91 protein-coding genes, 2 tRNA genes, 5 pseudogenes and 1 riboswitch (2 of these 99 only partly in view) are annotated in these 115,343 nt (G+C 43.0%); of the genes and pseudogenes, 41 read left to right on the top strand and 57 right to left on the bottom strand.

Going from position 1 to position 115,343, the window contains the following annotated elements:
• Together AC58CZ_RS03945 and cysS are read right to left on the bottom strand one after the other, a co-directional pair.
• Positions 1-453, bottom strand: the beginning of a protein-coding gene (locus tag AC58CZ_RS03945; protein ID WP_227517175.1) for a mechanosensitive ion channel family protein. The gene continues 1,512 nt to the left of window position 1, outside the view; the window shows 453 of its 1,965 coding nt (coding positions 1-453); the start codon lies at positions 451-453; the stop codon falls past the left edge of the window.
• A gap of 164 nt (positions 454-617) precedes the next feature.
• Positions 618-2,078, bottom strand: coding sequence for a cysteine--tRNA ligase (gene cysS / locus AC58CZ_RS03940; protein WP_071001731.1), 1,461 nt, complete (start codon positions 2,076-2,078; stop codon positions 618-620).
• Positions 2,079-2,269: 191 nt separating this feature from the next.
• On the opposite strand from cysS, the gene AC58CZ_RS03935 reads away from it, so the two are divergent.
• The gene (locus tag AC58CZ_RS03935) at positions 2,270-2,866 is read left to right on the top strand and encodes a cob(I)yrinic acid a,c-diamide adenosyltransferase (RefSeq protein ID WP_071001732.1); all 597 of its coding nucleotides are present in this window, start codon (positions 2,270-2,272) and stop codon (positions 2,864-2,866) included.
• A 290-nt stretch (positions 2,867-3,156) separates the two neighbouring features.
• On the opposite strand, the gene AC58CZ_RS03930 is transcribed toward AC58CZ_RS03935, so the two are convergent.
• Complete coding sequence (locus AC58CZ_RS03930; protein WP_071001733.1) at positions 3,157-4,104, bottom strand: hypothetical protein; 948 nt, start codon at positions 4,102-4,104, stop codon at positions 3,157-3,159.
• 346 nt (positions 4,105-4,450) lie between these two features.
• On the opposite strand from AC58CZ_RS03930, the gene AC58CZ_RS03925 reads away from it, so the two are divergent.
• The 12 genes and pseudogenes from AC58CZ_RS03925 (at position 4,451) to AC58CZ_RS03870 (ending at position 18,309) form a co-directional block, all read left to right on the top strand.
• Positions 4,451-5,179, top strand: coding sequence for a glycerophosphodiester phosphodiesterase (locus tag AC58CZ_RS03925; protein WP_071001734.1), 729 nt, complete (start codon positions 4,451-4,453; stop codon positions 5,177-5,179).
• A gap of 472 nt (positions 5,180-5,651) precedes the next feature.
• Positions 5,652-6,830, top strand: coding sequence for an acyl-CoA desaturase (locus tag AC58CZ_RS03920; RefSeq protein WP_197496770.1), 1,179 nt, complete (start codon positions 5,652-5,654; stop codon positions 6,828-6,830).
• A gap of 447 nt (positions 6,831-7,277) precedes the next feature.
• Complete coding sequence (locus tag AC58CZ_RS03915; RefSeq protein WP_071001736.1) at positions 7,278-8,744, top strand: protein adenylyltransferase SelO; 1,467 nt, start codon at positions 7,278-7,280, stop codon at positions 8,742-8,744.
• A gap of 339 nt (positions 8,745-9,083) precedes the next feature.
• Positions 9,084-9,734 (top strand): annotated as a pseudogene (locus tag AC58CZ_RS03910) (NADP-dependent malic enzyme); the annotation flags it as partial.
• An 18-nt stretch (positions 9,735-9,752) separates the two neighbouring features.
• A pseudogene (locus tag AC58CZ_RS03905) lies at positions 9,753-11,669 on the top strand (NADP-dependent malic enzyme); the annotation flags it as partial.
• 270 nt (positions 11,670-11,939) lie between these two features.
• On the top strand, positions 11,940-13,118 hold the full coding sequence (locus AC58CZ_RS03900) for a tRNA nucleotidyltransferase/poly(A) polymerase-related protein (protein ID WP_071001738.1): 1,179 nt from the start codon (positions 11,940-11,942) through the stop codon (positions 13,116-13,118).
• Between the two features lie 35 nt (positions 13,119-13,153).
• Positions 13,154-13,966: a pteridine reductase gene (locus AC58CZ_RS03895; RefSeq protein WP_083328827.1), complete on the top strand. Its 813-nt coding sequence runs from the start codon at positions 13,154-13,156 to the stop codon at positions 13,964-13,966.
• Positions 13,967-14,059: 93 nt separating this feature from the next.
• Positions 14,060-14,136, top strand: a tRNA-Ile gene (locus AC58CZ_RS03890).
• 149 nt (positions 14,137-14,285) lie between these two features.
• Positions 14,286-15,464 (top strand): tyrosine-type recombinase/integrase, encoded by a 1,179-nt coding sequence (locus AC58CZ_RS03885; protein ID WP_025650692.1) that lies wholly within the window; start codon positions 14,286-14,288, stop codon positions 15,462-15,464.
• Between the two features lie 44 nt (positions 15,465-15,508).
• On the top strand, positions 15,509-16,504 hold the full coding sequence (locus AC58CZ_RS03880; protein ID WP_143007416.1) for a hypothetical protein: 996 nt from the start codon (positions 15,509-15,511) through the stop codon (positions 16,502-16,504).
• A gap of 36 nt (positions 16,505-16,540) precedes the next feature.
• Positions 16,541-16,879, top strand: coding sequence for a helix-turn-helix transcriptional regulator (locus AC58CZ_RS03875; protein WP_320157874.1), 339 nt, complete (start codon positions 16,541-16,543; stop codon positions 16,877-16,879).
• 2 nt (positions 16,880-16,881) lie between these two features.
• On the top strand, positions 16,882-18,309 hold the full coding sequence (locus AC58CZ_RS03870; protein WP_025650695.1) for a DUF3631 domain-containing protein: 1,428 nt from the start codon (positions 16,882-16,884) through the stop codon (positions 18,307-18,309).
• Between the two features lie 305 nt (positions 18,310-18,614).
• On the opposite strand, the gene AC58CZ_RS03865 is transcribed toward AC58CZ_RS03870, so the two are convergent.
• The 4 genes from AC58CZ_RS03865 to AC58CZ_RS03850 all read right to left on the bottom strand — a co-directional run bounded on the left by AC58CZ_RS03865 (position 18,615) and on the right by AC58CZ_RS03850 (position 21,410).
• On the bottom strand, positions 18,615-19,088 hold the full coding sequence (locus AC58CZ_RS03865; RefSeq protein ID WP_025650696.1) for a hypothetical protein: 474 nt from the start codon (positions 19,086-19,088) through the stop codon (positions 18,615-18,617).
• Positions 19,089-19,385: 297 nt separating this feature from the next.
• Entirely contained in the window at positions 19,386-20,474 is a 1,089-nt protein-coding gene (locus AC58CZ_RS03860) for a helix-turn-helix transcriptional regulator (protein ID WP_025650697.1), read from the bottom strand.
• A gap of 67 nt (positions 20,475-20,541) precedes the next feature.
• The gene (locus AC58CZ_RS03855) at positions 20,542-20,730 is read right to left on the bottom strand and encodes a hypothetical protein (protein ID WP_227502337.1); all 189 of its coding nucleotides are present in this window, start codon (positions 20,728-20,730) and stop codon (positions 20,542-20,544) included.
• Positions 20,679-21,410 carry a protein phosphatase 2C domain-containing protein gene (locus AC58CZ_RS03850; protein WP_025650698.1) on the bottom strand — a complete coding sequence of 244 codons (732 nt, stop codon included), beginning with the start codon at positions 21,408-21,410 and terminating at the stop codon, positions 20,679-20,681. Before AC58CZ_RS03850 ends, AC58CZ_RS03855 begins: the two co-directional genes overlap by 52 nt.
• Positions 21,411-21,878: 468 nt before the next feature.
• Here AC58CZ_RS03850 and AC58CZ_RS03845 point away from each other — a divergent pair, with 468 nt between their 5' ends.
• The 5 genes from AC58CZ_RS03845 to AC58CZ_RS03825 are packed head-to-tail and all read left to right on the top strand — an operon-like array spanning position 21,879 to position 30,877.
• Complete coding sequence (locus AC58CZ_RS03845; protein ID WP_025650699.1) at positions 21,879-23,357, top strand: type I restriction-modification system subunit M; 1,479 nt, start codon at positions 21,879-21,881, stop codon at positions 23,355-23,357.
• Complete coding sequence (locus AC58CZ_RS03840) at positions 23,357-25,228, top strand: GmrSD restriction endonuclease domain-containing protein (RefSeq protein WP_037024872.1); 1,872 nt, start codon at positions 23,357-23,359, stop codon at positions 25,226-25,228. Before AC58CZ_RS03845 ends, AC58CZ_RS03840 begins: the two co-directional genes overlap by 1 nt.
• Positions 25,225-26,703: a type I restriction-modification system subunit M gene (locus tag AC58CZ_RS03835; protein ID WP_101212834.1), complete on the top strand. Its 1,479-nt coding sequence runs from the start codon at positions 25,225-25,227 to the stop codon at positions 26,701-26,703. Before AC58CZ_RS03840 ends, AC58CZ_RS03835 begins: the two co-directional genes overlap by 4 nt.
• The gene (locus AC58CZ_RS03830) at positions 26,696-27,886 is read left to right on the top strand and encodes a restriction endonuclease subunit S (protein WP_025650702.1); all 1,191 of its coding nucleotides are present in this window, start codon (positions 26,696-26,698) and stop codon (positions 27,884-27,886) included. The genes AC58CZ_RS03835 and AC58CZ_RS03830 overlap by 8 nt, the downstream gene beginning before the upstream one ends.
• Positions 27,887-27,898: 12 nt before the next feature.
• Complete coding sequence (locus AC58CZ_RS03825; protein ID WP_025650703.1) at positions 27,899-30,877, top strand: type I restriction endonuclease subunit R; 2,979 nt, start codon at positions 27,899-27,901, stop codon at positions 30,875-30,877.
• A gap of 910 nt (positions 30,878-31,787) precedes the next feature.
• On the opposite strand, the gene AC58CZ_RS03820 is transcribed toward AC58CZ_RS03825, so the two are convergent.
• The 12 genes from AC58CZ_RS03820 to AC58CZ_RS03765 form a co-directional block, all read right to left on the bottom strand.
• Positions 31,788-34,937 carry a tyrosine-type recombinase/integrase gene (locus AC58CZ_RS03820; RefSeq protein WP_025650704.1) on the bottom strand — a complete coding sequence of 1,050 codons (3,150 nt, stop codon included), beginning with the start codon at positions 34,935-34,937 and terminating at the stop codon, positions 31,788-31,790.
• Positions 34,930-37,242, bottom strand: coding sequence for a hypothetical protein (locus tag AC58CZ_RS03815; RefSeq protein ID WP_025650705.1), 2,313 nt, complete (start codon positions 37,240-37,242; stop codon positions 34,930-34,932). The genes AC58CZ_RS03820 and AC58CZ_RS03815 overlap by 8 nt, the downstream gene beginning before the upstream one ends.
• A complete protein-coding gene (locus AC58CZ_RS03810; RefSeq protein ID WP_494223392.1) occupies positions 37,229-37,798 on the bottom strand; it encodes a hypothetical protein in 570 nt (189 codons plus the stop codon). The genes AC58CZ_RS03815 and AC58CZ_RS03810 overlap by 14 nt, the downstream gene beginning before the upstream one ends.
• Positions 37,799-38,040: 242 nt before the next feature.
• Positions 38,041-38,259, bottom strand: coding sequence for a helix-turn-helix domain-containing protein (locus AC58CZ_RS03805; RefSeq protein WP_025650707.1), 219 nt, complete (start codon positions 38,257-38,259; stop codon positions 38,041-38,043).
• A 427-nt stretch (positions 38,260-38,686) separates the two neighbouring features.
• The gene (locus AC58CZ_RS03800) at positions 38,687-38,878 is read right to left on the bottom strand and encodes a hypothetical protein (RefSeq protein ID WP_156915590.1); all 192 of its coding nucleotides are present in this window, start codon (positions 38,876-38,878) and stop codon (positions 38,687-38,689) included.
• Between the two features lie 1,040 nt (positions 38,879-39,918).
• Positions 39,919-41,160 carry a thiolase family protein gene (locus AC58CZ_RS03795; RefSeq protein ID WP_025650710.1) on the bottom strand — a complete coding sequence of 414 codons (1,242 nt, stop codon included), beginning with the start codon at positions 41,158-41,160 and terminating at the stop codon, positions 39,919-39,921.
• Positions 41,161-41,249: 89 nt separating this feature from the next.
• Positions 41,250-42,812 (bottom strand): class I adenylate-forming enzyme family protein, encoded by a 1,563-nt coding sequence (locus tag AC58CZ_RS03790; RefSeq protein ID WP_025650711.1) that lies wholly within the window; start codon positions 42,810-42,812, stop codon positions 41,250-41,252.
• 129 nt (positions 42,813-42,941) lie between these two features.
• Positions 42,942-43,970: an MBL fold metallo-hydrolase gene (locus AC58CZ_RS03785; RefSeq protein ID WP_025650712.1), complete on the bottom strand. Its 1,029-nt coding sequence runs from the start codon at positions 43,968-43,970 to the stop codon at positions 42,942-42,944.
• Positions 43,971-43,984: 14 nt separating this feature from the next.
• Positions 43,985-44,761, bottom strand: a complete 777-nt coding sequence (locus AC58CZ_RS03780; protein WP_025650713.1) for an SDR family NAD(P)-dependent oxidoreductase — start codon at positions 44,759-44,761, stop codon at positions 43,985-43,987.
• 50 nt (positions 44,762-44,811) lie between these two features.
• Positions 44,812-45,612: an enoyl-CoA hydratase/isomerase family protein gene (locus tag AC58CZ_RS03775; protein ID WP_228706538.1), complete on the bottom strand. Its 801-nt coding sequence runs from the start codon at positions 45,610-45,612 to the stop codon at positions 44,812-44,814.
• Between the two features lie 129 nt (positions 45,613-45,741).
• Positions 45,742-47,202, bottom strand: a complete 1,461-nt coding sequence (locus AC58CZ_RS03770) for a GntP family permease (protein WP_025650715.1) — start codon at positions 47,200-47,202, stop codon at positions 45,742-45,744.
• 247 nt (positions 47,203-47,449) lie between these two features.
• On the bottom strand, positions 47,450-48,595 hold the full coding sequence (locus AC58CZ_RS03765; RefSeq protein ID WP_101212836.1) for an acyl-CoA dehydrogenase family protein: 1,146 nt from the start codon (positions 48,593-48,595) through the stop codon (positions 47,450-47,452).
• Between the two features lie 331 nt (positions 48,596-48,926).
• Between AC58CZ_RS03765 and AC58CZ_RS03760 the strand changes: the two genes are divergently transcribed.
• Positions 48,927-49,568 carry a TetR/AcrR family transcriptional regulator gene (locus tag AC58CZ_RS03760; protein ID WP_101212838.1) on the top strand — a complete coding sequence of 214 codons (642 nt, stop codon included), beginning with the start codon at positions 48,927-48,929 and terminating at the stop codon, positions 49,566-49,568.
• 125 nt (positions 49,569-49,693) lie between these two features.
• Positions 49,694-50,335: a DNA polymerase III subunit epsilon gene (locus AC58CZ_RS03755; RefSeq protein WP_101212840.1), complete on the top strand. Its 642-nt coding sequence runs from the start codon at positions 49,694-49,696 to the stop codon at positions 50,333-50,335.
• Between the two features lie 965 nt (positions 50,336-51,300).
• Here AC58CZ_RS03755 and AC58CZ_RS03750 read toward each other — a convergent pair.
• Complete coding sequence (locus AC58CZ_RS03750) at positions 51,301-52,206, bottom strand: LysR family transcriptional regulator (RefSeq protein WP_197496723.1); 906 nt, start codon at positions 52,204-52,206, stop codon at positions 51,301-51,303.
• Positions 52,207-52,356: 150 nt separating this feature from the next.
• Here AC58CZ_RS03750 and AC58CZ_RS03745 point away from each other — a divergent pair, with 150 nt between their 5' ends.
• Together AC58CZ_RS03745 and AC58CZ_RS03740 are read left to right on the top strand one after the other, a co-directional pair.
• The gene (locus AC58CZ_RS03745) at positions 52,357-53,421 is read left to right on the top strand and encodes a TIGR03571 family LLM class oxidoreductase (protein WP_284719442.1); all 1,065 of its coding nucleotides are present in this window, start codon (positions 52,357-52,359) and stop codon (positions 53,419-53,421) included.
• An 81-nt stretch (positions 53,422-53,502) separates the two neighbouring features.
• The gene (locus tag AC58CZ_RS03740; protein WP_313907227.1) at positions 53,503-54,210 is read left to right on the top strand and encodes an IS1 family transposase; all 708 of its coding nucleotides are present in this window, start codon (positions 53,503-53,505) and stop codon (positions 54,208-54,210) included.
• Between the two features lie 282 nt (positions 54,211-54,492).
• Here AC58CZ_RS03740 and AC58CZ_RS03735 read toward each other — a convergent pair.
• From AC58CZ_RS03735 to AC58CZ_RS03675, 13 genes and pseudogenes are all read right to left on the bottom strand, one after another.
• A pseudogene (locus AC58CZ_RS03735) lies at positions 54,493-54,986 on the bottom strand (IS1595 family transposase).
• A 53-nt stretch (positions 54,987-55,039) separates the two neighbouring features.
• Positions 55,040-56,188 (bottom strand): catalase family protein, encoded by a 1,149-nt coding sequence (locus AC58CZ_RS03730; RefSeq protein ID WP_443521010.1) that lies wholly within the window; start codon positions 56,186-56,188, stop codon positions 55,040-55,042.
• Between the two features lie 66 nt (positions 56,189-56,254).
• Positions 56,255-57,802, bottom strand: a complete 1,548-nt coding sequence (locus tag AC58CZ_RS03725; protein ID WP_494223394.1) for a Dyp-type peroxidase — start codon at positions 57,800-57,802, stop codon at positions 56,255-56,257.
• A gap of 90 nt (positions 57,803-57,892) precedes the next feature.
• Positions 57,893-58,435, bottom strand: a complete 543-nt coding sequence (locus AC58CZ_RS03720; RefSeq protein ID WP_058023649.1) for a hypothetical protein — start codon at positions 58,433-58,435, stop codon at positions 57,893-57,895.
• A 370-nt stretch (positions 58,436-58,805) separates the two neighbouring features.
• Positions 58,806-59,234 (bottom strand): transposase, encoded by a 429-nt coding sequence (locus tag AC58CZ_RS03715; RefSeq protein WP_252962520.1) that lies wholly within the window; start codon positions 59,232-59,234, stop codon positions 58,806-58,808.
• A 70-nt stretch (positions 59,235-59,304) separates the two neighbouring features.
• A pseudogene (locus AC58CZ_RS03710) lies at positions 59,305-59,424 on the bottom strand (IS630 transposase-related protein); the annotation flags it as partial.
• 177 nt (positions 59,425-59,601) lie between these two features.
• Entirely contained in the window at positions 59,602-61,284 is a 1,683-nt protein-coding gene (locus AC58CZ_RS03705; protein WP_058023721.1) for an NAD-dependent malic enzyme, read from the bottom strand.
• Positions 61,285-61,843: 559 nt separating this feature from the next.
• The gene (locus tag AC58CZ_RS03700) at positions 61,844-62,452 is read right to left on the bottom strand and encodes a manganese efflux pump MntP (RefSeq protein WP_263281253.1); all 609 of its coding nucleotides are present in this window, start codon (positions 62,450-62,452) and stop codon (positions 61,844-61,846) included.
• Positions 62,424-62,591, bottom strand: a riboswitch (yybP-ykoY riboswitch). Its footprint overlaps the gene before it by 29 nt.
• A 190-nt stretch (positions 62,592-62,781) precedes the next feature.
• The gene (locus tag AC58CZ_RS03695; RefSeq protein ID WP_494223395.1) at positions 62,782-65,166 is read right to left on the bottom strand and encodes a TonB-dependent receptor domain-containing protein; all 2,385 of its coding nucleotides are present in this window, start codon (positions 65,164-65,166) and stop codon (positions 62,782-62,784) included.
• 350 nt (positions 65,167-65,516) lie between these two features.
• Positions 65,517-66,965 (bottom strand): MFS transporter, encoded by a 1,449-nt coding sequence (locus tag AC58CZ_RS03690; RefSeq protein ID WP_071001794.1) that lies wholly within the window; start codon positions 66,963-66,965, stop codon positions 65,517-65,519.
• A gap of 41 nt (positions 66,966-67,006) precedes the next feature.
• Positions 67,007-69,136 carry a Fe(3+)-hydroxamate ABC transporter permease FhuB gene (fhuB, locus tag AC58CZ_RS03685; RefSeq protein WP_071001795.1) on the bottom strand — a complete coding sequence of 710 codons (2,130 nt, stop codon included), beginning with the start codon at positions 69,134-69,136 and terminating at the stop codon, positions 67,007-67,009.
• Complete coding sequence (locus AC58CZ_RS03680) at positions 69,136-70,182, bottom strand: TroA family protein (protein WP_227517176.1); 1,047 nt, start codon at positions 70,180-70,182, stop codon at positions 69,136-69,138. The genes fhuB and AC58CZ_RS03680 overlap by 1 nt, the downstream gene beginning before the upstream one ends.
• Before the next feature lie 50 nt (positions 70,183-70,232).
• The gene (locus AC58CZ_RS03675) at positions 70,233-70,997 is read right to left on the bottom strand and encodes an ABC transporter ATP-binding protein (protein ID WP_058025721.1); all 765 of its coding nucleotides are present in this window, start codon (positions 70,995-70,997) and stop codon (positions 70,233-70,235) included.
• A gap of 188 nt (positions 70,998-71,185) precedes the next feature.
• Between AC58CZ_RS03675 and AC58CZ_RS03670 the strand changes: the two genes are divergently transcribed.
• The gene (locus tag AC58CZ_RS03670) at positions 71,186-72,448 is read left to right on the top strand and encodes a siderophore-interacting protein (protein ID WP_071001796.1); all 1,263 of its coding nucleotides are present in this window, start codon (positions 71,186-71,188) and stop codon (positions 72,446-72,448) included.
• Positions 72,449-72,517: 69 nt separating this feature from the next.
• Here the strand turns inward: AC58CZ_RS03670 and AC58CZ_RS03665 are convergent, their stop codons facing one another.
• Entirely contained in the window at positions 72,518-72,805 is a 288-nt protein-coding gene (locus AC58CZ_RS03665; RefSeq protein WP_071001797.1) for a TetR/AcrR family transcriptional regulator, read from the bottom strand.
• A 256-nt stretch (positions 72,806-73,061) separates the two neighbouring features.
• On the bottom strand, positions 73,062-73,301 hold the full coding sequence (locus AC58CZ_RS03660; protein WP_228724572.1) for a glutathione binding-like protein: 240 nt from the start codon (positions 73,299-73,301) through the stop codon (positions 73,062-73,064).
• A gap of 16 nt (positions 73,302-73,317) precedes the next feature.
• Here AC58CZ_RS03660 and AC58CZ_RS03655 point away from each other — a divergent pair.
• A pseudogene (locus AC58CZ_RS03655) lies at positions 73,318-73,512 on the top strand (integrase core domain-containing protein); the annotation flags it as partial.
• A 204-nt stretch (positions 73,513-73,716) separates the two neighbouring features.
• The gene (gene yihG / locus AC58CZ_RS03650; RefSeq protein ID WP_071001798.1) at positions 73,717-74,679 is read left to right on the top strand and encodes a 1-acylglycerol-3-phosphate O-acyltransferase, YihG family; all 963 of its coding nucleotides are present in this window, start codon (positions 73,717-73,719) and stop codon (positions 74,677-74,679) included.
• Between the two features lie 524 nt (positions 74,680-75,203).
• Here yihG and AC58CZ_RS03645 read toward each other — a convergent pair.
• The gene (locus AC58CZ_RS03645; RefSeq protein ID WP_071001799.1) at positions 75,204-75,887 is read right to left on the bottom strand and encodes a cupin domain-containing protein; all 684 of its coding nucleotides are present in this window, start codon (positions 75,885-75,887) and stop codon (positions 75,204-75,206) included.
• Positions 75,888-76,101: 214 nt separating this feature from the next.
• A complete protein-coding gene (locus AC58CZ_RS03640; protein WP_071001800.1) occupies positions 76,102-76,965 on the bottom strand; it encodes a universal stress protein in 864 nt (287 codons plus the stop codon).
• A 332-nt stretch (positions 76,966-77,297) separates the two neighbouring features.
• On the opposite strand from AC58CZ_RS03640, the gene AC58CZ_RS03635 reads away from it, so the two are divergent.
• The 5 genes from AC58CZ_RS03635 to AC58CZ_RS03615 all read left to right on the top strand — a co-directional run bounded on the left by AC58CZ_RS03635 (position 77,298) and on the right by AC58CZ_RS03615 (position 79,873).
• Positions 77,298-77,831 (top strand): DUF2058 domain-containing protein, encoded by a 534-nt coding sequence (locus AC58CZ_RS03635; RefSeq protein ID WP_058025874.1) that lies wholly within the window; start codon positions 77,298-77,300, stop codon positions 77,829-77,831.
• Between the two features lie 437 nt (positions 77,832-78,268).
• Entirely contained in the window at positions 78,269-78,592 is a 324-nt protein-coding gene (locus tag AC58CZ_RS03630) for a TVP38/TMEM64 family protein (protein ID WP_228724571.1), read from the top strand.
• A 26-nt stretch (positions 78,593-78,618) separates the two neighbouring features.
• Positions 78,619-78,939: an oxidoreductase dimerization domain-containing protein gene (locus AC58CZ_RS03625; protein ID WP_071001803.1), complete on the top strand. Its 321-nt coding sequence runs from the start codon at positions 78,619-78,621 to the stop codon at positions 78,937-78,939.
• Between the two features lie 188 nt (positions 78,940-79,127).
• On the top strand, positions 79,128-79,559 hold the full coding sequence (locus tag AC58CZ_RS03620; protein WP_284719446.1) for a type 2 periplasmic-binding domain-containing protein: 432 nt from the start codon (positions 79,128-79,130) through the stop codon (positions 79,557-79,559).
• Entirely contained in the window at positions 79,508-79,873 is a 366-nt protein-coding gene (locus tag AC58CZ_RS03615) for a LysR substrate-binding domain-containing protein (protein ID WP_284719447.1), read from the top strand. The genes AC58CZ_RS03620 and AC58CZ_RS03615 overlap by 52 nt, the downstream gene beginning before the upstream one ends.
• A gap of 14 nt (positions 79,874-79,887) precedes the next feature.
• Here AC58CZ_RS03615 and AC58CZ_RS03610 read toward each other — a convergent pair whose 3' ends face one another.
• From AC58CZ_RS03610 to AC58CZ_RS03600, 3 genes are all read right to left on the bottom strand, one after another.
• Positions 79,888-81,681 carry a potassium/proton antiporter gene (locus AC58CZ_RS03610; protein ID WP_284719448.1) on the bottom strand — a complete coding sequence of 598 codons (1,794 nt, stop codon included), beginning with the start codon at positions 81,679-81,681 and terminating at the stop codon, positions 79,888-79,890.
• A 337-nt stretch (positions 81,682-82,018) separates the two neighbouring features.
• A complete protein-coding gene (locus AC58CZ_RS03605; protein WP_058023655.1) occupies positions 82,019-82,354 on the bottom strand; it encodes a GlpM family protein in 336 nt (111 codons plus the stop codon).
• A 191-nt stretch (positions 82,355-82,545) separates the two neighbouring features.
• The gene (locus AC58CZ_RS03600) at positions 82,546-84,216 is read right to left on the bottom strand and encodes an alpha-keto acid decarboxylase family protein (RefSeq protein ID WP_186474299.1); all 1,671 of its coding nucleotides are present in this window, start codon (positions 84,214-84,216) and stop codon (positions 82,546-82,548) included.
• Positions 84,217-84,474: 258 nt separating this feature from the next.
• On the opposite strand from AC58CZ_RS03600, the gene AC58CZ_RS03595 reads away from it, so the two are divergent.
• Positions 84,475-84,549 (top strand) — tRNA-Gly (locus tag AC58CZ_RS03595).
• A 354-nt stretch (positions 84,550-84,903) separates the two neighbouring features.
• A complete protein-coding gene (locus AC58CZ_RS03590; RefSeq protein ID WP_058025732.1) occupies positions 84,904-85,215 on the top strand; it encodes a DUF1244 domain-containing protein in 312 nt (103 codons plus the stop codon).
• A 75-nt stretch (positions 85,216-85,290) separates the two neighbouring features.
• Here AC58CZ_RS03590 and AC58CZ_RS03585 read toward each other — a convergent pair whose 3' ends face one another.
• From AC58CZ_RS03585 to AC58CZ_RS03560, 6 genes are all read right to left on the bottom strand, one after another.
• Positions 85,291-85,734, bottom strand: coding sequence for an SRPBCC family protein (locus AC58CZ_RS03585; RefSeq protein WP_284719496.1), 444 nt, complete (start codon positions 85,732-85,734; stop codon positions 85,291-85,293).
• A gap of 127 nt (positions 85,735-85,861) precedes the next feature.
• On the bottom strand, positions 85,862-86,566 hold the full coding sequence (locus AC58CZ_RS03580) for a hypothetical protein (RefSeq protein ID WP_284719497.1): 705 nt from the start codon (positions 86,564-86,566) through the stop codon (positions 85,862-85,864).
• Between the two features lie 227 nt (positions 86,567-86,793).
• The gene (locus tag AC58CZ_RS03575) at positions 86,794-87,957 is read right to left on the bottom strand and encodes a CoA transferase (protein ID WP_494223396.1); all 1,164 of its coding nucleotides are present in this window, start codon (positions 87,955-87,957) and stop codon (positions 86,794-86,796) included.
• Positions 87,950-90,139, bottom strand: a complete 2,190-nt coding sequence (locus AC58CZ_RS03570; RefSeq protein ID WP_494223397.1) for a 3-hydroxyacyl-CoA dehydrogenase NAD-binding domain-containing protein — start codon at positions 90,137-90,139, stop codon at positions 87,950-87,952. Before AC58CZ_RS03570 ends, AC58CZ_RS03575 begins: the two co-directional genes overlap by 8 nt.
• 72 nt (positions 90,140-90,211) lie before the next feature.
• On the bottom strand, positions 90,212-91,420 hold the full coding sequence (locus tag AC58CZ_RS03565) for an acetyl-CoA C-acetyltransferase (protein ID WP_071001812.1): 1,209 nt from the start codon (positions 91,418-91,420) through the stop codon (positions 90,212-90,214).
• 62 nt (positions 91,421-91,482) lie between these two features.
• On the bottom strand, positions 91,483-92,634 hold the full coding sequence (locus AC58CZ_RS03560) for an acyl-CoA dehydrogenase family protein (RefSeq protein ID WP_071001813.1): 1,152 nt from the start codon (positions 92,632-92,634) through the stop codon (positions 91,483-91,485).
• 272 nt (positions 92,635-92,906) lie between these two features.
• On the opposite strand from AC58CZ_RS03560, the gene AC58CZ_RS03555 reads away from it, so the two are divergent.
• Positions 92,907-93,587: a TetR/AcrR family transcriptional regulator gene (locus tag AC58CZ_RS03555; protein ID WP_058025725.1), complete on the top strand. Its 681-nt coding sequence runs from the start codon at positions 92,907-92,909 to the stop codon at positions 93,585-93,587.
• A 94-nt stretch (positions 93,588-93,681) separates the two neighbouring features.
• On the opposite strand, the gene AC58CZ_RS03550 is transcribed toward AC58CZ_RS03555, so the two are convergent.
• Positions 93,682-94,317, bottom strand: a complete 636-nt coding sequence (locus AC58CZ_RS03550) for a hypothetical protein (protein WP_494223399.1) — start codon at positions 94,315-94,317, stop codon at positions 93,682-93,684.
• 537 nt (positions 94,318-94,854) lie between these two features.
• Here AC58CZ_RS03550 and AC58CZ_RS03545 point away from each other — a divergent pair.
• Together AC58CZ_RS03545 and AC58CZ_RS03540 are read left to right on the top strand one after the other, a co-directional pair.
• Complete coding sequence (locus tag AC58CZ_RS03545) at positions 94,855-96,054, top strand: sugar transporter (RefSeq protein WP_223335272.1); 1,200 nt, start codon at positions 94,855-94,857, stop codon at positions 96,052-96,054.
• Positions 96,055-96,396: 342 nt separating this feature from the next.
• Complete coding sequence (locus AC58CZ_RS03540; RefSeq protein WP_223335271.1) at positions 96,397-98,265, top strand: autotransporter domain-containing protein; 1,869 nt, start codon at positions 96,397-96,399, stop codon at positions 98,263-98,265.
• A gap of 151 nt (positions 98,266-98,416) precedes the next feature.
• Here AC58CZ_RS03540 and arfB read toward each other — a convergent pair whose 3' ends face one another.
• The 6 genes from arfB to AC58CZ_RS03510 form a co-directional block, all read right to left on the bottom strand.
• Entirely contained in the window at positions 98,417-98,830 is a 414-nt protein-coding gene (gene arfB, locus AC58CZ_RS03535) for an alternative ribosome rescue aminoacyl-tRNA hydrolase ArfB (RefSeq protein WP_071001818.1), read from the bottom strand.
• 58 nt (positions 98,831-98,888) lie between these two features.
• Positions 98,889-99,761 carry an aldolase/citrate lyase family protein gene (locus AC58CZ_RS03530; RefSeq protein ID WP_494223400.1) on the bottom strand — a complete coding sequence of 291 codons (873 nt, stop codon included), beginning with the start codon at positions 99,759-99,761 and terminating at the stop codon, positions 98,889-98,891.
• Between the two features lie 205 nt (positions 99,762-99,966).
• Entirely contained in the window at positions 99,967-100,728 is a 762-nt protein-coding gene (locus tag AC58CZ_RS03525; protein ID WP_198331300.1) for an SDR family oxidoreductase, read from the bottom strand.
• Positions 100,729-100,774: 46 nt separating this feature from the next.
• On the bottom strand, positions 100,775-101,557 hold the full coding sequence (locus AC58CZ_RS03520; protein WP_494223401.1) for a glucose 1-dehydrogenase: 783 nt from the start codon (positions 101,555-101,557) through the stop codon (positions 100,775-100,777).
• A 3-nt stretch (positions 101,558-101,560) separates the two neighbouring features.
• A complete protein-coding gene (locus tag AC58CZ_RS03515) occupies positions 101,561-102,568 on the bottom strand; it encodes a zinc-binding dehydrogenase (RefSeq protein ID WP_494223402.1) in 1,008 nt (335 codons plus the stop codon).
• A gap of 22 nt (positions 102,569-102,590) precedes the next feature.
• Positions 102,591-104,396, bottom strand: a complete 1,806-nt coding sequence (locus AC58CZ_RS03510; RefSeq protein WP_494223403.1) for an acyl-CoA dehydrogenase C-terminal domain-containing protein — start codon at positions 104,394-104,396, stop codon at positions 102,591-102,593.
• A 283-nt stretch (positions 104,397-104,679) separates the two neighbouring features.
• Here AC58CZ_RS03510 and AC58CZ_RS03505 point away from each other — a divergent pair, with 283 nt between their 5' ends.
• Positions 104,680-105,690 carry a GlxA family transcriptional regulator gene (locus tag AC58CZ_RS03505; RefSeq protein WP_277077711.1) on the top strand — a complete coding sequence of 337 codons (1,011 nt, stop codon included), beginning with the start codon at positions 104,680-104,682 and terminating at the stop codon, positions 105,688-105,690.
• 27 nt (positions 105,691-105,717) lie between these two features.
• On the opposite strand, the gene AC58CZ_RS03500 is transcribed toward AC58CZ_RS03505, so the two are convergent.
• Positions 105,718-106,998 (bottom strand): LD-carboxypeptidase, encoded by a 1,281-nt coding sequence (locus tag AC58CZ_RS03500; RefSeq protein WP_494223404.1) that lies wholly within the window; start codon positions 106,996-106,998, stop codon positions 105,718-105,720.
• 236 nt (positions 106,999-107,234) lie between these two features.
• Here AC58CZ_RS03500 and AC58CZ_RS03495 point away from each other — a divergent pair, with 236 nt between their 5' ends.
• Positions 107,235-107,714 carry a YkvA family protein gene (locus AC58CZ_RS03495; protein WP_284719503.1) on the top strand — a complete coding sequence of 160 codons (480 nt, stop codon included), beginning with the start codon at positions 107,235-107,237 and terminating at the stop codon, positions 107,712-107,714.
• Between the two features lie 122 nt (positions 107,715-107,836).
• Here AC58CZ_RS03495 and AC58CZ_RS03490 read toward each other — a convergent pair whose 3' ends face one another.
• Positions 107,837-108,142: a hypothetical protein gene (locus tag AC58CZ_RS03490; RefSeq protein WP_186475518.1), complete on the bottom strand. Its 306-nt coding sequence runs from the start codon at positions 108,140-108,142 to the stop codon at positions 107,837-107,839.
• Positions 108,143-108,242: 100 nt separating this feature from the next.
• Entirely contained in the window at positions 108,243-108,794 is a 552-nt protein-coding gene (locus AC58CZ_RS03485; protein ID WP_425301286.1) for a hypothetical protein, read from the bottom strand.
• 388 nt (positions 108,795-109,182) lie between these two features.
• Here AC58CZ_RS03485 and dnaQ point away from each other — a divergent pair, with 388 nt between their 5' ends.
• From dnaQ to nudC, 3 genes are all read left to right on the top strand, one after another.
• A complete protein-coding gene (gene dnaQ / locus AC58CZ_RS03480) occupies positions 109,183-110,823 on the top strand; it encodes a DNA polymerase III subunit epsilon (protein ID WP_093068250.1) in 1,641 nt (546 codons plus the stop codon).
• Between the two features lie 148 nt (positions 110,824-110,971).
• Entirely contained in the window at positions 110,972-112,654 is a 1,683-nt protein-coding gene (locus AC58CZ_RS03475) for a hypothetical protein (protein ID WP_093068246.1), read from the top strand.
• 131 nt (positions 112,655-112,785) lie between these two features.
• Entirely contained in the window at positions 112,786-113,730 is a 945-nt protein-coding gene (nudC, locus tag AC58CZ_RS03470; protein ID WP_093068242.1) for an NAD(+) diphosphatase, read from the top strand.
• A 65-nt stretch (positions 113,731-113,795) separates the two neighbouring features.
• Here the strand turns inward: nudC and AC58CZ_RS03465 are convergent, their stop codons facing one another.
• Positions 113,796-114,725 (bottom strand): DMT family transporter, encoded by a 930-nt coding sequence (locus tag AC58CZ_RS03465; RefSeq protein WP_093068239.1) that lies wholly within the window; start codon positions 114,723-114,725, stop codon positions 113,796-113,798.
• Positions 114,726-114,818: 93 nt separating this feature from the next.
• Here AC58CZ_RS03465 and AC58CZ_RS03460 point away from each other — a divergent pair, with 93 nt between their 5' ends.
• Positions 114,819-115,343, top strand: the 5' portion of a protein-coding gene (locus tag AC58CZ_RS03460) for a LysR family transcriptional regulator (protein WP_071001831.1). It continues 366 nt past the right edge of the window; only the first 525 of its 891 coding nucleotides appear in the window; its start codon is at positions 114,819-114,821; the stop codon falls past the right edge of the window.

The raw sequence follows: 115,343 nt of genomic DNA, 5'->3' as shown, positions 1-115,343 counted from the left end.
AGTCGCAAGCGGCGTCGCCAAATTTGGTGGCTCAGCTAATGGTGGTAACCCGACATTGAGCTTGTTGAGTAAGTAGTAATTCTCGCTATACTCCCCTGTCAGTCCCACATCACCTTGCAACGTCCCTGCTTGCTGTACTGCGCTACGCTCAGTGGGATCAAATATCTCTTCGGTAATACCAGAGACGCTAATATTTTCGTCTTTGATTGTATTTATTTGTTGGACAGCGTACTCAGCCAAATTGTCAGGTTTGCTAGCGACTTGTGAGCGGCCTTCCTCATTTGCTGCACTGGCAGGTATATAGATAGCGCTGATGGCTATAATAAGAAACCCTAAAACTACCTGCAGTGCATTGTAGCGGATATTATTACGCTCTACATCGCGGCGGTGACCACCGTCAATATCCATTGCTATGCCACGATCATCAGCATTACTATTTTTAAGAGTATTCATATTTTCAAAGCCACTGGTCTACAAAAGGAACGGATATAAAAGGAATGGATATAAAAAGTGCATTCGGTATGCTTTAACCTAATGCACTCTGCAAAAAAAAGCCAGCGTGAGCTGACTTAATTTATTAGCATGCGTATGTAATCTGATGCACAGCGTCTATATATCTATGCGCGGCGCCATGTTGTACCAGCGCGGCTGTCTTCAAGCTCAATACCAGCCTCTTTTAGCCGCTCGCGTATTTCATCAGCACGCGCAAAGTTTTTGTTGGTTTTGGCATCGGCACGCTCGACGATCAATCCGTCAATAGCCGCATCAGTCAAACCATCTTCTGCTTTATCACCAATCACCGCTTGCAAAAACTGCTGCACAGGTTGTTGTAAGATATTCAACACCTGTGCCAGTGCTTTTAATTGCTGTGCCAACTGCCATGCTGTCTCGACTTCTTCAGCTTTGATGGCTTTATTGATGTCGCGTGCCAGACCAAATAAAACACTAATCGCTGTTGAGCTATTGAAGTCATCATTCATGGCTTTAATAAAATCTTGTCCAGCAGCCGTACGATAAGCTTCGCTCGTCAAGTTGTCATCGATTACGATTGTTTGCCCTTTTTGCTGTTCAGCCAGTTTTAACGCATTATACAGTCTGCTTAGGCTATTATGGGCTTCATCTAATGCGCTATCAGAGAAATTAACTTGGCTACGATAATGGCTAGATAATAAGAAAAAACGCACCGTTTCAGGCAAGTATTTTGCTATAACATCGCGAATGGTTGAGAAATTAGCCAACGACTTGGACATTTTTTCGCCGTCAACATTGATAAACCCGACGTGCATCCAGTTACGCGCGTACTCGCAACCCGTCGCTGCCTCAGACTGGGCAATTTCATTCTCATGATGCGGGAACTGCAAGTCGTGACCGCCGCCATGAATATCAAAGGTATTGCCCAAGCACTTGGTCGACATGGCCGAGCATTCAATATGCCAACCCGGACGCCCCTGCCCCCAAGGTGACGCCCATTGCGGCTCATCAGGTTTCGCCGCTTTCCAAAGCACAAAGTCAAATGGGTTGCGCTTATCGTTTTCGACATCGACACGTGAACCTGCCTGCATCTCATCAAGATTGCGCTTAGACAATTTGCCATAATTCGCAAAACTATCAACAGCATAGTAGACATCGCCATTGTCGCCTGCATACGCATAGTCACCTGTGACCAGCGTCTCAATCATTTGCTGCATATCATCGATATGATCAGTCGCGCGCGGCTCAGCATCAGGTGCCAAGCAGCCAAGGGCTGCAAAATCCTCGTGCATCGCTGTAATAAAGCGCTGGGTCAACGCCCCAATCTCTTCGCCATTTTCAGCGGCGCGCGCAATGATTTTGTCATCGATATCAGTGATATTACGCACGTAATTGACGTCATAACCCAATTGGGTGAGCCAACGTACCACCATATCAAATCCAATCATCATTCGAGCGTGCCCGATATGACAATAGTCATAGACGGTCATACCACACACATACATACCCACCTTCCCTGCTTTGAGCGGTTCAAACGGACGCTTGCCGCCAGTCAGTGAGTCATAAATAGCAAGTTGAGACATCGCATCTGCAAGTGGTGTGGTCATAATAAAAGAGCCTTTTAGCATAAATAAAATAAATAAATTGAAAATATCAGCCGCAGCAAGTAAGCAAGCCGTACCGATGATATGATTATAATTTTAACGTAACCCATTATCTTAGCGAAAACAGGCGTAAAATACTACAATGAGCAGGCAACTACCACCATTCAATCATAAAAACCGTTAAGGATATAAAGATGGGCAATCGATTAAGCAAAATATACACGCGTACTGGAGATGATGGCAGCACGGGTATGGCTGATGGCAGTCGACTCAGTAAAGCTGACAATCTGTTCGGTGTCATGGGTGATATCGACGAGCTCAACTCACATATCGGACTGGTGCGTGCTCAACTACAAAGAAACAAAGGCCAATCGATTAGTAAGGATTTTTCTCAAGCCTTAGTTATTATTCAGCATCTATTGTTCAATATCGGCGGTGAGCTTGCCATGCCAGAATATGAGGGCGTCAATGCCACCCATATCGAGTGGCTAGAGCAACAAATCGATATGATGAATACCACGCTGCCACCACTAAAAGACTTTATTTTACCCACAGGCTCTGTACTGGTGAGCCAGTTGCATGTCGCACGTAGTGTGTGTCGCCGAGCTGAGCGCCAAGCTGTGTTATTGCAGGAGCAGCGCCCAGCAGCCATACGCCGCACTGCCATCAGCTTTATCAATCGTTTATCTGATTGGTTGTTTGTCGCTGCGCGCTTTTGTACAGATCCCGAACAAGTCTCTGAAGTACTATGGGACAGTCAAGTCTTGCAAAACTTCGCTGACAATCGCTAGTGAATTAAACCTAATCTTGCTAGCATTCTCTGAACTATAGTCGGTTCACTATAAAATCGATACAATAAGATTAAACGCTATTTTTCGCAGCCTCTGGAGACGTAGTCACAGTAAGCAAGAAAAATAGCGTTTAATCAAATGAATTTATTATCCTGTATCGTTTTTATTTAGACTTAACTATAGGTTGATTTTTCGATTATAAAAAAACCCGCAGCACTCATGTTACGGGGTTTTTATTACTTAGCAATATCTATCGACTACCAGTTGCTAACTACTCATAAAATTGCAAATTAGTAAGTGGCGCTATCATCTTCAATGATGACCATATCGATGGTTTCATCTTTCGGCACTGATTTTGGCGTCGCTGGCGTTACTGGTTTTTTGGTCTCAGTAGTAGCCGCTGCTTGATTGTTTTCTGTCGAGCTGTTTTGGTTGCTGGTCGGTTTATTGATGGTTGGCGGCGTCGCAGGTTCAGTAGGACGAATTGGCTCAACTGGCGTGATGGTTCTAGGCTGCTGACGAGCGGGTGCTGCTTGAGTATTATTGTTTCTGCTTTGGGCTGCTGCACGGCGCTCAGCACGCTCCTCATCCATCGCAGATTTCAACACAGAGCCTGCCATCACATCTGAAACCACAGTAATCAACGCTGGCTGTCCAGCAATACGCGTGCGCACTTGCCCGCCTTGAGTACCGACAACGTAAGTAAAGGCGTCATCAACGAGCATGTTGTTATTGATACGGATATTGTCTTGCGCCAAACGAGATTGCAGGCTTGGCTGATTGTTAGCCGCTTGCACTTGACTGGCTTGATACAAGTCTTCACTTGGCAATGTCATGCTGACACTTGCTTGGCACGTTGTCATACCATTGTCATTGGCTTTTTGTAGTATGGCAGCGTTTTGTACATCGATAACCACGCCATTGATTTTTTCAGTGACAACGCCGCTTTCTAGACTAATCTCGGCATCATTGGCATAATTAGCAGCCAACGCTTGTGCCTGTTGGTTGAGTGTATTTTTTAAAGCAGATTTGAGACGGTCTTGTACCATCGGGTCATCACAATTGATAGCAGGAGCGACGGCACTTTCGGTCGCTACTGGCTCTTGTTCCGTCATCTCTGCCGTATCGGCAGTATCTTCTTTCTCTGAGCGATCACAGCCTGCAAGCGCCAAACCACATACTATTCCGATTCCAGCCACTTTATGCCACTTGCTCAAACTTATATTTGCTACGCTCATATTTACTTCACTCCCAATTTACTGGTTCTTACCGCCACTGATAGACAGTATTTAACACTCAAACTGCATGGCAGACTTATAAAACAATGGTGTCATTAACGGTCTGTGATAGATTTGAAAACCACATCATTATACGGTGTTTGGTTGAAATGGTCATTAGTGTAGCCCATGGATATACAAATAGCGCCCCTCATTATGGGTAAAACCTGCGTTTGGTTGCAAAAACATAACAAATACTAGAGAAACATCAGACGCAAAGTATATTGGTTCACGCCATAAATTCTATTAGACGTTGATGTCATGACAATATATGATGAGTCGTAAAATCAGTCAGTAGTCATGTGATATGGTAAATTTCAAAAACACGCGTTTATTAGGTCATCGTGGCGCTCGCGGAGAGAGTTTAGAGAATACCTTTTCAGGTTTTAAGTATTCTCAAAATCTAACCTCACAAGGCTTGGCAGGGGTTGAATTTGATATTCAACTGAATGCCGATGGTCACTTGATTGTGTTCCATGACGATGATTTGGAGCGTATGTGCGGTCAACAGTCGCGTATTGATCAGCTCGGGCTCACAGAGATTCAGTGCCGCTTACAATTCGGGCAGCCAATCATGACTTTAGCCAATATAGCGCCTGTACTGAGAGGATTTAGGGTGATTGAGCTTGAGATTAAAACACACAATCGAACCAATTATGCAGTATTGATCAATGCACTGGCGCAAGAGCTTATCGATACACCGCTTGCCAGCTTACCAGTGGTGCTGACCAGCTTTGATGTGGAGCTGCATAATCGGTTGCAACGCCACAAACTATTATCTCGCATACCGCGAGGATTATTGATTCGCACGCCAACTGCCTTGGCAAAAGCGACAAACACCGCTTTGCAGCTTGGTTGTATTCAGTTAGGTATTCATTATCCGCTTTTGACCCAAGACGTTATCAAACACAGTCACCGTTATGGGTTGCCTGTAAGCGCTTGGACGGTCAATGATGTCCATACGATTGAACAGCTTATAAGCTGGAATACCGACGTGATTATTACTGACTTTCCACGTCATTTATTATTACCTTGAACTGTCTATCTATATTTTTTCACTTTTAGATAAATCTCTTTTTTCACCCTTACAGTCCCTACATATCTATAGCGTTACTTACACTTCCCCTTAATGCCTGACAAGTTATCGGCATTTTTGACTCATACAGTCTATAATTCATACAAGTTATTGTTATTTAGCAATATTTTTATAGTGTATAAGTGTTCACTTTATATGATTTTTCAGGTACTATGGGGACTTAAATTAATACCGTTAGGGATATTATATGATTGCAAAAAAAGCACTTGGCTTACCGCTTAAAGGCTTACGTTTCGCTATCAAATCTGGCGATACCTTTGTAAAGAACGCCAGCACTCAAGTCACGCGTTTCAAGACTCGTTTTGATGAAAAGAAAGCGCAAATGGCTCTTGACGAGCAGCCTACGGCAAAACGCAACTACGCTAACGCTTCTGAGCAAACGGATGTTCTGACAAAAGAGCAAAGCATTGATATGCGTGAGTTTGAATTTACAAAAGCGCCAATCAACTGGATTCCAGCGACTTTTTTGGTAACGACGCCGATTGCTGCTGCTATCATTACACCATGGTATTTGTTTACTCATGATGTAAGCGCTCCTGTCTGGGGTGTATTTGGTGCCTTTATGGTATGGACTGGCATTAGTATCACCGCTGGTTATCATCGCCTGTTGGCACACCGTGCTTACAAAGCGCATCCAATCGTCAAAAACTTTTTATTGCTAGGAGCTACCCTAGCGGTACAAGGGTCTGCATTTGACTGGGTTTCAGGTCACCGTGTTCATCATCGTCATGTCGATGATGTAATGGACGATCCGTACTCAGCAAAACGTGGGTTCTGGTTCAGCCATATCGGCTGGATGCTACGTAACTATCCTAGCGGCAACTTTGACTACAAAAACATTCCTGACTTGACCAAAGACAAAGTCCTACAGATACAGCATAAATATTATGGCCTATGGGTACTAGCCACCAACGTTGGTTTGGTCGCGGCTGTTGGTTGGTTGTTGGGTGATGTTTGGGGCACGCTTGTGTTGGCAGGTTTGCTGCGCTTGGTATTGACGCATCACTTTACTTTCTTCATTAACTCATTGTGTCATATGTTTGGTAGCCGTCCTTATACCGATACCAATACTGCTCGTGATAACTTCATTTTAGCGATATTTACATGGGGTGAGGGTTATCACAACTACCATCACTTCTTCCAGTACGACTATCGTAATGGCGTAAAATGGTGGCAGTATGATCCAACCAAATGGTTGATTGCTGGCTTATCAAAACTTGGGTTGACCTCTGATCTGCGCACGGTCGATGATACGACCATCAAGCATGCCGAAGTTCAAATGCAATTTAAAGCAGCTCAGCAGAAAATCGATACCGCGACTGGTGGCGGTATTGACTTAACTCATGCGATGAAGAGCTTCCAAGATCGCATTAAGTTTGAATATGATGCCTTTACGCAGACAGTTGAAGAGTGGCAAGCGCTAAAAGCAAAAACAATTGAACTTAAAAAGACAGAGTTCGCTGATCGCTTGCACGAGGCTGATGATAAATTGAAGCATGATTATGCTAAGATTGAGCAAAAAATTCTTGAGCATAACAATAACTTGAAAAATGCTTTTCGCTCTATTAGTATCAGCAAAAAAGCCGCCTAACTGGTTTTTATAAGCTATCGTAATTGTCAGGTTTCTCCTTCCCTCTATCTGCCCTAGATAGGGGGATTTTTTTGTTTATAATTTATAATTTATGGTTTATGTCACTACCTCTACTTTTAATAATCTTATCCTCGTAGTAAATGATGAAATATATAGGCTCAATCGTTGCAACCTCCAACCTAGAGACAGTAACCAACTATAGTCAATCAATACTAAAAGTGGTACAAGGCAGACGAGTGCAAGTACTACAGTAGTAGGCTAAACGAGTCTAACGCTGTAACACTTTAATAGTGGTTCGACTATAATCCACTAAACTCAGCTCACCCAAAGTAGCTAGTTTTATTTTTTGGCTGGATATTACAAGAGATGGACAGAGTGCAACGATGCCATATGAGTGCTATGTTATAGTGACATTCTCACTTTTATATTTTAATGGAAACGGCCTGTATGCGTTATCAAAATACTTATGTCAATCTCGACACGCGCCTTTATCATGAGCAGCCGCCCACGCCACTGGACACTCCACGTGCTGGACACTTCAATACCCAAGTCGCACAGCAATTAGGTTGGGCAGACAATGAAGATCTGATGACCAATTGGGTTGAGATATTGGGTGGCCAATATGTGCCATCTGACTTTAAACCATTGGCAATGGCATATGCAGGTCATCAGTTCGGACAATGGGCTGGGCAACTGGGTGACGGACGCGGTTTGCTGATGGCGCAAGTGCTCGATAGCAACGGACAATTACAAGACTTGCACCTCAAAGGGGCTGGCCTGACGCCCTACTCACGCATGGGTGACGGACGTGCGGTCTTACGTAGTACGATTCGAGAGTACTTATGCGGTCACGCATTGACGCAGCTTGGTATCTCCTCTTCTAATGCTTTGGGGTTTGTTGTCTCTGATACGAGAGTGCGCCGTGAGCGTATCGAAGCGGGTGCGGCATTGATGCGTGTCGCTGATAGCCATATTCGCCTTGGTCATGTTGAATGGATTGCCAGCTTTGCACCTGACTTACTCGGTGAGTTTACCGACTATATGATTGATACTTATTATCCAGAGTGCCGCGATAGCGATGCGCCCATAGCAGCTTTTTTGACTTCAGTCGTTGAGCGCACTGCTCGGATGATTGCTGATTGGCAACTGATTGGCTTTGCTCACGGTGTGATGAACACAGATAACTTATCTATCACAGGCAGTACTTTGGACTTTGGGCCGTTTGGCTTTATGGAGCGCTTCAATCCTGCATGGATTAATAATCACTCAGACCATACGGGTCGCTACGCCTACCAAAACCAGCCTGCTATCGGTCATTGGAATCTGAACGTTTGGCTGCCGCATTTTATGCGCCTGCAAGGTATTAGCCGTGAGACGCTCTCTGAGTGCTTGGCACCTTACGAAGCAACCTTTATGCAGCATTATCAGCAAGGTCTATGCCGCAAGCTTGGACTACCACACCAAAGCGACAGCCTGAGCTTGGCTTTTGAATGGTTAACGTTGTTAGAAGACAACTTGCTCGATTATACCAATAGTTTCCGTGCGCTCCTCGGTTTGGTCGCGCCGAACGATCACCCATATGAGCAAAAATTACTGACTACCATGACTACTGAATTAAGCAGTGATGCACAGCAAGTGTGGCAAGATTGGTCTATACGTTATCTGGCACAGGTTGAGCAATCATCAACTGAGCAAGCAATCAATGATATGCAGACCAATAACCCTGTGTACGTTTTGCGTAATAGTATGGCGCAGCGTGCCATTACTGCCGCAGAGCAAGGTCAGTTTGAAGAAGTCGATCGTGTCTATCGCCTGCTAGCTAATCCTTATCACGTCCAAGATATCGCGACTGATCTCGATACGAGTACACCGGCGCCAAACGTACCGCAAATGCCTATTAGCTGCTCATCTTAATATGGATGTATACTGTAATATTTTGAAGTATTATCAAATTAAGGTTGATATTGGTCGGTGTTTTTTGGCATTATCAACCAGATAAATAACGAATATCATTTTATTATATTATTCGCACGCTTCCATACGGTCGACTAGGCAGCGAATTGCCAATAATGGTAGAATGACTATTTTTGCTAGATTGCTTTTCTGACCTGATTTTTGATCAACGACCATGATTCCGATGGTCGTTAGTCATTTAACGTTCAAAACCCTTTGCTGATGATTATAATCATTCAATTATTTCTGAGGGTTAGACGTTTTTTATCACCATTTAATTTATTCCAATTTATTCCAACCATGGCAATTATTATGAATGACGATACCACTTCGAATACGGATAACCTCAGTACAGAAAAAGAGCAGTTTGAACAAGCTGCCTTACATTACCATGAATTTCCACGCCCAGGTAAAATCTCAGTAACTCCAACTAAGCAGCTGGCTAACCAACGCGATCTGGCACTCGCCTACTCTCCAGGTGTGGCTGTACCGTGTCTTGAGATTCAAAAAGACCCAAAGCTCGCTTCTAAATATACGGCACGTAACAACTTAGTTGGTGTCATCACTAACGGTACTGCCGTACTAGGTCTGGGTAATATCGGTCCATTGGCATCAAAACCAGTGATGGAAGGTAAAGGCGTTCTATTCAAAAAGTTCGCAGGTATCGACGTTTTTGATATTGAAATTGATCAAGATGATCCAGATAAGTTCATCGAAGCTGTTGCTTCTCTTGAGCCTACCTTTGGTGGTATCAACTTAGAAGATATCAAAGCACCAGAATGTTTCAAAATTGAGCGCGTATTACGTGAGCGTATGAACATTCCTGTGTTCCATGATGATCAACATGGCACCTCAATCATTGTTGCCGCAGCGATGCTAAACGCTTTGTTGATTACTGGCAAAAAAATCGAAGAAATTAAAGTTGTCTGTTCAGGCGCGGGCGCAGCCGCCATCTCTTGTCTAGATGNCGAAGCTGTTGCTTCTCTTGAGCCTACCTTTGGTGGTATCAACTTAGAAGATATCAAAGCACCAGAATGTTTCAAAATTGAGCGCGTATTACGTGAGCGTATGAACATTCCTGTGTTCCATGATGATCAACATGGCACCTCAATCATTGTTGCCGCAGCGATGCTAAACGCTTTGTTGATTACTGGCAAAAAAATCGAAGAAATTAAAGTTGTCTGTTCAGGCGCGGGCGCAGCCGCCATCTCTTGTCTAGACATCATTTGCGCGCTTGGTGTTAATAAAAACAACATTATTGTTTCAGATTCACGTGGCATTATCAGCACTAGTCGTGAAAACCTTGATGAAACCAAACAACGTTATGCTCGTGAGACAACCGCTACCTCTATCGAAGAAGTGATGGACGATGTGGATATGTTCCTAGGCCTATCAATGCCCGGTACACTATCAGAAGATATGGTTCGCCGTATGGCAAAAGATCCTATTGTCTTTGCACTTGCCAACCCAACACCTGAAATCATGCCAGAATTGGCACATGCGGTACGTCCAGACGTCATCATGGCAACTGGTCGCTCAGATTATCCAAACCAAGTAAACAACGCACTATGCTTCCCATACATCTTCCGCGGTGCATTGGACGTTGGTGCGACAACCGTCAACGAAGAGATGAAAGTCGCTTGCGTAAAAGCCATCGCTGCCATGGCACACGTCGAAGCAACCCCTACGACCAACGTCAGAAACATCGAGACGATGAAAAGCTTCGGTCGTGATTACCTAATCCCTGGCCCACTAGAGCCAAACCTAATCATCGAGATTGCCTCTGCGGTTGCCAAAGCGGCAATGGACTCAGGCGTAGCGACACTGCCAATCGAAGACATGAAGGCATATCGTCAGCGTCTGTCTGAGTTTGTCTACAACTCTGCGTTTGTTATGAAGCCTATCTTTGCACGCGCTAAGTCTGCGCCAAAGCGTATCGTATACTGTGAAGGCGAAGACAATAATATCTTATTGGCCGTACAAGTGGTCGTCGATGAAGGCTTGGCTCAGCCAATCTTGGTTGGTCGTCCAGCAGTCATCAACGATCACATCAATAAGTTGGGCTTACGTCTAAAAGATGGCGAAAACATCACGATCGTCAACCAAGATGATGATCCTCGCTACAAAGACTACTGGCAGGGCTACTACGAGAAAAACAAGCGCCGCGGCGTGAGTATCGAGCTTGCTCGTCGTGATGTTCGCCGTAAAACCACGTTGATTGGTTCTTTATTGGTTGACAACGGTGATGCTGACGGTATGGTTTGTGGTACCTTTAGTGACTACCAGATGCACCTAAAGTATGTCGAAAGCGTCATTGGCAAAAAAGAAGGCATCAATGATTTTTATTCGATGAATGCCGTATTGATGCAAGATCGCAACATCTTTATCGCTGATACGTACGTGCATGAAGATCCAACCGCTGAACAGTTGGCTGAAATGACCGTTCTGGCTGCCGATCAAATCCGCCGTTTTGGTATCACGCCACGTGTTGCATTAGTCTCTCATTCAAACTTTGGCGCTTCAAATCTTGCCAGCGCGGTCAAAATGCGCAAGGTTCATGAGCTACTAACTGACATGAATGTCGACTTTGATTTTGAAGGCGAGATGCAAGGAGATGCCGCACTGAATGAACATATCCGCCTAAACGATATGCCATCAAGCCCACTAAAAGGCGCTGCGAACTTGCTGATCTTGCCAACGCTTGACGCCTCAAATATTGCCTTTAATTTACTTAAAACGGCAACCAGCAGTGCGTCTATTGGACCTATCTTGTTAGGTACGAATAAGCCAGTGCATATCTTGACGCCATCAGCGACTGCTCGCGGTATCGTTAATATGACTGCGCTTACGGTCACGGAAGCTCAAGACCTAGAAAACGAAAAATAGTCATTCACCATACACAGTATGAATGCACTATAGTCGGTTCAATATAACTTGGATACAAGGAAGCCGAGTGACAGTACTACAAATAGTAGACTGAGCGAGGCTGACACCGTAGCCAATTTATAGAGGATTGACTATATTAAGAAGGGCTCTGTCATCCATTGACAGAGCCCTTCTGCTATACTAAAACCGGTCAATGCACTTCACGCATGGGCGGTTTTTTGATTTATTGCGATTGGGCCGCTGATATCGGTTCAATAAGAAGAGGCTTTTATGCAAATTTATCTTGTGGGTGGTGCGGTTCGAGATCAACTATTACAACAACCTGTCAAAGATAAAGACTTCGTCGTCGTTGGTGCAACTGTCTCAGAGATGCTTGATGCAGGGTTTCAACAAGTAGGTGCGGACTTTCCTGTGTTTTTGCACCCCACCACTCATGAAGAATATGCCCTTGCGCGCACGGAGCGCAAGCAAGGCTCAGGATATAAAGGCTTTAGCGTACATGCCAGCCCTGATGTGAGCTTAGAGGACGATTTACAACGTCGTGATTTGACTATCAATGCAATGGCTATCGAGGTTGTGAGTCTCACCGATGATACCCCTGTCAGTGGCGATGTCATTGACTATTACGGAGGATTACAAGATTTAGAGAACAAAACGCTACGTCATGTATCTGACGCTTTTAGCGAAGACCCATTACGAGTGCTGAGGACGGCTCGATTTTACGGGCGTTATTATGATTTGGGTTTTACCATTGCGGAAGACACCTTGACCCTAATGCGTCAACTGGTCAACTCAGGAGAGCTTGCTCATTTGAGTGCGGAGCGTATCTGGCAAGAGTCGAGCCGTGCAACGATGCAACTATCACCGCAAGTATACTGGCAGCAATTGTTTGAGATTGGTGCGCTTACAGAGTACTTTGCCCCATTGCATGATGCTTGGGAGGACACTCATATACGAGAGACGGTTCAGACAGCATTATATTTTGCAGGCCAAATGCGCCTAAACTTGCCACAGCGTTGGGCACTGTTAATGGTCAGCCTGACCCCGTCACTATTTAATAATGAACATACGCATGACCAATCAAAAGCGCTAAGAGATATCAATGATATCGGTAATAAAGCTAAAGTCCCCAAAGCGCATACGCAGTTTGCTATCCTATTCGCTCAGCAAGCCGAAACGCTGAGCATGATAAACAGTCTGAGCGCTGCCAAAAAGATTGACCTTATACAAGCTTGTGGTGCTCATAAAGAGCCAGATAAGCTGTCACAGCTCCTTGTCTGCAGTCACGTCTTACAGCTGGCAACACAGCACCGTCAGATGATGCTAGCACTAAATAGCTTTCATGCAATCGGCATGACAGATATTGCACCAGATCTTAAAGGGCCAGCTATCGGGGCAGCCTTACGTCAAAGCAGAATTGAACACTTACAAGCGCATGACACCTATTAAAAAACATTTTAAAAAACATTGTCAATATTGTCACTATGAACCAAGAACCTAACACTCTGCTATCAAAGAATACTGACATCCAACCTCCGGTGATGCTGGTAACCGGTAGCGCTAAGCGCATCGGTGCGGCAATTATCAGAGCAGCGCACACTCAAGGCTACCGTGTCATTATTCATTGTCATCGTAGCGAAAAAGAAGCTAATAGCTTAGCTGACCAACTTAATAAAAGCCGTGCTAATAGCGCAGTGGTTATTGTTGCGGATTTGGCAGTAGTCAATCATGGAGCAGCGTTAGAGGATTTTGTTAAAAATATCATAGAAGCCTTTGGACAGCTAGATGTACTGGTACATAATGCGTCACGGTTCTACCCAAGCCCAATTGGCTACATCAATCATGAGCAATGGAATGAGCTTTTCTTAACCAATGCCAAGGCACCCCTATTTTTGAGTCAAGCACTACTGCCCTATCTCAAACGTCAGCAAGGCTGTATTGTGAGCTTATTGGATATTCACGCGCATGATAGACCGTTTAACAATTATACGGTCTATAACATGGCAAAGGCTGCGCATCGAATGATGGTTCAGTCGCTAGCGTTAGAGCTGGCACCAGACATACGCGTCAATGGTGTTGCACCTGGCGTCAATATCTTACCCGAACCCAATGGCGACCAAGCCATGGATGAAGTACAACAAACCCATATTATCGATTCAATCCCTATGCAAAGAATCGGCAAACCTGAGGAGATTGCTCATAGTGTACTGTACTTGGTACAGGCGCATTATGTCACAGGTGAAATTATCACAATCGATGGGGGGCGTAGCCTGACTTTGGCTGGTAGTGGCTTTTAATCCGCTTTTAAACCGATTAAAAATTTATTGGTTACTTGCTATCTTTTACTTGAAAAATTCAAAAAATCAGGTATCATTGTGCGTCTAACGTTAGGGCCCATAGCTCAGTTGGTTAGAGCAGAGGACTCATAATCCTTTGGTCGTAGGTTCAAGTCCTACTGGGCCCACCATATTTTAAATCAGGCTTGTTCGCAGCGATGCGGCAAGCCTTTTTTTATGGGGATTTTAGAAGTTTCGGAATATATAGGTATATGGCGAACTATATAGAATATTGGTATATTTGTTGGTATAGATTATACCAACACGGAGATATACCAACATGCCATTAACTCATACTATTATCAATAAATTAGCTCCAAGCGAAAAATGCACCCCCAGCCGGCCTGATAAGCACAGTGACGGTGATGGTCTACAGCTGTGGGTAAGACATACAGGTAATAAGGTTTGGGTCAGCGCTTATCGCTGGCAAGGTAAACAGCAGTCACTCACTTTAGGTAAATACCCAATAATCACATTACAACAAGCACGACAGCGTAACCTAGAAATAAAGCAGCTTATTAGTGAAGGTATTAACCCAAAAGACAAGAAAAAAGAAAAGCGCGCTGAGCAAGATGGCTCGAGGCTTTTTGATAGTATTGCACAGACTTGGTATGCAGACCGTAAAACCTTTTTAGCGCCAAGTACATTTAGTCGCAACTATTCAGCTTACACACGTGACGTTAAACCAGTTATCGGTCATAAACTAATCGACGACATTACATCGCCTGATATTTTGACGATTGGTAAAAGTATCGAGGCACGCGGCGCTAATGAAATGGCTCGCCGCATAATGGCAGAAGTAGGACAGATATTTAAGCATGCTATTCGTATAGGTGTGGCTACCTCAAACCCAGCAGCAGATTTATCAGCGGCCATTAAACCGCATAAAACTAAAAATCATAGTCGCATTACTTCGAAAGAGTTGCCAAAACTCTTACAAGATATCAATGACTACACTGGGCATATCACAGTCAAATTAGGCTTATGGTTTCTATGCTACACATTCGTACGTACCAATGAGCTTAGGTTCATGGAATGGTCAGAGATAGCTTGGAACGATAAAATTTGGCGTATACCTGCAGACAAAATGAAGATGGATAGACCTCACATTGTGCCTCTTGCACCACAGGTCATAGATATATTAAAACAAATTAAAGAGCTGAATTTTTCAGAGCAGTATGTATTCTACAACCCTTCAACTCGCAAACCTTACAGCCAAAATGCTTTTATTAACGCTTTATATCAAATGGGCTATAAATATAAAATGACGGGACATGGATTCCGAGGACTGGCGAGCACTATACTTCATGAACAAGGCTTTATGCATGAAGCCATTGAGTTACAACTTGCCCATGAGCAAGAAAATAAAATTAGTAAAGCCTATAACGGCGCTCAGCATTTAGATTACCGTCAAAAGATGATGGATGAATGGGCGGATTATGTAAGCTCTTTAAAATAAGGGGTGTAATGTTTGTATGCCCAACAAAACCTCAGGTCTTTAAAATGACAAATACAGGTAAAAATATGAATTATAATAAAGAGTTATTTTATACTTTAGACGAAGTAAGGGAATTACTTCTCAAAACAGAAGACCGCTCATATAGTAAAGACGAAAGTATTGTACGTTTGATCCACACTGATCGTCTAACACCATATATAAGCTATAGCGGTCCAGTCGATATTGTAACAGAGGCAGAAGATGTTCCAGAAAAAAGTATAAAAGAAATCACAGATAGCTTATATCACACTATCAGCACTCAAATGTGCAACCTGGAAATTGGAGAAACAATCCACCCTCATGACTATGATTCAAGTACAAGTCTGAGAAACACAAAGCGCTTTATTGAAAAACTTTTATTCAGTTTAAATGCTAAGCGAGCTACAAAGAATCTCGGAGTATCTATACTAGTTGAAGGGGTCTTCAGATTGCTACCTTTAAGTGTCACATATCTAGGAGGCAATTTAGAGGTCAGTCTAGGACCCAAAATGTTTATACCTGAAAAAATTGAGGCTGATTTTGGTGATAAAGATCTCAATAATGATGAAATCAAAAATATTTTAGGTTATACCTTATCGCCTATTAATAAAGATGATTATGAACTTATATTCTTAAAAAATGACTTACAGTACATTATAACAGTTATTGAAAGTAGTCATGAACTTCCAAAATTGAGAAATAGTTTATCTGATACAAACAGAATAATTAGTCAAAAAAACAAAGAAATAGAAATACTTAGAAAAAAACTTGATAAATCTCAGTCTCAACAGACAAAAAATGATGTCAAAGATAGTGCCTACTCATTAATATTAGTTCTTAAAGATTTGTTACTAAATCCTGATATCTCTGCATATCATTTTAAAAGTGAAAGCCCTAAAAGCACAGGTAAGCCAACTCAATCTGGTTTAATTCAACATATTGTAGATGAAAATATTCCGAAACTTGGTCAAAGAAATATTGAAGACATTTTTGCTGATGCAAATGAGCGTTATAAACGCTAACATTAGCAACTTGCGATTTAGTGATCGCAAATTGCGATGACATTCTTATCTTATTTTACTATATTCCATACGTACCGCAGCATGTCGCTGCAGTACACATGGAGAAATAAAATGACCGATCAATATAACGATAATGACTGTAACGCGTCACTAAAAAATGAGTCAATTAGTACGCTACCGATCCAGGGCATGTCACGAGCAAAAACTATCCTTCCTTTTTTACCATTTTCGAGAACGACTTTACACCAGTGGAGTCGTGATGGTAGGTTTCCTGCCAGCATAAGACTGTCTCCAACCGTAGTGGCCTGGCGAAACTCTGAGGTTCTAGAATGGATTGAGAGCCATTCTACGTTTTCTAATGATAAGGAGGCATAGTCATGAGTAAAAACAACAAGGTTACACCTCCTGAGGCAATTGATGAGCAATCAGTTGACCCAATAAAAAAGCTGAGCATCCTGCCAGATGCTCAGCCTTCGAAGAGTACTAAAGATGACATTGACCAGCCATCATTAGATATTTTATCACAAAATGTGCCGAAAATTAGCTCAGAGGAAGCAAAAGCTATTATTAACAATATAGCTAAATTACCAGAGCTAGATTATCAGCTAGCACGAATTGATACTGCTAAGTTTTTAAATGTAACATTAAACGCATTTGATAAATTGGTCAAGAATGTAAAAAATGAGCTAGATGAAAACACTCAAAGTTTAGTCGTTGATACTAAGCCAAGCTCAGAACCAGTATTAGATATTGCTTTAATAGTTAGTCTAATATATCAGATACTAGAGGATCACATCGCTTGCACTGATGCAGTTAAAGTTTCTGCTACGTTATGGATATTAATGACATGGCTCGTACCAGCAAGTGATGTGTTGCCGATAGCTTGGATCAATGCTCCAGAAAAACGCTGCGGTAAAAGTACGCTATTAACATTAATGAGCCTTTTGAGCAAAAAGTCGCTGTCAACATCTAATATCACAAAATCAGCTTTGTATCGTTGCATTGAAGCTTATACACCAACGTTATTTATTGATGAAGTTGATACTTTCATTAATGATGATAAAGAAATGCGGGGCATACTAAATGCAGGGCACAGTCTTGAGCATTCTAAGGTTTTACGCTGTGTTGGAGATGATAATAAGCCAGTAGCGTTTAATGCATATGGTGCTAAAGCAATCTCAGGTATTGGCAAAATCCCTGGCACATTAATAGATCGATCAATATCTCTAACTCTGCGTCGTAAAATGAAAAATGAGTCAAAAAAACGGCTTCGTGAATTACCTATAGACGTCACTAAAACTATCCAGTCTCAGCTTGCAAGATGGTCTGATGATAATATGTTAGCGGTAAAAGCAGCAAAGCCAGTGTTACCTCCTCATATCAATGATCGTGCACAAGATAACTGGGAAATACTTCTAAAAATTGCACTAGTACTTGGTGATGACTGGCTAGAGCAGGCTTATAAAGCTTGTATTGAAATATCGGGTTTAGAAAGTGAAGAACCAAGTTTAAATGAGCAGCTATTAGCTGATATTCAAACCGTTTTTAATCTACATGGGACAGACAGACTTTTGAGTAAGAATTTGCTGGCAGGATTATGTAGAGACCCAGAGATGATCTGGTCGACTTTAAATCATGGTAAACCTATCACCCTACGGCAAATAGCTAAACGATTGAGTGGATTCAAAATTTCATCTAAAGATATGAGGACGCGTGACCTACGCGGTAACGAAGCGCGAGGTAAAGGTTACGATGTTAGAGACTTTGAGGATGCCTTTTCACGTTATCTATCACATTTACTATAGATTTTAGAGCATATACGAGAGACTGAAATCTGTTTGATACAGGTTTCGGTTCTTTTATTTTATTTAATCCAATTGTTTAGCACTGATAATCCATCCGGAAAATCAGAACACTTCTAGATACAGATTAACTGCTAAAATCCTTATCGAATTATTAGTTTAACAAGTTTATTTACCTTTATGGTGTTTTTCAGCATAGCTCATAACGCTTATATCTAAACCTTTACCTAACTCTGAGCATAAATTACTCTTAAACGGAAAGAATCAGGCTCATCAGCAATACTTGAACAGTGGTATATAAATGCATTCTAATTATTTAGTAGAGTCTCAATAGCATCTGATATATAAGCTACATCCCCCAATGACAGACTTTGACTCTTTACCATTCCAACAATCAAACCGTTAGTATTTCGATCTTCAATCAGTTGATAAATTGGCTTACCTGTCTTTGACATCATCATATTTGTTTCAGAGTCATCTATCTCGCCTACTTGAATTAACTTGAATGCATTCACACACTTAAATAGTCTTTTAACATCTGTTACATCTATACCGATAATAGTGCTTGAAGAATTTACATTAAGCAGTTCAACGACATCACTTACTTCATCTAGCTGAAACTTAATAACCGCCTCTATAATATCTAAGCTTTCATGGTCGTGGTCATCTGTTTGTAAACCTAATAAAACATCAACCTCTGCTTTCTCTTTCAGCTCAAGTAGCGCCTGCTCATCCCAGTCATCACTGATGATAAAACAGGCAATAATAAATGCAAAGAACATTAATATCACTTAATTGACGTTTTACCACTATTTTATCAATGCTACTTGGTGATGATTTACTCTCTCTAGTGAAGAACAACGCCAATACACTGGTTACTATCTTATTTCGTGCTTTGTGTGTATCAATTACTGTTTGTTAGTCTTGGTCTGCCCATGACAGAAGCTATCATATCAGAGCGTCTTGTGATAGCTCAGAGGTAACAAATTTGAATAAGTTAGCTGTGGTCATTCTGACTCCTTGATTACATTAGAAAAATATATCTGTTTTTTAGTACTTTTGGCAAAATGCTTGATCAACTATTTTGTATATAATTCCATCCCGCTTTCTAAACGCTTAAGAATAGCTTTTTTTAGCTCTAGCGGTTCAACCACTACTGCCAACTGCGACATACTTACTAGCCAATCTTGCAGACGCTGAGTATTCGCAACCGTTGCGTGCACTTCATTCCAAGTGTCATTGATAACCGTAATCGTTTGAGTAGATGATAACGGCCGCTCATATAAATGCTGGCAGGCATATTTTTGCACCTTTAGAACCAGTCCGATTTCTAAACAATTATTCAATTCCAACTTTCCTAGCTTACGTAGATTCTCAAGAGTTAAAGCATTGCGCTCTACCCAGTCCGGTACCGACTGCTCTGTTACTTCAGCTGCTTCAATACGATTAACCGCAAAATTACGGTGCGCCTTTAATAAGACATTATCATCGATATGATCGTCCGTTGGATCAAACCCAGTGAGGTACATCATATTGTCAATAAAAACGAGCCCTTTAGGATAGATTACTCTGACGGCAGGATTGTTACGCCATTTATTTTGATAGCTAATTTGAAGCTGCTTGTTTTGCAACAACGCGTGATGAATGCTAGCCAGCACGTCACTATCAAGCTTTGGTGCTTGTACGATACTAGGCAGAATAATGAGATGGTCTTTCCACTGCCCCAGACTACTTTGATTGAAGCTGTACTTGTCTTGGCGATCTAACTGGTTCAACTTATCGCTAATACTTTGCTTAAAGGGTGCTGGTAAGTAGTTGGCGGTATAGTTAGCAAGCATTTGCCAAAAGAATACCGTTTGCTCATTGATGATATCGATACTAAAACTTGGCTCAATATAAAACCGTGCGGTCTTGCCGCTGATATTCTGACTCCAAGCTGGCAACCTGATTAAAGCATCGCTATGGAAAATATCGGTAAATATTTGATTGAGACTTGTTAGGTCGTTCTCTAAGTTTTTGCGCTCGTTTGTGTAATGATCAGGGTTATCACCATAAACGTTCATTAGCTCTGTGAGCGATATTGCCTTGTCTTTACTACGTGGCAAACGCTGATAGAGCGCAAACAGACGGGTTGATTTGTTGTAGGTTGCTATTGGGTATGTAGACATATGAGCTACTCTATAGGTTATTGAATCTATCAAATTTTCATCTTAGAAATGAACTGTCATAAGACAATTATTCAAACCGTACCACAATGGCTGTACCGTTATCATAAGCATTGCCATCAGAGTCATAAACTTGCTGTCTAAGCGTCTGTAGCCACTCTTGTAAATCCGTTTGATTATCGATAAGCGCCCATTCATTACTTGGCACTAAGTCATGAATACCGTCAGTACAGACAACGAGACTATCGCCCGATTGCACGTGAAGGTCTGTTTTGTACTGTTAGGTGGCTCGCTGCTTGGGTCATCGCTATTCACTGCCAATGCAAAGCACTCAGTAATACTATACAAGCTTCCAGCCATACCTGTGCGATTGTACTCCGTAAACTCTACTTGGCGATCTTCATCTTTCGCTTGCTCATCTACCAGCTCATTCAATAGATTATGATCACGAGTTAAGCACTGCCATTCATTCTCATATTTACCTAGCTTATATACGCGGCTATCACCAACATGCCTGATGTTTATATTGATTGAATTGTCATCCTTTAATGTGCCGACAATCATGGCGAGGGTTGCTGCAGCGCCATAGCGTTTTTTTGCATGCTTTGTTTGACTCAGTTGTTGATACATACGATCTGAGGTCATGTTTTGGACGTTTGCTTGTTTGTCATCCCATAGCGCTTTAATTGCTTTGACCACTGCCTTTGAGCAGTGCTGTGACTGGTTAGAGCTGGCAACGCCGTCTGATACAGCAAGACAAAATGGCGCTTGTACTGATGTCACTGCCATCACCCCTAAATCCTCTTGATACCAATGGTCTAAAAAGAAAAATGCGTCTTGTTGGAGGTTGTTTCTAGCATTGCCTTTAAAGGTGATAGCGCAGGCGTGAGCTATCGCTCTAGTGTAAGGAGCGTATTCATCAATTAAAGCCGCTGTCATATTCATTCGCTTACTATTTATTATCATTAAGACAAGTATAGTAGACTGCCTAGTGATTTATTTTCTAGGTTATGTACTATTCTAAATTCAATTGTTTGTCTCAATATAATGGTGATTAATTGTTAAGCGGGTTATTTTGTAAGGACTATGAATGTATTTTATATAAAATATACTGACTTCTATCAGTACATACAGATTAGGCGAACTCTACTGCTTAGGTGTTAATATCATCATTTTTTGGGGTGTGCTATTATTAGCTTTAGTAGAACAAAGAACGGTGTGTTTAGCATAACCGAGCACAAAAAAGCGCTGCTAAGTCATTTCTGATTTGACTTAGCAGCGCTTTTAAGGTTTTACGAAATACTCAGGTGGTATGTGTGCTATTGGGGTTTGATAAAACTCTGGGTACGATATAACCACCAGACCACTACATTTTATCCATACCTGCTTTATTGAGAGAATCTATTAATGAGTGAAGTCTTATCACTGTCCCAGTTAGAGCAATACCTTTCAAAAGCTGCTTGGATCCTAAAAGGTCCCGTCGATGCTTCAGATTTCAAGGTGTATATTTTCCCCCTCTTATTTTTCAAGCGTATCTCCGACGTTTATGACGAAGAATACAAACAGGCACTAGAAGAGTCTGACGGTGATATCGAATACGCATCTATGCCAGAAATGCACCGATTTGAAATACCACAAGGCTGTCACTGGAATGATGTGCGCGAAACGACCACTAATGTAGGCCAAGCCATTGAACAGGCGCTACGCGGCATTGAGCAAGCTAACCAAGGCTTTTTATACGGTATCTTTGGTGATGCTCAGTGGAGTAATAAGAATAAGCTGCCAGATAAGCTATTGATTGATCTGATTGAGCATTTCTCACAGTATCGTTTAGGCCATGAAAATGCTAATCCAGATATGTTAGGTAACGCCTACGAATATCTAATCAAGCACTTTGCTGACCTAACCAATAAAAAAGCAGGTGAGTTTTACACGCCGCGATCAGTAGTGCATTTGCTAGGACTTATTCTTGATCCGCACGAAGGTGAATCTGTCTATGACCCTGCATGTGGGACCGGAGGTATGCTATTAGAGTGTGTCGATAACCTGAAACATAACGGCGAAGACTTTCGTACGCTTAAACTCTATGGCCAAGAAAGAAATCTGACATCCAGTGCTATTGCACGTATGAATATGTTTTTACACGGCATAGAAGATTTTGAAATCCTGCGTGGTGATACCTTACGCGAGCCTGCCTTTTTCCAAGCCGATGGTTTAAAAACCTTTGATTGTGTCATAGCTAATCCGCCGTTCTCACTCAAAGATTGGGGCGCGGATAATTGGGCTAATGATCCCTATGGACGCAATATTGCTGGCGTGCCACCTAAAGGTAATGGCGACATGGCTTGGGTACAGCATATGGTTAAATCCATGAACAGTACAGGTCGTATGACCGTGGTATTGCCTCATGGTGCCCTATTTCGTAAAGGTGCTGAAGGTAAAATCCGTCAAGCATTACTAGAGCAGGGTATTTTAGAAGCCGTCATAGGTTTAGGTCCTAATGTATTCTACGGCACACAGTTAGCCGCATGTGTCATGGTCTTCAAACAAAACAAAGATGCCGATAAAAAAGGAAACGTTCTATTTATTGATGCCTCTGAACAAATACGTGTGGGCCGTGCACAAAACCACCTAGAACCAGAACACGTTCAGCAAATATATCAATGGTATAGCGATTACCAAGATGTCGAGAACTACGCTAAGGTAGCCAGTTTTGAAGACTTAAAAGAAAACGATTTCAATCTAAATATCCCACTCTACGTAGAGAAAATCATAGAAGACAACCTGCCCACTGTTGAAGAAGCTATGGCTGATTTAAAAGAAGCATGGCAAGCCAGCCTTGAAGCGGAAGAAAAGTTTAAAGCGATATTAAAGGAATTTTTATAATGAAGATGCCATCTAGCTCAGCAAAAGACAGACAGGTCTCTGTCTGGTTTCAAAAAATTCAAAGTGGTGAAATAAAACTACCTCGTTTTCAAAGACACCAAGCTTGGGATAAAAACAGAGTTTGCAGCCTGCTAGATACGGTTACCAAAAATCTACCGCTAGGCGTAACATTATTGCTTGATGTCGATAAAGAGCAGTTTGTATCAAGATATTTAGTTACCGCTCCGGAAACCCAAGGGCGTGTTACTGAGCACCTTCTAGATGGCCAGCAGCGTTTAACATCGCTGTGGCGAGCTTTGCACAATAACTATGAGGATATTAATTACTTTTTATACCTAAACGCTTACGATGAAAGCGTGCCCGAAAACGAAAAAACAGATGAGTCGGAAGTTTGGTATAAAGGTCGTTGGATAAATAAAAATGGTAACAGAATGCCGTTGTGGGTGGATGAGCCTAGTGAGTGCTTAAAACGTGGCCTAATACCCATGAACTTGTTTAGACCTGGTGATATTTCTGATGAAATTGAAGAGTGGATTGATTCTGCATTATCAAGTTCAGAACCAAGTATTGATGAAGAAGATTACAAAGCCCTATTAAAGCAATGGATGGGAAAACAAGAGAAGCTAAAAAACAAAATAAGGGACTTTAGAGAAGTCATTACGCACTTTAATCTTCCGTATCTTGCACTGCCTTCACAAACAAGCAAAGAAACCGCTTTACAAGTATTTATTAACATGAATACCAACAGCAAACCTTTATCACAGTACGATATTATTCGCGCAGAAATAGAAGGCGTTAAAGGCGTCTCTTTAGATGATTATCAAAATGAGTTAGACCAAAAATACCCAACAATTAAGCATTATTTTGAATTGCCATTTTTAATACTCGCTACCTCCGCATTAATACAAGGGAAGCTACCGAATCAGCGTGGCATGTGGGATATGAACAAAGAAGATATGGTCGATAACTGGGATAGGATGTCTCTAGGCCTGTCTAAAATGGCAACGTTTATGGAAAGCCAGGCTATTTATGACCGTGCTAGGTTACCCACCAATGCAGTATTAGCTGTGATTGCTGCATTATATGTTGATATACCTGAAAATTTAGACTCTAGAGGAAACTTTGAAATATTACTTAAAAAGTATCTTTGGTCTAGTTTCTTTACAGACCGTTATGAAAACGCTGCCGCCTCTCATGCATTTAACGACTTCATAATGCTTAGAAATATCATTACAGCAGTAACTAAAGCAGATGGCTCCCTCTATACTGAAAATGATGTTCAAGTTTTAAATCGTGATTTATATCCACTAGCAATTGATGATGAGTTAAAGCGGATTGGCTGGCCAAAACGCGAGAATATTCGCGGTCGAGGTATCATGGCTGTGTTTAGCAAACTAGGTGCTTACGATTTTGCTGATGGTTCGTCACTAACTAGACAACAACTTGTTGATGGCCGCAGACATTATCATCATGTGTTCCCTGATGCCTTATTAAAAGAAGTGGGAACGGAAAGTTACTTTGCACTGAACTGTGCACTAATTACCGATAAAACTAATTTAAATATCAGCAGTAAAGATCCACTCAGTTACCTGAAAGAACGTTATAACTGGACCAGCGAGGATATCGTCAATGCACGCCTGCAATCACATCTAATACCGTTGGATGAATTAAAGTGTGGGGACTACACTGGTTTATCTGGTGAAGAAAAAGCGGATAAGGTCAAAAATGACTTTGCTCAATTTATTGCTAAAAGAGCCGCTTATGTAGCGAATGCAATACACATTTTAGCTGAAGGTCGAGATATCAATGCCTCTGAAATTATTAGGGATGTTGAAGAACAAGCAAGTTTGATAGAGGAAGCATCAGTATGATGACCCAACAAGAACTAGAAAAGTACCTCTGGGGCGCAGCCACTACCTTACGCGGCACCATTGATGCTGGCGACTACAAGCAGTATATCTTTCCTTTACTATTCTTTAAGCGTATCTCTGACGTTTACGATGAAGAGTTTGAAAAAGCATTGGCTGAATCAGATGGCGATATGGAGTACGCCGCCTTTGCAGAAAACCACCATTTCCAAATTCCAGAAAGTGCGCGCTGGCAAGACGTTCGTGAAACTACGGTTAATATCGGTCAAGCACTGCAAGGCGCTATGCGTGCCATTGAACAAGCCAATCCTGACACCTTACAAGGTATTTTTGGTGATGCTAGCTGGACTAATAAAGATCGCCTATCCGACGCTATGCTTACTAACCTTATTGAGCATTACTCGCAGCACACGCTTAATTTAGCCAATGTACCTGACGATAAGCTAGGTAACGCTTATGAGTATCTGATTAAAGAGTTTGCTGATGATAGTGGCCATACGGCGGCTGAGTTTTATACCAACCGTACGGTAGTAAAGCTGATGACCATGATAATGGACCCACAGCCAGACGAATCTGTTTATGATCCAACTTGTGGTTCCGGTGGTTTATTGCTTAACTGTGCTCTGCATTTAAAAGATGAAGGCAAAGAATATCGTACCCTCAAATTATATGGCCAAGAAATTAACCTACTCACCTCAGCCATTGCCCGCATGAATATGTTTATGCATGGCATAGAAGAGTTTGAGATTGTACGTGGCGATACCTTGGCCAACCCAGGCTTAATAGAGAACGGTGAGCTAAAAAAGTTCAATGTAATATTGGCGAACCCGCCCTATTCGATTAAGTCATGGGACAGAAAATCTTTTGAGAATGATCCTTATGGTAGGAATCTATGGGGCACACCGCCGCAAGGCTGTGCAGACTATGCTTTTCAGCAGCATATTCAAAAAAGTTTGGACTTAAAGAACGGTCGGTCTGTGACTCTGTGGCCACATGGAGTATTGTTCCGAGATTTCGAAGCTAAAATACGTAAGGAAATGATTTCTGATGATGTAGTTGAATGTGTAATTAGTTTAGGTCCTAATCTTTTTTATAACTCATCTATGACTTCATGCTTATTAATAACCAATAATAATAAGACGCAAGATAGAAAAGGGAATGTACTTTTTATTCAAGCAGTTGATGAGGTGAGAAAGGAGAAAACAATAAGTTATTTAGATGAGCATCATATTAAGAAAATACATAGTGCTTATTTAAACTATGAAACTCTCTCTGGCTTTTCAAAGGTTATTAAAAACGAGGATATTTTAGCTGATAAAAACACCCGATTAAGTGTCCAGCTTTTCGTGGAAGATAAAGAGTCAGTAGGATTACGATTTGGTCAGGCTTTGTCTGATTGGGAAAATAAAGCTAGTGATTTGAAAGTATCCGTTAGTAAGCTGTTTGAAGCTCTCGATAAAGGCAATGAAAATGCTTAATAAAGTTATAAACCTAAAAATCGACAATATGAAATGGAATACTTTTCGCCTTGGCGAAATTGCTGAGGAAATTTCAGAGAGGGTTGATCACCCTTCAGAATCTGATTTAAAAAAATTCGTAGGTCTCCAGAACTTTATTTCGGGTGACTTGAATGTTAAAAACTTTGAATCAACTGAAAACTTAACTTCAGCAGCAAAATCTTTTAAAGCAGGCGATATCCTTTTCGCGAGAAGAAATGCTTATTTAAAACGAGCGTCCTTAGTAAACTTTGATGGAGTGTGTTCCGGTGATGCTTTTGTTTTACGTGAAAACCATGAATTAATAGAACCTGGATTTTTGGCATTTATAGTAAATTCTCCTGCTCTTTGGACCTATGCTAACTCTAATGCAGAAGGCACTATGTCAAAACGTGTCAAGTGGCGGGATTTAGCAGCTTTTGAGGTTAAACTTCCACCTATTGAAGAGCAAAAACGAATTAGTGATCTTTTATGGTCAAAAAACACAAATTTAGAAATGCTTGAAAGCTTGCTTAGTAAAGCTTTAGTAGCAAGAAAAGCATATTTTCAAGCTAAAATATCCTCTGACGAGTGCGTGAGAAATAAGTGGCATTCTGAAAAACTGAAAAACTTCGCTTCAATTGTAAGAGGCTCATCACCCCGACCTGCAGGAAGTCCGGAGCTCTTTAATGGAAGTTTTTTGCCTTGGGTTACTGTTGGGAGTCTCACAAAGAATACGTCACCGTTTTTACTTAAAGACCAGGTTAAATCATGCCTTACTGAAAAGGGAGCTCAGCAAACTCGAATAATACCACCTAATACAGTATTGCTTTCAAATAGTGGCTACTCACTGGGAGTACCCAGGATATTAACTTTCGAAGCAGGCGCTAATGACGGCGTAGCTGCATTTCTTGAACTTGAAGGTCTACAAAAGGAATACCTTTATTATTTTTTAGATTCGATTACAGATCACCTTAGAAACCGCATCGCCGCAGGGGCCGATCAACCTAATCTAAACACTACTAGAATAGGTAACTTGGAAATTCCAGTACTACCGATTTATATACAAGAAGAAATTGTAAGAGAAATGCTATCTTTTGATGAAACAATAAATTCAATAATTGTTTCTTTGAAATCTGGAAGAGAAGTGTTAATCGAGATGTTAAAACATATTTTTTCTAAGTAACGGACTACTAGAATGGCTTTTAATGAATTAAACAGCGTAGAGCACTACATCATCAATCAAATGAGTGGCCTTAATTTAAATGCTTCTCATGAGAGCAACCAGGTTAATGAGCCTCGCAGTCAGTATAGTGCCCAGTGGCAATTCCAATCCGCCGAGCAGCTTGGTCGTAGTGTTAATGAGGTGTTGATTGAGTCGCAAGTAAAAGCGGCACTATTGCGCTTAAACCCTGATATCCAAGCGAATCCTGCTTTGGCTGATGAAGTCATTCATGCTTTACGCGCTATTCTAATTTCGGTGAACCAAGTCGGTTTAGTCAAAGCCAACGAAGAGTTTTTCCAGTGGTTAACGGGCGAAAAGACCATGCCCTTTGGTAAGAATAATCACCATGTGTCTATTCGCCTAATCGACTTTGAAAACCTTGATAATAACCAATACGTCATTACCAACCAGTTTCGTATTCATTATAGAGAGACCAAAATACCCGATATCGTGATGATAATTAACGGTATTCCTGTCGTCGTCGGCGAAGCTAAAACCCCTATTCGCCCCTCTGTTAGCTGGCTAGACGGCGCGCATGAAATACACAATATTTATGAAAATGCTGTGCCACAGTTATTTGTACCTAATATCCTTTCCTTTGCTACTGAAGGCAAAGAGTTCTTTTATGGCTCTGTACGCTGTCCATTAGAATTTTGGGCACCTTGGCGTCTAAGTAATGATGACGATGCTATTGCTAGAAGCTTTGGTTTAGGTGGAGTGGCTAAAGAGTTAAAAGATCTACTTAACCCTGCACGCCTGCTCGATATCATGCGTAACTTCTCACTGTTCAGCAGTAATAAGAAAAAGCAGCGAATGAAAATAATACCGCGTTTTCAGCAGTATGAAGGCGCGAATAAAATCGTTGAGCGTGTCGTTGAAGGTAAAATCAAAAAAGGCTTAATCTGGCATTTTCAAGGCTCAGGTAAGTCCTTACTGATGGTGTTTGCCGCACAAAAACTGCGCCGTGAAGCAAAGCTAAAAAGCCCAACGGTTATTGTCCTAGTAGATAGAACCGACTTAGATACGCAGATAAGCGGCATCTTTAACGCTGCGGATATTGCTAACGTAGAAAGCACCGAAAGTATTAGAGAATTACAGCAAATGCTTGAGCGTGACACCCGCAAAATAATCGTTTCTACTATTCATAAGTTCCGTGATGCCAAACCTAATATGAATACCCGCGATAATATCATCGTGTTGGTAGATGAGGCCCACCGTACACAGGAAGGGGATTTAGGTCGTCAGATGCGCGCTGCATTACCTAATGCATTTCTATTTGGCTTAACCGGTACGCCCGTTAATAAAGCGGATAAGAATACGTTCTGGGCATTCGGTGCCGAGGAAGACCAAGGCGGCTATATGAGTCGCTATACCTTCCATGACTCCATTCGTGATGAAGCCACCCTACCCTTGCATTTTGAGCCACGCTTGGTTGATGTGCATATTGATAAAGAATCACTTGATAAAGCCTTTGCTGACTTTAAAGAAAGCCAAGCGTTAAGCGATGAAGACGCTGATGCTTTGAATAAGAAGTCAGCCAAAATGGCCGCCTTCTTAAAGTCGCCTGAGCGTATTACTAGAATAGCTGAAGACATTGCTATCCACTTTATGGAAAAAGTAGAGCCTCACGGCTTTAAAGCAATGATAGTAACGCCAGATCGTCATGCTTGCGTTCTATATAAAGAGGCACTGGATGAGCACTTTCCTGAAGCGGCCAGTAAAGTGATTATTTCTACTACCGCTAACGATGATTATGAGTTTAAGAAAAAATGGGGTATAGACAAGAGCCAACAAGAAAAAATTGTTGATGAATTTAATGACGCTAGCTCAGAGCTTAAATTTATTATCGTTACCGCAAAGCTTTTAACAGGTTTTGACGCGCCTATTTGTCAGACCATGTACTTAGATAAGTCCATGAAAGACCATACCTTGCTACAAGCGATTTGCCGAACCAACCGTCTATATCCAGGCAAGACTTTTGGCTGCATTGTTGATTACTTTGGTGTGTTTGATGATGCAGCAAAAGCGCTAGAGTTTGATGAGCTAGGTGCACAGCAAATCATTACTAACCTATCAGAGCTGCGCGAACAGCTCCCACAAGCCATGCACAATGCCTTGTCTCACTTTGAAAGCGTAGATAGAACCTTAGAAGGCTTTGAGGGCCTAGAAGCAGCACAGAACGCTATAGCCAATAATGAAAAGAAAGATGCTTTTGCGTTGGACTTTAAGTTTCTATTTAAGCTTTGGGAGTCGTTATCACCGGATTCAGTGTTAGATAACTATAACCAAGATTATAAATGGCTGGCTCAGGTGTATGAGTCGGTCAAGCCCGCCTCTGACAGTATCGGTAAATTGCTTTGGTTGACACTGGGTGCACAGACTACCAAATTGATCCATGACAACGTGCATGTGGGTAGTGTGCATGTCTTAGATGAATTTGTCATGGATGCAAATATCATCGAAGATATCTTCAATAATCCTAGTCCGAAAAAAGTAAAGCAACTAGAGAAAGCTTTAGTTGAGCGCTTTAAGGGTGCAGGCGACTTGCCTACTTTTAAGTCTCTAAGTGAACGCCTTGAGGCTTTACGAGATAAAGCTGAAAAAGGTTTAGTAGCTTCCATTGATTTTGTAAAAGAGCTTTGTAAAATTGCGAAAGAAACCGTTCAAGCAGAAAAAGAGCTAGAAATCGAGGTCCAAGAGAAATCACCTACATCGGCTTTGTCTGAACTATTTCTAGAACTGAAAACAGATCAAACACCAGCGGTGGTCGAACGCATTGTTGTTGATATTGATGCCATCGTGAGAATTGTGCGCTTTCCTGGCTGGCAAACCACTAGCGCTGGCGAGCGTGAGGTACAAAAATCCTTACGTAAAGCACTTTTGAAGTACAAGCTACACAAAGATCAAGAACTATTCGATCGAGCTTATGCTTATATTAAGGAGTATTATTAGATTCTTGAATGGTCATCGCAAATTAAATGTTAGGTTAGTTTAATGGATAGATATTTCTGCAAGTTTCAGTGTGTTAGAAACATACATTTTAGTATTTTTGAGAGCCTAACTAACTAGAGTTTAGTTACTAAAAATATAGCCAAGACCTCAACATGCAAAGTTTGTAGTTAACTTCTTAAATCTTATTTTTTATAAGGTAGTCGAGAAGATATTGGGATTTACGTACGTGACAACGTGAAAGCTATTAGCTACCTACCTTTTAACATATCGTAACCGGTGAAAGGTATTAAAAAGTCGCGGATAAAAATAGCTGTACGCCACACAGTGTATGCCTTGTCACGTTGTCACGCTAAAACCACCTATACTCCGCTACTGTGAATATATCAAAAGCTATTAAATATTCACGCTCTATCTAATAAGATGATACTTTATGAGTTATAAATCTCGAGTAAATAGCCGATGCATTATTATTTGGTTAAAACCTTAAAATCTAATTGCAATTCCTTTTTCTTGGCTTTGAACTGAAACTAACACTTAGATAGAGGCTAATTACTATAGTTAAAGTTATTATTCTCATTGTTAGTATTATTTTTTAGTAGTCACTTAAGAGTTACTCCTGCCACAGTACCTATCACTACCACATCTAACGAGGTAAGGTATTCCATTTATCGTATACACTAACCTTTTCTAAACGTGACAACGTGACAATCCTTATACTCTCTAGTGTTTAGAAGAATATTATCTGTGACAAAATTTTAATCATATAGAGCAAAAATCATCTTCTAGCCCGTTGACCATATAGCTTGTCACTCTGTCACCTTGCTCATACGAACTACTTGAATAAATCAGCTTGATAACTACTGCAAGCTACATAAAAAAAGCAATCATTCAGAATTACAAAAGGCTGTATCTAGTTTTCAACTAATATTATAAGTAAGTATCCCACATACTTCAAAATTCCTGACGAGGAATAATAATCATCTGTTATAGCCATATTTTTATCAGATCTTCTCCGCTTTTTCTGTACTACCCTAACCTCATAACCATGGAAACTCTCACGAGCACCAATACGTATTGAGCTATTCAGTCCAAGCTCTTTTTTAATATCACGCACTGCCTGTTCGCTATGTGCTCTAATTCGCCAATGACTGGCATCGATAAGCTGACAACCTACTTCCATGAACTGCTGTAGCATTTTAAGCTGAGTCTCTTTAATACCAAAATGAATCGATGAGGTGTTTAAGTTTTTTTTACCTGTAAATATTCCTACAAACGATTTCAGTCTAGCAGGCTCATCAATTGACATCTGATATGCTCGATCAAGCGCTTTAACTAGAACCTCTTGGTTTTTATGTCCCGTCGGCGCACTCAAAAGCAGCCTATCATCAGTAAAAATCTGACTGGCTCTATCGTAAATCTGTCTAGCATCATTGACAGCGATACCATGCTGAAGTGCGACCTCTGCCAACTGATCCGCTCTTTTATCAACACTTGTTTTTTGCAGCTCTTCTAACAGTGCAATCACATCATAAATTCTAGGATGGACAAATAGAGACGGTCGAGTATTCGCTGCGTCATTTTGTGTGTTTTGCTCATAATCTGTATTAGCTGGTGTTCTGTTATAAGAGAGTAGAGACTCTTTGCTCGCAACCTTATTGATTAAATAGCCACGCATTTTATCAAGATGAACCTGTTTGGTGTTAGGACTATAAGCTCTGCCATTCTGTCTATTCACCGTCTGATAACCAATACCTGTCACCATCTCAAACACGGTTATCGGCATAACAAGTGTGGCTTGACTCATTTGCCATCCAGCCAATAGATGAGCGGTATGCATATAATATTCAAACGTAGTATCTGGCGTTAGATGCCCTGCAAAGCTAGCTAGCCCAAACCACATCCCCTTTTCTTTATTATTAGCAAGCACGGCGCTAACGATAGATTCACTATGGGCTGTACCATAATCTGTCATCACCTCTCTAAGTGGCGAGTCGTTTAACACCAGGACCAATTGGCTAATTGCAGTATGCCGAAAGCTATGAAAGGTGAAATCATGGGTACTCAGCAATCTATCCCATATTATTTTCATCATATTACTAAAGAATACGGACGGTAGTGGCTGGTCACCTGAGCCTTGTGAGAATAAATAATTTCTTTTTAACCTTTTTTGTTGATAATAGAATGCGATGAAGGGCTTTAACTCATCATCCTTGAAAAGCCTGTCTATCGGTATCACCCGTTTAGAACTACTGCTTTTTAGCCGGCGATAGCGGTTGGGCTTGAGGATTATTTTTGGCACTTCAACCACTTGGCCATTAATAAACCCTATATCTGCAATGTCGCTAACCTTAATACCAATAATTTCGTTAATTCGCATACCAGTCCGATAAGCAAGCGCCAGTACAATAAAACATAGCTGCTTTTGTTCTATCTCTAACTCTGATGTTTGGATATAACTTCTCATCGCTCTATACACGCGCGGTGATATCATTTCAGCTTTGACAACTTGCCGATTATTACCCCAGGGAAAATGCACATAAGGCGCATCAAAGTGCATACGCTGATGATCATGAAATGCTTTCAAACGGCCATAAGTAAATTTCTGACTGTCTTTTAAACGATCAAGATAAGATAGCGGTTGACCAGTAGTATGGTTATCATTATCTATACCACTATATGTATCGTCAAACTCTGACGACTTGCACAGTACAGAAAACTTGCGACCATCTTTTACCTTACTTTGAATAATTTGCTCGTACACTTCCTCAAAGTCATTACCCTCCCACTGATCAATATCCTCATCCAACGTCAGCATTAGCCAGTCGCGACCAATACAGCCAGCATATTTACTAATAGTATTTAGTCTAATACTATTATCACCGAGCAATGATAATACCCAGCTAAGCAAGCGTCGCGCATTAGGCTGGCTAGCGTCTGTCATTAATATTGTGATAGTACAAATAGCGGCGTTTCTAGTCAATTTGAGTGCATCTTGCAGCTCTTTGATCAGATTTTTGCTAAAGCTTGGATAAACTGTGGCATCTCTCTTGTCCTGCGATTTTCCTACCGTCTGATAACTGGCATCAAACAGCTCAGACCACTCGAGTGGCTCAGGGTTTTGATTGATGAGCTCTCGGTTATAATGGATTAGCTTCTCAGTAGGCAAACCTGTTGTCTTTATATCATCTTGTTTCACCACGGCTAGCGCACCATCGATTAGACTACCCTCTAGCTGTCGCCAGTGGTAGTTGGCATATTTGATGAGCATTGAGTGCTGCGGGCGATCGATATCTTTATTGGTGAGTTTAAGCGTTTGTGAGATATCGTTGATTATGGTATTAAATGGCTTTATCTTGGCAGTGTTTAACTCTTTATCCTTTAGAGCATATAAAAAACATAGGCCCATATCATCGGGAATATAATCAACAAAACGATGTAAGCTTTCGCTGTCATCTAGCGTAGTTCCATAATTATCATCAGGTACGCTAAGCGGTATTATAGCCAAACATTCTACTCTGCTTTTTTCATCAGTCGCTGACATGTTAATTTTATATATACGGCGCTCACCAAATAGCCAATCATAGAGCGCTTTTAACACCTCAATGTCGTTGATACCGCCATACATGATGCTGCAATATAATAATCCCTCAACCAAGTCATTCATTGAAAAACGCCGTTTTCGTTGCCAAGACTCTATCATCATAGCGCTACTGTCTGCCACAGCGCACCCATTCACAAACCAATCATAATTAATGGTCAAGCGCTCACGAGTCGCCAGTATCGGTACAACAGGCTCGTTAAGGTATATCTGGTGAGCTTTATTATAATCACGAATAAACTCTAAAAATCCGCGCCGCGCCAATTGAAAGTTTTGAGCGGTATCGAACTTCTCCTCTAGTAACTGGTTAATCGCTTCATAATGATGCTGCAGCTCACAAGGCGATTGCATAGGATATTGATTGATATATTCTTTAATTAGGGCTTTAGCATCATACTTGATACTGTTTTTAGCTTCTTCTCTATTCAGCTGTCGCATTTTATGAGCGCTAATGTTATCCATATAGGCGAACCTCAATTTGTTTTAAGTGAAGGTCTGTAGCAATCGCATCTAAATGGGAACTGAGCTGGTGCAGCTGATTAATAGAGCTTGATGACATCGGATGCATAAATTCCTGATCAGGATGCTCATGACCATAAAGGGCACAAATCAGATAGTCAGGCACGCGCCCCGTAAGCATGGATCTCAGCTGATGACGCAGCCAATTATCCTGATGACTAAAAAAGTCTTGCAACTGGTAGCGAACTTGGCTTGGCGTAATGCTAGTAAAGCCCTTTGGGTTCTTTTTATAGAGCTGAATGAGAGGACGCTCAGATTGCAAGATGTCGTTGATAGGATAAGGCGCTGCTGGACATAATGGATTATAGATGGCGGCAAATTGCTTAATATAAGTCATATAGTTTTGTATAGCAGTTATCAAAAACTTGCTAAGAGGAATGAGCCTGCCATCAGACTGCGCATGACGCTCTTCTTTGTCAGATACCCATAATATACGCCGCTTCAAATCAAACTGATTGAGTAATCCTGGTGCATGTCTGACTGGGCGAATACCCGTTTGGATCAGGATAATGTGCCATAGCCAAATGCTATAACTATTGAACTGCGCAATATAGCGATCCATGTGGGATTTTAACTTTCCATTAAAACTCTCAGCACTGATAGCCAGTTGATTAAAGAACTGCTGGCACATTGTGGTCTTTAGTACCATATCACTACCAATATGGCTTCTATGCCCGTTCATCGGTACGCTACACTCATCTATTAAAAGTACTTTTTGCTCATCATTGCAGTATTCAGTTATCAGCTCTACCGCTTTTATATAAGTTTGCTCTAGCTCTACCGTTTTAGTGCTAGTGTAATACAGCGCAGAGCTATGCCTTACATCAACACCTGTGATCATGTCGGCATGTAGGGGCTTATTAAGTTCGTTTTTAATAAGGATAAATAGCCCGGCTTCAATATATTGAGGACTCAGTGCTGGCAGGTTCAATATATCTTTAGCGTAAGAGATAGCGGCTTTAACATTACCAGGTGAAACGGTAATTTTATCCTCAAGCATGATTTGTAAAGCTTCAGGCAGTGCGCGATAAAAGGTACTGCCGTTGCTTTGTCTGTGGGCAAGCAGATGACTTCGAGTATTGGTCGTCACATCGATCGTGATGGCGATACTACTGATTTTACGGACACGGTCATAGACGAAATACTGCCGTTGACTGCGACTGCATTGCCAATCAGCAATGATGCTATCAATACTAAGACCGCTTAACAGTGACAGTAGTAAAACTGCATACCCAGTACCACTCTCTTTATCAACATTCATAAAGCGTTGCCAAAGCGTGGCAAATAACATCTGATATCCGGTAATGCTTAGCTGACGATGATTGGTTGGGAAATGAAATTGGTTACGGCGGGCGTGTTGATGGTTATTTTTCAATCGCCATTGCTGCAGCTCAGAAGATTTAGCAATTTGCAGAGCTGGCTTAAAATCATTGTCTAGCAATGGCACTTCGTTGTCATCGGCAATATTTTCAGCGATTGCCACATTACTGTGCTTTTTTGATTGTTTCGTACCAAACACTATTCTTTGTAGCGGCTCACCATCGATATGCGCCACTATCTTGGTGACTGTTTGAGACAACTTTACGCGTTTAGTATCTTCATTATAGGTTTTACCAATAAAAGCCTTATTATCAATTGCTACTTCATAAGCCAACCTAATTTGACCAATTTTACTACCAAGATATTGGTTCGCTTTTTCACCTGTTGCCTCTTCCTGTTTGACGCTTGCTTCATATTGTCTGATATAAGGTAAACATGAGGACAAGCTATCGCACTGAGCATGAGTGCTGATTAACTGGTCGAGAATGCCACGTTGTGGATCAGAAGGTCTTAGCGCCATACGAACACGCACACCAAGCTTATCTATTTTGGCAAAGTGTTTGTTGTGGCGTACTGTGATCATAAATATCACTTTTAAGTAGCCACTCATAAATCGCCAAGCATTATTATTTATATTAACTTCGCCATATGCCTGATAAAAGACAATCAGCATATAGGTAACCGCCCACTCTACTGTTTTACCTTGCCGAATGATTTCTTTAATCACATCTTCACAGTCTATACCAGTAAGTTCTGCAAAATTCTCACCTGGTTTTAAATACAACAAACCAATATCATCATCTTGCACCAGACTAATCACATCAATCACGAGCTGGCGCATTTGTACGTTATGCAGTGAGTCTGTTGGAATAAGCTTATCCAACACTCGCCTAGTAGTCACATCATCAAATAATTTAGTTTGACTCATAAGAGGCATCCATCCAATCCATGTTTTTGTGCAGTCCCAACATCACCTCATCATTAACCGCCTTGCCCTGCTGATACTCATAAGCACTTTGGCTGATACCAGCAAACTGACAATAATTGTCTACCGTAAGACGCTCTATATTCATAAGTTCGCAAATAATACTTTTTGGTGCACTATTACTGAGTGCCTTAAAAAACTCAGGATGATGAGTCCCTCTTGCGAAAGCCAGCTCAACAACCTCACTCCAAGCCAAGTACTTAATGTCTTGTAAGCTTTCAGCCGCAATCAAGCAAGGCTGACGCAAACTAACCTCTTCTGTAAGAACCCTATCAATACGTCTAAATTCATTAAAAAAATAGTAAGCGCCGTCTGGTTTAGATACTAAGCGTAGCGGTGGTCGATAATAGTCATTAAAACTATTCATGTTTACACCAACTACTCTCGGTCTAAATTGTTGCCACATCAATAATGCCTTCTGAGCATGTGTATGAATAACCAGATTAGATTTACTAAAAGTTATAAACTTTTGAATAGGCTTTAGATGAATATTATTCATTTTTTAACTAATTATAGTGAATTATATTAACTATAATATGTTATAACCTACCAGCTGTAAAGACTTTAATATTTCTGTTATATTTTTATCTTTAATACTTTAAATATTGATTTAGAAAAATCTTTTAGACAAAAAAATACTCTCCAACCTATTATAAATAAAGGCTGAAGAGTATTTTAAAATTTCAATTCTAGTCGGGTGAGGAGGTTAACGTCTTATAGCAGTCGACCTTCCTATAAAGCTTAGTTTTCTTCATTCTCATCGGGAACATACTTTAAAACATCCCCTGGATTGACTTTTAATACCTGGCACAACTTACTCAGGGTATCGAATTCTATGCGAGTTGTCTCATCGTTATAAATTCTATGAAGCGTTGATTTGCTGATATCTGTCATTCTTACTAAATCTGCAACTCGCAACCTTCTTTCCGCTAAAAGCACTGGTAGATTACATAAAATCACAATAAAATCCTTATTGGTAAGTAAAAAATACTTGCCAGTGATTACTTTTCTGTTAAAATAATACTCGTTGGCAATAACTAAGTTTCCGTCAAAAACTATTTTGTGCTGACTAACGCTTTATTATGTCATAGACTCATCTTATCGCTCAATAGCTGGCTAACTATGATGGGTGCGACTCGTTCGATAGATATAGATACTATAAAAATGTGACACTAATCATAGTCATTCTGCCATTAAGAAGGAGTATATTATGGGCATCAGGATTGAATGGAGCATGACACAAAATGCTTGGGACAAACGGGTCTGTGAGGATTATTGGTCCTATGATCATAAAACTAGCTATGTAGATTATGTCCGTATGCTTTGTCAAAAATATAATATCAGTTCACACATATTATTTGAAACCATAAGCCAATGCTATGCTTGCTTAGATGATGTGTGCTGTGAATATTGCGGGAGCGCCTGTCCCATTGATGTACCTGCTGATATCGCCTATATGCGGGCAAAAGAGAGTTGGTTTTGTGCAGTATGCGAGCATGCAATGTGGAGAAGTGACTTTATTAGTAAATAAATAATCAAAGCTACTTTCAGCTAAAAAACTGATATTTTTATCTGACATAATCAACTCCTTTCACTTAAAACAATAACTATATTCGTATTCATGACGATTTGGTTCTCGTTGACTTTATCCCAGATAGTTTACGAGTAATTGATTAGGTCTCTATCGGTCAGATTTTCAGCATCGAATAGCTCATTTAACCTTGCAACTATTTTTAATAGCCAGTCCTCTTATTTATCCTTAGCTTTGCCAGCTCCACCGCTACCAGTATTCAGCGGAAAGAAACTACCCTCTTACAGTTTTAAATCCTGTTGACGTAGCTTAAAAAAGCGGTAGTGACTCATTATCATATTACTGAAATAAACCTCATCATCATCGAGCCTTTCACGTAGCATAGGTTGTAAATGGCGAGTATAAAGACTTAGCTTCTCTATATCCCTATTATCGTAATCGATAACCTGCGACATAAATTCGTACTGATGGGTTTGATAATGTTAATCTTGTACTAAGTCGCTTCTGCGTATCAACAGTCCTGTTAGTATTTATCATTGTGTGCTTATTAGGCTTTAAACAGTGGGCTAGTGCTAAAGTTCACTGATGAATATGCTTTTAGTAAAATTACTTTATGGATCAAGTAGTAATTTCTTAGATGCTTATAGCCTTATTAACGAGGGTTTTCGATTCTTATTTTGATGAACAAATGTCGATAATTATTAGATATAGGTAGTAGCAAAAAATGATGCTAACGCTATATACGGCCTATTGTTAGCACCTTTTTTTAGTTCGAGAACTTACTCAGGTGAGTTTGTCAAAATTGGGGTTTGCCCGCTATCTTCTTAACGGCCTCTGCTTTAAATTCTGTGCTATAAGTTCTGGTTTTCTTGGTCATGGTAAACTCCGATTAATAAGCTTAGTTTACCAAGTTTATCTCTACGGTTTCTTCAGCATAGCTCAAGTGTGAACAAGCCAAATTGGCGTTGCCTAATAAAGGGAGCCTCTTTTTTCCCTTTGCCACGTGGCGTACGAATGGCATCATAGATATAAGCTATTTCAGTCATAGAAAATTCCTTTTTTATTTTTAATAATGAGTTAGTTAAATACTACTGCATAGCAAAGATATTGATAACGGCAGTAGCCTCTTCTACTCCATAAATACCGCCACCATTTTCTTGAATAGCAATTCGCGCGCCCTCTACTTGACGCCTGCCAGCTTCGCCCCGTAGTTGGGTCACCAGCTCATAGACTTGACCTAGTCCGGTTGCGCCAATCGGGTGTCCTTTGGACTCAAGACCGCCTGATGGGTTGACAGGGACACGGCCACCGATTGTCAGCTCGCCGGCTTCTGCTGCTCTACCCGCCTCGCCATAACCGACCAGTTGAAGATTTTCCACCTGAATAATCTCTCCCATAGCCGTAGCATCATGTACCTCAGCGACATCTACGTCGGCCGGAGAGACGCCCGCCTTTTCATAAGCTTCGGTAGCAGCAAGCGCAGTAAGGTGGTTTTTATAATCCTCAAAACTGCGATCTGAGCTTGAGCGCACGACACTACTCAATAGCTTGATGGCACGTTTAGCATCACCCTTTAGACGCTTTAACCCTTCCGCATTACATAAGACCGTAGCCGCAGCACCGTCAGAGATGGGCGCGCACATAGGCAGAGTGAGCGGATATGTGATAGGTGGTGCTGCCAATACCTCTTCTATCGTATAAGGTCGTTGATACTGAGCCAGTGGGTTATGCACAGAGTGGGTATGGTTCTTTGCACAGACAGCCGCGATTTGTCTTTGCGTAGTACCAAAAGTATTTATGTGATGGCGACTAAAGGCGGCGTATACATCCATAAACATCGAGTACGGTTTCGGAGATTGCGAGCCTTCAGGACATTCAAAGCCTGCGCCCATCGCCAATAAGGTATCCCGATTATCCGCAACCGTACTTACATCCCAAGCTGAGTCAAAAGCGGCAAACATCTTAGCCTTATCCTCATTGATCATTTTTTCAGCTCCTACCGCAATAGCGATATCACACGAGCCACTTTTGATCGCCATCGCTGCTAAATGTAAGGCGGTACTAGAAGACGCGCAAGCCCCTTCGATATTAAAGATTGGGATACTTTGAAAGCCCATCGAGCGTAAAGCTACCTGACCAGGAATCATGTGTTGACCCTGCATAAAGCCGATAACACAGGAAGCAAAATAAGCTTGCTTAACTTGCTCCAATTCAGCACCGGCATCGGTCAATGCCTGTTCTACCGCTTCACGCACCAAATCCTTATAACTGCGCTCTATATGACGGCCAAACTTGGTCATGCCAACGCCAGTAATATAAATGTCACTCATAGGTCATTCCTTTGAATTAATTTTAGAAAGTAAATATTTATCCATCAACACCAGTTGTAAAGACTAGGCTGTGAATATCAAGTACCTTACTAAGAGATTTTACGAGCCTCGCTCCAGTATTTTTCACGCACCTTTCTACGTAGCACTTTACCAACCACACTAGTGGGAATCTGCTCAACAATTAAGATAGTTTTTGGCGCTTTATAGCTACCAATCAGGTTTTTAACATGCGCAATGAGCTCAAGATCTGTCAAGCTAACATTGTCTCTAAGAATAACCTCAGCATGTACAGCCTCACCCCACTCTTCATGAGGGATACCTACTACTGCAGCTAGAAAGACATCCGCATGGCTATTAAGAGCAGACTCGACTTCATTGGCATAAATATTAAAACCACCTGAGATAATCATGTCTTTTTTGCGGTCGACAAGATAAATAAAGCCTTCTTTATCCATATAACCTAAGTCACCCGACTTCCAAAATCCATTATGGAATTCCTCAGCGGTAAGCTCAGGGGCATTCAGGTATCCTTGGCAGACACTACGTGAGCGTACCCAGAGCTCTCCTGTCTCGCCCTGTGGCAGTGTATTGCCTTCACTGTCAACGATAACACACTCAACACTAGGTGTAGGTTGACCAGCGGAACCTAATCGAACTTCGTCCACTTCTGTTTTTATAATATGTTTTTGGGTGCTCATGTTCAATGCAAAACCAAAGTGCTCGGTAGACCCATATCCCTGTATGAATATATTACCTAGCTTTGCCTGAAGTAATTTGAGTTTTCCTGGGCTCATAGGTGCTGCGCCATAAACCACATACTTAAGCGTACTTAAATCAGACTCAATCTCTAGCAGGCGATAAAGTATGGTAGGCACTAAGAATGTCAGCGTAGCCTTTTCTTTTTCAATATTAGCGCAGTAAGCATTCAAATCAGGGCTGTTTTGGGTAATCGTACAGCCACCCGAATATAACGTTGGCAATACAAGCATGCCACTACCATGACTGATAGGCGCTACGTGAATGCATCTTGGTTCATCGGCCCATATATCCTTGTCATCAAAAGCAAAGGCCGTATCACGGCAGCTGAACCAATTATCCATAGAGTACATAGCTGGCTTACCTTTGCCAGTCGTACCACCAGTAAAGCGAATCAGCGCACAATGCTCACGATCATCTAATTCAAAATCAGGATTATGATCAGGGGCCTGATCTACTAGCTCCCAAAAATAAAGGACACCCTCTAAGCTATCTTCTGGCTTATCCATAACGACGATAGTAATGCCTTGCCCTATTAACATTTCATAATGTGTTTTGAGTAATGACGTTTCAATAAATGCAACTTTCACATTAGCAGCCGCCACCTGCCAAGTATGCTCTTCAAGCGAATCTCTAAAATTGGTGAAGGCACCAGTAGCGCCGCCTTTAAAAATAGTTGGAGCATGAATCAATGATAGATTGTCATTATCCAGAATATTGATAAAGCGATCGCCAACACCTAATCCTAAGCTGACCATCATATTGACGATTTGATTGGATAAGAGGTGAAATTCAGAAAAAGTATATCTGCGGTTACGCTCTATATTTACTAAGGCTTCACGATCTCCGTAACGCTGCGCGAGTGCTGCCATATGATTACTAAAATTAATTAACATGTTTATTATCCTTAATAAGTGGTAGTCCCTTGTTTATCTTTACAGCCTAATCCTGCTATCGAATCTCTTACATTTACCATGAAACCAAAGGTTATAACTTTTTAGACGATCTCTAAAAAATATAATTGTTTAAGCTAACTGGTAGTACAAGACACCGGATAGTTCTGCAGTCTCGCAAACTACTTCTCCAGTATTCACCAAATAAGTAACGTGAGCGAACGTCTCTTCAAGCGCTAAACAACGTGCAAAACCTTTTTTCTTTGCCCATCCCAATACCGAACTTAACTCGTTGACAGTGCGCCATTGGTCGAGGTTTTTCCGCAGTTTATCTAACGAGGTTTGATGGTGCTGCAACACTTCACGAACTCTTTCATCCCCATGATAAAACGGCTTATTATGTGCGGGTAAGACCAGTGCATTCGTACTTATCCAATCAATCATATCGCTCAGACCTGCTAACCAACCGGCTAAAGGATCGGTCTCTTGGCTCATATAATTTAGGCCAACGTAGGGCGTGATATGTTCGATGATTTGATCACCTGAAATCATCACCTCTCCCGAAGCCTTTTGTAAACAAATATGCTCTATAGAATGCCCCGAACCCGACCAAAGATGCCATGACTCGCCCCCTATTTCAATCGTATCGCCAGACTTGACAATATTTACCTCGGTGGGCAACGAACCAAACATCATATCTAAGTACTCCCAAACCTCCTCCAGACTTTGCATGTCTTCTAGTGAGGCATCCATACGACTGTAGAAATGTGGCAAGTCACTGTAATCTTTAGTACTGCGATAACGGTTCTCAAGCCTTGCCTGTAAAATCTCCTTTTCGGAGATATATAAGGGTGCATCGCTATAATCCTCCAACCAGCCAGCCAGTCCAATATGATCAGGGTGTGAATGAGTGATTAAGATACCGGTAATTTTCGCGGGGCTAGGTAAGTTCTGTATTAAGCTTTTCCACAAGTCACGGTTTTCATCGGAGGCAGGACCTGAATCAATCACGAACCAGCCATCTACATCCCTAATCAAATAAATATTTATATGATCCAACTTGCTAGGTATTTTAAATCTAGTCCATAATATTCCGTCACTAACGACTAGCAACTCACCAAACTCTGGTGGCGTAATGTAACTTCCTTGCTGAGTACTCATAAAACTGCCTTCTATTATCTAGCCTGCAGTATCGTCGCAGCATCGAGACGAATATAGCGACCATTCATGTAGCTATTTTCAATTAGAAATGCACAAGTAGAGGCAAACTCTTCCATATTACCCATACGTTTAGGTGCTTCACACATAGCAATAAGAGCTTCACTAACTTTTGCATCAAGCGACTCCACCATAGGGGTCGCAAACATGCCTGGAGCAATGGAATTAACTCGAATACCCAATTTTCCGAACTCACGCGCTGCCGGTATATTGAGACCGTTAACGCCAGATTTTGACGCTCCGTAGGCGCTCTGCCCAATTTGGCCTTCCCAAGCAGCACCAGAAGAGACGTTCACAATAACGCCACGCTCGCCTTTTTCATCAGGCTCATTTAGTGCCATTTTTTCAGCACATTTTGACATGACGGTATATAGCCCAATCAAATTCACATTAATTACTGCTTTAAAATTCGCTAATGCCGAAGCTTTGCCTTCTCTATTTAGAATCTTCGCTGGAGCTACAATACCTGCCGCGTTGATGTCGGCATGGATAGCGCCAAACCCATCTATGATGGCAGCAATAGCGTTATCGACATCTTCTTCAGAAGTCACATCCGTACGACAGAACATGGCTTTATCTTTGCCAAGATCGGCAACAGCAGCCTCACCTGCTTCTTGATTCATATCTAATAAGGCTACCTTAGCCCCTTTATTGCGTACCATATATTGAGCAGTAGCTAAACCTAATCCTGAGGCACCACCACTGATAACGACAACTTTATTGGTTAAATTCATGATTCATTCCCTTGTTTTCTGATTAAAAATTATTTGAAAAATAACTTAAGTTAATAGCCGCGAAACTCTGGTTTACGCTTTTCACTGAACGCGGTGAGACCTTCTTGCATATCGTAAGAGCGCATATGAGCACGGAACAACACTTGCTCCTGTTGCAACGCATCATCACGCGATTTGTCTGCACTGGCATTAGCAACTACTTTCATTCTTTTTAGCGCTATAGGGCTTTTTTCCGCTATTAATTCTGCTAGTTTTTGCACTTCTTCTTGCAAGCTATCGGGGCTAACAACTTTATTAACGAAGCCATAGCCTCTCATTTCTTCTGCAGAAAGGGTTTCGCCAGTGAAAAGTAAATACTTTGCAACATTAAGTGGAATTAATCTTGGTAATACTGCCGCACCACCAGCTCCTGGATAGACGCCATAATTAGCATGAGCGTCCCCTATGCGCGCGCTGTCTGCAGCTATCACAATATCCGCACACATAGCAGTCTCTAAACCACCGGCCATAGTAATACCGTTAATAGCTGCAATAACTGGCTTAGGGAAGTTACGTAGTACATCAAGCACGTTAACGGTTAAGCGATCAATGAAATCTGCTTCGCCTGCAGGGCCATCGTTTGAGACTAAGATTTCTTTAAGATCCGCACCCGCACAAAAGGCTGTACCATTACCGGTAATGACCAATACTTTCACACTGCTATCTTCAGCAATCTTTGGCAGTAGCTCTTCATACTTATCTATCATATTAAGATTAATGGCGTTCATAGCGGCAGGTCTATTCAAGGTAATCCAAGCCGCTGGCCCTACTTGTTTAAATTCTAAAGCGTTATTTTCCATATGTAATTTCATGTATGGTTCTCCTATCGAACGTTAATTTTGAAAGCGCTATTATTGGTATGCGTATTGGCAGCATATGTCTCTATTAATATTTGGTTATTATTTATCATTAAGTAAACATCTCATAATTAATCAAGCTGCTTAGAATGAACCAAAGACAGTTCCTAAGGTAATAACAGCAATGATGGCAATTATCGGGATAGCAATAGTAACCGCCGCCACGTTGAGATAAGCCTGCTTATGAGTAAGACCACAAATACCTAGCATAGTAATTACAGCACCATTATGCGGCAGACTGTCTAGACCGCCGGAGGCCATAACGGCGACTCGATGCATCAGCTCTGGATCAATACCTGCTGAGACGGCCATGCGTAGATAATCTTCACCTAGAGTCGCTAAGGCAATGCTTAAACCGCCAGACGATGAACCAGTAATTCCTGCCAACGTCGTCATGGCTATAGCTTCTGAAATTAATGGATTATTAGGACTTATATTTAAAATACTGTCGCGAATAATGATAAAGCCTGCTAACGAAGCAATGACAGCACCGTACCCTACTTCAGAGCCGGTATTGAAAATAGGTAACATGGAGTCATACGTACCATTATTAATAGTTTTTTGTAGATTGTGCCAATGCCCAACTCGCATTATAATCAAGACCAAACAGGCAATAACTAACGAGATAATAATAGACCATAATCCTAATGAGCCAGCAATATTCAGATCAGGGAACTGAGTCTGTAGCGCACTGAAGTCAATCGAAGGAAAGATAGCGTAAACCAGTAACGCATTAATCCCAATAACCAATATCAGCGGTATGATAACCATCGTAAATGAAATTGGGGCTTTTTCCTTAACTGTATGACCCGTTACGAACTCTTCGCCTTGAGTGGTATTATTTTGAGAAATATCACTTTTCGCAACATTAATACCCCCTTCGAAACCATCCTTATGCTGACCATAACCTTCACCAGCCGATTTAGCTTTGTTTGCTCGTGACTGTACCCACCACCAACCCAGCACGAACATAATTATCCCGCCGATAACACCTAAGATAGGAGCGGCAAAAAGATTGGTATTGTAGTAAGGAATAGGAATAGCGTTTTGAATAGCAGGTGTACCTGGCAGTGCCGTCAAGGTAAAAGTAAAAGACCCTACCGAAATCGCTGCTGGGATTAGACGCTTAGGAATATCTGCAATCTTGAATAAGTTCTTGGCTACCGGATAGATAGCAAATACTACAACAAAACCAGATACCCCACCATAAGTTAATAATGCACATACTAAAATAATGGCTAGAATAGCTTTGCTTGACCCTAACTTCTTGACGATCGCATTAGCAATGACTGTGGCCGCTCCCGAATCTCCCATTAAGCGCCCAAACATAGCACCTAATAAAAATATTGGGAAAAACTTGAGTAAGAATCCACTTAATCCACCCATAAATATATCGGTATAAGCAGGGATACTGCTTAAAAAATCACCTGATAAAAATACGGCTAACACTGCCAATATCGGCGCCAAAATCAACACAGAATATCCACGATAAGCAAAGAACATCAATAACAGTAAAGTTATGATAATAGCAATGGTACTAAACATGATGGCCTCTCCTTGGCATACATCAATAAACCAGATACTAAGAGTTTTTTAATCGTTAAAATCAGTCTAATCGTTCAGGTCAAGCTAATTGTTATGCATTAACCCACGGTTTAGGTCGATTAAGCATGTTCCTTACAACTTGCTGACTGGCTACTGACTCAGTACTATTTATTACTAGTTGATTAAAAAACTCAGCTTTGTTTTACCCATACTTTCTCTTATTGGGACACTATTGCGTCGAGTAAATTTATCTAAAGGCTTGAATACCAGTCAGCGAACGCGCTATCAATAACTTTTGGATTTCAGTAGTGCCATCGGGGATGGTGCCAATAATTGCTTCTCGAGCTAAACGTTCAACAATATACTCTTTGGTAACGCCATTGCCGCCATGAATCTGCACAGCATCACGGCAAACTTTGACCGCCATTTCGGTGCTATACCATTTAGCCATCGCACACTCTTTATCACAACGTATACCATGATCGATCATAGTGGCGGCTCTTAGCGTTAGTAATCTAGAGGCATCTATTTTAGTAGCCATATCAGCGATTTTATCCGCTATTAATTGATGACCCGCGATCAACTTGCCGTGTTGGAAACGCTCTTGGCTATACTTAATAGACTCTTCCATTGATCTACGAGCAATAGAGTAACCCCAAGCTGCCATATGACAGCGCGCACGTTCAAAAGTCACAAGCGTATTCTTCAACCCAGAGCCCAATTCACCAATAGTATTGCTCACAGGGACTCGCACATCACCAAAAAATACTTGTGCCGTTGACTGACCATTTAAAGCCATTTTTTTAATACCGCGTACTTCAATGCCTGATGTGGTCATATCTACCAAAATATGGGTCAATTCGCCCTCAGCAGTTTTGCATGTGCATATAAAGATATCCATATGCTCGCCGTTTGAGATCCAGGTTTTTTCTCCATTGATAATCCAGTCGTCGCCATCACGCACTGCTCGAGTCCTTGCGGCAGCTACATCAGACCCTGCGTCAGGCTCAGATATCCCGATGCCTATAAACAAATCACCTGAAAGCAGACCCGGCACATACTTTTCTTTGATATGCTCTGGAGCATTTCTAATCAACAGATCAGCGCCAGAAACATTAATTAGGATAGGTAATGCCAAATCTATTGAGCTAACACCCACTTCTTCCCAAAGTAACAAGTGCGTCACCCAATCCAAGCCTAAACCACCCCACCTCTCAGGAAAGGGCGCTTTGATTAGGCCGTATTCTGTCAAAGTCTTAACAAAGCCTTTTAACATCTCTTTAGGAATGAAACCTTCTCCGTGAGCACGCAGCTTTGGTTCAATTTCATTATCCAGAACTTTACGCAAGCCGTCAGTGGCCATTTTCTGCTCTTCTGTCATTAACATGGTCATGGCTTCCTTTCCTAGTTTAGTGTGTTTGAAAACCTTCAAAATACTGGTTTTCATATTTCATAATCGCATTATATAAAATAATGATAATAAATATTATCATTTTATATAACCTATAAAAACTTATTAAATAAGGTTTGTAGGAATTATATTATGCAGTTGCAATACATATTGCAATCAATTATACAATAAAGATAATATAGATTATCCTCATATACTTTATTCAGGAGATATTTTTCTAAATAGCAAACTTGTTCAATCGGCGATTTATATACAGGCTAATAGAAAAATTAGAGGATAACAAAATGCAAACTATGAATTGGAGAATGTGAAAATGGCAGGCAAGGCTTTGAAGAGTAAACTGAGGAACAAACAATTAAAACCAATATCAGCTATGCGACCAGCAACCTTAAACAAACTTGAAAAAGCAGTGCTGTTGTTATTTTCAAATCATGATCCCTCCGAAGTGAGCATGATACAGATAGCAAATGCAGCAAATATGTCATTAAAAACTTTGTATAATTATTTTGGGGACAAGCAAACCATCATTTACACTATTTTAAATAGAGTGTTAGGACGTTTAGCGATCCGTATGATTGATCATTTGCAAGGTATTGATAGTGTTAAAGATCGCCTTCGTAAAACTCTTTGGGTATTTTTCGATTTTATTGATAAAAGCCCAGATGCTATGATGGTATTGTCCACAGCAGTGCCAGTTTCGCGTTATCGCGAAATTGCCATTTATGATAATAAAGAGTTAGTTGATTCTTATTTACAGGTGTTGAGAGATGGGCAGGAACAAGGCATATTGAATGATACGGTGCCTTTATTTACTTTATTTGATGTGTTTATAGGCTTTATTAGCCGCTTAGGATTAATGCATATTATACGGAGAAACCCAGCTCCTCTGAATGATAACTTCGATGAGCTGTTCATTATATTATGGCGCGCGATTAGTAAGCCCGAAATAGATTAACAATTTCTGAAGCTTGAGTTTAGCCGTTTACTAAAAAACGTAATAATAATTTTTAAATGGTGAAATATCTTGAAAAGTGAGTAACCTCATATTTGGAGCAACCACATATTAAGGTTCTATCTTGCATGCTTAGGGTACTTTCCAAGGTGACTGTATTGCAAGCACCAAGAGCGAAGCGCTTTAATCCTCTAAAAGAAATCAGCTTGGGCTCTATGGCAATATCACATATCTGTGATGAGGATGTGGCAGATGAGCCGCCTCATACTGATTTTAGACTATCTAACAGTGTTGAGTACTTGATTGGTCATAATATTGATTTTGATATGACCGTTCTGAAAAATGCTGGCGTGACCCATACTCCTAATCTGATATGTACTAATGCGATGGCTAACTACCTGCTTCCTACGCTTGAGAGTCATAAGCTAGTATACCTCCTCTATTACTTTCACCGTTATATAGCGCGCGCTCAAGCAAGAGATGCACATGCTGCCATTGCTGATATTTACTTCACTGAGCTGGTGCTTGGTAGTCTGATTGATTTAGCTAATAGCCAAGGTCATGAGATAAATGATGTGGAAAGCTTATATGAATTTAGTGAAATGGCGCGTATACCCACGCATTTAAGCTTTGGTAAGCACAAGGGTGAGGCTATTGCAGATTTAGCTGCTAGCTCTGAAGGTACTGGCTATATTAAATGGCTGCTTAAACAGGACAGTATTGACCCTTATTTAGCTCAAGCATGCCAGCAAGCATTAGAATCTTTATAAATACACTGATGTCGTCAGTTTTATAGTCTAGCTATGCTCAAAATTGAGATAGATACTAGAAATAGTTAACGCTCAAGTAGATCAAGTTCTTATTAAAACTATAACTTATTAGGTAGTAAACTCCTCAATATTATGGTGTTTAAAATATCGTCAATATCTGCATATGCCATGAATCAACCTTACTCTGATAAGTTATAAAAGCTCTATATGCTATTATCTATATAGTGTAGAGGGCTGGAGTATGAAATTTATTTTTCTTAGGTGACGCTATTAATATCGGGGTTTGAACCAAGAGCAACCAATCGTACCTTTATCGCGCAATGCTTAAACTCGCAATGTGGTGTAACCTATCAACTAACCTCAGATACTAATAAAAACCGATATTTTAAGTTGAATGCTAAAGGTGAATATAATGAAGCTGGACGTTGGAATATTGAATTCTCACTAATATAGGAAACACCTTCCTAACTGCTTGCCACTGTGGGGTAAGAATATATACACGATTTCCTAGTATTTTACTTCCCCACATATTATCTGAATGATATTAAGATACAGTTAGAATAAGTTATATTCTGCAATTAGCATATTACCTATATTTAACAATAAACAACAATTAATTTTAAGACCAAACTTACTGCAGTATTGATTGGAAAATCAATCTATAATTCGATTCAATTGTTGGTATAACCGTTGGTATAAGCAGAAATATTTACGAATAAAGACATTAAAATCAATAAGTTAATATTTAAATATGGTTGATACTGGGCCCACCATATTCAAACCCTTACAGTCATTGACTTGTAAGGGTTTTTTATTGTCTAAAATTTATGTGACTGCATGGATGTAATTAATTTTTGGGGCTGTAGTAGATAAGCACTATGCTAGACTACTTTTATGAAGAAAACCCTCCCTAAATTAGATACGCATAATATTCTACTGCTTTTCACAATATCACCATCTACAGTTTAACCTATCAAACGCTGTGCTAGAAAATTTACCAACACGCCAATTTTTACCACATTACGGCTAGTGGGCGGATACACCAAATAAATCCCGTCATCGGTCGCCAAAGACGGGGTCACTTGCCAATCAGACAACACCTGTACCAACGCCCCAGACTGCAACGCTTTCTCAATCAGCCAATTAGGTAAATGGCTAATCCCTTGTCCATCAAGCGTGGCTTGTTTCAGCATTTCTATATTATTACCCATCAAATTCCCTGTCACCCGCAAACTTTGCGTTTTACCCGTTTGATGGAAATACCACTTTGACGCATAGCCTTGATACATAAACGGCAAACAATTATGCTCGGCTAATTGTGACGGTGTTTGTGGTATTCCATGCAATCGTAGATAATCGGGACTGGCACATAACAGCCGTTGCTGAGAGGCAATAAATTTTGCTACCAAGCGGTCATCCTCCACACGCCCTAACCGCACCCCTACATCATATTTCTCATTAAATAAATCTACAAATTCATCACTGGCAAATAGCTCCAATTCAATTTTTGGGTATAAATGGGCAAATTCGGCAAGCAATGGGGCGATTTTTTCAATCCCATAGGCACTGGGAAAAGTAAGGCACAATCGCCCTTGTGGCTCAATTTGCTCCTCTTTAATCGCTTCATTTACCTGTTGTAATTCAGCTAATATCGGCTCAGTCTGTTGTAAATAACGCATCCCTGCATGGGTCAAATCCAAATGTCTGGTTGAGCGATTCAATAGCTTAACTTGCAAGGATTGTTCTAAGTTATCAATTTGCCGAGTGACAGACGACACCGCCAGCCCAAGCTGACTTGCCGTGGCAGTAAAGCTATTAGTATTCGCCACATGGTGAAAAATAGTGAGGGCATAGAAGTAATTGATGGTCATGGATTTGTTAGCAGTTAAGTGTATTTTTGAATAAACATATTTTTGCAAAAAAAGCAAAACTGTTTCTAATTTTACCCCAATTATCATTAAAAATAAAAGCATTATACTAGGACTATATTTTTTAATGCTTCATTTAACGGAGTGACTCCCATGACCACAAGCTCACAAACTGCTGTACCAAACCTCTCTGTTCTTGGACAAGACAATAGCCAATTACTTCACACCGCTCAGACGAATGAAAATATAACCCCGCAACAAAAACAACTACCCCCTCATCTTGCCAATCACCCTGCATTTAGTGAGGTGTTTCAAGCGGATAAACTCACCTTGGGATTGATTGCCCCGTTTAAAGGCTATCCCAATAGTCCGATTCCGAGCTTAGAAGACTTTGGGGAAACCGCTGTCTTAGCAGAACAGCTTGGATTTTCTGCACTATGGTTGCGAGATGTGCCATTTTATGACCCAAGTTTTGGCGATGTTGGACAAGCATTTGACCCCATGGTTGCCATGGGGTATTTGACTGCGAAAACCCAACGAATTGCGATAGGTTCAGCAGGCATCGTTGCACCTTTGCGGAGTCCCATTCATATCGCCAAAGCCTCAGCAAGTACGGCAGTATTAAGCAATAATCGCTTTATTTTGGGGATGTCGAGTGGCGATAGACCTGTGGAATACCCTGTGTTTCAGCAAAACTTTGACAATCGTGCCGAGCGTTTTCGAGAAAGTTGGGACATGATTCGTGCCTTAACCACCCAAAAATTTCCGCAGTTTAAAGGGCAACATTATGGGGATTTAACAGGCAATATTGGCTTTATCCCTACCCTTGAACAACGCTTACCGATGGTTGCTATTGGTCGTGCCAGACAGGAACTAGATTGGCTTGCTAATACTGCCGATGCGTGGATTTGGCATGGGGTAAACCCAAAAGATACCAAAAATATCGTGCAAACCTTGGCGGATTTAAATCAAGATGACGCTTGGCATCCTTTTGGTTATGCCAATTTTGTCGAACTTAGTGAGAATCCGAATGAGCCTGCTCAATTATCTCGCAATATTTATCTACGAGGCGGGGCACATAGTTTGCTGGAATTTTGGCAAGAGCAGAAAGAACAAGGCTTATCTCATGTCACCATTAATTTAAAGCCTACCAAACGCCCTGTCAAAGAAACGTTGCAAGACTTAGCAGAAAATGTGCTAGCCAAATTAAACCAATAAAAATGGGGGTGGTGTATCAAAAAGTATGCTGGGGTAATAAAGGAAGGGTGACAGCCGAAGCAAGATGATATATTTGAGGTTATGAAGACACAAATACAGATCAATTGCCCCGACTGTCTTAGTCACAGTCTTAGTCTAAAGAAAAATGGTATAAAAAGCTATGGCAAGCAGAACTACCAATGTAAGGACTGCAAACGACAATTCATTGATGACCATGCCTTAAACTACCAAGGCTGTTACTCTCAAATAGAAGACATCTTACGGCTGATGACTGCTCGAGGCTGCGGTGTTAGAGACATAGCCATCATTACCTCGGTGAGTATTGGTAAAGTGCTCAGCACCATAAGCTCATCCGTTTATAAGATCCTGCCTAATAAGCGCTACTATGAACGCTTAGAAGTTGATGATTTTTGGACTTACGTATATCGCAAGAAGCGTAAAGTCTGGCTTATTTATGCTTATGACCGGGCTACTAATGAGATTGTCACTTATGTTTGGGGCAAACGCGACTTAAAAACAGCTCAGAAACTAAGAGCGCGTCTTAAGCAACTTAAAGTGAGCTATGACTCTATTAGCATGGACAATTGGGACAGTTTCATAACGTCCTTTAAACCAGATAACAAACAAGTTGGCAAACAGCATACGATAGGTATTGAAGGCAATAATTGCCGTCTTAGACACCGACTAAAACGAGCCGTTAGAAGAACCTGTTGTTTCTCTAAGAAGCTCGATAATCACTTAAAAGTGTTTGATTTGGTATTCTTTTATATCAATGATGGCTATGTCTGATGTCAGCATACTTTTTAGAACACCACCGATACTTTAAAGGTATTAATTCTAAATTGTAGATTTAACTAGGGTGTGTTGACAATTACCGTCAATGGATAATCGTCGCTGCTAAATAGATATTAGCAGCAAACGACTCATCCGTTTTTTCAGCACGCATGGCAATTTTCTTGCATCTCTGCGAGTATAAGCCTTATCTGTTTGCTCAAACAAAAAATCCTAATACCACGATGAAAAGTGGTATTAGGATTTTTTTATATCTTTTTTTGGGGCTGTCCTAGATAACTAGTTCAAACCCTGTTTAACCCATTGTTTTAATTGTAGTAATTGCGACTTTGGGTCACTGTGATTAAAACGCCACTCACATTCCTTTAAATAGAGGTGAAAATGCTCTTTTGGAACCCCGTTAAACTTACGTAGATGCCGTTTGGCTTGGTTCCAAAAGTTCTCTATACCATTAATGTGATTCTTGTCATTAACAAAGGTTTTGGAGTGGTTGATACGATAATGAGTAAACTCACTGACATCTAATGCGTTATAGCTTTTAAATGAGTCAGTATAAACAATGCTATCAGGCTTCACTTTTTCTCTTATGATGGGGATCAAAGTATCTGCTTTAGCATTGGGTATAATACAAGCGTAGACCTTGCCATTACGCTTTAACTGGCTGTGGTTTTATTAACACCAATTAGGCTTGCTGCTGTTCTCGCGGTAGAACCAGCAACAAATAACTCGATGAGTCTGTTTTGTTTATACCAACTTAGTTTACTCTTTCTCATAGTGCTATCCTAAATAATTTTACTTATCTAGGACAGCCCCAAAAACAATTAGTCTAAAAAAAAGACTTAGCAAACGTCTCCTTTAAACTCTTTGGCTCACGGCGCTTGACATCGTTGAGTTTATGGCGAGTCTCGGAGGCGACTTGATAGGCCTTGAGACGCGACTGTTGTAAGTTTCCGATAGGACGGTTCTCTTCAAGACAGCGAAATGGGGTAAAGGATAGATTCTCCATAATCTCAAAATTACCGTCATCTGGTACGTCTTGGCAAGGAAGAGTTAAACGCGCTACGGTGACAAAGGGCGTATCCGACTCTTGCCACTGCGTCGTAATCTCTTCAATCGGCTGCTTTTTGAGATTACGGCATAGCTGAATCTGGATATCAAACTGATAATCATGTTCGCGTATCTCCTCGACGATAAGCGGTCGCAGTGCCTCTTCGCGGGCGTCGACATCGACATCACGGCGCGTGACTTTTTTGACAGAAGCGGCTGTTGGCGTTGCCCGTATCTTTGCCATATAATCACCATGACGCACCACACCTTGCGAATGAAAGTCGTATAACAAGGTATTTTTTGGTTCAATCCTCGTAAAGCCGCCGATAGCTTTAAAGGTTTTAATCGACTCTTTGGTTGGTAATCTTGAGCCGTAATTGGTCAGCCAGTTAAACGCCAACTGCGCTTTACCGATCGCTCCTTTCTCCGTGTATTTAGGTAATTCCAAAAACAATCTTGAGAGATAGGTATACTCCTCAATTCTATTGCAAAAGAACACCGGATGATTGATAAAGTTATAATCAAAGGTCGTACTGTCCTCCTCCCCGGGAGCGAGCTTCTTACCCGGTACGTCAAAGACTTTAATCGCGAGACCTTGAGCAAAGCCCAACTTACGATCAGCGAATACTCGAGATGAACCGTTGGACAAACGAATCACCGCATCATGAATACCCGCTTTAGCATACAAACCTTGCGCGTACTCTTTGGGAATATCATCTAATATCTCAAACTTGGCTTTTAGTGCGCAGTACCCCTTGGCATGGGCATCACGCGTGTGATAATCGATATTGCTGGCTTTATCACTACGCGAAATATAGCTTTTGATATCGTCGGTAATAGTACGAATGTTTTTTTCGTCCTCAGCATTTAATTCGATATATTTTGGATCGTAGGGGACGTATTTGGGTTTAAATAATTTTTTTAGCATTATATTTCCTAATTTTATTCATGATTATTATTGTTAAGTGGTGACTATTATAAATGGTACTGAGAGTTAAGACAGCTCGCTAATCCATTTTAGCGCCGATAAACTCGGAATAAAAAAGTACTCGCCGCCGTGCAAGGTATTAAAGGTTTCAATACCATGGTAGCGTTTGCGAATTGGATCAGCCGGAACAGTAAAGTTATCTGCATCGCTGTCTTTATCACCAGAGTGCAAACCAACCATAGGATCTTTTTCTTCGCCTAAGCTCATAAAGTTGCCATCGTTGATCCACTGTGATTGCAAGAACTCAACCGTCTCCATGGCATGAGCATTAATACCAATAAAAAACAGACCGCGATCTTTGCCATCGTCCTCTATTACATCGGGTGGCACAACTTCACCAAAGCCCACGCTACGTCTAACGATACGGTGAATACGTACATCGGATAAAATAAAATCTTCGCTATCACGTGGGTTCATACGCCTGATATGCGCGCCAAACGGACACTTTTTACCGTAAGGATCGTCTTTATAACCAAAGTCGTTATTGCGGCTAGGATCATCGCCAAGCGCTTTATCATCATGATCGGGAGACAAAACGAGCGGCGCGCCTGAACGCCAGCGTCCCCACATTTTTGCACCCAGCAGCTCCGCCTCTTCTTCGCTGTCGGTATTATCTTTGCGGTATTTATTAAAAGCAGCAACATGGCTATGATAAGCACGTAACACCATAAACGAGCCGTTCTTGCCTAAGACTTCAGGCTGCGGCATAGGCGCAACTAGTCCTGCCTCCCCTTCGTAACCGAGCACAAACTCCCCTGCGGCAATAGGATCGCCGTCATGGTTCGAAGGCGTCTGAATACCACTGCCTTGAATCTCAGGATTACTGATACCGTCACGATAACCAAAGACGTTTTTGACGTTGTCATTTGAACCAAAGTCCTGCTCGATTAGGATTTCTACATCACCATTAGCAGGATTGTCCACATCGATATGATCGGTAAGATTATCTCGAAGCTCATCAAGTTTGGCCTGCCATTTATCTTTGGTATCAGCGATAATAGCCGCGCCCACATGGATATCACCCTTATCCCCAAAAGGTGCCATCCAATTCTCAGGGGCATTAACATCAAAATCGCGCAACTGCTCAGCACGCGCTGCCATACTTGCTTTAAAAGACTCAGGAAAGCTATCAAGTGATGACTGCGGTACACCTAACGCTTGTAGACCCTCGTAAGTCATGACGATAGACAGCGTGGCTTGCATGTCTTTGTGCCAGTCTTCACTACCGGTTACATCAGGCAACACCTGCGCTAGCATTTGTTTGCCAACGTCAGCATTATTGATTTTTAGTGCTACTACCGTGCCAAAATATGGGGCGGGACGCTCACGTAGGACGATGGATTGAATATCTTTTAGCTGCATGGTGACGAGATTGGGGTTAAAGACCCCGCGCGCCCTACGAGCCATCATCTCAATACCGTCACCGACTTCCTCTTTCACGCCTTTAAGCCACGTCTCAAAATCACTGTTTTCGATGCGATTGCCAAACTCATCTTTTAAGTCTTGCAACTTGTCGGTCAATCCCGTTAAAGGTTTGTTATCATCATTACTCATACATCGCCCTATTCATTTTTTATCGTTATTAAAGTATGACCGTATCAAAGCCCTGAAATTTATGCGCTTAAAAATACAATGTCTAGAAAATTAGTTTGTTTGCGCTTCATCTAAAGCTTTATTGATGCCTTTAACAATACGCTCATGACGGCGAATATCTTGTACCGTCAGATGCGGGACGCCTACGTACCAGCCTGCAGCGGTAATCTGATGATCAAGAATAAACTGCTTAACACTTGGGTCTTTGATACCCGGCCAGCCCTCGACATTGCCGAATAAAATATCCATGAGTTCAGGAATTTTGGTGGCGAAATCATCAATATAAGGATCCCAGTCGCCGTCATAAGCGGTGCAAAAAAGCACTCTTGTATCATTATCTAAAAAGACGAAGCGCAAATCGTGCAAAGTGCCTACCCTTGTCGCGCCTTTTAGATTGCCCCCTGCTATTTTTAGAATCTCTTTGAGACGGGCAGCGCCACCGTCTTTTAGCGGTGCGATAACGGTAAGCTCGGATACTTTGCCTGACTTTAGACCTTTCTCGCCGGCGCTAGAGGTTGAGTGATCATAACCATCATTGCCACCCTCTTTTAAATTCGCCACTAACAGATCTGCCCGCAGTTTAAAGGCATCCATAGACTCAGTGATTTTATCTTTCAGATCTTCTGAATTATCGATAATCCGCTCTTTATTATTGTTTTTACTCATAAGTCTTTCCTATATGATTGCTGTTGAGCTATTACCATAGCAAAAACGGTAAAAGGCTCAAGTAATAGCGGACTAATCACACAAAACAAAACATAGATTTAACAATAACGTTTTAAATTGCAGCAGTGTTACAAAAATAGACGGCGCACTTACCGGTGCAATAAATCTTGGTCGTACTTATTAAGTCTTTAAAAGCATGACTGTTTTTGTACTCGTTATTAAATACTAAAAAAGCTTGGCTACTCTAGGTAACCAAGCTTTGAAATCATACTTCGAGTTTTTATAATTATTTATATAGTCAGTTCAAAATAAAATTGTTATGGTTAGGACAAACATCATAAAACAATTTGGATAAGTCGTTTTCCATCCAGCCTTGGCGTAGAAACTTTACTTGTGCCCATTTCTTTTCAATGGAATTCAGATCAGGGCTGTATGGTGGCAGCCATAGAATACGATGACCATGCCTATTCAGTAGCTTTTGAATACGCTTACTCTTATGAAATCTGGCATTATCCATCACAATCAAGCATTTGGTTTTAAGACTTGGGATTAGCTTGTGTTTGCACCAGTGATAGAAGACGATGCTGTTGATGTTTGTCTCAAAGTAATCTAGGGCAAACAGCATCTTTTCATACAGAGCACCGATAACGTTGGTTCGCTTTTTACCTTGCCAGTTGTAGCTATCGATACAAGGCTTACCAATCGGTGCATAACCATGAGAGCGAATGGTCTGACTCTCAAAGCCGCGCGCGTATATATAAACGATGGGATAGCCTTGTTGCCTAAAGTGCTCAAGCTTATTCTGATATATCGCTCTTTTGATCGGACAGGCTTTTGGATGTTCTAAAGTCTTTTTTTTGACTGATGCCTAGGCGCTTTAGGGCATGATGAATGCCTGTTTTACTACAGTTCAAACGGAAATACCCCCCAAATTTAAAACACCAAATAAGTAGAACTAAGCTGCCATTATACTATCGATATCCTTCCAATTTTCTTGCATCTCTGCGAGTATAAGCCTTATCTGTTTGCTCAAACAAAAAATCCTAATACCACTTTTCATCGTGGTATTAGGATTTTTTTATATCTTTTCTATATTAAAAAGAAGTACGGCGATAGTGACGGTATTCAGGTAACCAAAAGTTTGCCTCTATTCTGCGTTGTAAGTTTTCCGCGGTATCAGGTAGTGCCAGCTTATCTTCAACCGCTTGCACTGCTACGGCATAGGCTATTTTTTCACTAATCTCTCTGATCACTTTGATTGGCGGTAGTATAGCACCCGGTGCTTTTTGGTACTCCATAGAGATATCTGCAAGGGCTTGGCTTGCCGCCATTAGCATATTATCACTGATACTTGTCGCCTGAGCCGCCAAAACGCCAAGACCGATGCCTGGGAATATATAGCTGTTATTACACTGAGACACCTCAAAGGTCTGGCCATTGAAGGTCGTGGGAGGAAAAGGACTGCCTGTTGCAATGATGGCTTTGCCACGACTCCAGTTCATCACTTCTTGCGGTGTTGCCTCAACACGAGTTGTTGGGTTTGACAGCGGTAATACAATTGGATGTTCCGTATTGGCGCATAACGCTTCGATGACCTCTTGGGTAAACAGACCTTTTTGGCCACTGACACCGAACAATACCGTCACACCGCCTTGCTGAACGACTTGTGCCAAACCGAGCTTGTTGCTCTTGTCCCAATGCGCAATGTCTGATTCTTTTTGTACCAATGGTACTTGGAATTTTTGTAGCTCGGTCATGCTGTCGGTCAACAGACCATAACGATCCACCATAAATACTTGGCTACGTGCTTGCGCTTCAGTCAACCCTTCACGCTGCATTTGGCGAACAATATGTTCGGCGATACCACAACCTGCCGAGCCTGCGCCCAAAAACGCGATTTTTTGCTCGCTTAATTTTTGACCTTTATTCAAGCAAGCAGCAATCAAGGTACCGACCGATACCGCAGCTGTCCCTTGGATATCATCATTGAAACAGCATAGCTGGTCACGATATTTATTCAATAATGGGGTGGCATTTTCCTGTGCAAAATCTTCAAACTGCAATAACGCTTCTGGCCAACGGCGTTTAACGGCTTGAATGAATAAATCCACAAACTCATTATACTCATCGCCAGAGATACGTGGGTTTCTCCAGCCCATATACATAGGATCGTCAAGGAGCTGTTGATTATTGGTGCCGACATCTAACAAGATTGGTAAGCAATACGCTGGGCTAATACCACCGCACGCCGTGTATAAAGACAACTTACCGATTGGAATGCCCATACCGCCAATACCTTGGTCTCCAAGGCCCAATATACGTTCGCCGTCAGTGACAACGATCACTTTGACGTTTTGTTTGGTGGCATTTTGCAATATATCATCAATTTGATGGCGCTCAGCATATGAGACAAATAGCCCCCGTTTACGGCGATAGATTTGCGAGAATTTTTCACACGCTTGACCAACTGTCGGGGTATATATGAGCGGCATGATTTCTTCAATGTGCTGCTCAACCAAATGATAAAACAAGGTTTCATTGGTGTCTTGAATATTACGCAAATAGATATGCTTGTCCATATCACTCGTGAATGAGCGCAGCTGATGATAAGCACGCAATGATTGCTCTTCAATCGTCTCAATATTATGCGGTAGTAACCCAGTTAAATTAAAGCTATTGCGCTCTTCTGCTGAGAAGGCACTGCCTTTATTGAGTAAAGGGGTCTCTAAAAGAGCGGGGCCAGCAACGGGAATATATAAGGGACGCTTATTTGACATGATAAAATATTCTTCTTAAGGGCATATGAATGAAAACTGTATTAGGGCTGCATTATACATAGCATCGACTGCTATTTAACAATATGTAACAAAATCATTTTAAACATGTATTTTTTTAGAGATCTTTATCATTATGCATTCCATCCTGATTCGCATCCAATCGCTGACAATATATAATTGTCTTGATAAACAATTGCCCAATTGATATAGCAGATATATACTCTTATAAAAGCATATATTTGTAAGGGAGGCTAAATTGTTTATTAATCATAAAAGATGTCCGAAATGTGATACTAGCCTCAAACGTTCTGATTGGAGCTGTAGCCACTGTGGTAACCAAAATTTGACGAATTGGATGCTCACTTTGCCTATGTGGGGCATTGGCATTTTTATCTTCATCATGATTATTCTATTGATGATTAACAATTTTTGTAGTACTGAGATGTTCCGTTCATTTAGCAAGAGTTATGGTGTTATGTGCTGATTATAGACATAAAAAAGCCCAGCTATATCAATAGCTAGGCTTATATTTATCAAGTAGCTCATATCTATCAAGTGACTAAAGATGACTAAATAAAATCCATGTACCGATGGCAATTAGCATCACACCACCAAATATTTCAGCTCTGTGACCGATTATGGAGCCCAACACCTTTCCTAACATCACCCCTAGCGTGACCATTATCGTAGTCGCTAGACCAATCAGACCTGCCGCCAGCAAAATATTGACCTTGACAAATGCTAGGCTCACACCGACAGCCATGGCATCGATGCTGGTACCAAATGCAGTCAAAGCAAGTTTGAAAACAGAATGTCTCGATAGCACTTCTGCCGTTTCATCACTTGGCTTCAGTCCCTCATACAGCATGTGCAGACCGAGCGTAAAAAGTATGACAAACGCGACCCAATGATCCCATGCCTCAATAAAAGACGCATCTATAAAGGATGTGGCAGAGTGACCAATTAACCAACCAATAATCGGCGTGATCGCTTCAATGGTGCCAAAAATAACACCCATTCTGAAGGCTTCGGTAAAACGAGGGTTTTTAAGAATTGCTCCTTTACTGATTGCCACAGAAAAGGCATCCGTAGACATAGAAAAAGCAAGTAATAGAAGTGCGATAGGATTCATGTGATTTTCTCTGGTCGAGTATAGAGTCCACGACATAGCCACACCCCCGACCTGCAGTGTAGATATATCGATGGTCTCGCCAACCGAGAGGTGTTCGCACCATGGCATGTGGCCAAGTGTGTTGATACGAACGCTTTCGCAGTACGAAAGCAGGCTACTCCCCAAAGAGTGCTTAGATTAGCATTGATACGCTATAAGTCAATCATAAAATACTAAAGAAGAATTTTACACCTGATAAAGCGTGAAGTTGGAAACGCTAGCAAATACTCTTGGAGCAGATGAATGATTTAGAGAGTTATGAACATAAAGAAACCCTTCACGCTAAATTTTCATAGCATGAAGGGTTTTTTAATGCGTGGCGCTTTTTAGTAATCCACGGTATAGCTCAAGCCGTAAGTTGTCCCTGAAGCAGGCAAACGGTTTAAATCGCCAAAGGTCGTTTGATGATACACGGTCTGATAGTCTTTGTTTAAGATATTATACACGCCGTAGCCCATACGGCCGACAGGCAGTTTGACTTGCCCAAGCACATCAAAGGTCGCATAGCCTGTTAATGGCTGCGCACTCGCGTCTGGGTCGTTCTGTTGGTCCTTATAAGCCTTGTCGCTACCGCCGACTGCCAGCGCTTGCAAGCGAATATTGCTGCCTTCGCTAAAGTTATACTGCGCGTATGCCGTGCCTTTGAGTGGCGTCAGGCGTACTGCATCCAGCTCCAGCCAGTCGCCGTCTTTTTTGTATTGCCCGCGGGTATAGGCAAGGCTGCCGCCAAACTGCCAGTCTTTGTTCAAATCATGCGTGAGCGAGGCTTCAGCGCCGTAAATACGTTCGTCCGTATCGACGACTTCAACGGTATAGTCGTTGGTAAAGCGTACGGTTTTGTCTGAGTCGTTATAAAAACCGCTAACCTTTGCGCTGGTATCACCGCGCTTACCTTGCCAGCCCAGCTCGTAGTTATTGATAGAAATGGGCTGAATATTGTCTGAGTTGACCACAAATCCAGCACGCACGTCACGTAAGGCGCGCTGCACGTCAGCCGTGGTAAAGCCTTGCGAGAAGTTAGCAAAGACTTGGTCATCATCGGTCAACTGATAGCTGGTACCAAGGTTAAACAGCACTTTGTCGTGCTTACTGCTACCCGCCTCAACCGCGCCTGCTTCGTAATCAATACCGTAAGCGTCAGCAATATCACTGATGCCATTGGTCGCAAAATAATCCGCCAATAGCTGCTCATAAATGGGCACAAAACGGTCGGTATCCGATTTGATGTTTTGATAGCGCACGCCAGCGCTGGTGTGCCATTTGTCGGTCATATCCACATCGGCATTGACGAACGCGCCCCATTTATCGATAGTGGTTTTTGGTCCGCCGTTATAGCTCAGACCATTACTTGTTGAAGTCAAGCCATTACTTGCAAGAAAAGTAGTCAGGTCTTGGCCATAATAGGTCTGCTCACTCTCTTCACGTTCAAAATCCGCGCCATAGCTGAACAAAGTATTTTTACCCATGACATCGGTTTCAGTCTGCATAGCGGCGCGCAGTCCCATCACCTCAATATCCGCTTCAGACTGCGTAACTACGACCGATGCACCCAATAGCTTTCCTAAGGTGTCTGCATCGGTTAAACCATTATTTACCCAAACGTCTTTGGCTTGACTAGTAAATGATTTTCCTGACGGATAAAAGCGTGCTTTTTCGTCACGATAATAGCCTGTCAGACTTAGGTTAGAACCCAAAAAGTCACTGTCATTATAGTTTAGGTTGACCGAGCTTTTGGTATTGTAGGGTTGATTTTCGATTTTAGCACCGTCAATAGCACGCAATGAAGGCGTAGTTCCTTCTTGGAGCACGGATAGATTATCCCCATAATCAACGCCATAATCGGTGTCTTGCTCGCTGTCATAATAGGTCGCCGCAAGATTCATGGTCTTGGTATCGCTAATATCAAAGCCAAGGTTGGCGTTGACGCTAATAGTATCGGTGTCTTGGTTGTCGGTTTGGTTGGCATCAGGGCTGATGCGGTCGCCATGACTGTCAAACTTGCCACCTGTGGTCTCGTAGTCTACATCGACATTACCATACACGCGCTCGCCGCCGTAGCCGATGCTTTGTCCCACATGATAGCCGAGCGAGTCGGATTTAAACTCGCGGCTGCTGTTAATGCCAAGGCGCGTCTGTCTTGTCAAGCCATAACCTGCCGTTGATTTGGTCACGATATTAATCAGACCGCCTGCTGCCCCCGCGCCATAGATGCTGGTCGCACCTGAGAGCACTTCGACGCGCTCAATTTGCTCAGGGTCGATGCTGTTTAGCTCGCGTGATAAACTGCGCGAGCCAGATAATGGCACGCCGTTGAGCAAATACTGTACAGGACGCCCGTGCATGGTCGTGCCGTAGTTACTGACCGAGCCGCTACTCACGCCAAGGCTGGGCACGAGCTGGGCTAAGATGTCCCCAACCGTGCGGTTACCTGTCGCCTGCGCCTGAATGTTCGCCTCATAAATCACTTGCGTGACAGCAGGCATTTCACTAATTTTCTGTGCCAGCGCTGTGCCTGTTTTGGCATTGGCACTAACTGTAATAGCATCTAAAGTCACACTAGGTACATCGCTTGATGATGCATTCGAGGTCGCCGCAGCGGTGGCCTGCACACCTGATGCACTTTGCACTGAATTGGCATTGGTTTGGGCGTATAACTGCTGGCTGATACAAAGGGTAAGAAGAGATAGAGCAACGTGATGGTGGCTTTTCATAATTACTTCACTTAGGTTGTTTCACTTAATTGGATAGGTGGACAGTGATATGCGTTATATTTAGCAAATGATACTGTGTGTACTAACTTTGTAAATGATATTCTAAATGATAATGATTTTTATTTCTATAAGTATTTACAAATAGGTTTTTATAAGTAGCGAGTGACCATGTTGACTGACTTACTGCAATTACCGTCCGTTTCTTTGGTAAATTTGGCGAAATGGTTAGACAGTGACATAAGCGGCTTGTCTCAAAGTTTGTTCAAATAAATAGATAAAAGGGATAAGCCTTCAAGCAGATCGTCATTGACACCGGTAATCTACATACTGCCCAACTATGAAGTTGATCGTTATGGCGCGCGGGGTAATTTGCAGGCAGAAGGAAGTGTGAACAATAGCATCAACGCGATTATTACCAGTATTTCTTGGATAGCGCTTGCTATGCCAACATCACTACCTGCGGCTAGTAGCTGCGCGCTTCGACTATGGATATAAAGGGTTGTCAACGTGATAACGATGGTAGAGATGATACGGCGACTGATATTATTGAGTGCAGCTCCCTCAGTGACCGAGTCTTTAGGTAAGCTACTAAAACCCACTGTGGTGGTTGGCAGATACGCCAAACCCACGCCGACACCGCGCACACTCATCGTCAATATGAGTAGCCAAAGTGTGGGCTGGTACAAACACCATGCGAGCATCAAAGTAGACAGCGCACTAATCGTGATACCCGCCATACCAACCCCTCGCGCACCGCGTTTGTCTACCCGCTTGCCAGCATAATACGTGGTGATACTGGCGACGAGCGTCGCAACCATCAGAACGACGCCTGTCCATAAAGCGCTTTCACCCATCACCTCTTGAATCAATATCGGCAATAATAAAAGACACAGCATCAAGCCTACTGTTTGGGTGATACTAATGACATTACTGTGCAAATAAGTTTTATTGTCGAACAAACCCACATTTAGCAACGGATGGCTCTGACGACGCTCATACGCCCACCAAGCCACGGCTGACAGCAAAAATAAAATAGACAATGCGCCTAATGCCACTATTTTTAACAAATCATCGCGGCTTGAGATACCGTGAGTAAAATCTATTTTGAGGGTGCTCAGCCAAATCATCATCGCCAGTAGCCAGATGATCAAACTGACAAACCCTACCGTATCAAAAGGGCTTGCGGTGTCATGCGTGCCTCTATCAAGTTCAGGTATCAATCGCCACACCATCGCCATAACGATCACACTAAGGGGTAATGTAACGGCAAACAGTGTCCACCATGCAAACTGATCAACCAAATAAGCACCAATCAAAGGACCAAATGCCAAGGACATCATAATAACGATGCCCCATAGCGCCATTATCCTACCGTGCTGCTGCTTTGGGTAAATCTGATACAGCATACCAATTGAGAGCGGAATAATCAGCCCACCACTCAGCCCTTGTACGGCTCTCGCCATGATGACAAAGCTCATATTAAACGCCATCATACCCATGACCGAACCGAGCATAAACCCAAGTACTGCCGCCAAATAGACTGGCTTAGAAGCAAACCTTTTGTTTAAGTAACCGCTCAGCATGAGCCCCACACTCATGGCCAACACATAAGCATTTAGTACCCAGCCGCCAAGCACGATATCGACGTCAAACACTGACATAAATACAGGAATGGCTGGGTTGAGCGCGCTGTTACTAAAGCTGATGACCGTACCAGCGAGCAATAAGGTCACTAGTACCCGCCGTACTTGCTCATCGCTCAAGCGCTGATCCCTGCTATTTTTATGAGCGTCATTCATAAGCGCTTGATTGTTGGTTCATCGTTTCATAAAAAGACAAACTAACCATTAGCGGTGGTTGGCACTTTACGAATAAGCCATAAGAAATAGCCACCGCCAATGATAGCGGCAACCGTACCAGCAGGCAGCTCATAAGGAAACATCACATACCGCCCGATCCAGTCCGCCATTACCATAACCCCCGCGCCTAAGAGAGCAGCCAGCAGCAATTGGCGCTCAAGTTTGACAGCGCCAAGAGACGTCGCCAAATGCGGTACCATCAGCCCAATAAAACTCAAAGGACCCACCGCAAGCGTGCTCGCGGTACTAAGGGCAGCAACGAGCGCCAGTAGTGATAATGTCACGGGGGTCACTGCCACACCCAAATTACGTGCCACACCCGTCCCTAGACCAAGAACACGTAAGGGTTTGACAATCAATAAGCTAAGTACCAATAAGATAAGCGCAATGCCCATCAGATACCATACTGTACTAGGCTGCGCACTATAGGTAGTGCCTGATAGCCAACTGAGCATCGCCTCAAGACGCGGGTCACCTGAGAGCTTGACCATGTGCATGACCCCATCCATCATGGCAGCGATACCAATACCGACTAACAGCAAATAGCCTGAGCTGACTCTACGTGCCAGCCACATAATCAACAGCAGCACCGCCATCGCACCTGACAGTCCTGAAATCAGTAACGTACCTGCGCCAGCAGAGAGTCCCAAAATGGGTAATAATAAAAATCCTAAAATAACCCCAAGCGCCGCGCCTGAGCTGACCCCTAAGACCTCAGGACTGGCCATAGGGTTACGCGTTAGCGTCTGTAATAATACGCCTGCGACCGCAAGCATCATCCCTGTTGCCGCCGCGCTCAAGCTACGAGGCAGACGATACTGCTGTGTCAGCGCCCAATCAGTACTAATTCCCCAACCATTGATATCCTGTACAAAAAGACAAGCCAACATTATCGTGATGATAACTCCAACGCTCCATCGCCAAAACACAACGGTCTTATTTTGACCGCTCATCATAGGGGTGATGGTTTCTATCCGATCGCGGCGCTGGCGCAAAATCAGCCAAATAATCAGTGGCGCTCCTAAGATTCCCGTCATGGCACCAGCGGGAATTTGCATCCCCAGTATAGGCTCAAGCAATAAGGCAACGTTACTGGTCAATAGCAATAACAATGCACCCAGCCCAAATGCCGTGACCAAGCGCTTACCAATGGACGAGATACCTAGCGCATTGACCAAGCTTGCGGCACCAAGCCCTATAAAACCAATCAGCCCAACCTCACTGATGACTAGTGCGGTCACCACCGCCACAATGACGACCACTAAGGCGCGAATACCATTGATAGGCACGCCCAAACGTTTGGCTTGTGAGTCGTCTAAGCTCATCAGTGTCAGCGGCTTCAATAAAGGCAGGCAGGCTATCGCCGCCAAGGTCGCTGTGATCATCAGCGCTCGACTGCTATCCCAGCTGCTTTGTGCCAAAAACCCAGCCGCCCATGACAACATACCGTTGCTTCTTTCAGCAAAAAATAACACCAATACATTGGCAACAGCGGCAAGCAAGATATTGACGACCAGACCTGCCAGTATCAGAATCAGCGGATTGAAGCGACTAGGCGCGGACAAGGCAAACACCAAGCCCATACTCATGATGGCACCGACAAAGGCCACGTAGAGACCACCATAAATAGCCAAACTCGGCAAAAATAGCGTCACAATCAACATAGCCAACTGAGCACCGATTCCGACTCCCAAAGTGGTGTCTGATGCCAATGGATTTTTGACCAACTGTTGTAATAAAATACTGACTACGCCTAATAATCCACCTGCCAATAGCGCCACCACACTGGTCGCAACCAAATGAAGCTGAGTCGCCATACTGGCAATATCAAGCTGCAAACTTGGTAAAAATAGCTCACTGAGTGGGCGTGTCCATTCTCGCTCTAATAGTGCCCAGCCACTGCATGCGGACAAAACCACCAATCCTATAAAAATCACCCACAATCGCCAAGACGCACTGCTCACGACAGACGACGGAGGCTGAGATGGATGTGGTGGTGGCTTGGGCGATGAGGTCATCACAGTTGCCGTATGTGAGGAGGACGTGGAGCTTAGGCTATTAGCGCTACTGGTGTTGCTGGCACTGCTCGCATGATTGGTATGAATAGTCATTATATCGCGCCACCTGTTAACGAAACCGTGGATAAATTATTGGCCAAGCTGACCAATGACGACATCCCGCCATATATCCAGACTGGCGGCAACTCCGCCATACAGCGGCGCTCACCATAGCCCAAACGCTGCCATACCAAACTGTCATTAATCTCAGCTCTGGTGATGGGACTGAGTGGGTCGATGATCAGCAGGCAAGTCTCATCATCTAACTGCGCCAAATCACCCATTCGTATCGGTACAAACCCCCACTGATTGCCCTCCCCTAAAACCACAAGCTCTTTGCCCATCTGTTCTAATGCCACCTTAAACAGGCTGTTATCAACATACATGCGCATGTTATTGGCATCCGCAAACTGGACGACCGCGAACTTTTTGATTATTGGATAGCGCTGCTGAAACTGCTGACTGGCAAGCTGTATGTCTTTTTGACTTTGTACAATATAGTCTTCAGCCATCTTGGGATTATCAATCAATGCACCAAGCGCGCGCGTCGGCTCCGTATAGTCAGCCCACGTTGCCGCTTTTCCTTTTGCCGCAAACATCACCGACTGCGCAGGCACATCACCGTATAAGCTACGGGCATGCTCATAAAAAGCGTTATCTATGACCATATCAACAGGAAGCTGTGCAACCAGCTCAGCATTGGGCTGATAACGAATCCCAATATCGGTGGTTGCTGCTGGGAGATGGGGGCGCCCCACCCATCTGTCCCACACTCTGATATCACCAGTGGCAATCGGTGCATGACCCATCGCCGTCAGCGTTGCAGCATTACCCCAATCAGGGGAGACGATATTGATACGGTCACTATCAATACGGTCACTATGGCTGTTTGCTGTTTCGGTAATATCTTTGGGAGGTGATGTGTCAAAGTGAGTAATAGCTTTGTCAGATGCTGAGTGACTACAAGCGGTCAACGTTAGACAGACTAATATTATAAAAGCTAAAAGCGTCTGCCACTTGCGTACTGTTATTGGCGTCACTGACGCTGGCATGAGTATCGAGCGCTTGAATGATTCGTATTGATAAAAAATAGAAAACATAGGAGCATATCTTTTTAGGCGAGTTTGGGTGAAAGAGAAGCGATCTGATGTCAAGCAACTGCAACAGGCTGCCCAGTAATGGGATGACTGAGCAGCTGCATATCCACATTAAAAATATCGTATAATACCTCAGATTGCATCGTACTTTTGATAGTGCCATTGTGGCAAACTCGGCCGTTTTTTAGCGCAATGATTCGATCCGCATACTGCGCTGCCAGATTGATATCATGAATAATAATCACCACACTCAAGCCCTGCTCATCTACCAAGCGGCGGATAAGCTGAATGACCTCAATCTGATAATGCATATCTAATGCAGCGAGCGGCTCATCAAGCAGTAGATACTTGGTATCTTGCGCCAAGCACATCGCAAGCCAAGCACGGGCACGCTCACCGCCTGATAGCGTCGATGTAATGCGATCAGCAAATGCTTCGGTTTGGGTTACCTTTAGCGCTTGATCAACTTTATCTCTATCCATTTGGGTTGGCTTTTGTAGCCACTTTTGATGCGGATAGCGTCCGAGCATCACAAGCTCACGCACGGTAAATCCAGCGGCGTCAGGTAGTTGCTGTGGCAGATAAGCCATATGACGTGCCAGCTCCTTACTGCCGTAATCATTGATGCGAGTATCATCTAAGGTAATACTACCGCTACTACTCGCCATTTCCCCTGCCAATGCCTTAATCAGAGTCGACTTTCCTGAACCATTGTGTCCAACTAGCGCCACCAACTGCTTGATATCAATCTCGCAGCTCACGTTATCTAGTAAAGTATTCCCTTGTCGACTGATGGTCAGTTGGTTTGCACGTAACATATAGGCACTCATTATTGATAAAAATCAAAATTGATAAAAAGTAAAAAATTGGCGTCGATGATGCTTATAGTTTTGAAACAAAAGCGACAATAAAAGAGGATTTTACTCGTAAACGATAATAAAAACAATTATCATTAACCAACTAGACGTTTTATCTCCTCACTTATCATCTGCTTATGAGTATCAATATGGCTAATATCTTCCTATCTTCTGCATATAATACCTATGATCAAGACAAACCATATACTTCCTTAAACACTCCTGAACTAAACGACATCATCACCTATATCAACGAAGAGCATCTAGATGAACTATTAGGGTTTTTAAACGCATTTACTCCTATATCCACTGCTGAATTGGATAATATAGAGGTGAAATTAACCACCGTTTACGCTGAAGGCCTTGAGTTACAAGTACAGACAAAAAATACAGAATCTCCATCTACCAATGCTCAAAATCACCCTGAACAGAGTCAGACTTTTTTTATTGCCTTTCCTGCAGCCATTACGCATCCTGATGAGCTACAAATTCAATATATTGCACTCAAACAAAAAGCGGATAAAAAGCTGGGTAAAAAAACGATTAAACTGACCAAGCAAGTATTTGATGTGCAAGACAGTTATAGAGTCAGCAAAAATATGCTGCGCCTTGAACTGAACATGCCCACGTTGAATAATACTAACGGCACATCAAACCCGACCTCAGTACCCATCAACGAGGCAGGTTACGCGTATTTATTTGATTTAGAGCACAATGCATTGATTAAAGACACAACAGCTGACAATATTGATGACAGCAAAAATACCTCACGCCTTGCTCGATCTCATTGTTATTACACCTTAAGAAAAGCATGGCATACCCCTGCTGGCATACAAGCGTGGGTCGATGTTTTCTTGCATGGCAATACACCGGGCGGTAATTGGGCCAACTCACTACAAGCAGGTGATACCGTAGTGACCAAAAGGGAGTTTCCTGAAAAAATTGAGCATTTGCGTGACGGTCAAGCGTTACTGATCGCTGATGAAACGTCTATGCCAACTGTCGCGAGATTACTCGAGCTATGGGAAAACCCAACACCGCCGTTAGTTGTTAGTGTCACACAAAACGCGGCGGATCAACGTTATTTTGATACCGTAAAAATACGTAGTGGTATTGATGGCAGCATAACTAATCGTATTGACAGCAATAGTGAGCGCACTACCAAGAATACCGTTAAAGACAACTTTACTGTCCTTCCCATCGTCACCGATCAGCAATGCTCAGGACAGCATTTAGCACCCTTAATCGATAATACGATAGGCAATTATTTGATAGATCAACCTATAAAAATTGATAAAGTCTGGGGTGCATTAGAGGCAAGCACTGTCAAGGCACTACGGCCCATGCTTAGAGAGCGGCTTGATCTTAGCCGCGCAGAGGTGGTGATAAAGGTTTATTGGCGTCAGGATTAAATCCATAAGATATGGCTTGTTGACCGCAACAATCGAGCTGAAGAGGACAGTTTTTTAGCATTCTTATGCCTAGCATTCACCACTGACCTGTTCATGACTAAGGTTTGTAGCAGCAAAGCATTGTACGCTATAGTCTTTATTCAAGACCTTATTATGGCAGTAGTTCTCGCAAGAGACACCGCAGTTCAATATAAAGAGCTTATCTTTACTACCAAAAGCGGCATAAATACTACCAGGATGCATATTGATGACGTCTTGCAGATTGCGCATCGAGGTTGCGTGATAGCCTTTTTCCCAATAGAGATTTTTTGCTTTTTCGCTCACATCCTCGCGATTGAACTTTATCGCAGCACTCATAGTGTTTACCTTAATCACTTTGCCTCAAAATCTATTTTAAGACAAAGTTTGTAGAACCAATATTAGCTGCTGTTTTTAATCACTTTTTTATTATAAAGCTTTTTACGTCTCTTTGCTGTTATTAGGGCGTGCTGAACATTCAACCATGGCACTGACAGAGGCTATTTTTTAGGCGATTCGCAGGTAAAAATAGTGAGTATAGTCATTCTATACGTGTATTTTTAGCAATGAAGCGGCAAAAAAGAGCCCTGTCATTTCAGGCTGATGCTTTATCGATCCAGCCCCATGCGGAGATATCAGCGATTGAATACTCGTCTCTAACCAAATACTCACAGCCTTCCAGATGGGTGTCGAGCACTTCGTAATGACGCTCAGCCTCACGAAGATAGCGGTTCATCGCATAGGGGATTTTTTCTGGCGCCTTGTGTCTAAAATGCACAGACTGACCATAATAAGGGCCCAGACCAGTTGCTAAAAACATCAACCATGAGAGCATCTCGCTACGATCTTCTGGCTGTCCTTATCAGAATGCTTATATTGAACGGTTTAATCGCAGTTACCGCAATGAGGTTTTAGACTGTTATTTTTTTAATAATTTAAACGAGGTTAGTAAGCTGACTGAAGACTGGATCAAGGTTTATAACACTGAAAGATCCCATGATTCACTTAATGATATGACACCTGCCGAGTACAGGCAGGTGGCTTAATTATTCTACAATGATGTTGTGTTAAGAATGGGGTATTTACAAGGTCATGCCTTGGTACGCTTTTTTATGGCAAAAATAATACTTTTCACTAAAGGTGCTGTGTATTATTTGTTGTTAACACTCGTACACTAAGATTTATTTCTGCTAAAATCATGCAGTAATATTATCAATACCTCATCACTGGTCTAAGAAAAAGGACTTACTATGCGATTGAAATCAGTCGTTCAAAAACTACATGAACGCGCCCCAAAATTGGGTAAAGCCGCATCACTCACCACAGCCACGGGTGTGATTACCTTTAATAGCATCTTGGCAGGACCTCCTGTATGGATAATGGGCGCCGCCAAAGCCTTCACGGGTGCTGCTATCGCTGACAAAGCCGTTATCGATGTCACCAATTACTGGATCAATAGCAATAATGCAGTCATCGACAATATCCTACCACGTAAAGACTGGCGTATCAGCTTGCCTGATGATGTACACACAGATGGTCAATACCTACTGATCAGCAACCACCAATCGTGGGTCGATACCAGCATCATGCAATATATCAGTGAAAAGCGCCTACCATTGACGCGCTTTTTTACCAAGTTTGAGCTCATCTATATTCCAGTGATTGGGCAGGCTTTCTACTTTCTCGACTTCCCTATGATGCGTCGACATTCTAAAGAAGCCATTGCCAAAAACCCTGCTTTAAAGGGTAAAGACATCGAAGAGGCCAAACGAGCCTGTGCGCTATTAAAGGACAAGCCTTTTACTTTGCTAAATTATTTGGAAGGAACGCGCTTCACCCCTAGCAAACGTGACAAACAAAACTCACCATATAAGCACTTGCTCAAGCCCCGTGCTGGCGGATTATCACTTGCTTTGAGTGCCCTAGGCTCAGAGATCGACGGTATCTTGGACATGACGATTGTCTACCCTGATGGCATACCCACTTATAGTGACTTATGGAAAGGCAACATCAAACGGTTAGGCGTCGATGTGCGTCATATCGAGATACCTGAAGACTTATTTACGGCAATTAAAAATGGTGGTTATGAAACAGATGACACGGTAAAAGCGCAGATGTTTGACTGGGTTGAGCAGGTATGGCACAAAAAAGACCAGCTGATCACAGAGATGCTGGCTGACTTTGAGCATGAAGCTCCGATGAAAGAGGCTTAGTCTACAAACAGATAGTTCAACAGACTGAGTAAATTCTTTATACCAATAATGCTTAGTATTTGATAACCTCGAGGTGTTCTGCGCGTGTACTAATATATAGTAGAGCCTTTTCTGCCAATGGTGTAAAAACACGCTAATACCATGCCTCAAAACGAAATGCGTAATCGTCACCCTATTGAAAAAAAGTGGGCACAGGCTAAGTTTCTACGACAAGGGTGAATAAAGAATAAACTACCTAAACTGTTCAATGATATGAGCTGTGCTAATTTTATTATGGATTGACTATAAGACATGGATAGAAGAAATCGACTATTTTTAGAAGCGGACTTGTGATGTTGTATAAGAAAGGGCTGTATTGATATAGAGCCGTTTATCTGGCTTGAGACGAGGTGATACGTTATATAAATCAGCTAAATAGGTCACTTCATGCTGGCGCTAACCATTCAAATTGATGAGTCAAATTAATAAGCAATCAGGCTCAATCCGTGATTAGCAATCAGCGCAGTGTTATTGATCATAGGTCTTTAGGCATCGTCTGGCTTGTCTCCGATGACTTGGCTGAGATGCCCTGTTTTTAGATATATCGTCGCGCCCTCTCGTCCTGCTGTGATTTGCGCGTACTCACCTGCAGGCAGACGTAACCACCCCCAACGCTGATAGACTCGGTCATCATCTACCAGCTCGCCTGCAATGACTAACAGCTCTGCGCCATTAAGGATTGGCTCATTGAATAACAACTCTCCTGCCTCTATACGTTGCAAGCTCACCTGCTCGACATCATCTGAGAAAAGAGGACAAACGTCACGGTCACCTTGTCGCTGCCAATTGGCGCTATCGTGAGTGTCGATGGCCACATGATGCGCTTCATCAGGTGACATCTGCCGTAGTTTAACGAAAATCACTGCGCCTTCATCACTATAAGGCCTATGACCGGATGCTGGTGGATTGCGCACGTACCAACCTGCCGGATAATGGGTATCGTCTGCAGAAAAAGTCCCTGACAGTACGAGTATCTCCTCGCCGCCGGGATGCAAGTGGTGCGGAAAATAAGAGTTCGGTGCATAACGTACTAGGCTCGTCGCACGAGCCTTCTCTTCACCGATGCGGTCAAGCATCACTCGCTCCACGCCATTCTGTGGTGATTTGACCCACCCGTGGTCTTCAGGTGCTAGCGAAGCACGACGTGAAAAATCTGCATTGATACGCATAAGGGGTTCCAAAGATAGAATGAGTGGCGTCAGCAAGTGAGCCGTTATGAGATATAGATTGGTTATCTAAAATATCGATAACCAACCCTCTTTATGAATATTGCGCTGCTGAGAGCGATACACTGATCGCTCGTGTCTCGAACAAGGCACGGCCTTAATTTAGTGTCGCTTTATCGAAAAACAAGCGACTCATGACAATTTATTAATGCATCCATTAGCGTACCAAAATTACAGGGGATAAGGTACTTGCAATGATCTCTGTCGTTGTACTACCAAGAAACAACTGCTGCCATTTAGAGTGTCCATAAGCACCGACCACCATGATGTCAATATCGTTGTCGACTTGAAACGTTAATAACCCATCGACCGCATCAGAAGCAGACAGATGATGCGCCTCAACGATATAACCTGCATCTTCCAATTTTGCAGCAGCCGCGCTCATGCTTTGCTTGGCGGCTTCATTATAATTGCCGACCATCACGATGTGGCCTTTCAAACCTTTTAACAAAGGGCTTTTTGCGACCATCCATGCCGCTTTTATAGAGGTCTTGCTACCATCAAAAGCAATCATATATGAGCTAGGCTCTTTAAAGGTTTCTGAGCAAATCAGGATAGGGATATCCGATGCGCGAGCTACCGTTTCGATTTGGCTGCCGATATTGATGCGGCTATTTTTGTGGTCTTCGCCGCGGCGTCCCATGACGATCGCGCGATTTTCTTCTTTGAAATACTCGATGCTAGGAAGCAATTTACCATGACGTTGATAAATGCGCACATTGACATCCGCAAAGCTGTCTTTGATATGGCTTTTTGCATCTTGTACTAAGGCGTTGCTATAGCTATTGACGACTTTTGCCCTTTGCTCATCTAGCTGGGACAACTCATCTAATAAGAACTGGCGACTGTTGATCCCTATCGCTCCTGACAGATCTCGTCTCACTGAGGCAGGAATATCACTGACATGCAGCAATCCAACGGGCAAATTCAGTCTGCTGGCATACCATGCGGCATAGTCACAAACCGATTCAGTCACTGCTGAGCCGTCAATACAGGCTAGAATGTGCTGTGATGTTGTCATAATCTGTCCTTAGATATGTTATTTAATCCCATACAGCTTGTTATATATGACCAAGCTATGCCCATTGTTTGAGAGATGTTTATAAAAACTGCTCTCTTAATTTGATGATACCCAATTTGGTCGGTTTCATCCAGCGATGTACACGCTTTTGTAAAATCACAAACGTGCTAGCACTATTATTTTATATAGTTTACAAGAGTATTGTTTTAACACCCCGATGAACTCTGGTCATTGTCTAACCACAAGCGTTAGTAAAGTTTGCTACAATACCTCTTTTAGTATTTATGATGCAGTATTTAAGACTTACGTATCGTTATTTAGGTGATTGAATTATGGCAAAGAACGCCCTACAGGCTCAACTATTAAAGGCTGGATTGGTCGATAGTAAAAAAGCCAAAAAAATCAGCAAGCAAACGCAGCATGCTAAGCGTATTGGCGACTCAGAGAGTTTAGAGACCAAAAAAGCATTGGCAGAGGCTCAAGCGCAAAAGCTTGAGAAAGACCAAAAGCTCAATCAGCAAAAACAGCAAGCTTTAGAAGAAAAGGCGCTGAGGGCTAACATCATTCAAATGATTAAGCAGCATCAGATAGCCGATACGGATGGTGACGTTAGCTATCAATTCGTCGATGCGTCTAAAGTGAAAAAAATATCCATCACGCAAAAGCTATACGATCAAATCGTCGCCGGTCACGTGGTGATTGCACGCTTAGAGGATAGCTACGCGCTCCTGCCGCGCCCACTCGCCGATCGTATCGATACAAAAATGGAAGGGTTTATGGTCGTGTCCAACGATACCGCTGAAGACACGCCAGAAGAAGATGATCCTTACGCCGCTTATGTGATCCCAGACGATTTGATGTGGTAATCTCTCGCCTTTTCATGCAGCGATTAGATAAGCATTCAAACAGCAGCCCTTCATGGAGCATCCGTTCTATGAAGGGCTGCTTTTATTTGTGAGATGCTGATATAAATACCAGACAACGCAGCCCAAGCCCTATACTATAAAGGCAAGCGCTCTGACTGTTATCACAGTCGCGTCATCCATATTCGTATTGCTATGTTAGCGCATACCGCCGTTAGCGCACACCGTCAGCATTTGGATCATAAAGCGATAACGGTCGCCTTCACCAGACTATGAGGCCAGACCAATCATGATGAAAAGAATATTTTTAATACTATTTCTACTGATCGTAGTGGCCAGTTTTTTTTATTTTGATCTCAATCAATTATTGACGCTTGAGGGCTTAAAAGGATTGATGGCGCAGTTTGATGCGTATAAAACGCAGTCGCCATTATTGATTATTGATTATTGGTGGATTATTTTTACTTTATGTGGTCGTCACTGCTCTTTCCTTACCTAGCGCCACTATTTTGACGCTGGCCGCAGGCACGCTGTTTGGCTTAGCTCAAGGCTTACTCATTGCCTCTTTTGCTTCCAGTATCGGGGCAACGCTGGCTTTTTTGACCTCACGTTACCTGCTGCGCGACACTATCAAATCGTTGGGCCCTATCAATTCACTCATGTGGCGTCGCATCAAGGCTGGTACGCAGCGGTTAACGGCTTATTTGGAAATTTTAAAAATTCAAGGTCGATTACCGCGTGATTTCATGGACGATTTTCATTGATCCAGAAGTCGCTCGCGTGGGTTTGAATGAGCAAGAAGCAATCGGCAAAGGGCATTGATTTTGAAGTGACACGTTATGACTTTAAAGAGTTAGATCGCGCCATTACAGACAGCGTAGCTAAGGATTTTATTAAAGTCATCACCGCGAAAGGCAAAGATAAAACCCTAGGGGTGACGATAGTGGCTGAGCATGCTGGCGATTTAATGAGCGATTTTGTACTGGCGATGAAACATGGTTTGGGGCTCAATAAAATATTGGGTACAATTCATACCTACCCGACATGGGCGGAGGGCAACAAATACGTCGCTGGTGAATGGAAACGCAATCACGCCCCGACACGGTACTGAACTGGTTAGAAAAATACCACACATGGCGGCGCGGTTAGTTAGGCATTTACCGATAAGCAACCTGACTTGCAGAACAGGTTTGGACGCTAGCTATCAATAACGATATTAACAGCTAGGTACGAAGTTCTAAAACAGCCAATAAAACTAAGAGCGACTCAATCAGTCAGCAATTAGAAGACCGCTTGGGCATGACACTTTGCCATCGCGGTCGAGCAGGATTTAAGCTGACAGAGGATGGTGCGGCTGTCTATGAGGCATGTTTGGGCTTTACCGAATCGGTCGCAAGCTTTCAGCACCAGCTGCACTATATTAAGCAACTAGACTCAGTACACGGTGGACATATTAGGCTTTGCTTAATTGATCAGATGCCCAAGTTTTTTTATGACGCGCTTAGACAGCGCCTCGCCAGTAGCTACCGAGAAAACCCACTGATACACTTTTCTATCGATGTGCAAAGCCCTGAGAGCATGCTAGAAAAGCTCGTAAGTAACGAGAGTGACATTGGTGTGGGTTATTTTGGTAGCTTTCCGCCGTTACTGACGTTTCAGCCAGCATTTGTCGAAAAAAAGTGGTCTGCTGCGGACGCGAGCACAGGCTTTTTTATAACTCAGAAGGATTGACTTTTGAGGATTTGGAGCAAAATTATCCGTGGATAAAAAGGGGCTACGTGGTCGAGCATCATATCAATCATATCCGCCCCAAAACCTTGAGCGCCACCACTTATCACATGGAGGCAACTGCGCAGCTGATCCTTGCAGGCTATCATGTTGGCTACTTACCGCGTGATTTGGCGAGACGTTATGAGGGCATGGGACTGATGAAAATACTCCTGCCCAATGAAGCAAGCTACGACGTCGAGCACCACTGGGCGTATCGCGAGAATCAGCACAAGCAAGCCGCTGACTTTCTACATAAAATGATGAACTTACTATAAAAAGAATACGAATATCACTGCACTGCTACGGACGGTCGTTGATGCTTGAGACCAATGCTTCTAAGCTTACCTTTTTCGCCTACTTCTTTGATGACCAGTGACCACTCATCGTTCACCACAACTGTATCGCCTGAAACGGGTGCGGTACCTAAATGTGAGGTCACATACTCAGCGACTGTCTGCTCCCACATATCTTTGGTACTGTCTGCTTCGGTCGTTTTCAGCGTTTTTATCAAAGGTTTGGCGACCATGGCTTCTGAAAAAAATGGCAAATCTCCGAGTTTTACACTGGGTGATAGCAACCAATCACCATAAAAGTCATCAATAGCCTTACGATCTAACGTTGTGTCATTAAAAATCTTGGCAATTTTGCTCGCATGATTGCCGCGCATGGCGTACCAAACACTATCACCAAATTTTATTTTGGTCTGTTCATCGACGACGACGATTTGTTGACCGCGCACCAGCGCAAATACGCTGATTTCATCAGGGCTAATGCCTTTAGAGATACCCATAGGATGGCGGCCAATAGCAAATGCGCCTGATTGCGCCTCAAACTCGTATAAGGTAATACTCGCCTTATCCGATACCCAAACCTCGTGCTCTTCTTTGGGATCTTTATTGGTTGGAATACGTACCTTAAATAGATTCGCCATAGTAGGAATGGTCGTACCTTGCAGTATCAACGACAACACCACGACCCCAAACGCAATATCAAAGAGCATAAAGGCGTTATCTATCCCTGCCATGACGGGCAAAATCGCAAGGGTAATGGGCACCGCACCGCGCAACCCAACCCAAGAGATAAATCCAATCTCTCGATCTTTAAACTTAAATGGTTTCACGCTAGTATAGACCGCGATAGGACGGGCAATGAAGATCATGAACGCCGCTATCGCCACCGAATAATGCCAGACATTAAGAACGTTTGATGGCGTGACCAATAGCCCCAATACCACAAACAGTACCGCTTGCGACAGCCACGCAAAGCTGTCCATCACGCGCATAACATGCTCGGTTGAACGTACCTTGTGGTTGCCTATCAGCACCCCTGTCAGATACACCGCCAAAAACCCACTACCGCCAATCAAGTTGGTCGCAGCAAATACCGCCAAGCCCGCTGAGAGTATCAAAATGGCATACATGCCCTCTGCCAGATGTATCTTGGGTAATAACCGAGAGAGCAAATAACCAAAGAGCAAGCCCATGCCCAACCCAAAGCTCAGCTGTTGAAACAGTAAGACCAAAAAGCCAAATGCTGTCTGACCAGCAGGGTCGACGTTTAGAGCAATTAACCCCGTCACCAATAAAATGGCCAAGGGATCGTTGGCACCAGATTCTAACTCGAGCGTAGCTTGAACGCGGTCATTGAGCTTGACCCCGCCATTACGTAGTAGAGAGAATACAGCGGCCGCATCGGTTGAGCCAACAATCGCTGCCATCAATAGACCAAAACGCCAGTCGACATCGAGCAACCAAGTAACAAATACCCCGAGCACCAAAACCGTGACCAGTACGCCCCAAGTAGCCAAGGTGATCGCAGGTTTTAGACCGACCCGAAACGACTTAAAAGACGTACGTAGACCACCATCTAACAGGATACAAGCAAGCGCCGCTTGTCCCACAAAATTGGCCAGCCCATATTGAGAAAACTCAATACCTAAGATACCCTGCTCGCCTGCCAACATACCGACGATCAAAAACAGCAATAGCAAGGGCACACCCAAACGCGCCGATAACGTGCTCGCCATGATACTGGCGAAAATAAGTACTGCCCCTACGAGGTATAGGATATTCAAGGTATCCATTTTTTAAAACCCTGTTTTTTATCGTTATTGCATCAATATTGAATGAAGCATAATAGTACTTGATTGCGCAAATATTTCCGTTATCGCACTGTTATTAGATATCACGCCAGAGAGTTTCTCATCAGCAACGATTGTCAGAGCTATTAACACAAGAAATTTACACTGATTCTATATCGACATTAAGAGTAACATCTGCGACTAAATTTATAGACAGTATTTCGAGAAAAGTTATCGAATATACCAGCGCGTACCTATGAACTTATGACCATTGTTTTATGCTGCCTTTTGACAGTATTTAGGTCCACACGATTAGATTTAAATAGTTACGCTTGACTATTTAGCCCTGAATGTACTGCCATGTCAGTACCAAAATGGCGGCGGCTACTGTCCAAGCGACAACGCCTAACAATAATGCCTTATATAAGCTCATATAACTGATGCTAAAAAATACCACCAAGGTATAAATCAGATGCGGTATCACACCCAGCATACTAAATATCAGGGCAACCCTTAAATCAGTAGGACTGCGCTCAGTGCCAACAATGAAGTGACTGATGAGCGTAAACGTGGGGAAAAGAGGTGCAAGCGCCGCCAGATAAAAAAATCGCGTTTGTGCAAATAATTGAATTGCCAATACCATCAAAGCGCCAATGAGCATTTTTAGCCAGATCATGATGGATCACTCTCCTATTGAGTATGACGGGCTGAACATAGCCCAATCAGCCATCATACTAGAGTCTACAAATTGACATAAGAGGCATCGCTGATTAATTGACCCTTATGATAAAAAAACGCAAAAAACCCCATTTAGCTACGCTGCTAAATGGGGCTAGTACTTTTATTAAGAAAGCTTTTACGAATTATTTAATCCTTTTTTGGCTTTAGTGCCGCGCTGATATCTGCTAGCAACGGGGGTATATCATGCTTATCTGCGATGACCTCAATCATTACTAGCTTATCGGTAGTCTCGGCAGCTTTGTTTAAAGCCGCTTTTAGCTCACCTGCTGTTTCTGCTTTGAGTAGTAAGCTATTCGCTTCGGTTGCGCCAAACGCTTTTGGCATGATCTGCCAATCGCATTTTGGGATATCGTTGTAGTATTGGTTTTCACCATGAATCGCACGCTCTACGGTATAGCCGTCGTTATTGATTAGGACGATGACTGGATTGATACGCTCTTGAATCATGACCGCCATTTCTTGAACCGTCAAGAGCGCCGAGCCATCACCAATCAATAAAACACTGCGTTTATTCGGTGACGCGATAGCAGCACCTAAGCTGGCTGGTAATGTGTAGCCAATCGAGCCCCACATTGGCTGCCCATAGGAGGTCACCCCTTCTGGCAAGCGCACATCACTGATGCCAAAATAGGCCGTTCCTTGCTCAGAGAACACCAAATTATTATGGTCTAGGCGATCAGCGATAATATGCCATAGGTCATCTTGGAGAATTGCCTCATCATCCCTACCCTTCTGCTCATGCGGCTTGACGGGCTCACAAAAAGGCTTTGGTACGATGTTGATACCAGAGGTTATGACTTCGTGCAGGGCCTGTAATGCATCTTGCAAGGCAATCGGTGCAAAGTTCTTACCACTAATAGAAGCACGCTCATAATGCAAGTCTACTACTATACTCTCGTCAATATCTTGGCTAAATCCCGCGGTGGTCGTGTCGGTATATTGCACCCCTACTTTGATCAGACATTCGCAGTTTTCTACCGCGTCTTTGACAATGGGACGCGAGGCAACGCCTGCATAAGTCCCGGCCCAGCGCTCGCTGTTTTCATCAAGCAGTGTCTTGCCCCACGATAGCGTGGTATAAGGAATGTCTGTATCAGCAATCAGTGCTTTGAGCTGTGACTGCAACCCCAAACGATGCACCATCAAATCTGCCATGAGCGTCGTGGTTTTGTTTGGCAAGAACTCTGTTAGCGCTTGCTTGAAATCTGCCAATGCCGCTTGACTGGTGATGTCTTCTTGGCTATCAATCAGCTTGGTTGTTGGCGGATAAATAGGCTGACGCGCAACATCAGGTGATAGCAGCAGATAACCTGGGCGATGCTTTTTGAGAATCAATCGAATCACTCGATCAATTTCTGAGGCGGCATTTTCAGGAGTAAGCTGCGCTCGTGCTACGGTCACGGGCTCAACCATCTTAATAAAATGATTAAATACGCCATCGCCAAGCGAATGATGAATACGGCGTTTTGCGTCTTGCAAAGCTGTGCTTGGTGCACCTACGATGTGCAATACTGGCGCGTACTCAGCAAAAGAGCCTGCGGTCGCGTTAATCGCTGATAGCTCGCCTACGCCAAAAGTCGTCACCATGGCGGCAAACCCACGCTCGCGTGCATAGCCGTCGGCCGCATAGCCAGCATTTAGCTCATTGGTGTTACCCACCCAGCGCAGCTTATCAGAAGCAAGGACATTGTCCAAAAAGGTTAAGTTAAAATCGCCTGGTACGCCGAATATCTCAGAGGCACCTGCTTCTGCGACACGATCAAACAAATAATCAGCGATAGTATACTGTTGACTCATTTTTTATCCTTATAACTTATCTTCGTAAGTATTGATAATTGTGAATGTAATTAAATCATAATATGTATACCAGCTTATTTATGTATGCAAAGCTTTTGGAATACATATTATAATGAACCGTTATAACACACATTTGTAGATAGAATATATGCCTATTTTAATAACTTTAACTTTTTTCGTCATAGGTGTTGACACATAAAAAAAACTGCGTATAATACGCCTTCATCATCTGATGATAGTTAATCAAACGATGAATCAGCGGGATTAGCTCAGTGGTAGAGCATAACCTTGCCAAGGTTGGGGTCGAGAGTTCGAATCTCTTATCCCGCTCCAAATACTTAAAAAGCCTCACTACTCTTTATATGAGCAGTGAGGCTTTTTTTTGTCCAATTTTCGGGGCTTGTAGAGAGATTCTCGAAATATATTTTTTAATATGGTTAAGTTTATCTACTCAATTAAAAAGCTCATTTTTGGTGCGGTGCCCATTTGGTGCCCAAACCGTGCCCTGCCCTAAAACTGCGAATACTGAATTGCCCCCAACCTAGCTATTTTTAGAGCAGATAGAAATGAAGCGTGGTTTAATATTATGATTAAAAGCTTTTAAATTAGCGAACCTCTACTATAATAAGTTTACTGGTTAGTATTAACTAAGTTTTAGATGGCTCAATGACAATTAGGAAAAATATTATGGCAAAATTAGAATCAAACATCGAATTAGAAGCGGCGGCATTTCGTCGCTTATTGGCTCATTTAGACGAGCGTAAAGATGTACAGAATATTGAGCTGATGAACCTTGCCGATTTTTGTCGTAACTGTTTATCCAAATGGTACAAAGCTGCTGGTGAAGAGCGTGGTATTGAAATCGACTACGAGGATGCGCGCGAGCTTGTTTATGGCATGCCTTACGCTGAGTGGAAAGCGAAGTACCAGCAAAAAGCAACACCAGAACAGTTAGCACGTTTTAACGAAATTGAAGCTACCAAGAACAAAACGAATTAAAACCAACTAGTAGTGGCTCAAATAAAAGAGCCACCATGATATAATTATATCGAAGAAGACAATATTGCCGCTAGATTAGCGGCTTTCTATAGATTTGAGTATACTACTAAATCCTATGGTTCCTTGTTTCTGCATTTGACGATCAAGTAGGCGACCGATTAATGGCAACGGTACAATCAATCGACCCTCGGATATCCAAGTCACGTGTGTGGTGCCATCGCCCAAGTCTTTTAAATCAATGACGCCTTTATCATGTCGCATTTTGACGGGTTTAGCTTTTTCGATTTGGTATTGCATATGAGTAGGACGCTCAAACGCTGTAATCCGCTCCCAAAACTTAATAGGTCCCGCTTGAATGCTACGTAAAGCGCCAACACCATTGCGCTCCTCATTACCTTCAGCGACTAACTTAGCAACTCCCACCGCTTTAAATGAGCCATAACTGGCATGGTCGCTCAGTGCTTCAAATACCTCATCAATCGGTTTTTTGACAATGCGTTCTACTTTTATTTTGAACATAATATGATCTCGTTAGGATTAAAGTTATTTCGCTTAGTGCCATTTTAGAAACAAATAAAGCCATCATACTGCAAAAACTTATGATCGTGAAGAAGCTCGTCCTTTTGAAAGACGCTTACCATCAATACTATTCAACATCATCCAATAGCTTATTTAGCTCATCAACCATTACGTCATCTATGATGCTGCCTTCAATATAACTTACGATCTCATCTACAGTCGTTAGATCCATGGCCGCAATGCCCAAGCTGGCTAGCTGCTCATTGATTGATTCCAAGCTATCATTATCTTTGGAGTCGTCCAACAACTCTTCTTCAAACCTGCCTCTGGCAAACCAATACATTTTTTCTAGCACGGTTTCTTTTTTGGTCAACGTAGAGTAGCCATCGCCATAAATGAACAGATTAAAATGATACGGTATCTCCACATCATTGATGAAGAAGGTACGCTGGCACTCTAGTGTATAGGCCTGAATCTCTTCGCTGTCAGTACTGTCGTCACTTTGAGTATCCTCATCATATTCAATCGCTTCCTCTACCAATCCGCCTAGCAACTGATAGCCGCCCACTTTGATTTTGTGATTATAAATGATAGAGGAGTCTGCAATTGCCTCAAAAATAACGGCGCTGACATCTAAAGTATGATTATCAATATCATAAAATGCTTTTAGGGCAGGCAAAAACCCTGTCAGCTCCTCTTCAGGTACTTGAATGAGAAACTGCTGTTCGTATATTTTAATCATATCTTCAGGCGCGTAGGTATTCGCCGTGTCGGTTTCATTTCTGCCAGTGGGCTGTAGTGGTAGGAAATTATATGGATTATCTTTGGTCATTCGAGATTGCCTTTTTGCTTGAGTTAAATTTGTGAAATGTCTGTGTGGCTCAATCTTTAAGAGCCTTAGTACATGATACTTTCTTAATATCACGGCGCTCTAGATTTTATGCGCATATTGTCTCTTATCCAGGCAATTTTAGATAGACAGATATACAAGTTCAATCACTCTGATTTAGACAAACAGGCTAAATAACACAAACTAAAAAGGTATCTCCATACCAGTGACTAGCTAATTTGCTGCCATCCTGAGGTTGCCTGATATTCATCTTGATGCGCAAACAAAGGGTGAGCCTTGGCTTCCTGTAAATTCAGCACGGGGGTCACACAGACATCCGTTGCCGCAAATACGCCTTGCCAATGCTCAAGCGTTTGACTGGCGAATTTTTCCGCCATTGTTTTAGTCGCTGCTTGACTCTCAGGCCTATTGGGCATGATGCCAAGCTGCCAATGTACGTCTTTAAGCGCTGGCAACTCCAATACCTCACATAGACCTTGCCAAAATTTCAACTCTAACGAACCAACCGCCATATGTCGCTGGTCAGCGGTTTGGTACAGTCGATAACATGGTAATGCACCGCCTAAAAAGTCATGCTGTGGCATGGGAGCTGTACTTGAAGTATTATTTGAAGCACTATTTGAATTGTCACCTGAAAAACGACTGATTAGCTTACCCGTCACCTTTGGCATGACCATATGATTGTACAAACTGTGCGTCATGCTAATCGCAATATGTCGTCCTTTTCCGGTACGCTGCGCGGCAAATACAGCAGCCAACAGTGCTATCACTGCTGTATCACTACCACCTGCCAAGTCCGCAAACTGGACATTGGGCATAGCCTGCTCACCCTGAGCTGTTTTTAACTGATCAAGCACACCGCTCATAGCCATAAAATTAATATCATGACCGGCCTTATCAGACCAATTATGATTTATTTGAAAGCTATTTTTTGGCTCGGCACTTTCTAAGTAGACACCTTCTTTTGCGTAACTGCCTGCGATACCATAGCCAGTAATAGATACCATGACCAGCTTTGGGTTGATGGCATGCAGGGTTTTAGTATCTAGTCCCATTTCTGCCAAGACACCTGGGCGAAAGCTGTCCAACATCACATCAGCTTCCTTAAGGTGAGCCTTTATAGTTGCAATCGCTTCGGGATCATGAAAATCATGCTTTTCAGTCGTCTTACCGTGGTTCAAAGCAGCGAATAACTCACCAAATACGCGAGCAGGATCACCTTGTTTGGGTTCGATTTTAAGGACATCCGCGCCCAAATCCGCAAGCAGGCGCGTGGCAAATGGCCCAGGTAGGTTACGAGTCAGATCGATCACTCGTAACCCTTGTAGACAGTCCGCCATTTGATCATGATTTGATAAATGCGTATCAGTCATCAGAGAACACCTCTCCTTTGGCTGCCATGTCTAACAATATCTGAGCAGGTTCAAACCGTTCACCATATTTCGCAGCCAGCTCACGACTCCGCTTAACAAACGCACTCACGCCCATTGCATTGATAAACTGTAGCGTGCCCCCGTGCTGCGGTGCAAACCCCCAGCCAAAGATAGACCCTATATTGGTGTCGGCAACTGAGCCCACGACGTTTTCCTCATAGCATTTGGCAGATTCATTGGCTTGAATAAACATCAAACGATCAACCAAATCTTGCTGCGACGGTTGCTCTGACTTTGGCGGATATAAGTTTATCAGCTCAGGCCATAGATGCTTATCACCGTCTTCTGGATAATCATAAAACCCTTTGCCATTTTTCTTGCCCTCGCGCCCATGCTCATTGACCAGCGTCTTTAGTATCTCGTAAGAAGGGCGCACAGCAACGGACTTGCCTTCGGCTGCCATATCTACCTGCTGTTGCTCGCTGACATGTAATGCTAGGCTTAACGACACTTCATCTTGTAATGCTAAGGGCGGCATCGGCATACCTGTTTTTAGTCCGGCAACTTCGATGCTACGCGGATGCACACCCTCTCCTAGCATTGCGATACCCTCTGATACATAGGTGCCAAATACCCGCGAGGTATAAAAGCCGTGACTGTCATTGACGACGATAGGCGTTTTGCCTATTTGCACAACATAATCAAAGGCTTTGGCCAACGTTTCATCATCAGTTTGCGCGCCTACGATAATCTCAACGAGCGGCATCTTATCTACTGGCGAGAAAAAATGCAGACCGATAAACTGGTTTGGTCGTGTACTGGCTTTTGCTAGCCCAGTAATCGGTAGTGTTGAGGTATTAGACGCATAAATAGCCGTGTTTGAAATCACCGCTTCACTCTGCTGGGTACATTTGGCTTTGATTTCTCGATTTTCGAACACCGCTTCGATGATGAGATCACAATCAGCTAAATCATCGTAAGAGACGGTTGGCGTGATACGTTTTAGGAGAGCTTGTTTTTTCTCTTCGGTAGCGCGCTGTCGGCTGATGGCTTTATCCAAAATATTAGCAGAGTACGCTTTGCCTTTTTCTGCATGGGCAATTTCCGTGTCCAATAACACGACATCTATACTTGCTTTGGCAGTGACATAAGCGATGCCAGCGCCCATCATGCCAGCCCCTAAGATACCGACTTTTTTGGTTTGGGTCTGCTCAAACCCTTGAGGTCGAGACTGACCTTTTTTGATGCTATTCAGCTGCGTCCATAAGGTGTTAATCATGTTTTTTGATTCAGTCGACAGCACACAAGCGGCAAAATAACGCGACTCAATCTCAAGCCCTGTATCGATATCCACTAGGCATCCTTCAAACACACAAGACATGATATGAGTAATCGCTGGATAGTTGCCGTGAGATTTTTGATTGGCCATGGCTGGGGCGATAGAGAATATAGACACTACCTTTGGATGCTTACTATCGCCGCCAGGAATTTTAAAACCCTTCTCATCCCATGGCTGCTGCGCGCTTGGATTGTTTTGAATCCAGTTTTTTGCTTGCTTCAGCATATCTGCTCGATCAGTGGCTATTGCATCAATAAGTCCAATATCTTTTGCCGCTGCTGGTCGCAATTCTTTGCCTTGCGTCATCAGCTCCAGTGCTACTTGAATACCGACCAACCTTGGTAAGCGCTGAGTACCGCCGCCGCCAGGTAACAAGCCCAGTTTCACCTCAGGCAAACCAAGCTTGGTCTTAGGCATGTCAATGGCAATACGATAATGACAGGCAAGTGCCAACTCTAAACCACCGCCTAATGCGGTTCCTGTCATAGCAGCGACGACGGGTTTACCCGAGGTCTCAAGCGTACGCAAACTCCCTTTTAATTCCTCGGTCAATGTAAATGCTTGCTCCGCTGTCTCTATCTGGTTCAATTGATCAATATCTGCGCCAACCACAAAGGTGTCTTTGGCCGATGTGAGAATTAAGCCTGTGGCGGCGTCATCATTGATAAAACTATCAACTAACGTGGCGAATGCCTCCGTAAAGCCATCACCAATGACATTCATTTTGCGTTTGCTTTGGTCAATCGTAACGGTGACGACACCCTCGTCATCACGCTGGACGGAGAAGTCATCTAATGCGTTAATGGCTATTACGCTATCTACTGTTTGGTTATTTGTCATCATTTTTATCCCTTAAATGATTCTTTGTATATTGCGTTTTAGTCTAATTGGTTTTCAGTCTATTTTAGAGAAAGGTTAAACACGCTCGATAATAGTGGCAATTCCCATACCACCGCCCACACATAGCGTAATCATAGCAGTCTGTAAGTCGCGGCGTTCCAACTCATCAAGGACTGTCGTCATTAGCATCGCGCCCGTTGCCCCAAGCGGATGACCCATAGCGATTGCACCACCATTGACGTTGACAATATCAAGCGAGATTCCAAAATCATCAGCGGTATTCATCGGCACAGCAGCGAATGCTTCATTAATCTCCCAAAGGTCTATGTCAGAGGCTTGCATGCCCGCTTTATCGAGGGCTTTTTGGCAAGCTGGCGTTGGACCTGTCAGCATAATGGCAGGCTCTGAACCAATGACTGAGGCCATTGTGATTTTGGCGCGTGGTTTTAGTCCTGCTTTTTGCCCAGCCGCCGCGCTACCGACCAAACAAATCGCCGCCCCATCAACGATGCCAGAAGAATTACCCGCATGATGCACATGACTCACGGTTTCAATCGTGGTGTATCGGTCTAATATCACACTATCAAAGCCCATTTTTCCCGGCATAATAAAAGAAGGTTTAAGACCCGCTAAGGTTTCGACATTGGTATTAGGACGGATGGTTTCGTCTTTATCCAATAGCATCATGCCATTGATATCGGTGACAGGGACAACAGATTTGTCGTAATAGCCGTTCTCCCAAGCCTTTGCTGCGCGGCGATGTGATTCAGTGGCAAAAGCATCGACATCGCTACGGCTAAAGCCTTTAAGCGTTGCAATGGTATCCGCGCCCACCCCTTGCGGTACGAAATGCGTCGCTTCATTCACACGCGGATCCATGTACCAAGCACCGCCATCAGAGCCCATCGGCACGCGGCTCATTGACTCCACACCGCCTGCCACTACCATGTCTTCCATACCTGACATGATCTTGGCCGCTGCCAGATTAATAGACTCCAGACCAGAGGCACAAAAACGAGACAAGGTAAGACCTGCCACACTTTGTGCCCAACCAGCATCAATGACGGCGATACGCGCAATATCAGAGCCTTGCTCGCCCACTGGGGTCACGCAGCCAAGCACCACATCATCGACCAAACTGGTATCCAAGTTATGACGCTGCTCCATCTCCTTTAATAAGGTACGTGTCAGCCAGATTGGTGACGCCTGATACAAAGCGCCGTCCTTTTTTCCTTTGCCGCGTGGCGTGCGGATAGCATCATAAATGTAAGCAGTCTCAGTCATAAAAAATCCTTTTTTTATTTTTTAAATAAACAATAACTATTGTAATCTTATAATATAAGCGTTTACATAAAGCGTGAAGCCAGCTCTTTCATAATCTCATTGGTGCCGCCATAGATTTTTTGCACGCGCGCATCAGCATATAAGCGGGCGATAGGATACTCGGTCATATAGCCATAGCCACCAAACAGCTGCACGCATTCATCGATTACTTCGCACTGTTTTTCGGTGACCCAGTATTTGATCAATGACGCATGCGGTACAGACAGTTTGCCATCTAACATCGCATCGACTGCCGCATCACACATGGTACTGGCAGCGAGATAATCGGCATAGCATTCAGCCATCTTAAAACGCGTGTTTTGAAACTTCCAAATAGGTTTGCCAAAGGCTTCACGGCCCTTTACATAATCTAGTGTTAGATTGATAGCCAGCTTCATCGAACCGACCCCTGATAGCGCAATGATGAGGCGCTCACGTGGCAACTCCTGCATCATCTGTATAAAGCCCATGCCTTCCACCGTACCCAGCAGGTTGGTTTGCGGTACACGGACATTGCTAAAGAAAAGCTCTGAGGTGTCTTGAGAGGTCAGGCCAATCTTATCGAGATTGCGCCCACGTTCAAACCCTTCTACGTTGTCCGTTTCTACGATGATAAGTGAGACACCTTGTGCGCCTTTTTCACGATCTGTTTTGCATGCTAATAAGATAAGATTGGCGTGCTGCCCATTAGTGATAAAAGTCTTAGAGCCATTGATAATGTAATCATCACCGTCTTTTACTGCATAGGTTTTGATGTTTTGTAGGTCGGAGCCAGTGCCAGGCTCAGTCATGGCGATAGCGCCGATATATTCGCCCGTTGCCATTTTTGGTAGCCATGCTTGTTTTTGTGCTTCAGTACCATGGGCTAAAATATAAGGCGCGACAATACCTGAATGCACCATACCGCCAAATCCTGACTGATTGGCCTCAGTCTGTGCGTAGATAAGCGCGGCTTCGTGACCGAAATCGCCACCACCGCCGCCATACTCGCTTGGTATTGCCGCACACAAAAATCCCATCTCGCCTGCCTCTTCCCACGCATCGCGATCGATCATGCCATTTTTGCGCCACTGCTCATCCTTTGGCTCCCAAGATTGAAACATTTTTAAGGCACTGTCGTATACCATCTCATGCTCTTCAGTCATCCAGTTTGGGGTAAATTTTTCGATACTCATGATGTCTATCCTTGACAAGGTTGAATGAATAACAGCTATATCCAAGTCATTTTTTAAATTATGGTAATTTATATTACCGTTATAGATATGCCATAAATTCTTTGTATTTATTAATATACGAGTCTTATACTAGGCTATGAAAAACCACTTCGCAATCCATTAAATAAAAATGGTAATTCAAATTACTCATTAATTTAATGATGAGAATTAGTCAGCAATTTATTCAGTTGGTAGGACATATCAAATAGCTAATACTTTAAGAAGCGATAAATATGAAAACCTTTAATCAGTCAGATAGCCCCACGCAAACGCGATCGCTAGCACCCCTATCCGATATGCGGCCCGCAACTTTGGATAAAATTGAGCAAGCCGTTCGTAAGGTCTTTGCAGGATTTGACGCTAATGAGGTGACGATGGCGCAGATTGCAAAGTCTGCAAACGTTTCCTTGCAAACGCTCTACAAGTACTTCGGGGACAAGCAAACGCTGTTTTATACCATTATGGATATTGTGCTCGGCAGATTAGCCGCTCGCATCATGGATCATCTGCAAGGGATTGATAGCGTACAAGATCGTCTACGTAAGACGCTGTGGGTCTGCTTTGATTTTGTAGACTCGCATCCAGATGCGGTGATGGTGCTGTCTTCTGTGTCGGCCTCGCGTATACGTAATATCGCAATCTATGAAAACAAAGAGTTAATTGGCGCGTTTTTGGCGGTATTAGAAGATGGTCAAAATCGTGGGGTGCTCAATGACACTGTCCCACTGCACATACTCTTCGATGTGTTTATGGGATTTATTAGTCGACTTGGCTTAATGCATACCATTCGCCAAACAGAGACGCCATTAAATGCAGAGTTTGATGCGCTATTTGTGATTTTATGGCGCGCCATCTCTAAACCTGAAGCATTAAACAAAAAATTTAATGCAAAGAACCAAAAAGCCCCACGATAAAGTGAGGCTTTTTTATACTGAGTCTTCTAATTTATACTAAGGCTTCTTAGTCGATGAGCTTAGATTATTACACTCTTCATATACTCACAGCATTTTAGACACTGCTGGATTTTGGTAAGCCATAATCTGCATGATCAACCACATGGTTGTTTTGTTCAATCGTCAGTCGATAACCTTTGATAACACCCTCGTATGGCAAACTGCCCTCATACTGCTGATAATGCTCGCAGATGCTGTCTTGAATCACTGATTTACGTTGAACATCGTCTAATTTGGCAAATCCATCTGGGAGACGTATGTGAGCCAAACGTGCAGCATTACCACGAGACACCCAATTATCGACACTCGTAAAGGTAAAATCCACTTCCGCTCGTAAGCTATATCTAGGTAGCGTAGTGGAGTGGTTCGTCAAGTCATTTTTAATCTGAGCAATATCTTCTGCGAATGGTTGATATGGTATCTCAAGCACGACAAATAGCTTTGCCAAAAACTCATCAGCGGTAAAGTATTTGTCCATATAGCTGCTATCAAGTCCAAGATACCTATGCGACAGTACATGGCGCAGGCGGTCACAGGCAGGAATGGTATGCTTGATAGGATAACCCATGGCGCTGACAATATCTTGCGAACGTAGCTCAAGTGTGGCTATCTGATTGATCGCATATTGTGCTAAGAGATGGCGTGGGTGATAACGACGGGTATATTGAGATTGGTTGACAATGTGGCTCATGATATTGAACACCTTAGACTCCTATAACTCCGACGAAAAAGGTTGATATACGCCCAAATAGGCAAAAAATCAGGCACAAATGAGGTTGTCGGAGTACAGGCTCATGCGCTTTACCAGGGTTATTTTATATCGTGCTGGAAGTTGCAAGGTTTATCACGCTGCCATGAAACGGTTGTCACGGACGGCAATAACAAAACTGTTAAACCCACGATAGATCGTTCAATGATGATAGCACAACAGATAGCAGAAAATAAATACCGATATGTTTACTTATTTTTCAATAGTAAATGGTTAGGTTTTTAGATTAAAAAAACCTAATATTGAATTTTATTTTCCTATATCTATTGCGTATTTTTTATTAACTCTCTTTTCCTAGGCCTTTCATGCTGAGCTTTAGGTTAACAATCCTTATCAAAAAACATCTTTTACAATCGACTTTGGCTTGCTATCTTGCCTCGCGACGCTTGTATTCCAAGAATACCTACCCCACCTTGACTTGTCACCCGCTGTATTAGCACCTGCTTTGTATTGGATTTTATGACACATAACCTTGAGGCGAGCGCGAACGCTCGCCGAACTCAGTATTTTCAAGTATTTTTGATGGGCGTTAGTGCCTTTATTATGAACACCACAGAATTTGTCCCTGTGGCGCTATTGAGCGATATCGCCCAAGACTTCTCTATTACCACAGCAGAAACGGGCTGGATGTTGACGCTCTATGCTTGGATTGTGGCAGCGATGTCATTGCCGCTGATGCTATTGACCAGTCGATTTGAGCGCAAACGGTTACTCTTAGGGCTGTTTGCCGTCTTTATTGCCAGTCATGTGCTATCTGTATTTGCATGGAGTTTTGACGTACTGCTCATTAGCCGAGTTGGGATTGCGCTGTCGCATGCGATATTTTGGTCCATCACAGCAGCAATCGCCATACGTGTGGCACCCGAAGGCAAGAAAGCCATGGCGCTGAGTGTGCTCGCGACTGGGACGTCGCTTGCGATGGTACTCGGTGTGCCGTTGGGACGGTTGGTTGGTCAATGGTTTGGTTGGCGCGCGACATTTGGCGGCATTGGTGTCATTGCGCTTGTCGTCTTTATTTTGCAAGCGAGACTATTACCTACCTTACCAAGTATGTTTGAGGGGTCTTTTAGAAAGATTCCAGAACTACTCAAGAACCCCTTACTGGTCTGTCTATATTTGCTTATCTTACTCGTCTTTACCGCACACTATACGGCCTACTCTTACATAGAACCCTTTATGCGTCAGGTCGGTAATATTAGCGAAAACGCAGCGACTTTTATGTTATTGCTATTTGGTGCCGCTGGGATTTTGGGTAGTATGATATTCAGTCGTTGGGGTGATAGACATAACACCCAATTGATGCTGGTATCTACGATATTAATACTTGTCTCTATGCTGACATTGCTGTTTGTCGTGACGTCTGTTTGGGCGCTTAGTGTTAGTGCACTGCTATGGGGCGCGGCACTCATGCTACTGATTATCTCAATGCAGGCAAAAGTCATCATGGTCGATGTCAATGCACAAGACATGCTGATGGCGATGTTCTCAGGTATTATCAATTTAGGTATTGGAACAGGCGCTTTGTTTGGTGGCTATGCAGTGACGCATATCTCGATATCAAGCGTGGGTTATGTCGGCGCGGCTATTGCGAGTATCGCTCTGCTCCTAATGTTATTTATGATAAAACGCTTCCCTGAGTTGAGTCGGCGACTTGGCTAAGTGTAATCTATCTATTGATAACGATGCTTTGTGAATGATTAAAAGTAGTGATGTATGTAATAAAATGGTTAGGTAATAGTACAGCCTTGCAAAGCTTGCTAGATTTCTTTTAAGGATATGGTCGAACCACTATTAAAGTGTTACAGCGTTAGACTCGTTTAGCCTACTACTGTAGTACTTGCACTCGTCCGCCTTGCACCACTTTTAATATTGATTGACTATACAAAAGTTGTAAAAATAAGACAATACTCTTTTGATGTTGTAATCAAAATGATTGCTAGCCTTCTAAAAAATAGTTACACTCGATTGACAATCTATTACATTAATGACAAGGATGTCGCTATGCCCCGTAATACCGCTCGCTCCATAGTTGGTCATACTACTCTCAAAACTTTCACTAAAAGCATGCTTGCCATCAGCCTATCTATCGCTGGTATTTCTCACGCAAATGCTTATGACAGTGTCACCTTTTTTGGCGACAGTTTAACGGATGGCGGATATTTTAGCCCCCTCACTCAAGGTGCGTTTGGGCTTGAAGAGTCAGGTCAATTTACTACTAACCCTGATAATACATGGGCAACGTCATTCGCTGAACAACTAGGTACTACTGCTGTCGCCAATACTTATGATGGTAGTCAGACAGGTAATAATTATGCAATTGGTGGTGCAAGAGCAGGCGTAGATGTCACTGCTTTTGGTATTCCGGTGGCCTCTGCCAATAGCCAAGTTAATAATTATATTGATAATAATCAAGTAGATCCTAATGGACTTTATGTCGTGTGGGCAGGTGCAAACGACTTGCTTGCGGTGGCTGAAAATCCTGCTAATGCCCAAGCTACGATACTTGGCGCAGTAGCGAGCCAGGCCGAAACAATTAATATACTAAAAGACAATGGCGCAAACTACATTTTAGTACCTAATATTCCTGATATCGGTCTGACGCCTAGAGCTATTGATCAAGGGCCTATGGCACAAGCGCAAAGTACTGGCGCTACTAGTCTATATAATCAATTTATGCTTAGTGGCGTAGCAGCTACTGGTGCGAACATCATACCGCTAGATATGTTTAGCTTGACTCAAGAGATTATTGCATCGCCTGCTCAGTATGGTTTCACTAATGTCACCGATGAAGCTTGTGGTGACAACAATAGCTCTCTAACTTGTGGACGCAACACTCTTGTAGAAACAGATGCCAACGAAACCTACTTTTTCGCTGATAGCATTCATCCAACAGGTGCTACCCACCAACTGATCGCCGACTATGCAAATGCTGTTGTCACTGCCCCTAGCCTAATCGGTGTACTACCTCATATTGCAACGACAACCGGACTTGCAACCAATGAGCGCTTACAGTCACACGTCAACCAAATCCAAAGCAGTGCGCAAAAACCTGCCCGTACACTATGGGCTGTCGGTGAAGTCGCCAATCAAGACATTGCAGGGTTTGATAGTGATAATAATACCCAAGTATTACTTGGTGTAGATTTTGCTCATCCTAATTCAGCCAATGCCGTGACAGGCTTATACGGTAACATCACCCAAAAAGACTTTGAAAACTCAGATGTCGGCACAGGTTTAAGTGATATTGATCTAGGAGAAGTTGGTTTTGGTGTCTATCATAGCAACAAGTTTGGTGATTTACAGATAAATGGCGCTGCAGGATTTGGCAACATGGATGTCGATGTCACACGTGCTGTCACACTTGGTAGCAACCAACAACAGTTCAAGTCAAATGCTGATGGTAAACGTTATTATGCCAACCTGCAGGCAGGCTACCCATTGCAGGTAAGTAATATTGCCGTCACACCTTATATCGGTGCAACAGCGAGCCGCGTAAAAATTGACGGACTCAAAGAAAAAGAGATGTCTGGCGTTGCCATGCAGTTCGATGAGCAGAAGTACTCTACGACATACGGCAAGATTGGTCTCAAAGCCAATCATACCTTGACGGAGAACCTCAACTTATTTGGTGATATTCATTATCAAAAGCAGCTGAGTGACAATCGCGAAGCGGTAACAGCAAGTTTGAATACACTATCTAATATTAGTTTTGAGACACCTATGGTCGAAACTGATGATGATAACGTTGCCATGACACTTGGAGTGTCTAGAAACTTTGGTCTATTAAACGCTAATGCTGGTGTCACACATTCACAAGGTGATGACGATGACTCAACCAGCCTATTTATTGGACTTAATGGCGCATTCTAAATAACTATTTAATCTAGCATAACGGTATAGGTGATAATTTCTCGCCTATACCACTATAGACTCAAAAACCGCCATAATCTACGATGACTTTTGCTGTATAGCTGTTGTGTCGCAAAACCTCTCAATGACAAAAGCTAGTATCACAAATTCTCTAGAAATCTACTTTACCGCGTAAAGCTTTGGTTTTGCCGCGCTGGGTTTTTTGATCCACCCGTTTGCGTTTGGCATTCCGACTTGGTTTGGTGGGCCGTCTGGTTTTATTGACATGCGTGGCTTTATTGATAAAGCTTTGCAGCCGTTCAAGCGCATCGATTTTATTGCGCTCTTGCGTACGAAACTGCTGTGCTTTAATGATAAGTACGCCCTCTTTGGTGATACGGCTGTCTTTACTGTCTAGCAATCGTTGTTTGTACGCATCGCTTAGGCTTGAGGTGTGAATATTAAAACGTAGATGGATGGCAGAGGAGACTTTATTGACATTCTGCCCGCCTGCGCCTTGTGCGCGTATGGCACTAATCTCTACCTCATTATCATTGAGGCTAATCTGGTTATTGATAAAAATCATAATGTGCTTTTATATACGAGTAGATATGGCTCATAATAAAGCATTATAGCTTTGCCTGCTACTTTGCTAATAACCGCTGCTTCTTCAAAAGTTGACGACTGCGCGCAATCACTGGCGCATCGACCATCTCGCCATCTATTTTAAACACCGCTTGCCCGCTTTTCTCATACTCTTCTATCACCCGCGTTGCAAACGCAAGCGCTTTGTCTATCGGCTGCAAGGCTTGTTGCACAGTGGCAACTTGCTTAGAATGAATGCATAACATCCCTGCCATACCCATTTGTGACCACAAATTTACTCGATTACTTAACCCTGACTCATCTTTAAAATCAGGATAAATCGTATCGATTGGCGGCGATAGCTGATGTACTTTTGAGGTCAAAATAAGCTGATAGCGAATCTGATTGGCAACTATCTCGGCTGATGGCGTCCCTACTTGTACTTGTAGATCATTACACAGATCCAAAAACCCATAGCTAAAAGCGGCCAAACCTACTGCTTTTGCCATGCTATCGATTTGGTATAGCCCGATGGCACTCTCTATCAAAGCGATTACAGGTAAACCTGTCAGCTGATGTATGCTGTCGATATCTTCGGCGCGCTCGGCCTTAGCCAATAACACACCAGCCAAGTTAGGCATTCTCTGACAAAGCACGATGTCTTTGAAAAACTCTTCGCTACCTGCTTGATTGATACGCAGCCAAATGGGCCGATAAGTTTGCTTTGCATTTTGCTCATCGTAGTAGTTTTTTAACGCCTCTCGAGCCGCCGCTTTGTTTTGTTTGGCAACGGCATCTTCTAAATCCACAATCACGGCATCTGCGCCACTAGCAAAGGCTTTTTCTATCCTATCGATGCGAGTCGCTGGCACGAATAGCCATGTTTTATTTTGAGAAATAGTATTTATTTTATGATTGGTCAATGAGTCCATATTTGACTCCTTTTGGTTATTTAAATTAATTATGCCACGGTATAGCCCATTTTTACTTCGCACTAATAGTCTATTCAATGACAAGGTATGCAGAGTAACTATGCAATTCATTAAAAATGAAAACAAAAAAACCGCATGAAAATTTATCTCATGCAGTTTTAAACAATTACTTTCTTATCTAACCTATGTCTTATAGATTAGCTAATTAAGCCAGCATGCCACCATCGACAACGATAGTCGCGCCTGTGGTATAGCTTGAAGCGTCCGACACCAGATACAATACAGTACCAGCCATTTCATCAGGCTCTGCCACACGCCCTAGCGGGATCGAATGTAGTGCCATTTTTAAGACTTTATCATTGGTCGTCAAGGCCGAGGCAAACTTGGTATCCGTCAGGCCTGGTAATAACGCATTCACACGGATATTAAGTGGACCACATTCTTTGGCAAAGGCCTTGGTCATGCTAATAACTGCCGCTTTAGTAATTGAGTAAATGCCTTGCTTATCACCTGCCACCAGTCCATTGACCGAAGCCGTATTCAATATAACACCGCCGCCTTGCTCTTTCATCATTTTGCCAGCGGCCGTTGACATAAAGAAGTAACCACGAATATTTACCTCAACCGTTTTATCAAAAGCGGCTAAGTCTGTATCTAAAATATGGCCATAATACGGGTTGGCTGCAGCGTTATTGACCAAGATGTCAATTTGACCAAACTCACTTTTAATATGCTCAAAAATCGCGTCAATTTGCTCCATGTCTCCCACATGACAGGCAAAGGCACTGGCTTTATGACCGTCAGCTTTTATGCTATCTGCGACTGCTTGGCAAGCGTCGATCTTGCGGCTAGAGACAATCACATGCGCGCCTCTTGAGGCCAGCAGACGAGCAATAGACTCACCAATACCGCGGCTCGCACCTGTCACTAGAGCAATTTTACCGGTTAAATCAAATAAATCCTTCATCGTTATTCCTTATAGTTTTAAATATTCTAGACGTTTTTCGCACAAATTATGCCAACATGCCGCCATCCAAGGTAAAGGCATGGCCATTCATAAAGCTGCTCTCGTCGCTAGCTAACCATGCAATCGCGGCAGACACCTCGTCCACCTCGCCTAAACGGCGCAGCGGACTGGCTTTGACGGTTGCTTGCTGTGCGCGTTCATTCATGGTTGCCATGGTATTGCGTACCATTGGCGTATCAATAAAGCTTGGACAGACTGCATTAAAACGGATATTGGCACGTGCATATTCATGGGCCGCCGACTTGGTCAGACCCATCACGCCATGTTTGGCGGCACTATAGGCTGAGATCATGGGCGCAGAACGCAGACCAGCGATAGACGCCACATTGATCACATGACCACCGCCGTTCGGTATCATACAGTTGATAGCGGCACGCATGCAGTGCCAGACCCCTTTTAGATTGACGGCGATATTGCGATCAAAGTCCTCATCACTCAGCTCATGCATGGGCGAAGGCTTGTGGTCGATACCCGCGTTATTGACCACCACATCTAGGCCGCCTAGCGTCTCTACCGCAAAGTCAAACAACGCACGCACTTCATCACCACTGGTCACGTCTACTTTTTTGAAGACGATACTGTTGCTCGCATCTCGGCCTTGCTGGGCAACAGACTCACCCATCTCTTCTGCCATATCACCGATCACGACTTTTGCGCCGCGACTGGCCAGTAGCAGCGCGCTTGCCGCACCGATGCCTGATGCGCCGCCTGTGATCAAAATACGCTTACCCGTTACATCTGATGCAATTCCGTTTGTATTCAGTGTCATGAGTTATTCCTCTACTTTAAGTACCAGTTTGCCGAAGTTTTCACCGTTAAAGAGCATCATAAGCGTATCAGGGAATGTCTCAATCCCCTTAACGATATGATCTTTTACTTTGATGTCGCCTGACTGAATCCAGCCTGCAATCTCTTTCATCGCGATTGGATATTCTTTGATATTATCAAACACCACAATGCCTTCCATACGGGCGCGGTTGACCAATAGTGATAAATAATTTGATGGGCCTTTGACGGCTTCCGTGTTGTTGTATTGACTGATCGCACCGCAGATGACGATACGCGCATGTAGGTTTATTTGAGTAAGTACGTCGTTTAAAATGTCACCGCCAACATTATCAAAATAGACATCGACGCCATTTGGACAAGTTTGCTTCAAGGCTTTTTTGACGTTTTCGTTTTTATAATCGATCGTTGCATCAAACCCAAGCTCATCAACTAAGAATTTGCATTTCTCGCTACCGCCTGCAATACCAACGACGCGGCAGCCTTTGATTTTGGCAATCTGACCGACCAAACTACCAACGGCACCCGCAGCGCCTGATACCACAACGGTCTCGCCTGCTTTTGGTTGACCTGTTTTGAGCAAACCAAAATACCCTGTCATACCTGGCATCCCAAGTACGCCTAAATAGTAAGGTAGCGGTGCAAGATTTGGATCAACTTTATGCAATCCTGTGCCGTCACTGACCGCATATGACTGCACGCCATTGTGACCTGCGACATAATCCCCAACGGCAAATTTCTCATGCTTACTTTCAATCACCTCGCCCACCGTACCGGCACGCATGACGTCCCCAATCTGGACAGGTTTGATATATGATTTGGCATCATTTAACCAGCCACGCATCGCAGGATCGATAGAGATATAATCAATTTTAATCAGTAATTGACCATCGGTGATAGTCGGTATTTCTGTCTCAGTATACTCCCAAGTTTCAGCACTTGGTGCGCCAACTGGTCTTGTTTTTAGTCGCCACTGCTTATTTATCGTTGTCATTGCTCTTTCCTTAGCGTTGTTCTTAGAACCAGTCCGCTTGCATGTCAGTGCAAACAGAATTGGTGTTGTTTAAAATGGCTATATCACGGTTGATTAATGGTAGTTCCCAATCGATAAAGTATTTCGCTGCTTGTACCTTGCCTTTATAAAAGTTTTGTTGCTCAATATCTTGCGTCGTGCTTAATAGCTGCTCGGCTTTACTGGCTTGGCGAATCCAAATCCAGCTAAGCACGATCGAGGCAAAAATATTCATCAGCGCTTGGGCGTTACCAGTAAGCGTAATGGCTTCTTCTGTCTGCAACACTTTGCTTAGATGCACCAGCACTTCATGCAGCTGACCCATGTAAGGCGTTAATTTACCCGCGAGTGCCGCAGTCTCAGGCGTGGTGATATTTTCTAGATCTTGCGTGATTTCACGCTTTAGAATCTGAATGCCAAGACCACCTTTTTGCCACAACTTACGAAATGACAAATCTAGTGCCTGTACGCCATTTGTCCCTTCGTGAATAGGATTGAGACGATTGTCACGCCAAAACTGCTCAGCATGATATTCACGCGTATAACCAGCGCCGCCCAATACTTGAATACCCAAATCATTGGCTTTTGGCCCATATTCAGACGGCCATGCTTTTAGTACGGGCGTTAGCAGATCTAACAATTCGGTTAGCTCGTTTTTTAGGGTGTCGTCTTCGCAAGTATTGATACGGTCAATTAGGTTTGAGCCGTATAAGCACAAGGAGATACCACCTTCAGAATAGGCTTTTTGTGCCAACAGCATGCGCTTGACGTCACCATGCTGGATGATAGCAGTTGCATCATCTTCAGGTTTATTATTCGGTGCAATGCGCCCCTGCGTTCGGTCTTTGGCGTAATCAAGCGAATACTGATAACCGCGATAGCCAATCATCGCCGCACCAAATCCAACTGCAATACGCGCCTCGTTCATCATCTTGAACATATAACGCAGGCCAAAATGCTCATCACCGATCAAATAACCGTGACAATCGCCGGCGTCACCGAAACTCAATGCCGTCGAGGTTGCCCCTCGATAGCCAAGTTTATGAATCAGACCCGTCAAATGCACGTCATTGCGCTCGCCGACAGACATATCATCGTTCAAGCGATACTTTGGCACCGCAAATAAGGAGATGCCTTTTACCCCACTAGGGCCACCGGGAATCTTGGCCAATACTAAATGCACGATATTGTCAGACAGTTCATGGTCCCCTGCTGAGATATAAATCTTGCTGCCTTTGATGCGGTACGAGCCGTCGTCTTGTTTAACCGCGGTGGTTTTGATGTCAGCAAGTGACGAGCCCGCGTGCGGCTCTGTCAGCGCCATGGTACCAGTGAACTCGCCTGTTAGCATACGCGGCATAAAGGCGGCTTTGATATCCTCACTGGCAAAGTGAGAAATGACATTGATGGCTGCTGTCGTCAAAAATGGATAGGCGGTCGTCGACGGGTTGGCTGCCATAAAATAGCCTGCCACCGCGGTCATGATTGTCTCAGGCAGCTGCATACCACCGTCTTCAAAACTGTAACGACCAGCGATAAAACCTGAGTCACGAAACGCATCAAAAGCGACTTTGACATCGCTTATCATGCTGACTTTTTTGCCATCAAACTGCGGCTCGTTCTTATCTGCCAAGTGATTGTGCGGTAAAAACAAATCTGTTGCGATCTTATTTGCGGTATCTAATACCGCATCAAAGGTCTCGCGGCTGTGCTCTGAGAACTTTGCGTGTTCGGTGAGGGTTTGTGTTCCTAGCACATCGTACAGCTGGAACGGTAACTCAAAGTCGTTGATAAGGGTGTCTGCGGCCATAGTCGTCTCTTTTAGTTTCTCTTGATTACATGTAACGATCGTAAATCAGGCAAATCCGTTTGTATTATCACCCTCTGTCATGACCCTATCTGTGATATTTACGGCATCATTGAGTCAGGCAAAACAAAGGGGGTTAATGCTTATCAATTGATATTAATCTAAATTAGCGCACTGCCGTATTGTCATTTATGACATAATCATGGTCAAATGTGACATAAATTTGGAAATAATTTCTCCTATGGACGTTATGATTAGTGAGAAAAATAACAGATGCGAGTAACTGATGCCCTATTTCAAACCATTTAATGTAATCGTTCTTGGCTTCGATGGTGTGCTTGGGAGCGTGCTCGCTGGTGCCTTAGATTTATTTTCATTTACAGGGGTTAGCTGGCAGCGATTTTCAAATGAAGCTGTTGAACCTAGGTTTAAGGTGCAGATCGCAAGCTTAGGCGGCGGTGATATCAGATGTAGCAACCGCTTAATGATGCGAGCGCACTGCGATATCCAAGATGTCACGGAGTGCGACTTGTTGCTGGTGCCCACCATTGGCGATTCTATAGACAAGGTACTCAGGCAAAACCGTGAGCTGCTACCGCACCTAAAGCGACTGGCGCATACCAACGCGGATATTGCCAGCAACTGTAGCGGGGCTTTTTTCTTGGCGGAGGCAGGGCTATTAGATCATAAAGTCGCCACCACCCATTGGGGCTATGCCAATAAATTTAAGGCAGACTTTCCACTGGTGGACTTACAAGAGAACCAGTTTGTCACTCATGCAAGCGATGAGCTGGGTAGTATATTTTGTGCAGCAGGCGGCAGCGCCTTTTATGATTTGGGGCTATTATTAATAGAGCGCTACTGCGGGCGGGAGATCTCGACCCAGATGGCAAAAACTCAGATTATTGATAGCAAACGAGGCAATCAAAACAGCTATACCAATGTGACCTTGCACAAGTCGCATGCAGACCAACTGGTCAAACAAGTGCAAGAATTCATTGAGCAGAACTTCCAGCAGCCAATACAAGTCAGCAGCCTAGCTGCCATGGCAAATATCACTCCGCGCACTTTGAATAGACGCTTTCAGGCCAGCGTCGCGATGCGACCCGTTGAATATATTCAGGCCGTCAGAATCGAGCAAGCCAAGCGCTTGCTCGAGTTGGGGGATGTGAGTATCAAGTCTCTTGCCGATCAAGTCGGCTATGACGATATCTCTTCGTTTACTCGCTTGTTCAAACGGGCAACAGAGTTGACGCCTAAGGAATATCAAGATAAGTTTTCACGGCTGGCGATTTAGAGTCTGTTAGTTAGTGATCATGCATGTTTACATATTCTGCCATAGGCCTTCGACATGGATAGCATCCGCCTTGATGATTGGATAATCGCTAAAGGACAACTGGTAGCCGCCTGATGTATTGGGCGTCAGTTGACACGTTGCGCCAAGGGGAAAGCTTTGTTTTTTGCCGATATGACCAAATCGCATGCCACTATAAATTGGTAATCCAGTCAGCTTATGTAATTGACGAATCACTGTGGCAACATCATAACGCTTGTCATAGCTGTCCTCACCTGAACCAGACAACGCCCCAAACACAATCGCTTGTTGACCTTTAAACACACCCGCTAAATACAAATCATACAGCATACGCTCAATACGATACGCCTGCTCGCCCACATCCTCTAAAAACACAATACCGCCCTCAATGCGCGGCAAATACTCACTACCTGCTAGCGCTGACACCACGCTTAGGTTGCCACCCCAAATCGTACCAGTGAGCACTTTGGGCTCGCCCGCTGTGAGTATGGTAGGCAGTTGCTGACTGGTTAAAGACGCATCTTGTATGGTGATCGTTAAATGAGAATCCGTTAAGGCCTCAGCGAACTGGCGACAGCTGATTTGATCAGGCGCAGTTTTGCCAAACTCGCTATAAAGCATGGGCGCGGCAAGCGAACTCATCGCCCCTTTCGCCAATAGCGCACATTGGATCGCAGTCACATCGCTGAACCCTGCGAGTATCGTGCCGCGCTCTTTCATAATACGCCCAAGCGTTGTCCAATCAACCATGGGTAATATACGCATCGCACCATAACCACCGCGCACACCCAAAAGCAGTTTTGGCGCTGCTATCGCTCCGGTCGCGAGGTTTTGGAAGTCACTGGCACGCTGCGAGTCCGTACCTGCAAAGCGCAAATATTGACGATTGGTAATATCGGGATTACTTATTTTAAACCCAGCACAGCTCATGCGATCTAATGCCAACTGATTGCGCTCATCACTGCCGCCCACATTGGAGCTGGCAAACAGTCTGGTCTCAATCGTGGGCGTAGGGCAGCTTGTTATTAGAGAAGTTTGCGCTGAGCGCTCATCCAACAATGCAGTCGGCAGATCGTCTTTGGTCAGCTGCGAGCTATTATCTGCCTCAATGAGGCTGGCAGCCAATGCGTGAGGAATACTTTGCGCTGCTAATGCCGCAGCACCTGCGCCAACACCTATTCGGCGCAAAAACTGTCGACGGTTTAGGCCAACATTAAGCTCATCAGCTAGGTTTGACTGTAGGTTTTTATCTTCTATTGATTGCTGGATGGACGGTATTTTTGAACCCATACGTTGTTACTACCTATACATTTTTGTTTTTATGATTTATACATTGTCATCTTTTGCAGTAGCGCACATCACAAATGAAGCCGTCATACTCAAACATTGTAACGCATCTTGCCAGCAGTCAAGTTACCCAAGCCTTTACCTATATTTACTTTTTCGCTACCGAGACATACAACATGGGGCGAGTATGTTTGTTACTGTAGATACAAATTCATCGCACAAAAATAAAGGCAACAATTATGTTTACCAAGAAAAATGATAAAGAAAAAACACTCGTTTCTAATTTGAAATACTTGATTGGAAAAGAAGACAAACTTAAAGAAAAGCTAGAAGACAATAGTTATCTTGAACCTTTTAGTGATGATTTGATGCTATTTATGAGTCTAATCAAAGACTACTATAAAGGTGACTATCGTAAGATTCCTTTTAGAACCATCTCAGCTGGCGTGGTTGGCGCAATATACACACTAAACCCTATTGACCTTATCCCAGACTCTATTCCGTTTATCGGCTATATCGATGACGCACTTGTGCTCAAGTTCTGCCTAAAACAGGCCAGAAAAGATTTGCAAAAATACAAGTCGTGGAAACAAGAACAATCAGGCACCAAAAGCACATCGGAAAATGACAAGTACACAGACAAGATCAGTCATGATAACAGCAGCACTGATGATGAAGATGACAATGAAACCAGTACTGATCTCAAAAAGGCTTCATAACTAGTTATGTCTTAACCGATAATTAGCAGTTTAAAAAAAGCCACAGCCACTCACTTGGTTGTGGCTTTTTTGTTGCTTTAATCAATCTGACGCTGAACGGTTCAACCTCCAAACGTCAGATTTTAATTCGGCACATCGTAGCTCGCTTTTTCTGGATTGAGGCCAAACGAGTACACGAAAGTTGCAACCAGACTATTGACGATGATAAACGGTAAGTCAATCGCCACATGACCTAAAATATAGCGACCAATCAACCAAGAGACAATCAGCATAACGATAAAAAACCCAGCCAAGTACGCCAAAATAGCAGGATGCTTGAGATTATAAGGTTGGTCAGTCTTCGGCTGCTTTTCTAATACATACGTTCTTATCGCCCAACCCGCGGCATAAGAAAACCCACCTAACACGACATAACTAAAAAAATTCATATAGCTTGACTCTACTGATTTAAAGGCTTGTAGCAAGATCGTTTTGGAAAAATACGACTGATCATCAACGATATTTATGCTACCTATGAGCAATACTTATCTAACTACTCTCATTCACATTATCGATAATGATGTTGGCGTGTGGATTGGCCAATATATCGGTATTGACGTCGTCACACTCTACTCGATAGATGGTGTTAGCACCTCGGTAAATATAAGACAGATACTCGCTGTCTAAGAGTGGGTCGATATTGGCATAGGCAGGCTTGACATGCGCCAATACTAGCACTCGATCAGGACGTCCAATGACCGCATCGACATTATCTGGATCAATAGAGAAAAACTGCGGTATATCACTATTTTTAATCACTTCTAACGCTTCAGGCTCATCCCACACACGCTTAGCACTTGCAGGCTCTTTCATCTGCATCACCCAAGCGCCGTCTTGTTGGCTAATCTTTATTTGCGCAGGCTCGTCTTGACTCACTGTATAACAGCCTGCAAACACAGATAAATCGGTTGCCGCGACCTCAGTATCTGCCTGAGCATCACTGCTATCACTACAGCCACTCAAAAGGAGCACTGTGCTGGCCGTAGCACTGAGCATCAGATACGTCAGTCGCTTATAAAAAATACTTGAGCATAAAGACATAATAAAGCTATCCTGCGGTCATGTATGGGAGACTTGCACTGAGCGCGTTGTCATAAGAAAACTATCAAATAGCTATCTACAAATATTTTCTTTGGATACTATTGTGACAAATGTGACAAAGACAGCGCGCTGGTATTGGCTTCTTTAAAAGCATTTTCGCTAAAAAATAGACGTTTTTTAGCGAGCCAAGCTATTTTAACAGAAAACAATCAGGTTACTATTGTGTTATGCGTTGCCATCCCTAGTTTTGTGATTTTGTGCGTCACGACCACCCATATTTACGATAGATTTGTTATACTCACAGCGGCACTAGCATCGTTCAATTAGTATGAGCGCGATGCTCTAATACTACTTTTATGCTTACTATTTATCAGGTTTATACATCTCTATGTCAGACAACCGTAACGCCATGCCACACTCTAATACAAGCAACGCAACTGATCCGTTAGCCGCCAAGAAAAACATAACGGTAGCGTATACTGACGGTGCCTGCAAAGGCAATCCCGGCGCTGGCGGTTGGGGCGCGCACCTTATATTTAGCGATGGTAGCACGCAGGATTTATATGGCGGTGATACGGAAACCACCAATAATCGCATGGAGCTCATGGGTGCGATACAGGCCCTAACACATAGCTCACATGAGCAAAAACTTGAGATTTGGACAGATTCCAGCTACGTCCAAAAAGGCATCACCGAATGGATTGAAGGCTGGAAGAAAAAAGGCTGGAAAACAGCGAGCAAAAAGCCCGTCGCCAATCAAGACCTTTGGCAACAATTGGATAAGCTATGTCAACAGCGTGATGTTGATTGGCACTGGGTTAAGGGTCACGCTGGACATGCCGGTAATGAAAAAGCAGACGAACTGGCAAACTTAGGGGTTACGTCAAACAGTGGTCACTCCTCTATGATAAAAGAATCTGTGGCACAAAAACCTGTGATAAACGAATCAGACGCCCCTAAAAAAAAAGACCGCATAGCGACTGATAAAAAACCTGTCGCCAATGATGATTGGCTAAAGTTCGACCCATTGGGTCTAGATATGGTAGATGACGAGTTTGAGGATGTGTCAGAAGATGAGTTACGAATCAATGACAGTCAACATAGCCATGAAGCACGTATGATGCATAATGATGTCATGGTAGAGACTCCTCACCATCCAGACAACGCACCCAAAATGATGAGTAATAAAGCCATGCCAGAAGCCCAAGTACCCATGAATGATACCGACATGACTAGTGATATCCCACCTATAGATACTGATACACCCAAGTTTGATGGGGATACGAGTCGTGCCAATCCTCATTTCAAACCGCTATTGCCAAAACCGATACATCGTCATGAAGCAAATCGTCAGCTCATCATGGATACAGAGACCACAGGACTGGACGCATTAAAAGGCGACCGTATCATTGAGATCGGTATTGTTGAGATGGTTGGGCGTAAATTTACTGGTGAAAAACTACACGTCTATATCAATCCGCAGCGTGGCATGGATGATGAAGTTATTCGTATTCATGGGATCTCTGAGGCATTTTTGGCGGACAAGCCCACCTTTGATCAAGTTGCCCAGTCATTATACGACTTTATGGATGGTGCTGAGATTATCGCTCACAACGCCACCTTTGATATGAACTTCTTAAACATGGAGTTTGCGAAAGTCGGTCTCAATGACTTTGCTGAGCGCGTACAAGTGACCGATTCACTGGTCATGGCAAAGCAGCAATATCCTGGACAAAAGAACACATTGGATGCCCTCGTACGTCGTCTGGACGTTGGTAAGCAAGACCGTACCTTTCACGGCGCCTTACTGGATTCAGAGATTTTAGCCGAAGTTTACTTGGCGATGACTGGCGGTCAAGTGACGCTTGCCATTGAAGAAGACGCACCCACAGAGGGCGGGCAAACTGCCCATACCAGTTTTGCCAATTTGGCCAATTTATTGCTAGCATCGACGTCAGATGAGACTACCAACCAAAGCTGGTACGCTTCTCTTGCAGAGGACTACCCTGAGCTAAAAGCCAATATGTAGCCGCTACATCAAGCCTGAATTACACCAACATTTGTACAATATAGCCTTGATTATTATCATATAAAACGTTAAAACATCATTAACCAATATTTTTACTACCCCATTGATACCATCGTCATTCTCATCAGTACATTATGGAAAAATACTTATGGACCAGTCTGCGCAAATGAAGTTAACCGCCCCCACGCTTAGTGTTACTGATTTCAACCTACCGTCACTCCACTTATTGCATGATGAGATTATCGCAACGCTCAAAGATACTGAGATTCATCTGAGCGAGTTCAATGACGATAGTAGCCAAGCACCTTTATTGTCAGATTCTATTAGCGTTTTAAAGCAGCTGTCTTGTATTTTTAAACTGATTTCTCTTGTTGGTGCAGAAGTGTTAAACAATGCCATCATTGACGGTCTACAGCGCCTTTATGACAACGGCGACAACAATGACACGGCTCTCATCATGGATTTATCAGAAGCCATTATGACTTTAGATCGCTATGTCGAGTTTGTATTATTGACTGAGTCGGTAGAGCCTACTTTGTTATTGCCAGTGGTTAATAATCTCAATGCGCATGGACAAAAACCACCAATGACGGTCGAGGACTTTTCTACTTTTGGGAGCAGTAGCGTCATCATTGCTAACCCAGAGAAAAACTTTGAACCACTAAGCGCGCTCAATTTGGATACAAAACTCCTGACCTATGCCTATCGTAGCGGTCTTGGCGTTGCCCTACTCAATCAAGATGGCAATATTGACTCAAACGATCAGCAAAAACTCGATGCCATGAGTGCTGCCTGCGCTTTGATCGCATCAAATAGTAACAGCCTATTTTGGCAAGCAGCAGCGACTGCTGTGACAGATATTGCCGCGGTCTTACCGTTGAACGTGAGCCAAAAGCATACGCTGATTTATGTGGAGCAGCAGTTCCAAAGCTACTTACCTGTGATGGATACACGTTTTGCAGACTTAGTTAATTTTGCCTGTCAGCGTGATACTGTTGAGGCGCAGCAATTACGTGAGCAGTACGCAAGTAACTATCTAGAAGGCGATCAGCTTGATGAGATGAAGCGTTTCTTATTTGGTCCCAATCGCGCACTCACCGATACACTAAATGACATTATTCAGTCTCAAATCAATAATATTAAAGAAAATGTCGACAGCTATGCACGCGGCGACTCCATCAATCCTGTTGATATGCAAACTGCCCAGATCATTGAAGAGTTGACTGAACTGAGCTCAGCACTGCGCCTGCTAGGATTGTCCAATGCAGCTGATAGTCTTATCACAGCGGCGGGTGCGGTCAGCCATTGGCAGGCGCCTTCGCCGGATGACTTTGATCACTTATTACTGGCATTGATGCATGCAGAGAATGCTACAATTGCAATGGCAGAGATGCATACCCCAGGGGCGATCTACTTACCACTGAATAATCAGCATATCTCATTGCATCAGCTCAATACATCATACGATACTCTCATACAAGAAAGCCGTACCGCCATTGCAAGTGCCGAGCAAGCAATTAACGACTATTTGGCAGAGCCTGAACGCGACATGCTTAATATTCAGAATATACCGGGAATGATGCGCCAAGTGGCAGGTGCATTGCGCTTTTTACATTTGCCAACACCCGCCAGCATGCTTGGTCAATTAGCCATTTATATCGAAAAACGCATAGAGAGTGGACGACGTATCGAAGACGATACACTGGCTTATATTGCTGATGTGATTATGGCGGTCGATCATCATCTGGATGGTTTTGAGAACCATCGTCCTGTCAGTAAACAAGCGCTTGACGTTGGCCAGCAAAGCTTAAGTCATCTACTTGCTGCTTAGTACTGCTTGCACAGGTTTTATCGTCGCCATTTTGTCATTTTGCGGCGATAAAACTTAATCAGAATACTTCACGTTAAATAAGTCTGTATCTAAATCGATACGGATTTGCTTCAAACTGTTTGGAATCTTTTATGGCCCATGCTTTTATATTGAGTGATGACACTGTTTTATGCCGTCAAATGCCAGATGGTTGGTGGCCATTACAAATCCAACTACCACAGAGTCGTACTGGTTCAGACGAGCAAGCTTATCGGCTCGGTCACGTGACGCTACATGAGAGTCTATCGCCAAATCACTGGCAATCTGATGATAATAATAATATGGATAGCCTTTCATCTGATTTGATCAATGAAAACACTGCCCAAACCTTCACTGCGCCGTCCACCACTGCCATGACTTATGATTACGCAGTCGCTCATAACGTGACGCTGCCTATCATCGCCGAAAGCAGTACTGATACCTTTGTCCCTTATCGACAGCTGATAAATAACATACCTGTTGCCCTATCTGACCAGATCAGTCAAGCGATACAGTTATTAAGGTGGCAAGCAGATACGCAGTTCTGTAGTCGCTGTGCCAGTCCTACCGTACATGCTGACCAAGACGAGCGCGCCATGGTTTGTCCAGTATGCCAGCTGCGCCAGTATCCTCGCGTCCAGCCATGTGTGATTACGGCGATTACCCGCCCAAACCCAGTAACAGATGAAATGCAAATCTTACTCGCGCACCATCACCGTCACGGACAGCAAAAACTGCCGCCCATGTATGGTTTGATCGCTGGGTTTGTCGAGGTCGGTGAAAGCCTAGAGCATGCGGTGGTACGTGAGGTGGCAGAAGAGGTCAATATCAGCGTATCAGATATTCGTTATGTGAGTAGCCAGCCTTGGCCATTTCCCTCCAATTTGATGCTTGGGTTCCGTGCCTCTTATGCCAGTGGCGATATTATTATTCAAGAAGACGAACTGGCGCATGCTGATTTTTTTGATCTCTCTAACCTGCCAAAGATTCCACCAAAGGGCAGTATCGCTCGAGAATTGATCGATCAGATTGCCAAAGAACAAGGCATTTTATTATGAAATTAAATGACACTGACACTGGCAGCTCATTTTAGCGGCTAATGTCAGTGCCTACTGCGTTTCACTTAGACATTATGGACGGTCAGACGCTGATATTGCCATTTGACAAGTCTGGGTATCAATAGCCCTGCAATCACAATCGCCATACCTAATAATTGCAAAGCGGTCACTTGCTGACCGTAAGCAAAGGCCGTGAGCGCAGCAAACACTGGCACAAAATTAAAGAATAATGACGCATTAGCAGCGCCCAACTGCTTGACGCCAGAGATCCACAATAGATAACCGCCAACCGTGCCGAAGACGCCAATAAATATCAAGTCGCCAAAGACACTGCGACTGATGGCTAAGCTTTCTTGCAATGGATGTACCTCTGCACTAAATAACACCATGAGCGATATCACCCCAAGACCTGACAGCATACCGACCAAGGTATAAGGAATCATTGGCATCCAGCGACTGATACCTTGAGTCAGATAAGTATAGAGACTCCAGCACAGCATACCTAAAAAAATCATTTGATCGCCATGGTTAAATTCAAACCCTAGCAGTTTGGCAAATGCGCCATCGGTCAGTACCAGCAGTACGCCAGAGAGACAAACCACCAAACTAAACAGCGCGCCTTTGGTAGGAAACTGGCGCTGCGCTATAGAACCAATCAATGAAGTAACCAGCGGGCTAAGCGCCATAATCAACGCACCATTATTGGCATTGGTCTGTTCAAGCCCAGTAAACAGCCCCAAGTTTAAGCCACCAACACCAATGATGGATACACCAATCGCCCACGCCCATTGTTTGGGTGTGAGAGTAGGGATTGGCATGTGTTTATATTTTGTATAAAGATACAGACACACCGAGGCAATGCTAAAACGCCACATGACTAAGGTTAATGCGTTTACTTCACTCAAGGCATGCTTGCCGACAGGAAAACTTGCGCCCCAGAGAAACGTACACAGTAATAAATATAGGACGGCGGTGGTGTTCGCTGAACGGCTCATATTGCACCCAAAAAACTTGCGAAAAGATAAGCACCAGTGTATATATTTTAAATACGGTATAAACAAGCAATAACGAGAGCATAGATTCTGAATATGAAATTTAACTACTCCCTCGATGACATGCGCAGTTTTTGCGCGGTTGTCCGCTACGGCAGCTTTCGCCAAGCCTCTATAATGCTTGACATGCCCCTATCGACATTGAGTCGCCGAGTTGCCAAACTAGAAGCAGATCTGGCACTTAGGTTGCTCAACCGAGATGCGCACCGCGTACAGTTGACCCATGCAGGGCAACAATATTATAAGAGCAGCGCCCATCTCTTTGATGAATTAGAAAACGTCGCGTGTTGCTTACTACAAGATAAAAATGAGGCCAAAGGCACAATCAGAATCAGCGCCCCTGTCAATTTTGGTAGTGATATTTTAGCGCCGCATTTCAATGCTTTTTTAAAACAATATCCAGATATCCATTTAGATTTGCGTCTGTCCAATCAGACCATTGATATTGACGCGCAAGCTATTGATGTCGCTTTTCGTATTGGTGAACACAGTGCCAATCATTGGATTGGGCGGCAGCTGACCAATATTCGCTTTATCATTTGTGCAGCCAGCGATATCGAT

The organism is Psychrobacter sp. CR212, from assembly GCF_059693765.1.
This window is presented reverse-complemented; position numbering and strand designations above follow the sequence as displayed.

Coding starts and splice junctions, on each gene's coding strand:
- cysS (WP_071001731.1), bottom strand. CDS start 2,078: ATGACCACACCACTTGCAGATGCGATGTCTCAACTTGCTATTTATGAC.
- AC58CZ_RS03935 (WP_071001732.1), top strand. CDS start 2,270: ATGGGCAATCGATTAAGCAAAATATACACGCGTACTGGAGATGATGGC.
- AC58CZ_RS03930 (WP_071001733.1), bottom strand. CDS start 4,104: ATGAGCGTAGCAAATATAAGTTTGAGCAAGTGGCATAAAGTGGCTGGA.
- AC58CZ_RS03925 (WP_071001734.1), top strand. CDS start 4,451: ATGGTAAATTTCAAAAACACGCGTTTATTAGGTCATCGTGGCGCTCGC.
- AC58CZ_RS03920 (WP_197496770.1), top strand. CDS start 5,652: ATGCGTGAGTTTGAATTTACAAAAGCGCCAATCAACTGGATTCCAGCG.
- AC58CZ_RS03915 (WP_071001736.1), top strand. CDS start 7,278: ATGCGTTATCAAAATACTTATGTCAATCTCGACACGCGCCTTTATCAT.
- AC58CZ_RS03900 (WP_071001738.1), top strand. CDS start 11,940: ATGCAAATTTATCTTGTGGGTGGTGCGGTTCGAGATCAACTATTACAA.
- AC58CZ_RS03895 (WP_083328827.1), top strand. CDS start 13,154: ATGAACCAAGAACCTAACACTCTGCTATCAAAGAATACTGACATCCAA.
- AC58CZ_RS03885 (WP_025650692.1), top strand. CDS start 14,286: ATGCCATTAACTCATACTATTATCAATAAATTAGCTCCAAGCGAAAAA.
- AC58CZ_RS03880 (WP_143007416.1), top strand. CDS start 15,509: ATGACAAATACAGGTAAAAATATGAATTATAATAAAGAGTTATTTTAT.
- AC58CZ_RS03875 (WP_320157874.1), top strand. CDS start 16,541: ATGACATTCTTATCTTATTTTACTATATTCCATACGTACCGCAGCATG.
- AC58CZ_RS03870 (WP_025650695.1), top strand. CDS start 16,882: ATGAGTAAAAACAACAAGGTTACACCTCCTGAGGCAATTGATGAGCAA.
- AC58CZ_RS03865 (WP_025650696.1), bottom strand. CDS start 19,088: ATGTTCTTTGCATTTATTATTGCCTGTTTTATCATCAGTGATGACTGG.
- AC58CZ_RS03860 (WP_025650697.1), bottom strand. CDS start 20,474: ATGTCTACATACCCAATAGCAACCTACAACAAATCAACCCGTCTGTTT.
- AC58CZ_RS03850 (WP_025650698.1), bottom strand. CDS start 21,410: ATGACAGCGGCTTTAATTGATGAATACGCTCCTTACACTAGAGCGATA.
- AC58CZ_RS03845 (WP_025650699.1), top strand. CDS start 21,879: ATGAGTGAAGTCTTATCACTGTCCCAGTTAGAGCAATACCTTTCAAAA.
- AC58CZ_RS03840 (WP_037024872.1), top strand. CDS start 23,357: ATGAAGATGCCATCTAGCTCAGCAAAAGACAGACAGGTCTCTGTCTGG.
- AC58CZ_RS03835 (WP_101212834.1), top strand. CDS start 25,225: ATGATGACCCAACAAGAACTAGAAAAGTACCTCTGGGGCGCAGCCACT.
- AC58CZ_RS03830 (WP_025650702.1), top strand. CDS start 26,696: ATGCTTAATAAAGTTATAAACCTAAAAATCGACAATATGAAATGGAAT.
- AC58CZ_RS03825 (WP_025650703.1), top strand. CDS start 27,899: ATGGCTTTTAATGAATTAAACAGCGTAGAGCACTACATCATCAATCAA.
- AC58CZ_RS03820 (WP_025650704.1), bottom strand. CDS start 34,937: ATGGATAACATTAGCGCTCATAAAATGCGACAGCTGAATAGAGAAGAA.
- AC58CZ_RS03815 (WP_025650705.1), bottom strand. CDS start 37,242: ATGAGTCAAACTAAATTATTTGATGATGTGACTACTAGGCGAGTGTTG.
- AC58CZ_RS03810 (WP_494223392.1), bottom strand. CDS start 37,798: ATGAATAATATTCATCTAAAGCCTATTCAAAAGTTTATAACTTTTAGT.
- AC58CZ_RS03800 (WP_156915590.1), bottom strand. CDS start 38,878: ATGTCAGATAAAAATATCAGTTTTTTAGCTGAAAGTAGCTTTGATTAT.
- AC58CZ_RS03795 (WP_025650710.1), bottom strand. CDS start 41,160: ATGAGTGACATTTATATTACTGGCGTTGGCATGACCAAGTTTGGCCGT.
- AC58CZ_RS03790 (WP_025650711.1), bottom strand. CDS start 42,812: ATGTTAATTAATTTTAGTAATCATATGGCAGCACTCGCGCAGCGTTAC.
- AC58CZ_RS03785 (WP_025650712.1), bottom strand. CDS start 43,970: ATGAGTACTCAGCAAGGAAGTTACATTACGCCACCAGAGTTTGGTGAG.
- AC58CZ_RS03780 (WP_025650713.1), bottom strand. CDS start 44,761: ATGAATTTAACCAATAAAGTTGTCGTTATCAGTGGTGGTGCCTCAGGA.
- AC58CZ_RS03775 (WP_228706538.1), bottom strand. CDS start 45,612: ATGAAATTACATATGGAAAATAACGCTTTAGAATTTAAACAAGTAGGG.
- AC58CZ_RS03770 (WP_025650715.1), bottom strand. CDS start 47,202: ATGTTTAGTACCATTGCTATTATCATAACTTTACTGTTATTGATGTTC.
- AC58CZ_RS03765 (WP_101212836.1), bottom strand. CDS start 48,595: ATGACCATGTTAATGACAGAAGAGCAGAAAATGGCCACTGACGGCTTG.
- AC58CZ_RS03760 (WP_101212838.1), top strand. CDS start 48,927: ATGGCAGGCAAGGCTTTGAAGAGTAAACTGAGGAACAAACAATTAAAA.
- AC58CZ_RS03755 (WP_101212840.1), top strand. CDS start 49,694: ATGCTTAGGGTACTTTCCAAGGTGACTGTATTGCAAGCACCAAGAGCG.
- AC58CZ_RS03750 (WP_197496723.1), bottom strand. CDS start 52,206: ATGACCATCAATTACTTCTATGCCCTCACTATTTTTCACCATGTGGCG.
- AC58CZ_RS03745 (WP_284719442.1), top strand. CDS start 52,357: ATGACCACAAGCTCACAAACTGCTGTACCAAACCTCTCTGTTCTTGGA.
- AC58CZ_RS03740 (WP_313907227.1), top strand. CDS start 53,503: ATGAAGACACAAATACAGATCAATTGCCCCGACTGTCTTAGTCACAGT.
- AC58CZ_RS03730 (WP_443521010.1), bottom strand. CDS start 56,188: ATGCTAAAAAAATTATTTAAACCCAAATACGTCCCCTACGATCCAAAA.
- AC58CZ_RS03725 (WP_494223394.1), bottom strand. CDS start 57,802: ATGAGTAATGATGATAACAAACCTTTAACGGGATTGACCGACAAGTTG.
- AC58CZ_RS03720 (WP_058023649.1), bottom strand. CDS start 58,435: ATGGATGCCTTTAAACTGCGGGCAGATCTGTTAGTGGCGAATTTAAAA.
- AC58CZ_RS03705 (WP_058023721.1), bottom strand. CDS start 61,284: ATGTCAAATAAGCGTCCCTTATATATTCCCGTTGCTGGCCCCGCTCTT.
- AC58CZ_RS03700 (WP_263281253.1), bottom strand. CDS start 62,452: ATGTCGTGGACTCTATACTCGACCAGAGAAAATCACATGAATCCTATC.
- AC58CZ_RS03695 (WP_494223395.1), bottom strand. CDS start 65,166: ATGAAAAGCCACCATCACGTTGCTCTATCTCTTCTTACCCTTTGTATC.
- AC58CZ_RS03690 (WP_071001794.1), bottom strand. CDS start 66,965: ATGAATGACGCTCATAAAAATAGCAGGGATCAGCGCTTGAGCGATGAG.
- fhuB (WP_071001795.1), bottom strand. CDS start 69,136: ATGACTATTCATACCAATCATGCGAGCAGTGCCAGCAACACCAGTAGC.
- AC58CZ_RS03680 (WP_227517176.1), bottom strand. CDS start 70,182: ATGTTTTCTATTTTTTATCAATACGAATCATTCAAGCGCTCGATACTC.
- AC58CZ_RS03675 (WP_058025721.1), bottom strand. CDS start 70,997: ATGTTACGTGCAAACCAACTGACCATCAGTCGACAAGGGAATACTTTA.
- AC58CZ_RS03670 (WP_071001796.1), top strand. CDS start 71,186: ATGGCTAATATCTTCCTATCTTCTGCATATAATACCTATGATCAAGAC.
- AC58CZ_RS03665 (WP_071001797.1), bottom strand. CDS start 72,805: ATGAGTGCTGCGATAAAGTTCAATCGCGAGGATGTGAGCGAAAAAGCA.
- AC58CZ_RS03660 (WP_228724572.1), bottom strand. CDS start 73,301: ATGCTCTCATGGTTGATGTTTTTAGCAACTGGTCTGGGCCCTTATTAT.
- yihG (WP_071001798.1), top strand. CDS start 73,717: ATGCGATTGAAATCAGTCGTTCAAAAACTACATGAACGCGCCCCAAAA.
- AC58CZ_RS03645 (WP_071001799.1), bottom strand. CDS start 75,887: ATGCGTATCAATGCAGATTTTTCACGTCGTGCTTCGCTAGCACCTGAA.
- AC58CZ_RS03640 (WP_071001800.1), bottom strand. CDS start 76,965: ATGACAACATCACAGCACATTCTAGCCTGTATTGACGGCTCAGCAGTG.
- AC58CZ_RS03635 (WP_058025874.1), top strand. CDS start 77,298: ATGGCAAAGAACGCCCTACAGGCTCAACTATTAAAGGCTGGATTGGTC.
- AC58CZ_RS03625 (WP_071001803.1), top strand. CDS start 78,619: ATGAGCAAGAAGCAATCGGCAAAGGGCATTGATTTTGAAGTGACACGT.
- AC58CZ_RS03620 (WP_284719446.1), top strand. CDS start 79,128: ATGACACTTTGCCATCGCGGTCGAGCAGGATTTAAGCTGACAGAGGAT.
- AC58CZ_RS03610 (WP_284719448.1), bottom strand. CDS start 81,681: ATGGATACCTTGAATATCCTATACCTCGTAGGGGCAGTACTTATTTTC.
- AC58CZ_RS03605 (WP_058023655.1), bottom strand. CDS start 82,354: ATGATCTGGCTAAAAATGCTCATTGGCGCTTTGATGGTATTGGCAATT.
- AC58CZ_RS03600 (WP_186474299.1), bottom strand. CDS start 84,216: ATGAGTCAACAGTATACTATCGCTGATTATTTGTTTGATCGTGTCGCA.
- AC58CZ_RS03590 (WP_058025732.1), top strand. CDS start 84,904: ATGGCAAAATTAGAATCAAACATCGAATTAGAAGCGGCGGCATTTCGT.
- AC58CZ_RS03585 (WP_284719496.1), bottom strand. CDS start 85,734: ATGTTCAAAATAAAAGTAGAACGCATTGTCAAAAAACCGATTGATGAG.
- AC58CZ_RS03580 (WP_284719497.1), bottom strand. CDS start 86,566: ATGACCAAAGATAATCCATATAATTTCCTACCACTACAGCCCACTGGC.
- AC58CZ_RS03575 (WP_494223396.1), bottom strand. CDS start 87,957: ATGACTGATACGCATTTATCAAATCATGATCAAATGGCGGACTGTCTA.
- AC58CZ_RS03570 (WP_494223397.1), bottom strand. CDS start 90,139: ATGATGACAAATAACCAAACAGTAGATAGCGTAATAGCCATTAACGCA.
- AC58CZ_RS03565 (WP_071001812.1), bottom strand. CDS start 91,420: ATGACTGAGACTGCTTACATTTATGATGCTATCCGCACGCCACGCGGC.
- AC58CZ_RS03560 (WP_071001813.1), bottom strand. CDS start 92,634: ATGAGTATCGAAAAATTTACCCCAAACTGGATGACTGAAGAGCATGAG.
- AC58CZ_RS03555 (WP_058025725.1), top strand. CDS start 92,907: ATGAAAACCTTTAATCAGTCAGATAGCCCCACGCAAACGCGATCGCTA.
- AC58CZ_RS03550 (WP_494223399.1), bottom strand. CDS start 94,317: ATGAGCCACATTGTCAACCAATCTCAATATACCCGTCGTTATCACCCA.
- AC58CZ_RS03545 (WP_223335272.1), top strand. CDS start 94,855: ATGACACATAACCTTGAGGCGAGCGCGAACGCTCGCCGAACTCAGTAT.
- AC58CZ_RS03540 (WP_223335271.1), top strand. CDS start 96,397: ATGCCCCGTAATACCGCTCGCTCCATAGTTGGTCATACTACTCTCAAA.
- arfB (WP_071001818.1), bottom strand. CDS start 98,830: ATGATTTTTATCAATAACCAGATTAGCCTCAATGATAATGAGGTAGAG.
- AC58CZ_RS03530 (WP_494223400.1), bottom strand. CDS start 99,761: ATGGACTCATTGACCAATCATAAAATAAATACTATTTCTCAAAATAAA.
- AC58CZ_RS03525 (WP_198331300.1), bottom strand. CDS start 100,728: ATGAAGGATTTATTTGATTTAACCGGTAAAATTGCTCTAGTGACAGGT.
- AC58CZ_RS03520 (WP_494223401.1), bottom strand. CDS start 101,557: ATGACACTGAATACAAACGGAATTGCATCAGATGTAACGGGTAAGCGT.
- AC58CZ_RS03515 (WP_494223402.1), bottom strand. CDS start 102,568: ATGACAACGATAAATAAGCAGTGGCGACTAAAAACAAGACCAGTTGGC.
- AC58CZ_RS03510 (WP_494223403.1), bottom strand. CDS start 104,396: ATGGCCGCAGACACCCTTATCAACGACTTTGAGTTACCGTTCCAGCTG.
- AC58CZ_RS03505 (WP_277077711.1), top strand. CDS start 104,680: ATGCCCTATTTCAAACCATTTAATGTAATCGTTCTTGGCTTCGATGGT.
- AC58CZ_RS03500 (WP_494223404.1), bottom strand. CDS start 106,998: ATGGGTTCAAAAATACCGTCCATCCAGCAATCAATAGAAGATAAAAAC.
- AC58CZ_RS03495 (WP_284719503.1), top strand. CDS start 107,235: ATGTTTACCAAGAAAAATGATAAAGAAAAAACACTCGTTTCTAATTTG.
- AC58CZ_RS03490 (WP_186475518.1), bottom strand. CDS start 108,142: ATGAATTTTTTTAGTTATGTCGTGTTAGGTGGGTTTTCTTATGCCGCG.
- AC58CZ_RS03485 (WP_425301286.1), bottom strand. CDS start 108,794: ATGTCTTTATGCTCAAGTATTTTTTATAAGCGACTGACGTATCTGATG.
- dnaQ (WP_093068250.1), top strand. CDS start 109,183: ATGTCAGACAACCGTAACGCCATGCCACACTCTAATACAAGCAACGCA.
- AC58CZ_RS03475 (WP_093068246.1), top strand. CDS start 110,972: ATGGACCAGTCTGCGCAAATGAAGTTAACCGCCCCCACGCTTAGTGTT.
- nudC (WP_093068242.1), top strand. CDS start 112,786: ATGGCCCATGCTTTTATATTGAGTGATGACACTGTTTTATGCCGTCAA.
- AC58CZ_RS03465 (WP_093068239.1), bottom strand. CDS start 114,725: ATGAGCCGTTCAGCGAACACCACCGCCGTCCTATATTTATTACTGTGT.